Source organism: Paenarthrobacter sp. (genome assembly GCF_031180005.1).
Lineage (GTDB): Bacteria > Actinomycetota > Actinomycetes > Actinomycetales > Micrococcaceae > Arthrobacter.
The window spans coordinates 379,786-494,405 of the sequence record NZ_JAPSHI010000001.1; the positions used below are offsets into that span (position 1 = coordinate 379,786).

108 protein-coding genes and 1 tRNA gene (1 of these 109 running past the window's edge) are annotated in these 114,620 nt (G+C 61.1%); 24 read left to right on the forward strand and 85 right to left on the reverse strand.

Features of this window, described 5'->3' with window-relative positions:
• The 16 genes from RIF72_RS01745 to RIF72_RS01820 all read right to left on the reverse strand — a co-directional run.
• Nucleotides 1-442, reverse strand: the 5' end (the start) of a protein-coding gene (locus tag RIF72_RS01745) for a DUF4011 domain-containing protein (protein ID WP_309073169.1). It extends 3,740 nt beyond the left edge of the window; only the first 442 of its 4,182 coding nucleotides appear in the window; it begins with the start codon at nucleotides 440-442; the stop codon falls past the left edge of the window.
• A 177-nt stretch (nucleotides 443-619) separates the two neighbouring features.
• Nucleotides 620-2,209, reverse strand: coding sequence for a glutamine-hydrolyzing GMP synthase (guaA, locus tag RIF72_RS01750; protein ID WP_017200327.1), 1,590 nt, complete (start codon nucleotides 2,207-2,209; stop codon nucleotides 620-622).
• Nucleotides 2,210-2,316: 107 nt separating this feature from the next.
• Nucleotides 2,317-2,817, reverse strand: coding sequence for a DUF3817 domain-containing protein (locus RIF72_RS01755; protein WP_309073170.1), 501 nt, complete (start codon nucleotides 2,815-2,817; stop codon nucleotides 2,317-2,319).
• The gene (locus tag RIF72_RS01760; RefSeq protein WP_309073171.1) at nucleotides 2,814-3,671 is read right to left on the reverse strand and encodes an SURF1 family protein; all 858 of its coding nucleotides are present in this window, start codon (nucleotides 3,669-3,671) and stop codon (nucleotides 2,814-2,816) included. The genes RIF72_RS01755 and RIF72_RS01760 overlap by 4 nt, the downstream gene beginning before the upstream one ends.
• A gap of 72 nt (nucleotides 3,672-3,743) precedes the next feature.
• On the reverse strand, nucleotides 3,744-4,232 hold the full coding sequence (locus RIF72_RS01765; protein WP_309073172.1) for a PTS sugar transporter subunit IIA: 489 nt from the start codon (nucleotides 4,230-4,232) through the stop codon (nucleotides 3,744-3,746).
• Between the two features lie 47 nt (nucleotides 4,233-4,279).
• Complete coding sequence (locus tag RIF72_RS01770) at nucleotides 4,280-6,034, reverse strand: glycerol-3-phosphate dehydrogenase/oxidase (protein ID WP_309073173.1); 1,755 nt, start codon at nucleotides 6,032-6,034, stop codon at nucleotides 4,280-4,282.
• A 168-nt stretch (nucleotides 6,035-6,202) separates the two neighbouring features.
• On the reverse strand, nucleotides 6,203-7,339 hold the full coding sequence (locus tag RIF72_RS01775; protein WP_091468893.1) for a GuaB3 family IMP dehydrogenase-related protein: 1,137 nt from the start codon (nucleotides 7,337-7,339) through the stop codon (nucleotides 6,203-6,205).
• Nucleotides 7,340-7,381: 42 nt separating this feature from the next.
• Complete coding sequence (locus RIF72_RS01780) at nucleotides 7,382-9,271, reverse strand: ABC transporter ATP-binding protein (RefSeq protein ID WP_309073174.1); 1,890 nt, start codon at nucleotides 9,269-9,271, stop codon at nucleotides 7,382-7,384.
• 103 nt (nucleotides 9,272-9,374) lie between these two features.
• On the reverse strand, nucleotides 9,375-10,886 hold the full coding sequence (gene guaB, locus RIF72_RS01785) for an IMP dehydrogenase (protein ID WP_309073175.1): 1,512 nt from the start codon (nucleotides 10,884-10,886) through the stop codon (nucleotides 9,375-9,377).
• Nucleotides 10,887-11,130: 244 nt separating this feature from the next.
• Nucleotides 11,131-13,212 carry an acyltransferase family protein gene (locus tag RIF72_RS01790; RefSeq protein ID WP_309073176.1) on the reverse strand — a complete coding sequence of 694 codons (2,082 nt, stop codon included), beginning with the start codon at nucleotides 13,210-13,212 and terminating at the stop codon, nucleotides 11,131-11,133.
• Nucleotides 13,209-15,272 (reverse strand): acyltransferase family protein, encoded by a 2,064-nt coding sequence (locus RIF72_RS01795; protein ID WP_309073177.1) that lies wholly within the window; start codon nucleotides 15,270-15,272, stop codon nucleotides 13,209-13,211. The genes RIF72_RS01790 and RIF72_RS01795 overlap by 4 nt, the downstream gene beginning before the upstream one ends.
• Before the next feature lie 216 nt (nucleotides 15,273-15,488).
• Nucleotides 15,489-16,586 carry an NAD(P)-binding domain-containing protein gene (locus tag RIF72_RS01800; RefSeq protein WP_309073178.1) on the reverse strand — a complete coding sequence of 366 codons (1,098 nt, stop codon included), beginning with the start codon at nucleotides 16,584-16,586 and terminating at the stop codon, nucleotides 15,489-15,491.
• A gap of 311 nt (nucleotides 16,587-16,897) precedes the next feature.
• Entirely contained in the window at nucleotides 16,898-18,532 is a 1,635-nt protein-coding gene (locus tag RIF72_RS01805; protein ID WP_309073179.1) for a LuxR C-terminal-related transcriptional regulator, read from the reverse strand.
• Nucleotides 18,533-18,703: 171 nt separating this feature from the next.
• On the reverse strand, nucleotides 18,704-20,317 hold the full coding sequence (groL, locus tag RIF72_RS01810) for a chaperonin GroEL (RefSeq protein ID WP_144648556.1): 1,614 nt from the start codon (nucleotides 20,315-20,317) through the stop codon (nucleotides 18,704-18,706).
• A gap of 84 nt (nucleotides 20,318-20,401) precedes the next feature.
• A complete protein-coding gene (groES, locus tag RIF72_RS01815; protein WP_011775524.1) occupies nucleotides 20,402-20,698 on the reverse strand; it encodes a co-chaperone GroES in 297 nt (98 codons plus the stop codon).
• 191 nt (nucleotides 20,699-20,889) lie between these two features.
• Nucleotides 20,890-21,252 carry a hypothetical protein gene (locus RIF72_RS01820; RefSeq protein ID WP_309073180.1) on the reverse strand — a complete coding sequence of 121 codons (363 nt, stop codon included), beginning with the start codon at nucleotides 21,250-21,252 and terminating at the stop codon, nucleotides 20,890-20,892.
• A gap of 67 nt (nucleotides 21,253-21,319) precedes the next feature.
• Between RIF72_RS01820 and RIF72_RS01825 the strand changes: the two genes are divergently transcribed.
• Nucleotides 21,320-22,549 carry a class I SAM-dependent methyltransferase gene (locus tag RIF72_RS01825; RefSeq protein ID WP_309073181.1) on the forward strand — a complete coding sequence of 410 codons (1,230 nt, stop codon included), beginning with the start codon at nucleotides 21,320-21,322 and terminating at the stop codon, nucleotides 22,547-22,549.
• A gap of 13 nt (nucleotides 22,550-22,562) precedes the next feature.
• On the opposite strand, the gene RIF72_RS01830 is transcribed toward RIF72_RS01825, so the two are convergent.
• From RIF72_RS01830 to RIF72_RS01840, 3 genes are read right to left on the reverse strand one after another with little or no spacing between them, the layout of a single operon-like run.
• Entirely contained in the window at nucleotides 22,563-23,375 is an 813-nt protein-coding gene (locus RIF72_RS01830) for a shikimate 5-dehydrogenase (protein WP_309073182.1), read from the reverse strand.
• A gap of 25 nt (nucleotides 23,376-23,400) precedes the next feature.
• Nucleotides 23,401-23,523 carry a type B 50S ribosomal protein L36 gene (gene ykgO, locus RIF72_RS01835; protein WP_011775528.1) on the reverse strand — a complete coding sequence of 41 codons (123 nt, stop codon included), beginning with the start codon at nucleotides 23,521-23,523 and terminating at the stop codon, nucleotides 23,401-23,403.
• Nucleotides 23,524-23,561: 38 nt separating this feature from the next.
• Nucleotides 23,562-24,713 carry a GTP-binding protein gene (locus RIF72_RS01840; RefSeq protein ID WP_309073183.1) on the reverse strand — a complete coding sequence of 384 codons (1,152 nt, stop codon included), beginning with the start codon at nucleotides 24,711-24,713 and terminating at the stop codon, nucleotides 23,562-23,564.
• Nucleotides 24,714-24,876: 163 nt separating this feature from the next.
• Here RIF72_RS01840 and RIF72_RS01845 point away from each other — a divergent pair, with 163 nt between their 5' ends.
• Entirely contained in the window at nucleotides 24,877-26,028 is a 1,152-nt protein-coding gene (locus RIF72_RS01845) for a glutamate--cysteine ligase (protein WP_309073184.1), read from the forward strand.
• 10 nt (nucleotides 26,029-26,038) lie between these two features.
• Here the strand turns inward: RIF72_RS01845 and tsaD are convergent, their stop codons facing one another.
• The 6 genes from tsaD to RIF72_RS01875 form a co-directional block, all read right to left on the reverse strand.
• A complete protein-coding gene (tsaD, locus tag RIF72_RS01850; RefSeq protein ID WP_309073185.1) occupies nucleotides 26,039-27,184 on the reverse strand; it encodes a tRNA (adenosine(37)-N6)-threonylcarbamoyltransferase complex transferase subunit TsaD in 1,146 nt (381 codons plus the stop codon).
• A complete protein-coding gene (rimI, locus tag RIF72_RS01855; RefSeq protein WP_309073186.1) occupies nucleotides 27,181-27,678 on the reverse strand; it encodes a ribosomal protein S18-alanine N-acetyltransferase in 498 nt (165 codons plus the stop codon). Before rimI ends, tsaD begins: the two co-directional genes overlap by 4 nt.
• Nucleotides 27,679-27,691: 13 nt before the next feature.
• Nucleotides 27,692-28,363: a tRNA (adenosine(37)-N6)-threonylcarbamoyltransferase complex dimerization subunit type 1 TsaB gene (gene tsaB, locus RIF72_RS01860; RefSeq protein ID WP_309073187.1), complete on the reverse strand. Its 672-nt coding sequence runs from the start codon at nucleotides 28,361-28,363 to the stop codon at nucleotides 27,692-27,694.
• A complete protein-coding gene (gene tsaE / locus RIF72_RS01865; RefSeq protein ID WP_309073188.1) occupies nucleotides 28,363-28,941 on the reverse strand; it encodes a tRNA (adenosine(37)-N6)-threonylcarbamoyltransferase complex ATPase subunit type 1 TsaE in 579 nt (192 codons plus the stop codon). Before tsaE ends, tsaB begins: the two co-directional genes overlap by 1 nt.
• Nucleotides 28,938-30,179 carry an alanine racemase gene (alr, locus tag RIF72_RS01870; protein WP_309073189.1) on the reverse strand — a complete coding sequence of 414 codons (1,242 nt, stop codon included), beginning with the start codon at nucleotides 30,177-30,179 and terminating at the stop codon, nucleotides 28,938-28,940. The genes tsaE and alr overlap by 4 nt, the downstream gene beginning before the upstream one ends.
• A gap of 67 nt (nucleotides 30,180-30,246) precedes the next feature.
• Nucleotides 30,247-31,341 (reverse strand): carbohydrate kinase family protein, encoded by a 1,095-nt coding sequence (locus RIF72_RS01875; RefSeq protein ID WP_309073190.1) that lies wholly within the window; start codon nucleotides 31,339-31,341, stop codon nucleotides 30,247-30,249.
• Nucleotides 31,342-31,405: 64 nt separating this feature from the next.
• Between RIF72_RS01875 and RIF72_RS01880 the strand changes: the two genes are divergently transcribed.
• Nucleotides 31,406-32,779, forward strand: coding sequence for a 6-phospho-beta-glucosidase (locus RIF72_RS01880; RefSeq protein WP_309073191.1), 1,374 nt, complete (start codon nucleotides 31,406-31,408; stop codon nucleotides 32,777-32,779).
• Here RIF72_RS01880 and RIF72_RS01885 read toward each other — a convergent pair.
• Nucleotides 32,776-33,294, reverse strand: a complete 519-nt coding sequence (locus RIF72_RS01885) for a GNAT family N-acetyltransferase (protein ID WP_309073242.1) — start codon at nucleotides 33,292-33,294, stop codon at nucleotides 32,776-32,778. The genes RIF72_RS01880 and RIF72_RS01885 overlap by 4 nt on opposite strands.
• A 111-nt stretch (nucleotides 33,295-33,405) precedes the next feature.
• Between RIF72_RS01885 and mshA the strand changes: the two genes are divergently transcribed.
• Entirely contained in the window at nucleotides 33,406-34,650 is a 1,245-nt protein-coding gene (gene mshA, locus RIF72_RS01890; RefSeq protein ID WP_309073192.1) for a D-inositol-3-phosphate glycosyltransferase, read from the forward strand.
• A gap of 113 nt (nucleotides 34,651-34,763) precedes the next feature.
• The gene (locus RIF72_RS01895; RefSeq protein WP_309073193.1) at nucleotides 34,764-36,452 is read left to right on the forward strand and encodes a formate--tetrahydrofolate ligase; all 1,689 of its coding nucleotides are present in this window, start codon (nucleotides 34,764-34,766) and stop codon (nucleotides 36,450-36,452) included.
• Between the two features lie 190 nt (nucleotides 36,453-36,642).
• Here the strand turns inward: RIF72_RS01895 and RIF72_RS01900 are convergent, their stop codons facing one another.
• From RIF72_RS01900 to glmS, 8 genes are all read right to left on the reverse strand, one after another.
• A complete protein-coding gene (locus tag RIF72_RS01900; RefSeq protein ID WP_017200299.1) occupies nucleotides 36,643-37,728 on the reverse strand; it encodes an inositol-3-phosphate synthase in 1,086 nt (361 codons plus the stop codon).
• Nucleotides 37,729-37,898: 170 nt separating this feature from the next.
• Nucleotides 37,899-38,936: an L-glyceraldehyde 3-phosphate reductase gene (gene mgrA, locus RIF72_RS01905; RefSeq protein WP_309073194.1), complete on the reverse strand. Its 1,038-nt coding sequence runs from the start codon at nucleotides 38,934-38,936 to the stop codon at nucleotides 37,899-37,901.
• Between the two features lie 80 nt (nucleotides 38,937-39,016).
• Nucleotides 39,017-40,789 (reverse strand): malto-oligosyltrehalose trehalohydrolase, encoded by a 1,773-nt coding sequence (gene treZ / locus RIF72_RS01910; protein ID WP_309073195.1) that lies wholly within the window; start codon nucleotides 40,787-40,789, stop codon nucleotides 39,017-39,019.
• Between the two features lie 75 nt (nucleotides 40,790-40,864).
• Nucleotides 40,865-43,177 carry a malto-oligosyltrehalose synthase gene (gene treY / locus RIF72_RS01915; RefSeq protein WP_309073196.1) on the reverse strand — a complete coding sequence of 771 codons (2,313 nt, stop codon included), beginning with the start codon at nucleotides 43,175-43,177 and terminating at the stop codon, nucleotides 40,865-40,867.
• The gene (gene glgX, locus RIF72_RS01920) at nucleotides 43,174-45,456 is read right to left on the reverse strand and encodes a glycogen debranching protein GlgX (protein WP_309073197.1); all 2,283 of its coding nucleotides are present in this window, start codon (nucleotides 45,454-45,456) and stop codon (nucleotides 43,174-43,176) included. Before glgX ends, treY begins: the two co-directional genes overlap by 4 nt.
• A gap of 69 nt (nucleotides 45,457-45,525) precedes the next feature.
• Nucleotides 45,526-47,103: an NAD(P)H-hydrate epimerase gene (locus tag RIF72_RS01925; RefSeq protein WP_309073198.1), complete on the reverse strand. Its 1,578-nt coding sequence runs from the start codon at nucleotides 47,101-47,103 to the stop codon at nucleotides 45,526-45,528.
• Between the two features lie 17 nt (nucleotides 47,104-47,120).
• Entirely contained in the window at nucleotides 47,121-47,468 is a 348-nt protein-coding gene (locus tag RIF72_RS01930; protein WP_011775548.1) for a holo-ACP synthase, read from the reverse strand.
• Between the two features lie 4 nt (nucleotides 47,469-47,472).
• Nucleotides 47,473-49,356 (reverse strand): glutamine--fructose-6-phosphate transaminase (isomerizing), encoded by a 1,884-nt coding sequence (gene glmS / locus RIF72_RS01935; protein WP_309073199.1) that lies wholly within the window; start codon nucleotides 49,354-49,356, stop codon nucleotides 47,473-47,475.
• Nucleotides 49,357-49,496: 140 nt separating this feature from the next.
• On the opposite strand from glmS, the gene coaA reads away from it, so the two are divergent.
• Both coaA and RIF72_RS01945 read left to right on the forward strand, forming a co-directional pair.
• The gene (coaA, locus tag RIF72_RS01940; protein ID WP_011775550.1) at nucleotides 49,497-50,468 is read left to right on the forward strand and encodes a type I pantothenate kinase; all 972 of its coding nucleotides are present in this window, start codon (nucleotides 49,497-49,499) and stop codon (nucleotides 50,466-50,468) included.
• 1 nt (nucleotide 50,469) lies between these two features.
• The gene (locus tag RIF72_RS01945; protein WP_309073200.1) at nucleotides 50,470-51,342 is read left to right on the forward strand and encodes a D-alanyl-D-alanine carboxypeptidase family protein; all 873 of its coding nucleotides are present in this window, start codon (nucleotides 50,470-50,472) and stop codon (nucleotides 51,340-51,342) included.
• A 91-nt stretch (nucleotides 51,343-51,433) separates the two neighbouring features.
• Here the strand turns inward: RIF72_RS01945 and glmM are convergent, their stop codons facing one another.
• The 3 genes from glmM to rplM form a co-directional block, all read right to left on the reverse strand.
• Nucleotides 51,434-52,798: a phosphoglucosamine mutase gene (gene glmM, locus RIF72_RS01950; RefSeq protein WP_309073201.1), complete on the reverse strand. Its 1,365-nt coding sequence runs from the start codon at nucleotides 52,796-52,798 to the stop codon at nucleotides 51,434-51,436.
• A 154-nt stretch (nucleotides 52,799-52,952) separates the two neighbouring features.
• Nucleotides 52,953-53,459 carry a 30S ribosomal protein S9 gene (gene rpsI / locus RIF72_RS01955; RefSeq protein WP_011775553.1) on the reverse strand — a complete coding sequence of 169 codons (507 nt, stop codon included), beginning with the start codon at nucleotides 53,457-53,459 and terminating at the stop codon, nucleotides 52,953-52,955.
• 38 nt (nucleotides 53,460-53,497) lie between these two features.
• The gene (gene rplM / locus RIF72_RS01960; RefSeq protein WP_011775554.1) at nucleotides 53,498-53,941 is read right to left on the reverse strand and encodes a 50S ribosomal protein L13; all 444 of its coding nucleotides are present in this window, start codon (nucleotides 53,939-53,941) and stop codon (nucleotides 53,498-53,500) included.
• A gap of 288 nt (nucleotides 53,942-54,229) precedes the next feature.
• On the opposite strand from rplM, the gene RIF72_RS01965 reads away from it, so the two are divergent.
• The 10 genes from RIF72_RS01965 to RIF72_RS02010 all read left to right on the forward strand — a co-directional run bounded on the left by RIF72_RS01965 (nucleotide 54,230) and on the right by RIF72_RS02010 (nucleotide 63,698).
• Nucleotides 54,230-54,874, forward strand: a complete 645-nt coding sequence (locus RIF72_RS01965; RefSeq protein ID WP_309073202.1) for a prepilin peptidase — start codon at nucleotides 54,230-54,232, stop codon at nucleotides 54,872-54,874.
• A gap of 318 nt (nucleotides 54,875-55,192) precedes the next feature.
• A complete protein-coding gene (locus RIF72_RS01970) occupies nucleotides 55,193-55,402 on the forward strand; it encodes a Flp family type IVb pilin (RefSeq protein WP_309073203.1) in 210 nt (69 codons plus the stop codon).
• A gap of 93 nt (nucleotides 55,403-55,495) precedes the next feature.
• On the forward strand, nucleotides 55,496-55,909 hold the full coding sequence (locus RIF72_RS01975; RefSeq protein WP_309073204.1) for a pilus assembly protein: 414 nt from the start codon (nucleotides 55,496-55,498) through the stop codon (nucleotides 55,907-55,909).
• Between the two features lie 8 nt (nucleotides 55,910-55,917).
• Entirely contained in the window at nucleotides 55,918-56,910 is a 993-nt protein-coding gene (locus tag RIF72_RS01980) for a pilus assembly protein TadG-related protein (protein WP_309073205.1), read from the forward strand.
• A gap of 14 nt (nucleotides 56,911-56,924) precedes the next feature.
• Nucleotides 56,925-57,689, forward strand: a complete 765-nt coding sequence (locus tag RIF72_RS01985) for an RcpC/CpaB family pilus assembly protein (protein WP_309073206.1) — start codon at nucleotides 56,925-56,927, stop codon at nucleotides 57,687-57,689.
• Nucleotides 57,686-58,891, forward strand: a complete 1,206-nt coding sequence (locus RIF72_RS01990; RefSeq protein ID WP_309073207.1) for an AAA family ATPase — start codon at nucleotides 57,686-57,688, stop codon at nucleotides 58,889-58,891. The genes RIF72_RS01985 and RIF72_RS01990 overlap by 4 nt, the downstream gene beginning before the upstream one ends.
• Entirely contained in the window at nucleotides 58,888-60,363 is a 1,476-nt protein-coding gene (locus tag RIF72_RS01995) for a CpaF family protein (protein ID WP_309073208.1), read from the forward strand. The genes RIF72_RS01990 and RIF72_RS01995 overlap by 4 nt, the downstream gene beginning before the upstream one ends.
• Nucleotides 60,360-61,313, forward strand: coding sequence for a type II secretion system F family protein (locus RIF72_RS02000; RefSeq protein ID WP_309073209.1), 954 nt, complete (start codon nucleotides 60,360-60,362; stop codon nucleotides 61,311-61,313). The genes RIF72_RS01995 and RIF72_RS02000 overlap by 4 nt, the downstream gene beginning before the upstream one ends.
• A 9-nt stretch (nucleotides 61,314-61,322) precedes the next feature.
• Entirely contained in the window at nucleotides 61,323-62,198 is an 876-nt protein-coding gene (locus RIF72_RS02005) for a type II secretion system F family protein (protein WP_309073210.1), read from the forward strand.
• 342 nt (nucleotides 62,199-62,540) lie between these two features.
• The gene (locus tag RIF72_RS02010) at nucleotides 62,541-63,698 is read left to right on the forward strand and encodes a serine protease (RefSeq protein WP_309073211.1); all 1,158 of its coding nucleotides are present in this window, start codon (nucleotides 62,541-62,543) and stop codon (nucleotides 63,696-63,698) included.
• A gap of 16 nt (nucleotides 63,699-63,714) precedes the next feature.
• Here the strand turns inward: RIF72_RS02010 and RIF72_RS02015 are convergent, their stop codons facing one another.
• The 8 genes from RIF72_RS02015 to RIF72_RS02050 form a co-directional block, all read right to left on the reverse strand.
• A complete protein-coding gene (locus RIF72_RS02015) occupies nucleotides 63,715-64,605 on the reverse strand; it encodes a tRNA pseudouridine synthase A (RefSeq protein ID WP_309073212.1) in 891 nt (296 codons plus the stop codon).
• A gap of 32 nt (nucleotides 64,606-64,637) precedes the next feature.
• Nucleotides 64,638-65,198: a 50S ribosomal protein L17 gene (rplQ, locus tag RIF72_RS02020; protein WP_024817574.1), complete on the reverse strand. Its 561-nt coding sequence runs from the start codon at nucleotides 65,196-65,198 to the stop codon at nucleotides 64,638-64,640.
• Nucleotides 65,199-65,264: 66 nt separating this feature from the next.
• Nucleotides 65,265-66,275 (reverse strand): DNA-directed RNA polymerase subunit alpha, encoded by a 1,011-nt coding sequence (locus tag RIF72_RS02025; protein WP_309073213.1) that lies wholly within the window; start codon nucleotides 66,273-66,275, stop codon nucleotides 65,265-65,267.
• A 147-nt stretch (nucleotides 66,276-66,422) separates the two neighbouring features.
• Nucleotides 66,423-66,824, reverse strand: a complete 402-nt coding sequence (gene rpsK, locus RIF72_RS02030) for a 30S ribosomal protein S11 (RefSeq protein WP_014922380.1) — start codon at nucleotides 66,822-66,824, stop codon at nucleotides 66,423-66,425.
• Nucleotides 66,825-66,875: 51 nt separating this feature from the next.
• A complete protein-coding gene (gene rpsM / locus RIF72_RS02035) occupies nucleotides 66,876-67,253 on the reverse strand; it encodes a 30S ribosomal protein S13 (protein ID WP_011775569.1) in 378 nt (125 codons plus the stop codon).
• 196 nt (nucleotides 67,254-67,449) lie between these two features.
• Nucleotides 67,450-67,563: a 50S ribosomal protein L36 gene (gene rpmJ / locus RIF72_RS02040; protein WP_011775570.1), complete on the reverse strand. Its 114-nt coding sequence runs from the start codon at nucleotides 67,561-67,563 to the stop codon at nucleotides 67,450-67,452.
• Nucleotides 67,564-67,635: 72 nt separating this feature from the next.
• Nucleotides 67,636-67,857, reverse strand: a complete 222-nt coding sequence (gene infA / locus RIF72_RS02045) for a translation initiation factor IF-1 (RefSeq protein ID WP_011775571.1) — start codon at nucleotides 67,855-67,857, stop codon at nucleotides 67,636-67,638.
• A 195-nt stretch (nucleotides 67,858-68,052) separates the two neighbouring features.
• Nucleotides 68,053-69,036, reverse strand: coding sequence for a P1 family peptidase (locus tag RIF72_RS02050; RefSeq protein ID WP_309073214.1), 984 nt, complete (start codon nucleotides 69,034-69,036; stop codon nucleotides 68,053-68,055).
• Nucleotides 69,037-69,359: 323 nt separating this feature from the next.
• Here RIF72_RS02050 and RIF72_RS02055 point away from each other — a divergent pair, with 323 nt between their 5' ends.
• From RIF72_RS02055 to RIF72_RS02065, 3 genes are read left to right on the forward strand one after another with little or no spacing between them, the layout of a single operon-like run.
• Complete coding sequence (locus tag RIF72_RS02055; RefSeq protein ID WP_309073215.1) at nucleotides 69,360-70,346, forward strand: sugar ABC transporter permease; 987 nt, start codon at nucleotides 69,360-69,362, stop codon at nucleotides 70,344-70,346.
• Nucleotides 70,343-71,263, forward strand: coding sequence for a carbohydrate ABC transporter permease (locus RIF72_RS02060; RefSeq protein ID WP_309073216.1), 921 nt, complete (start codon nucleotides 70,343-70,345; stop codon nucleotides 71,261-71,263). Before RIF72_RS02055 ends, RIF72_RS02060 begins: the two co-directional genes overlap by 4 nt.
• A 52-nt stretch (nucleotides 71,264-71,315) precedes the next feature.
• Complete coding sequence (locus tag RIF72_RS02065) at nucleotides 71,316-72,662, forward strand: ABC transporter substrate-binding protein (RefSeq protein WP_309073217.1); 1,347 nt, start codon at nucleotides 71,316-71,318, stop codon at nucleotides 72,660-72,662.
• A 63-nt stretch (nucleotides 72,663-72,725) separates the two neighbouring features.
• On the opposite strand, the gene map is transcribed toward RIF72_RS02065, so the two are convergent.
• The 23 genes from map to rpsJ all read right to left on the reverse strand — a co-directional run bounded on the left by map (nucleotide 72,726) and on the right by rpsJ (nucleotide 85,608).
• Nucleotides 72,726-73,553 carry a type I methionyl aminopeptidase gene (gene map, locus RIF72_RS02070; RefSeq protein WP_309073218.1) on the reverse strand — a complete coding sequence of 276 codons (828 nt, stop codon included), beginning with the start codon at nucleotides 73,551-73,553 and terminating at the stop codon, nucleotides 72,726-72,728.
• 184 nt (nucleotides 73,554-73,737) lie between these two features.
• Entirely contained in the window at nucleotides 73,738-74,307 is a 570-nt protein-coding gene (locus RIF72_RS02075) for an adenylate kinase (RefSeq protein WP_309073243.1), read from the reverse strand.
• 5 nt (nucleotides 74,308-74,312) lie between these two features.
• Nucleotides 74,313-75,623, reverse strand: coding sequence for a preprotein translocase subunit SecY (secY, locus tag RIF72_RS02080; protein ID WP_017200273.1), 1,311 nt, complete (start codon nucleotides 75,621-75,623; stop codon nucleotides 74,313-74,315).
• Nucleotides 75,624-75,808: 185 nt separating this feature from the next.
• Nucleotides 75,809-76,291, reverse strand: a complete 483-nt coding sequence (rplO, locus tag RIF72_RS02085; RefSeq protein ID WP_105690090.1) for a 50S ribosomal protein L15 — start codon at nucleotides 76,289-76,291, stop codon at nucleotides 75,809-75,811.
• Nucleotides 76,291-76,497: a 50S ribosomal protein L30 gene (rpmD, locus tag RIF72_RS02090; RefSeq protein WP_011775580.1), complete on the reverse strand. Its 207-nt coding sequence runs from the start codon at nucleotides 76,495-76,497 to the stop codon at nucleotides 76,291-76,293. The genes rplO and rpmD overlap by 1 nt, the downstream gene beginning before the upstream one ends.
• A gap of 2 nt (nucleotides 76,498-76,499) precedes the next feature.
• A complete protein-coding gene (gene rpsE, locus RIF72_RS02095) occupies nucleotides 76,500-77,171 on the reverse strand; it encodes a 30S ribosomal protein S5 (protein ID WP_011775581.1) in 672 nt (223 codons plus the stop codon).
• Nucleotides 77,172-77,200: 29 nt separating this feature from the next.
• The gene (rplR, locus tag RIF72_RS02100; RefSeq protein ID WP_011775582.1) at nucleotides 77,201-77,584 is read right to left on the reverse strand and encodes a 50S ribosomal protein L18; all 384 of its coding nucleotides are present in this window, start codon (nucleotides 77,582-77,584) and stop codon (nucleotides 77,201-77,203) included.
• A 3-nt stretch (nucleotides 77,585-77,587) separates the two neighbouring features.
• Nucleotides 77,588-78,124 (reverse strand): 50S ribosomal protein L6, encoded by a 537-nt coding sequence (rplF, locus tag RIF72_RS02105; protein ID WP_062073167.1) that lies wholly within the window; start codon nucleotides 78,122-78,124, stop codon nucleotides 77,588-77,590.
• Between the two features lie 18 nt (nucleotides 78,125-78,142).
• Nucleotides 78,143-78,541 (reverse strand): 30S ribosomal protein S8, encoded by a 399-nt coding sequence (rpsH, locus tag RIF72_RS02110; protein WP_011775584.1) that lies wholly within the window; start codon nucleotides 78,539-78,541, stop codon nucleotides 78,143-78,145.
• Nucleotides 78,542-78,619: 78 nt separating this feature from the next.
• Nucleotides 78,620-79,198 carry a 50S ribosomal protein L5 gene (rplE, locus tag RIF72_RS02115; protein WP_011775585.1) on the reverse strand — a complete coding sequence of 193 codons (579 nt, stop codon included), beginning with the start codon at nucleotides 79,196-79,198 and terminating at the stop codon, nucleotides 78,620-78,622.
• Nucleotides 79,198-79,557, reverse strand: coding sequence for a 50S ribosomal protein L24 (gene rplX, locus RIF72_RS02120; protein WP_011775586.1), 360 nt, complete (start codon nucleotides 79,555-79,557; stop codon nucleotides 79,198-79,200). Before rplX ends, rplE begins: the two co-directional genes overlap by 1 nt.
• A 3-nt stretch (nucleotides 79,558-79,560) precedes the next feature.
• The gene (gene rplN / locus RIF72_RS02125; protein ID WP_003803789.1) at nucleotides 79,561-79,929 is read right to left on the reverse strand and encodes a 50S ribosomal protein L14; all 369 of its coding nucleotides are present in this window, start codon (nucleotides 79,927-79,929) and stop codon (nucleotides 79,561-79,563) included.
• Nucleotides 79,930-80,282: 353 nt separating this feature from the next.
• Entirely contained in the window at nucleotides 80,283-80,579 is a 297-nt protein-coding gene (gene rpsQ, locus RIF72_RS02130; protein ID WP_011775587.1) for a 30S ribosomal protein S17, read from the reverse strand.
• Complete coding sequence (gene rpmC, locus RIF72_RS02135; RefSeq protein ID WP_014922387.1) at nucleotides 80,576-80,896, reverse strand: 50S ribosomal protein L29; 321 nt, start codon at nucleotides 80,894-80,896, stop codon at nucleotides 80,576-80,578. The genes rpsQ and rpmC overlap by 4 nt, the downstream gene beginning before the upstream one ends.
• Before the next feature lie 2 nt (nucleotides 80,897-80,898).
• Nucleotides 80,899-81,315 carry a 50S ribosomal protein L16 gene (gene rplP, locus RIF72_RS02140; RefSeq protein ID WP_003803795.1) on the reverse strand — a complete coding sequence of 139 codons (417 nt, stop codon included), beginning with the start codon at nucleotides 81,313-81,315 and terminating at the stop codon, nucleotides 80,899-80,901.
• Entirely contained in the window at nucleotides 81,316-82,137 is an 822-nt protein-coding gene (rpsC, locus tag RIF72_RS02145) for a 30S ribosomal protein S3 (RefSeq protein ID WP_011775589.1), read from the reverse strand. It abuts the gene before it with no gap.
• The gene (rplV, locus tag RIF72_RS02150) at nucleotides 82,138-82,503 is read right to left on the reverse strand and encodes a 50S ribosomal protein L22 (protein WP_011775590.1); all 366 of its coding nucleotides are present in this window, start codon (nucleotides 82,501-82,503) and stop codon (nucleotides 82,138-82,140) included. It lies immediately after the preceding gene.
• 38 nt (nucleotides 82,504-82,541) lie between these two features.
• Complete coding sequence (rpsS, locus tag RIF72_RS02155) at nucleotides 82,542-82,823, reverse strand: 30S ribosomal protein S19 (RefSeq protein ID WP_003803803.1); 282 nt, start codon at nucleotides 82,821-82,823, stop codon at nucleotides 82,542-82,544.
• Nucleotides 82,824-82,835: 12 nt separating this feature from the next.
• Nucleotides 82,836-83,675 (reverse strand): 50S ribosomal protein L2, encoded by an 840-nt coding sequence (rplB, locus tag RIF72_RS02160; protein ID WP_309073219.1) that lies wholly within the window; start codon nucleotides 83,673-83,675, stop codon nucleotides 82,836-82,838.
• Nucleotides 83,676-83,704: 29 nt separating this feature from the next.
• Nucleotides 83,705-84,010: a 50S ribosomal protein L23 gene (gene rplW, locus RIF72_RS02165; RefSeq protein ID WP_011692807.1), complete on the reverse strand. Its 306-nt coding sequence runs from the start codon at nucleotides 84,008-84,010 to the stop codon at nucleotides 83,705-83,707.
• Nucleotides 84,007-84,627: a 50S ribosomal protein L4 gene (gene rplD, locus RIF72_RS02170; protein ID WP_309073220.1), complete on the reverse strand. Its 621-nt coding sequence runs from the start codon at nucleotides 84,625-84,627 to the stop codon at nucleotides 84,007-84,009. Before rplD ends, rplW begins: the two co-directional genes overlap by 4 nt.
• Nucleotides 84,628-84,631: 4 nt before the next feature.
• Nucleotides 84,632-85,282, reverse strand: a complete 651-nt coding sequence (gene rplC, locus RIF72_RS02175; RefSeq protein ID WP_013601833.1) for a 50S ribosomal protein L3 — start codon at nucleotides 85,280-85,282, stop codon at nucleotides 84,632-84,634.
• 17 nt (nucleotides 85,283-85,299) lie between these two features.
• A complete protein-coding gene (gene rpsJ, locus RIF72_RS02180; RefSeq protein WP_003803825.1) occupies nucleotides 85,300-85,608 on the reverse strand; it encodes a 30S ribosomal protein S10 in 309 nt (102 codons plus the stop codon).
• A gap of 382 nt (nucleotides 85,609-85,990) precedes the next feature.
• Here rpsJ and RIF72_RS02185 point away from each other — a divergent pair, with 382 nt between their 5' ends.
• Entirely contained in the window at nucleotides 85,991-87,424 is a 1,434-nt protein-coding gene (locus RIF72_RS02185) for a GH1 family beta-glucosidase (RefSeq protein ID WP_309073221.1), read from the forward strand.
• Nucleotides 87,425-87,460: 36 nt separating this feature from the next.
• Here RIF72_RS02185 and RIF72_RS02190 read toward each other — a convergent pair whose 3' ends face one another.
• From RIF72_RS02190 to rpoB, 8 genes are all read right to left on the reverse strand, one after another.
• Nucleotides 87,461-87,586 (reverse strand): hypothetical protein, encoded by a 126-nt coding sequence (locus RIF72_RS02190; RefSeq protein ID WP_261609405.1) that lies wholly within the window; start codon nucleotides 87,584-87,586, stop codon nucleotides 87,461-87,463.
• Between the two features lie 28 nt (nucleotides 87,587-87,614).
• The gene (locus RIF72_RS02195) at nucleotides 87,615-91,733 is read right to left on the reverse strand and encodes a hypothetical protein (protein ID WP_309073222.1); all 4,119 of its coding nucleotides are present in this window, start codon (nucleotides 91,731-91,733) and stop codon (nucleotides 87,615-87,617) included.
• A 154-nt stretch (nucleotides 91,734-91,887) separates the two neighbouring features.
• Nucleotides 91,888-93,078 carry an elongation factor Tu gene (gene tuf, locus RIF72_RS02200; protein WP_011775598.1) on the reverse strand — a complete coding sequence of 397 codons (1,191 nt, stop codon included), beginning with the start codon at nucleotides 93,076-93,078 and terminating at the stop codon, nucleotides 91,888-91,890.
• 231 nt (nucleotides 93,079-93,309) lie between these two features.
• On the reverse strand, nucleotides 93,310-95,424 hold the full coding sequence (gene fusA / locus RIF72_RS02205; RefSeq protein ID WP_011775599.1) for an elongation factor G: 2,115 nt from the start codon (nucleotides 95,422-95,424) through the stop codon (nucleotides 93,310-93,312).
• Between the two features lie 69 nt (nucleotides 95,425-95,493).
• Nucleotides 95,494-95,964 (reverse strand): 30S ribosomal protein S7, encoded by a 471-nt coding sequence (gene rpsG, locus RIF72_RS02210; protein WP_003803829.1) that lies wholly within the window; start codon nucleotides 95,962-95,964, stop codon nucleotides 95,494-95,496.
• Between the two features lies 1 nt (nucleotide 95,965).
• Complete coding sequence (rpsL, locus tag RIF72_RS02215) at nucleotides 95,966-96,340, reverse strand: 30S ribosomal protein S12 (protein ID WP_009358312.1); 375 nt, start codon at nucleotides 96,338-96,340, stop codon at nucleotides 95,966-95,968.
• Between the two features lie 351 nt (nucleotides 96,341-96,691).
• A complete protein-coding gene (locus RIF72_RS02220) occupies nucleotides 96,692-100,591 on the reverse strand; it encodes a DNA-directed RNA polymerase subunit beta' (protein WP_309073223.1) in 3,900 nt (1,299 codons plus the stop codon).
• A gap of 103 nt (nucleotides 100,592-100,694) precedes the next feature.
• On the reverse strand, nucleotides 100,695-104,201 hold the full coding sequence (gene rpoB, locus RIF72_RS02225; protein ID WP_309073224.1) for a DNA-directed RNA polymerase subunit beta: 3,507 nt from the start codon (nucleotides 104,199-104,201) through the stop codon (nucleotides 100,695-100,697).
• A gap of 416 nt (nucleotides 104,202-104,617) precedes the next feature.
• On the opposite strand from rpoB, the gene RIF72_RS02230 reads away from it, so the two are divergent.
• A complete protein-coding gene (locus RIF72_RS02230; RefSeq protein ID WP_309073225.1) occupies nucleotides 104,618-105,817 on the forward strand; it encodes an acetyl-CoA C-acetyltransferase in 1,200 nt (399 codons plus the stop codon).
• Entirely contained in the window at nucleotides 105,817-106,305 is a 489-nt protein-coding gene (locus RIF72_RS02235; protein ID WP_309073226.1) for a YbaK/EbsC family protein, read from the forward strand. Before RIF72_RS02230 ends, RIF72_RS02235 begins: the two co-directional genes overlap by 1 nt.
• 119 nt (nucleotides 106,306-106,424) lie before the next feature.
• Here the strand turns inward: RIF72_RS02235 and rplL are convergent, their stop codons facing one another.
• From rplL to RIF72_RS02280, 9 genes are all read right to left on the reverse strand, one after another.
• A complete protein-coding gene (rplL, locus tag RIF72_RS02240; protein ID WP_011775604.1) occupies nucleotides 106,425-106,802 on the reverse strand; it encodes a 50S ribosomal protein L7/L12 in 378 nt (125 codons plus the stop codon).
• Between the two features lie 76 nt (nucleotides 106,803-106,878).
• Nucleotides 106,879-107,472, reverse strand: coding sequence for a 50S ribosomal protein L10 (gene rplJ, locus RIF72_RS02245; RefSeq protein WP_011775605.1), 594 nt, complete (start codon nucleotides 107,470-107,472; stop codon nucleotides 106,879-106,881).
• 300 nt (nucleotides 107,473-107,772) lie between these two features.
• Complete coding sequence (locus tag RIF72_RS02250; RefSeq protein ID WP_375164187.1) at nucleotides 107,773-108,942, reverse strand: GNAT family N-acetyltransferase; 1,170 nt, start codon at nucleotides 108,940-108,942, stop codon at nucleotides 107,773-107,775.
• Complete coding sequence (locus tag RIF72_RS02255; RefSeq protein WP_309073228.1) at nucleotides 108,921-110,030, reverse strand: GNAT family N-acetyltransferase; 1,110 nt, start codon at nucleotides 110,028-110,030, stop codon at nucleotides 108,921-108,923. Before RIF72_RS02255 ends, RIF72_RS02250 begins: the two co-directional genes overlap by 22 nt.
• A 109-nt stretch (nucleotides 110,031-110,139) precedes the next feature.
• Nucleotides 110,140-110,847: a 50S ribosomal protein L1 gene (gene rplA / locus RIF72_RS02260; RefSeq protein WP_011775608.1), complete on the reverse strand. Its 708-nt coding sequence runs from the start codon at nucleotides 110,845-110,847 to the stop codon at nucleotides 110,140-110,142.
• Between the two features lie 147 nt (nucleotides 110,848-110,994).
• On the reverse strand, nucleotides 110,995-111,426 hold the full coding sequence (rplK, locus tag RIF72_RS02265; RefSeq protein WP_011775609.1) for a 50S ribosomal protein L11: 432 nt from the start codon (nucleotides 111,424-111,426) through the stop codon (nucleotides 110,995-110,997).
• Between the two features lie 130 nt (nucleotides 111,427-111,556).
• Nucleotides 111,557-112,402 (reverse strand): transcription termination/antitermination protein NusG, encoded by an 846-nt coding sequence (gene nusG / locus RIF72_RS02270; protein ID WP_309073229.1) that lies wholly within the window; start codon nucleotides 112,400-112,402, stop codon nucleotides 111,557-111,559.
• Nucleotides 112,403-112,515: 113 nt separating this feature from the next.
• Entirely contained in the window at nucleotides 112,516-112,797 is a 282-nt protein-coding gene (gene secE, locus RIF72_RS02275) for a preprotein translocase subunit SecE (RefSeq protein WP_309073230.1), read from the reverse strand.
• An 80-nt stretch (nucleotides 112,798-112,877) separates the two neighbouring features.
• Nucleotides 112,878-112,950: transfer RNA gene (locus tag RIF72_RS02280), tRNA-Trp, on the reverse strand.
• A 251-nt stretch (nucleotides 112,951-113,201) separates the two neighbouring features.
• On the opposite strand from RIF72_RS02280, the gene RIF72_RS02285 reads away from it, so the two are divergent.
• The gene (locus RIF72_RS02285; RefSeq protein WP_309073231.1) at nucleotides 113,202-114,431 is read left to right on the forward strand and encodes a pyridoxal phosphate-dependent aminotransferase; all 1,230 of its coding nucleotides are present in this window, start codon (nucleotides 113,202-113,204) and stop codon (nucleotides 114,429-114,431) included.
• Nucleotides 114,432-114,620: the final 189 nt, after the last annotated feature.

Consider the following 114,620-nt stretch of genomic DNA (forward strand, 5'->3'; position numbering starts at 1 on the left):
TAAGGACGATGGACGTGAGCATCACAGGCGCGGAGACGCGCTGCGGCTTGCCACCAACGGCCGAGGTCCACACCACGGTCCCGGCGGACAAGTACCCGGCCTCGATGCCGCGGTCGTTGCTGAGCTCGAAGATCTTGGACCGGATGTTGCGGGCCGCCCTGGCCGCCACCAAGTACTGTTGGCGGTCCCTGATGAGCGTGGACAGCCGTGTTCTGCGACCGGCGAGCAATTGCGCCAGCCCGGAAGGGTGCGCATTGCTGAGATCGATCGCGCCTTCAGGCGTCTTGACGAAGCGCAGCATCGTATCTGCCCCGGTTACGGGCTTGAGACCAGACAGCCATTTGCGGAGCTCTTCGGAGCCCTCTTCCTGGCCTAGACCTACTGACACGACTTCTGCCTTCTTTTCTGTACTAGCTTTAGACGCCTTGGACCATACCGGCATAGTTTCGAGGGTAGCGGGAATCCTCGGCCAGCCCGCTCCGCAACGCTGTTCCAACGTGAAATTCGCCGTCATTTCACAGCTGGCAGCGTTTTCATGGGGAAAAGGCGTATCCCGGATGACGTAGCCCGGTTCAAGCACAGTGGCCGGCCTCCCAAAGGAAGCCGGCCACTCAGAATGCTATTCCCACTCGATGGTTCCCGGTGGCTTGCTGGTGACATCCAGTACCACGCGATTAACGCCGTCAACCTCGTTGGTGATCCTGTTGGAGATACGGGCAAGCAGGTCGTACGGCAATCGCGACCAGTCTGCCGTCATGGCGTCTTCGGAAGACACCGGACGCAGCACGATCGGGTGGCCATAGGTCCGGCCGTCGCCCTGAACTCCAACGCTGCGGACATCAGCCAGGAGGACCACCGGCATCTGCCATACGTCATTGTCCAAGCCGGCAGCTGTAAGCTCGGCGCGGGCAATGGCATCAGCCTTGCGCAGCAGGTCCAGGCGTTCCTTGGTCACTTCGCCCACGATGCGGATTCCCAGGCCGGGACCCGGGAAGGGCTGGCGACCGACGATTTCCTGCGGGAGGCCAAGCTGGGCACCAACGGCACGGACTTCGTCCTTGAACAGGGCCCGCAGTGGCTCGACGAGCTCAAACTGAAGGTCCTCCGGGAGCCCACCCACATTGTGGTGGCTCTTGATGTTGGCAGCACCCTCGCCACCGCCGGATTCGACGACGTCCGGGTATAGCGTGCCTTGAACCAGGAACTTGATCTTTTCACCTTCGGCAGCGGCCTGGGCGATGATGGCCCGCTCCGCTTCCTCGAAGGCGCGAATGAATTCCCGGCCAATGATCTTGCGTTTGGTCTCTGGATCGCTGACACCGGCCAATGCTGACTGGAAGCGCTCCTGCTCGTTGGCAACGTACAAGTTGACACCCGTTGCTGCCACGAAGTCGCGTTCAACCTGCTCTGCTTCGCCTTCACGCAGCAAGCCGTGGTCAACGAACACACAGGTCAACTGGTCGCCGACTGCGCGCTGGACGAGAGCAGCAGCTACTGCAGAGTCGACACCACCGGAGAGGCCACAGATGACCTTTGAATCGCCGATCTGCTGGCGGATACGGTCCACCTGCTCTTCGAGGATGTTGCCCGTGGTCCAGTTGGGACTCAGGCCCGCGCCCTTGAACAGGAAGTTCTCCAGGACGTGCTGTCCAAGGACGGAGTGCTTCACTTCCGGGTGCCACTGCACACCGTAAAGGCGCTTCTCATCATTGGCGAAGGCCGCCACTGGGGCTCCGGCCGTGGTTGCCAGCACCTCGAAGCCTTCGGGCGCCTCGTGAACGGAATCGCCGTGGCTCATCCACGTGTTCTGGGACGACGGGACGCCGTCGAGAATGGAGCGTGCGTCACCCACAAGGAGCGCTTCGGTGGCACCGTACTCCCGCAAACCGGTCTGGGCCACCTTGCCACCCAGGGCATTCGCCATGGCTTGGAAGCCGTAGCAGATGCCAAAAACGGGAACGCCGGCCTCGAAGAGGTCAGCACCCACAAACGGTGCACCCTCCGCGTAGACGCTGGAAGGCCCTCCGGAGAGAATGATGGCTGCCGGGTTTTTGGCCAGAAGCTGCTCGGTGGTGAAGGTATGCGGAACGATTTCCGAATACACATTCGCTTCGCGGACGCGGCGGGCAATCAGCTGCGCGTACTGGGCACCGTAGTCAACAACCAGCACCGGCTTCTGGGAAGTTTGGGGTGCGGTGGGAGTAGTCACCAGACAAGACTACTTTGCCGGGCCGCCCCGGTGCACGTTGACAAGGGCGGTCAAGGCCCAAAACAGCGCCTACCGTTAGGCATCTCACACCGGGACGTCGCGAGGACCTAGTAGCGCTTGGATGCCTGCGGGTTGGCTGCGAGTTCCGCTTCCACCTGAGCGTGGAATTTCTTCTCCACGATGAAGGACAGAAGCGGGACGACTCCACCCAAAGCCAAAAGGACCATTTTGGAGAAAGGCCAGCGCATGAGGGACCACAAGCGGAAGTTTGAAACCAAATACACCACGTACATCCAGCCGTGGACGATCAGCACGGAAGTCGAGATGTTGAAGCCACCAATGACGCCCTTGGGTTCGGATTCAGCAAAGCCGAACCCAAACGGTTGGCCCGTAACTGCATTCGTACCGCCTGCGAAGAGCGAGACACCAAAGCCGTAGCGGGCAATCAACTCGGCGCACAGCAGGAGCAGCATGGCACCTGTGAGGTAAGCCATGACCTTGTAAAACTTCAACGCCGAACGGATTTGCGCTTCCGTGCCACCGAAGCGCCGCTTCTTGGGCTTGGGTCCGGATTGTTCGGGCTGGATAGCCGGTTTTGGCTCAATCATTGCTGCACCTTTTGTTCTGGCTCTGGGCTTGTGGGTTCTGCGGTTGCCTCGGGATGGCCTGCATCATCGAAGTCGTCATCCTCGTCTTCGTCTTCTTCGAGGTCGCGCCGGTAGTCGTCTTTCACCAGACGCCACCAAATGAAGATTGAGAATCCGGCAAAGACGACCCATTCCACCGCGTAGAAGAGGTTTAGCCAGTTGACTTGCTCTGCAGGTGGCTGCGGCGGGATATTGAGTGGCTTGACGTCGTCGCCAAGGGCTATGGCCACGCCGGCTGAGACTTCCGAAGTCGCGGCGATGAATCCTTGGTAGCTGGAGACTTCCCATTTGTTGATGAGCTCCGCCGTTGAGACTGCAGATGCCCGGCCTGGACCGGCGTCGACGTTTGGTACCGGTGCTTCCGATGGGATGAGGCGACCGGTCAAGGTGATGGTTCCCGACGGCGGAGGTCCGGCTTCGGCGGCGTCGGCCACCCAACCGCGGGCCACCGGGATCCATGTCTGGGGAGAAGCGCCCGCGCCCTTGATTGTGGGCGCGTTGTTGACGGCAAAGGCTGAGACGATCCAGAAGCCTTCTTGGTCGTTGTAAAGGCGGCCCTCAACAAGGACCTGCTTGCCGGGATCGTACGTTCCTGTAGCGGTGACCATCTGGTCCGAGACCGAGCCGGGGAAGAACTGGCCCGGCTGGAGAACGTCCGCCAGCGGTTTCACTTCTTCGATGCTGGACGGTGCGGGGGGCTCGTGCTGGGCGGACCGGCTGAGCTGCCATTGGCTGAGCAGCACAAACACCCCGGACAACAGAAGCGCAAAGACCAGTCCTGCGATCCAGCGGGGTTTCAACGCGGTTTTCAACACCCCTTAACCGTACTTCGTCCTGCTGTAGAACAACGAAACGGGATTTCCTGGAGTGGGGCAGGACCCCAATCTCTAGTGGTCGAAGAACACCAGGCTGGAGTTGATGAGTTCGGAGATGACCTCGGTGTCGTGTGCCCGGCGCAGGGATTCCCGGAATGACTCCTTCGAGAGGGAACGCGCCAGCGTGGCAAGAACCTCGAGGTGGTCGGAGAAGGAACTGGCCGGCGTGGCGATAAGGAGGACCAGGGTTGCCGGACCGTCAGTTGCACCGAAGTCCAAGGCATGCCCAAATTTGGTCACGCCTACCGCAATGGAGATCCTGTCCACGAATTCGCTACGCGCATGTGGCAATCCGATGCCACCCGGAAGCCCGGTGGCTAGCTGGTGCTCACGCGAATGCACTTGCTCCAGGAAGCCTTCAAGATTGGAGATTCTGCCTGCTGCGTGGAGCCTGTGAGCCAGTTGCGCTGCGGCATCGATCTTGTCTTTGGCAACAAGTTCAAGGATGACCGTATCCGGGGTGGTCAGTTCCGCGTCGTAACGGTCAAGTGGTTCAGCCAAGTTGTGTTCCCTCCATGTGGCCTCCCGGCCTCAATTCCTTGAGCTGATCAGCGAAGGGGGACGATGTCATCCACTCCCATGCGCGCGGCGTCGGCCGATTCGTCATCGGGTTGCTGCTGACTAAGTCGTTCAGCTTCCACCCGCGCCAGGTAGTGCTTGATTTCGCTCTCGCGCTGGGTCTCGCTCCAGCCAAGGATTTCTCCCATCAGCTTAGCTACTACGGGCGCAGCAGACACACCCCGGTCCCACGCTTCGATGGAGATCCGGGTGCGGCGGGTCAGAACGTCGTCAACATGGCGAGCGCCCTCGTGGCTTGTTGCATAGACAACTTCAGCAGCCAAGTAGTCATCTGCTCCCGGGAGGGGCTCTCCCAGTTCCGGCCGTCCAGCGATAATGTCCAGGACCTCGTGTGTCATGGATCCGAAGCGGTTGAGCAGGTGCTCCACGCGTGCAACGTGCACACCAGCCTGCTCGGCGGACCTGCCGCGTCGGTTCCACGCTGCTTTGAATCCCTCAGCGCCCAGGAGCGGAATTGTTTCAGTGCAGCTGGAGGGAACACGTTCGTCCATGGCCCTGGTTGCCTCGTCCACGGCGTCTTTGGCCATGACACGGTACGTCGTGTACTTGCCGCCAGCCACCACCACGAGCCCGGGCACAGGGTGTGCCACCACATGCTCCCGGGACAGCTTGGCAGTGGAGTCGTTGTCACCAGCGAGCAGCGGGCGGAGGCCTGCGTACACACCTTCCACGTCCTCGCGGGTCAGGGGACGCTTGAGGACCTTGTTGACATGTTCCAGCACATAATCGATGTCCTTGCTGGAAGCTGCCGGGTGTGCCTTGTCCAACGTCCAATCGGTATCTGTTGTGCCGATGATCCAGTGCCTACCCCAAGGGATCACAAAAAGCACAGATTTTTCGGTGCGCAGGATCAGCCCGACCGTGGACTGGAAGCGGTCTCGGGGCACCACAAGGTGGATTCCCTTGGAGGCCCGCACCTTCAGCTGGCCACGGTCCGTCACCATTGCCTGTGTTTCATCTGTCCACACGCCGGTAGCGTTGACCACTTGCTTCGCCCGAATTTCGAAGACTGCGCCATCCTCTTGGTTTTCCACTTTGGCACCGACCACGCGTTCCCCCTCGCGGAGGAAATCAACCACGCGGACGCGGTTCGCTGCGTGGGCACCATAGTGGGCCGCAGTCCTCACAAGGTTCACCACCAGTCGGGCATCATCCACCTGGGCGTCGTAGTAGCGGATGGATCCAACGAAGGCATCTTCTTTAAGGCTCGGAGCTGCGCGTAGGGTTCCGCGTCGAAAGAGATGCTTGTGCATCGGGACGCCTCGGCTGTGGCCGGACGTCAAACCCAGAGTGTCGTAAAGCATGATTCCCGCGCCGACGTACGGGCGCTCCCAGATACGGCGCGTCAACGGGTAAAGGAAGGGGACGGGGCGCACCAAGTGCGGCGCGATCTGCTGGATCAGCAGCCCCCGTTCCTGAAGGGCTTCCTGGACGAGGCCAAAATCCAGCATCTCCAAGTACCGCAGTCCACCGTGGATGAGCTTGGACGATCGGGAGGACGTGCCGGACGCCCAATCCCGTGCTTCGACGATGCCTACCGTGAGGCCGCGAGTCACTGCGTCCAAGGCGGCACCGGCTCCTACTACACCGCCGCCAACAATCAGGATGTCGAGCTCCTTGCCCGGCTGGGCAGTGGCTTTCAGGACTTCGATCGACGCGGCTCGGGATTCCGGGCTCAATGCTCCCGGGGAATTCACCTGCGGACCGCCTGCGACATTGCTCATCGGACCCCTCCTCAAACGAACAGCTGGTAGTCCCCTACCCTACTTGTTGCTCGCCGCCTTGGGCAGGGCGTTGGAAGTGACCGCCATGGAAGAACCGCAGCCAACGAAGAAAGCCCCTGTTGGCTCCGATGGGATTCGGAGCCAACAGGGGCTTTCAGCGGGTAGTTATCAGTTGCCTGCGTAGGGCGAAACCACGACGTCGACGCGCTGGAACTCTTTGAGGTCCGAGTAGCCGGTGGTCGCCATGGAGCGACGCAGGGCGCCAATAAGGTTGGACGTTCCGTTGGTGTGGTGGCCGGGTCCGAAGAGGACCTCTTCCAATGGACCAACCGTTCCGACATTGACGCGATCGCCGCGGGGCGATTCAAGGTGGTGTGCTTCAGGACCCCAGTGCCAGCCCCGGCCCGGTGCCTCTTCGGCACGCGCCAGTGCACTGCCAAGCATGACGGCGTCGGCACCCATGGCAATGGCCTTGACGATGTCGCCGGAGCTGCCCATTCCGCCGTCGGCAATGACGTGGACATAACGCCCACCGGACTCGTCCATATAATCGCGGCGGGCGGCAGCGACATCGGAAATGGCTGAAGCCATGGGCGAGTGGATACCGAGGGCCCGACGCGTAGTGGTGGTGGCGCCGCCGCCGAAGCCGACCAGGACGCCGGCAGCGCCGGTGCGCATGAGGTGCAGGGCGGGCGTGTAGCCGGCTGCTCCGCCTACAATCACGGGAACATCGAGTTCATAGATGAACTGTTTGAGGTTCAGGGGCTCGTGATTCTTGGAGACATGCTCAGCTGAAACCGTGGTTCCACGGATAACAAAGATGTCGACGCCGGCAGCCACCACGGTCTTGTAATGCTCCTGGGTGCGCTGCGGGGTCAAGGATCCTGCTACGGTCACGCCGGCGGCGCGGATCTCGGCCAAGCGGGAACTGATGAGTTCAGGTTGGATGGGTGCCTGGTAAAGGTCCTGCATGCGCCGCGTGACTGCAGGGCTGTTGGTTTCGTCAGCCAGGTCCGCGATCTCGTCAAGAACCTTCTGGGGATCCTCGTAACGCGTCCAGAGACCTTCGAGGTCAAGGACTCCCAGGCCGCCGAGACGACCAAAAGCGATGGCAGTGTCCGGGGACATCACTGAGTCCATGGGAGCCGCGATAACGGGGGTGTCGAACTTGTAGGCGTCGATCTGCCAGGAGACAGAGACGTCCTTCGGGTCACGCGTCCGGCGGTTCGGGACGATCGCGATGTCATCCAGGGAGTAGGCACGACGCCCACGCTTGCCACGGCCAATCTCAATCTCATAAGTCACTGCTCGAGTTTATCCCACCAAAACGAAGGCCCCGGTTTCCCCCTAGGTGTTCCGGCTGGTCTCATCCACCGAGAGCTGGGATTCGAACATCCGAAAATAGCGTCCCTTCAATGCCACCAGTTCCTTATGGGTTCCCTGCTCTGCAATGCGGCCGTCCTCCAGCATGTACACAATGTCTGCCTTCTCGATGGTGGCCAAGCGATGACTGATGGCAATGATGGTGCTGCTCCGGTCTGCGAAAAGCCGGGTGAAAATACGATGTTCCGCCAGAGCGTCGATGGCTGACGTGGGCTCGTCCATGACCATGAACGAAGCATCGCGGTAGAAGTTGCGTGCCATGGCCAGACGCTGCCATTGGCCACCCGACAGCCCGCTTCCCTTGCGTCCGCGGGGGTCCTCCATCCAATTGCTGACGTGGTTCTCCAAGCCGTTGGGCAACTTGTTGATGAATTCCATGGCTTCTGCGTCCGAGGCCGCCCGCCGGACCCGGTCGTCGTCCCGGGGCTGGTCCACATCGCCGAGATAGATGTTCTCTGCCGCGGTGGCGAACTCATATTTCAGGAACTCCTGGCTCAGCACTGCGAGGTGACGGTGCCAACTGGTGACGTCAATCCCGGCGAGGTCCACGCCGTCGAGCAGAACCTGGCCGGAATCGGGGCGGTACAGTCCTGCCAGGATCCGGATCAGTGTTGATTTACCGGCACCGTTCTCCCCCACAATAGCGATGTGCTGACCTGCCCTGATGGTCATGGAGATGCCCTTGATGACTTCGATATCGCTCCCCGTGTAGCTGAACCGGATGTCCCGCAGTTCCACGGTGGCGGGCGACGTGGACAACGGCTTTTCTTTTCCGCTGGGGACAGGAAGGGCCATGAAAAGCTCGTAGTCTTTGAGGTTGGCGAGGTCCTCGTCTATGGAGCTCAGCGAAGAGACAAGGCTGTTGGCAGTGGATAGCGCGCGGCTCACAATCTGCTGCACGTACAGGAACTGACCCACCGGCTGTGCCCTGGCGATGATCTGGCCAACAACCCAGATCAGGGACACAACCTCGGCTCCGTATTGCAGGGAATCGGCGGCAAGCTGCTTGGGGATGTATCGCTTTTGGAAGTCCAGGCGCCTGCGTTCGTCAGCATCCCGCAGCCTCGATCGCAGATCCATGAGGTACCCAACGATCCCGTACAGCCGCATCTCGGCAATGTGTTGGGGCCGCAGCAGGTTTTGTTCGATCATCCGGCGTTGCCGCCTCGAATCCACCTGCGTATTCCAATGCGCGATCTGTTCGCGGGACAGTTTGAACTGCAGGTAGACGCTGGGCACGATGGCCACCAGTACGATGACTGCAATCCACCAGCTGACCAGGAGCAAAGCACCGATGGCCAGGACCACGGAAACGAGCTGTGTGAAGATGGCGGCAATCCGATCCAGGACGCGGGCATACGAATCGGAGAACCGCTTGGCGCGGTCGTAAAGATCCACGGTTTCTTTATCGTCATAGCGCCAGAATTCCAGCGCGAGGAAGCGCTGGTACATCATGTCGCCTACGATGGCGCCCACTTTGAAGCTCATCAACTGCTGGATGTAACGGTCAACACTACTGAAGGCGCCCCAGAACAATCCCAACGCCGCAGTGATGATGACGTACAGAATGGCCCGCGGACCGGCGTCGGGGTCTCCCGCATAACCGGCCGCCAGTGCTGTGGTGGTCAACGCAGCGAAATACGTGGTGACCAGCGGCAACGTGGCCGAAATCAAAGACCCTGCCACCTTCATGATGACCGCGCCGGGTGAAGCTTTGAAGCTCACCTTAAGGACCTGCCCGACGGCGCGGGCGTACGGCCGCAAGGCGAGCTTGCGTGGCGGCGTCTTGCCCGGTGGGACTGGGTTCAGCCGGACCGACTCCGGGTGCCGCGGTTGTGCGGGCTCTTCTGGCATGTGCCCAGCCTATTCTTCGGGACCGACAATTATGTCGCGTCGTTTTAAACAGCTGTTCCCCATGGAAACTTCCACAGGGAACAGCTGTTTAACAAATAGGTGATCAGCGGGAGCCGTAGTTCGGGGCTTCGACGGTCATCTGAATGTCATGCGGGTGCGATTCCTTCAGGCCTGCGGACGTGATGCGGACGAACTTGCCGCGTGCCTTCAGCTCCGGGATGGTGGGGGCGCCCGTGTAGAACATGGTCTGGCGGAGGCCACCCACCAACTGGTAAGCCACGGAGGCCAGCGGGCCGCGGAAGGCAACGCGGCCTTCGATGCCTTCGGGGATGAGCTTGTCGTCGCCCGAGACATCGGCCTGGAAGTAACGGTCCTTGGAGTAGGACGTGTTCTTGCCACGGGACTGCATCGCCCCAAGGGAGCCCATGCCACGGTAGCTCTTGAACTGCTTGCCGTTGACGAAGATGAGCTCGCCCGGGGACTCTTCACAGCCGGCGAGGAGGGAGCCCAGCATCACGGTGTCGGCTCCGGCAACCAGTGCCTTGCCAATGTCGCCCGAGTACTGGAGGCCGCCGTCGGCAATCAGCGGAACACCGGCAGGGATTGCTGCCTTGGCGGATTCGTAGATGGCGGTGATCTGCGGTACGCCCACGCCGGCGACGACGCGGGTGGTGCAGATGGACCCCGGACCCACGCCTACCTTGATGCCGTCAGCACCGGCGTCGATCAGTGCCTGGGCACCTTCACGAGTGGCTGCCTGGCCGCCGATGATGTCTACATGCGCCGCGATGGGATCAGACTTCAGGCGGCGGATCATGTCCAGCACACCTTGGGAGTGACCGTTGGCGGTATCAACGAACAGTGCGTCCACGCCGGCGTCGATAAGCTTCATGGCGCGTTCCCAACCGTCACCGAAGAAACCGATGGCGGCACCCACGCGAAGGCGGCCTTCGTCATCCTTGGTGGCCAACGGGTACTGCTCCGCTTTGGTGAAGTCCTTGGTGGTGATGAGGCCCATCAGGCGGCCCTGCTCATCAACGAGCGGAAGCTTCTCGATCTTGTTGGTGGCCAGCTTGTGCGAGGCTTCTTCACGGCTGATACCCACATGACCGGTGATGAGCGGCATCTTGGTCATGGCGTCGCTGACGCTGCGCAGCGGGAATTCCGATTCCGGAATGAAGCGGGTATCGCGGTTGGTGACGATACCCAGCAGGCGTCCGTCCGTGTCCACGACGGGAAGCCCGGAAACACGGTAGCGGGAACACAGCTCGTCCAGCTCCTGCAGCGTTGCCTGCGGGCCAATGGTCAGCGGGTTGGTGATCATGCCGGATTCGCTGCGCTTGACGCGGTCAACGTGCTCGGCCTGGTCATCGATGGACAGGTTGCGGTGAACCACGCCCAGACCACCCTGACGGGCCATGGCGATGGCCATGCGGGACTCGGTCACGGTATCCATTGCTGCCGAAAGCAAGGGAGTCTGTACTGAGATGCGCTTGGAAATACGGGAGGACGTGTCAGCGTCGGACGGGATGACGTCTGTGTGGCCGGGAAGCAACAGGACGTCATCGTAGGTCAGGCCAACAAAGCCAAAGGGATCGTGTTCGGGCTGGGTCATGAGTGTGCGCCTCTTACCTGGGTTCCGGGGGCTTAACTGGTAGGGGTTGCAACTGATGACCAGCCCGTCATTACGGGACTGGCCTGTGCAGAGAGTACCTGTGCAAAAGTTGCCTGTGCAGAAGGTATTGGATAAATACTAGAACCTCCGCGCCGATCGCCATATTCCGCGACGCCTGACTGTGAGCAACAGCACTGGCGGCAGGCCGCCGTCGTACGTTTGAGACGGCCGACGAACGGTGAACCTAGCTCGCGGACCACCCGGTAGCGGCCAGCAGCCGCTGTTCAAACATCGGGATCATGGTTTGAACATAGGTCTTGGTGAGGTGGTTGTCGTCCTTATAGACGTAGACGTTCCCAACCACCGCAGGACAGGTCCCCTGCTCGCAGATGAAATCGCTCATGTCCATCAGGTACAACCGTTCCACCTTGCCGACGTAATCGTCCAAGGGTGACGACGCCGCCAAGGATTCTTCAAGAGGCACATTGCAGTCGGGCGAATCCTTGCCCTTCTTCTGCACGCACTCGGGCACATTGAAGCTGAACCGTGGGTTGTCCCGGACACCCACAACATCGATTCCCAGGTCCGTGAACGGCTTGATGCCTTCGAGGTATCCAGGTACTTCGGTTTCAAAGGGAGCGTCGACGTGAGTGAGGGATGCAACAGTGAAAACTGCATCCGGCTTGTGCTCCATCACGTAGGCGGCACTTGCCTTGTTGAATTCGTTGCAGAAATCCGGGCGCTCCGGTGATTGGGCACCGAACCGGCAGCCACCTTTAAGCAGCGTCACCACTTCCCAGCCGTGCTTTTTGGCAATCGGGCCAAGGGCAGCCGTGTACTGCTGGGAATGGGAATCACCGAGCACCACAATCCTCTTGGTGACCACCTCCGGTTCCTCATTCTGCAGGCAGTCCTGCAGCAAAGGATCGCTTGGTACGTTGTCGCCGGTGCACTGACCATCGACGTTTGCCCACTCGTCCTTCATAGCTGCGGGCGCCGGGATGATCAGGGCTTCTTCACTCGGCTTACCCGTGTACTCGGGCGACAACGCGGCAGCACCCGGCGTCAGCTCGTGGGGCTGATCCGCAATCGCTGCAGCTTCAGCGGAGATGGCGCTTTGCCACACCGTGACAGGTAATGCCAACAACGCACCGCACGAGGCAATCACGACGGCGGCCCTCCAGGACCGCACGTCCGGCCACTTCCAGCGGCGCAGGGGCACTTCCACATATCTTGTGGTGGCGACGGCCAACAGCATGGAAACCGTCATGATTCCCAGGCCTTGGAGGAGGCTGGGCGCGGTAGTGCCGGTGGCCAGGAGGAAGAACACCAAAACCGGCCAGTGCCACAGGTAGAGGGCGTACGAGTTGTCACCCACCATGACCAGCGCCCGCGAGCCCAGGAAACGGTCAACACCGAAGGGGCTACCGCTGTGCCCCGCGATAATGACGGCTGCGGCCGCAAGGGTGGGCCAGAGTGCTACGAAACCAGGGAAGGAGCGGTCCACTGTGAGCATCAGTCCGCAGGCGAGCATTGCTGCGATACCGAACCACCCAAGGAAAACACGGAACCGGCGTCCTGGTTTCAGGTAGGGAATGGCCAGGGCCAGAAGAGAACCCAAAGCGAATTCCCACAGGCGGGCACGGGTATCAAAGTACGCGTGGGCTTGGTTGTTGGCGGTCTGCTCAATGGAGAACACAAGCGATGCCAGGAAGACCGCACCGAAGGCGATGAACAGCAGTTGCCTATGGGTTATGACCTTCCGCTGCGGAATCATCTTAGCCAGCTGCGGCTGCAGCAGTGCGACTCCGGCGAAGATCAACGGCCAAAGAATAAACACCTGGCCTTGCACGGATAACGACCAAAAGTGTTGCAGGGGGCTGGCGTGAACGTGCTGCTGGGCGTAGTAGTCCACCGCGAAAGCGGCCAGCTGCCAGTTTTGCCGATACATGAGGGATGCCCAGGCCTCCGTGAGGATATCGGGCCACCGGCTCTGCGGAATGAGCGCCCAGGTCCCGGCCAGGACCGCCAGCAGGACAACGACGACGGCGGGCAGCAGGCGCTTGAACACGTGGAGCCAATGCCGCAGGAGTCGAAGTGGCTTATGACTTTCAAGCTTGCGGGTGAAGGACAACGTCAGCAGGAAAGCCGAGATCAGGAGGAAGACGTCCACGCCGCCCGAGACCTTGCCGAGCCAGATATGGTAGGCCGCGACCATGAGCACTGCCAGTGCACGGAGGCCTTGGACTTCCGGGCGAAAGCCGGGTTTCGACGTCGTGGATTCCTTGACCGCCGGGGCAGCCGCTCTTGCGCGTGTGTCCATCATCGTTGCCACCCTGTCGCGGCAAACCACCTTTCATCGAGCATGCCCGCCATGCTCTTGACGTACGTTTTGGTCAGGTGGTTGTCATCCAAGTAGACGAAGGTGTTGCCGATGATGGGCGGGCAGTAAATCCCCAGGCACACTAGATCGGTCATATCCAGCAGGATCAGGTCCTGGTATTTGCCCGTCACGGCCTCAAAGGGGCTGGGCTCAGCCAGGACGTCCGACTTCAGCGGGCGGCAATCAGGGCTGTCCACCCCTTTGGCGAGGGCGCAGTCCGTCAGGCTGTACGTAAACCTTGGGTTGTCCCGCACTGCCACCATCTGGATGCCCAGTGCTGTCACCTCCGGAACAAGGTCCTCAAAGCCGTGGGTCAGTCTCTCGTCAGGCAAGGACGACACAGCCGCCGTGCCCACCATAAAGATGGCATCCGGCGCATGGTCACGGATGTGGCTGCGCACGTCGCTGTTGAACTCGTTACAGCCGGGCTCCGACTCGGGATCTTCCGTCATGAAGGGGCATGCTCCGTACAGCAGCGAGTAGAGGCGCCAATGATGCTGCTCCGCCAACACTTCCAAGGCGGCAAGCCACTGCTGGGAATGGGAGTTGCCTACCACCAGTACTGTCTTGGTGGCGTCGGAGCCAACACCGTTCTGCCGGCAGTTGTCCTGCAGCAACTTCGATTCGGGTTTCGTGTCCCCGGAGCACCCGTCGGGCAGTTGGGCCCAGTCACGCCCGATTCTTTCCGCGGTGGGCTGGGTGAGCGCGTTTGGAGCCGCTTCATTCACATAAGTGGGCAGGAGTGCCTTCGCCCCGGGATTATCGAAGACCATTCGCGCCTCGGCGGCTTGCTGGTCCAAGTCCAGCCTGTACTGGAAAGCGAGCAAGGGTGCAGACACGACTGCCAGGCAGGTTACGATCGCGATGACCGAGCGGCGGCGCTTCATCTCGGGCCATTTCCATTCCCGGAACGGCTTCTCAACGAACCTTGTGGTCAGGAAAGCCAATACGAGTGACAGTGCAATGATGGCCGTGCCGGAAAGCCAACCGGCTTGACCCTTGCCGCTCCAGGCCAAGGCAATTACCAGAATGGGCCAGTGCCAGAGGTAAAGGGCGTAGGAGTTGTCACCGAGCCGGACCAGGAATTTGGAACTCAGGATCCGGTCCACGCCGTAACGGCTCCCGGTCTGACCGGCCGCGATCACCGCGACCGCCGCCAGCGTAGGCCACAAGGCGACGAATCCCGGGAACGCAGTCTGTACTTGCAACAGGATGCCGCAAGTGAGCATCGCTGCCACCCCTACCCATCCCAAGATCACCCGGACAGGTTTGGAGAAGTTCAGGCCCGGTAGCACCAATGCCACCAGCGTGCCCAAGGCGAATTCCCACAAACGGGCAAAGGTATCGAAGTATGCCACGGCCTGGTTGCTGGCAGTGAAGATGATGGAGTAGATAAACGAGACCAGGAAAATGATCGCGAAAACATACACCAGAGTGGCGCGGTAACGGAGGGCAAAACGGCGGCACACCAGCGCTACCGTTGCAAAGATGATGGGCCATAGAATGAACACTTGGCCCTGGATGGACAAGGACCAGAAGTGCTGCACAGGGCTCGCCATGCTGTGGTCGGTAGCGTAATAGTCCACCGCCAACTCCTGCAACAGCCGGTTTTCAAAATAGAACAGCGAAGCCCAGGTTTGCTGGACAATTTCAACCCAACGCGTGGCGGGCAGGAAGACGAAGGTTGCTGCGAGAGTGCCCACGAGAACCACGACGACGGCGGGCAGCAAGCGCCTGAACAGGTGCAGCCAGTGGCGCACAAGGTCCATGGGGCGGCCCTGTTTATAACGTCCCGTGAACTGGAGGGTCATGAGGAACGCTGAAATCAGGAGGAAGACATCAACGCCTCCGGAGACCCTGCCGATCCAGATGTGGTAACTGACCACCATCAGGACTGCGAGGGATCGAAGGCCCTGAATTTCAGGGCGGAAATTAGACTTTGCAACGGGTCCGGCAGAGCGCCTACCGTGGTGGGCAGGGGCTGGAATCGTTGGCGTCGTCACGTTAGGCAGTTCCTCAAAGCTCTGGCACAAAGGGTCAATATTACGCGGTTTCAGTCGCGCAACCGATGCGGAAGGGTGTCCCTGGCCGCCATCCGAAGCCCCATCAGCACAGGTCCAGCCATACATTGTGCCACCCGAACCTGTGCGTGACCTGTGCTGATACTCCCTGGGCTCGTCAACACCGCCGCTGGGCACGCCCCTCCCTAACGTGAGCCATTACACGTTCACCAGTCCAGTGGAACGCGGCGCAGTGACCCGGTTGGCGAGGTATCGGGCGTCCCTGCACACTCCCGGCAAAGTTGCCGAAGCGGCCGCGAACAGGAACTCCTGGCCGATGAAGTACACGCCCGGGACCTCGTCAGCCACTCCCCTGGTTTGACGGGGTTCACCGTGATCGTCAAACGCCGGTAGGTTCACCCACGAGTAATCCTCGTGATAGCCGGTGCACCAGATGACATTCGCGGCGTCCACCCGCGTGCCGTCTTCCAAGACCGGGTGTCCATCCACAACCGCAACCAGCCTCGGCTTGAGGTGGACACCCGCGGCGGCCAGGTCCTTCGTCTTGGTGCGGATCAGCGGGGCAGCCTTGGCCTTGAAGTCAGGAGCGGCTTTTCGTCCCACGGGTGTGTTGAGGTTGAGAACGTGCAGGCCCAGGAACCGGACCACGGGGAGGGCAAAACGTGCAGCAGTCCTGCCGTGCCGCATGGGCATCTCGGCGCTGGGCTTGCCTGCCACGAACGTGGGGTGGAAGCTGCCAACTTCAAGGGCAATCTCGGCACCGGAATTGCCCAGTCCCACCACCAGCACGGGGCCTTCCTTCAACTGAGCGGGGTTTTTGTAATCCTGCGAGTGCAGTTGCAGAATGCTTGGATCCAACTCGCCCGCGAACGCCGGCAGCTTCGGGATCCGGTGCCCGCCGGTGGCAATCACCACGTTTTCGCTACGCCATTCACGGTCTCCGGCCTTAAGCACAAAGGCCTCATCGTCCCGGCCGATGTCATCTACACGAACGCCTGGAACGAACGGAAGTCCGAACCGGCCTACATAATCCTCCAGATAGTCGGCCAGTTGATCCTTGGTGGGAAAGACCAACCGGTCACCCGGGAAAGATAAGCCTGGAAGGCCGTCATACTTGGCCGGCGTGAAGAGCCGCAAGGAGTCCCAGCGTTGGCGCCAAGCATCCCCTGGCCTCTGGTGTTCGTCGAGGATGAGGAAGTTCCGGCCTTGCTTGGCCAACCAGTACCCAAGCGCGAGTCCCGACTGGCCACCTCCCACGATGATGGTGTCAACCACTCGATTCTGGATTGTGGACATGATCTTCTCCTGTATTTTTTGCGGGTTTGCGGTGGACTAATGGGCCTGCTGTGGTTCATGAACATCTGCCGTTAAGGCCCCTGGCAAACGATCTGCAGCGGGCGCATTGCGATACCGGAGACACCACACGAGCATCACGGCAGAGGCTGTGACGTAGAAGGTGTGCAGCAGCCACAAGGGACCAGCCGGAAGATCAAAGAATGTTCATAAAGCCACGCTATGAGGCCGACGCCTGGCGCCGCGTCGGGCAAATGAGCCAATCGCTCAATAGGGCATGGGTAATTCTGCGCAGGAATAGCATTGCGTCAGCGTCAGTGGATCAGGCCATGCTCAAAGGCATAGCCTGTGGCGGCAGCCCGGGACGGCACGGCGAGCTTGGAGAGTATGTTGCTCACATGCCGTGCCACGGTCTTCTCACTGAGGTAAAGCTCCCTGGCGATAGTCCGGTTCGCATGTCCACCGGCCACGAGCCGCAGGACTTCCAGCTCGCGGCTTGTCAGTGGGGAGCTGCCCTTGTTCTTCTCACCGGTAAGTTCCAAGACTTCGGCTACAGCCGGGGTTGCCCCGAGATCCGCGAACTCGGCCTTGGCAGCTTCGAACTCCATGTCGGCAGAGTCGGGGTCACCCAATAGGGCGCAGGCACGCCCGGCAAGTACCCTGCACCGGGCCGCCTGATAGGGAGCTTCGAGGCTGTACCAGGTCCGCCACGCGCGTCTCGACTCGCGCAGGGCTGCCTGGGGTTGACCTTCAGCCAGCAGCACCTGCGCCGCGGCATGGGCACCTAGGGCGAGTTCCAGCGGCAGGCTTGCCTCGTTGAGTGGCTCGGCCAATTCGTCCAGCGCGAGCCTGGCTGCGGCGACATCCCCAACGGCAAGTTCAACATCGACGGCGGCAGGCAGCAATCGACGACGGTTGGCTGAGTCCGCATCAGCCATCGCGCGTCGCATGGTGGCCTGCGCCTGGGCGGTTTTATTCTGGACCAGCTGAAGCAGTGCGATGCCGGGAACAGGCTCGAAACCCGTCCCCGCGGCCGTAGCGTAGGCCTTCGCCGCTTCCTCCACGAACCCCTGTAGGCGGAACACTTCGCCCTGCTGATACCAGGATCCGAACGTGGCATCCGGATCGCCCTTCCTCACCCTGCCTTCGGCCGCGCGCGCCACTGCCAGTGCTTCGTCCCACGCTCCATGGAGTATGAGAAGTTCTGCCCGGTATGCCTGACATTGCCCGCTGAACATCACCATGTCCGGGCGCTCCCCACACCACCGCTCCAAGGCCGCGGTCCACTCGTGGGCGCGGCGGACATCGTGTGACAGACGGCAACTGCCCAAGACGGCGCAGTAGATGATGCCCGCAGGAATGGGAGAGATCTCACCTGCGGTAACCGAAACCATCACTTCGTCCAGGATTTGCAGCCCTTCTTCCACATGTCCAAGGGAAACCTGGGACGTGCCTACACCAAGCTGGCCCAGGGCGCGGAGGTCTTGGTCATGGAATGAGGCACCCAGCTCCAAGGCCCTAGCGAACAGGCCCTGTCCCATTTCAGGGGCTCCGGTACGCAACAAACCCAGGGCGGCCGGGATCAGAAGATACCCCTCGGCGGCACAAGGACCCGCCATCCCCTCCAATAAGTGTTTGGCACGGGCCAACCACCCGTTGCCACGGGCTTGCTCGCCCATGTCCATCAGGAACATGACAAGCCAAGAGGCGCACCTCGCCGCGCTGTCGGTGTCCCCCATGGTCAGGAATTCCTCGTGTGCCCTGGCCAGGTACTCGATGCTTTGGGCATTCAAGCCAAGCAACATCGCCACCGATGCCGCCAACTCGATGTCCTGCGGAGGAAGACCGCCCCCGGCATCGGCGCGGGCGAGACACTCAAGCGCATCGCGCCAACGACGCTCGTGGAATGCCGAGCGTCCCAAGTCCAAATCTGTGTCCGGAACTGTCATAGCTCACCCTGCGACCGGGAACGGACCGGATGGCGCACCCAAGCCGCCGTAATAGCGTCAGGTTACCGCCGCCGTCGTACGCCCACAATAGCTCGCGACACAGGCCACGACTCCACCCGGAAACAACAAAAGCCCCGGTCAATGCGACCGGGGCTTTTGTGGAACAGGCTGTTAGTGCTGGTGGCCTGCGTGTGCGTCTTCTTCCTCAGCCGGCTTCTCGGCAACCAGGGTCTCGGTGGTGAGAACCAAGGCAGCGATGGAAGCGGCGTTGCGGAGAGCCGAGCGGGTGACCTTGACGGGGTCGATCACGCCGGCGGCGATCAGGTCCTCGTACTCGCCGGACTTGGCGTTGAAGCCGTGGTTGGCTTCCAGTTCGGAAACCTTGGCCACAACCACGAAGCCATCGAAACCGGCGTTCTGGGCGATCCAGCGCAGCGGTTGAACCAGGGCGCGGCGGACGATGCCAACAGCAGCTGCTGCGTCACCCTCCAGCGCCTTGACGGCCGGGGACTCGTCCAGCGCCTTGAGGGCGTGGATGAGTGCGGAACCGCCACCGGAAACGATGCCTTCTTCGAGGGCTGCACGCGTGGAGGAAACGGCGTCCTCGATGCGGTGCTTCTTTTCCTTCAGCTCAACCTCGGTGGCTGCGCCAACCTTGATCACGCCGATGCCGCCGGCCAGCTTGGCCAGGCGTTCCTGCAGCTTTTCCTTGTCCCAGTCGGAGTCCGTCCGGGTGAGCTCAGCACGCAGCTGCGCCACGCGGTCAGCTACGTCCTGGGCCGTGCCTGCACCGTCAACGATGGTGGTGTTGTCCTTGGTCACCGTGATGCGGCGAGCGGTACCAAGTACCTCAAGGCCAACGCTGTCCAGGGTCAGGCCGAGGTCCGGCGAAACAACCTGGGCGCCCGTGAGCGTCGCGATGTCCTGGAGCATGGCCTTGCGGCGGTCGCCGAAGCCCGGAGCCTTGACGGCAACAACGTTGAGCGTGCCGCGGATACGGTTAACGATCAGCGTGGAGAGGGCTTCGCCTTCGATGTCTTCAGCAATGATGAAGAGCGGCTTGTTGGCCTGCAGGGCCTTCTCCAGCAGCGGCAGGAAATCCTGCAGCGAGGAGATCTTGCCCTGATTGATCAGGATGAGGGCGTCCTCAAGGACAGCTTCCTGGCGCTCTGCGTCGGTAACGAAGTACGGGGAAAGGTAGCCCTTGTCGAACTGCATGCCCTCGGTGAGGACCAGTTCGGTCTGGGTGGTGGAGGATTCTTCAATGGTGATGACACCATCCTTGCCAACCTTGCCGAACGCTTCAGCCAGCAGTTCGCCAACCTCGTCGCTCTGCGCGGAGATGGCTGCGACGCTGGCAACCTGGGTGCCTTCGACTTCGCGGGCGTTCTCCAGGAGGCGGGCTGCGACGGCTTCGACGGAAACCTCGATGCCGCGCTTGATCTCGCCAGGAGCGGCGCCGGCAGCAACGTTGCGGAGGCCCTCCTTGACCAGTGCCTGTGCCAGAACGGTAGCGGTGGTGGTGCCGTCACCGGCGACGTCGTTGGTCTTGGTGGCTACTTCCTTGGCCAGCTGTGCGCCAAGGTTCTCGTAGGGGTCGTCAAGCTCAACTTCGCGTGCAATGGTCACGCCGTCGTTGGTGATCGTGGGAGCGCCCCACTTCTTGTCCAGCACGACGTTGCGGCCGCGCGGGCCAAGCGTCACCTTGACAGTGTTGGCGAGCTTGTCGATACCGGCCTCAAGAGACCGGCGGGCAGCATCGTTAAAAGCAAGCTGCTTTGCCATGGTTGTGTCCTTTCAAGACAGAAAACCCGCACCGCTGACGGTTGGAATGATTCCAACGCGACGGCGGTGCGGGGCTCCAGGAAGTTACTTTACGACGATCGCAAGGACGTCGCGGGCGGACAGAACGAGGTACTCGTTGCCGCCGGTCTTGACTTCGGTTCCACCGTACTTGGAGTAGATGACGACGTCGCCAACAGCTACGTCAACCGGTACGCGGTTGCCGTTGTCATCGAAGCGGCCGGGGCCGATTGCAACAACTTCGCCTTCCTGCGGCTTCTCCTGTGCGGAGTCCGGAATTACCAGGCCGGAAGCCGTGGTCTGCTCTGCTTCGAGCGGGCGAACAACAATACGATCCTCAAGAGGCTTAATCGAGACCGACACTCGGACTCTCCTTTTCATGAGCTGATTCATGGACTAAGAACTAGGGTGCCGGAGCGTACAACCGTCGTCGCGGTGCCGGAAGACGCTTGGCGTGATTAGCACCCTCCGGGGGAGAGTGCTAACAAGACTCTATGTAAGCGTTAGCACTCGGTCAAGGCGAGTGCCAGCATTTCGTCATGAGTGAACCTCCGTCACCGGCCGGTGAGGTCGTCCAGATCGTAGTCTTCGCCGTCGTCGTCCTCGTCCAACGGAACGTTGCCACGGTTCAGATAGAGCACTACGGCAGCGGCAACAGCTACGACGCCGGAGATCACCAGCGTGATGATTCCACCAGTCCTGGCGCCGCTATAGAGCTCGCGGATGCCCCGCGCTTCTTCCGTGGGGTCATTAACGCTCTTGCCGGCGACGGAATAGGTGGCGGCATTGAAGGAATCCAGCGCGAAGATGATGATCAGCAGGCCGATGCAGACCACCGCGATCACTGCCCCCGCGATCAGGGCCGGGCGAGCGAACTTTGTCATGGTGGAGTGATGCAGGGCTGCGTTGTCTTCCATGAAAACAACCCTATCCGGCTGATCCGCCGGTCACGTTGTCAAGCACCGCGCCGTTAGGCTTGATCCCATGCCTCACGCACCGCAGGAACAGATCGCGCCCTTGCTGACAACTGAAGGATGGGAGCTTCTTGCCTCTTTGGGGCCCTACCGCGAGGCCGACTCGTTCAGCGTCAATGCCGACCTCCGGAAGGCGGGTCATTCCCCTGATCTCGTAGCCGCGGTGCTCACGCAATCCCGGCTACGGACACGTGCGGAGGCGAAGTTCGGTGAATTCGCCCGGCAGATGCTCTTCACCCAAGCCGGCTTGGAACAGGCCACGCGCTTGAATGTCGCCGCACGGCACGCCGAGCGCTTCGCGAAGGCCGGCATCTCCCACGTTGCAGACCTCGGCTGCGGCCTTGGCGCCGATTCCATGGCGATGGCTTCCATGGACATTTCGGTGACAGCCGTTGAGATGGATGAAACCACTGCCGCCTGCGCCACCATCAATCTCATGCCCTTCCCGCATGCCACCGTGGTGCACGCGGATGCAACCTCCGTGGAGCTGGACGGGATGGACGGCGTATGGCTGGATCCTGCGCGTCGAACAACGTCAACCTCCGGCACCAAGCGGATCTGGGACCCCGAAGCTTTCTCACCACCGCTGTCCTTCGTGGAGCGCCTGGCAGCCACGGGGCGCGCCATCGGCGTCAAGATGGGACCCGGCATTCCCCACGATTCCGTGCCCTCAGGCTGCGAAGCCCAGTGGGTCTCAGTGGGCGGCGACGTTACCGAAGTGACCTTATGGTTCAACGCAGTGGCTCGCCCCGGCGTGCGTCGCGCCGCGCTGGTTATTGGGAGCCAGGGCGCCGCTGAAATCACCAGCGGCGCGGATTTCGACGGCGGCCCGGTAGCCGCCGTCGGGCCTGTTGAAGGCTTCCTCTACGAACCGGATGGTGCGGTGATCCGCGCAGGTCTGGTGGCCGACGTCGCAGATCGGCTGGGCGGGCATCTGGTGGACGAGCACATCGCCTACATCTGCGCCCCCGCACTGCACGACACCCCGTTCGCCCGCGCCTACAAGGTACTTGAGGTAATGCCTTACAACGTCAAGGCGCTCAAGGCATGGGTGAAGAACCACGGCGTCACAGTGCTGGATATCAAGAAACGCGGCACGGCTGTGACCCCTGAAGAGCTGCGGAAGCAACTGCTTCCCGCCAAACCGGCCAAGGGCAAGGATGCAAAAACGGCCACCTTGGTCCTTACCAGGATCGGCGAGGAAAGAGTGGCTGTTGTCGTGGAGCCAGTGACGACCTGATGCGTCACAAGAGTTAGCGGCGGGAGAATTCCGAGGCTTCACGCACCTGCTCAGCGCTCGGACGCACGCCCGTGTACAGGACGAACTGTTCCTCGGCTTGGATAGCGATGACTTCGGCGCCCGTAATCACCTTCTTGCCGGCTTGCCGGGCAGCAGTGATGAGCGGTGTCTCCGACGGCAGTGCCACGACGTCGAACACCACCTGGGCAGCGGAAACAGTGGCGTCGTCGAAAGACTGGGCGGTTTCATCCGCGCCCGCCATTCCCAGCGGAGTGACGTTGATGATGAGGTCCGCGGTTGAGCCGTTGACGTCGTCCTGCCACCCGAAGCCGTAAAGGTCTGCGAGCGCACGGCCGGTGCCCTCATTGCGGGCCACGATGGTTACAGCGGCGAACCCGGCGTCCCGGAGGGCTGCGGCTACGGCTTTGGCCATGCCGCCGGCACCGCGAAGCAGCACAGTGTGGCTGCTGGGAACCTGGTGGTCCTTCAGGAGCCGTGCGATCGCGATGTAGTCCGTGTTGTAGGCGGTGAGGACACCGTGGTTATTGACGATGGTGTTCACCGAATCAATGGCTTTAGCCGACGGATCCATGACGTCAACCAGGGGGATGACGGCTTCCTTGTAGGGCATGGACACCGCAGCGCCCCGGATCGGGAGGCCGCGGATGCCCGCTACCGCAAGGGTGATGTCCGCGGGGGCGAATGCCTTGTAGACAAAGTTCAGGCCGAGCAGATCGTACAGATAGTTGTGGAACCTGGTCCCGATATTGCTGGGCCGGGCCGCAAGCGAAATGCACAGGGACATGTCTTTGTTCAGGATTGGCATTCCCCCATTAAACAACGCCGTTAGGCTAGCCCTGCCGCGCCTTCATCCGCGGGTTGTTCTTGTTGATGACGAAGGTGCGCCCCCGCCTGCGCACGATCTGGGCGCCGGGGATCTTTTTGAGGGCACGCAGCGAATTCCTGACCTTCATGGTGTTTCTCCTTTGTGTTGGGTGTTGGGTGTTTAGGCCTAGAGGGCGTCGCTGAGTTCCAAGGGGTCATCCCAGACGCCGAAATCCTGTTTCATCTCCGCCTCCGTCAGTTGGCAACCGTCCAGCAGATCGATGATCTCCTGCGGATCAATGTCCTCCGACCTTCCAGTGATGGCCAGTACGGTTCCGCGGTCGCCATGGCTGGGGTGCCAGTCCAGGAGAGAGTCGACGTCGGCACCCGCCTTTCCCGGGCGCGACAGGCCAGGGGTGGATTCAGTCGAGTCGGCCAACCACGTTCCGGTGCTTTCCAGCCACACGCGCGGCCCGATTCCCTGGACGGCGATCCGCGTTTTCGGCGCCGAAGCAATCCACAGACGGCCACGCAGCCAGTGCGTACCGGCCGCCAGTTGTGGAAGCGCATCGCGGAAGCGTCCAGGATGCAGTGGTCGACCCGCTTTATGGAGCACCGTCCGGAAGGAACCTTTCGCTTCGTTGACGGGCACACGCACGACGCCGGGCCGGTTACGGGCCGATGCTTCGGCGTCGTCGAAGCATCCCGGCCGGTAGTCGTCAGCCGCGCCAACAACGCTGGCGTGGGACGCCAACTGGCCAAGCAATTCGACACCCAATAGCCACTGCGTGGAGCCTTCGCGAGGGTCTCCGGTCAGCACAGCACCCAGCCCGGGGTGCACCATCACGGTGTCCACCTGCCCGAACTCGCCGATCAGAAATTCTCCACTGGTGCGCTCATCAGTGGGCATGGACGTGAATCCTGATTCGAACAGCGTGTGACGGTCCCAGATATGGTCGTCCAGGTCTACGGGGTCCAGGGCCAGCACGGCGTTGTCGATTACCGCCGGGCGGCTCAATCCGCGCCGAAGCTCGGTAACGGCCATCCCGGCCGCGACGCCGGGCGGGAGACCCAGGACCACGTGGTCGAAGCCGCATGAGGCGAGCCGTTCCGCCGTCGGGACTACGTCCAACCTGACGGTGCAGCTAAGGCAGCCGTGCTCCAATTCCGTGGTTTCGCGCTCGAACAGCTGGCCGTTCCGATAGATGCGCCGCAGGACCAGCGAACCGTCCAGAAGATCGTGTAGGACCACCACGGAATTGGCGTGGGTTTGGCCGAGCCTGGCAGCGGCTGACTCCCGGCATTGGCTGTCCAGGGAACTGAGGACTGTGAGATGCATGCGTCGATTCTATTGCGAAGGATTCTCATTAGCAAATGAAGAGGCTGTTCCCCTTTAGCGCCCAGCAGTCACCTGCGTTCCGGCTGCATTAGACTTGATCCGACCGCTGGCGGCCCCACAGCGGGGAACCGTGTCCGGCTGAGACAGACTATGAGGGGACTACGTGCAGATTGATTTTGCGCCATCCAGGCAATCGACACTGGGTGTGGAATGGGAGTTGGCGCTCGTCAATGCACGCACAGGGGAATTGGTATCAGTGGCCAACGACGTCCTGAAGGGCGTCGCCGCGAACCACCCCGACCTCAACGAGGACGACGAACACCCCCATATCAAGCGCGAACTGCTCCTCAACACCGTGGAACTGGTCACAGGTATCTGCGAGACGGTCAAGGACGCCAAGGAGGACCTCAGCCGTTCCCTCGCCGCCGTCCGTGAAGTCACCGATCCAATGGGCGTGGAAGTGTTCTGCGCAGGCAGCCACCCGTTCAGCCCTCCCCTGCTCCAGCCCGTCACGGACAAAGAGCGCTACGCCAAGCTGATCGAGCGGACCCAATGGTGGGGCCGCCAGATGGTGATCTACGGCGTTCACGTCCACGTGGGCATCGACCGCCGGGACAAGGTCCTTCCCATTCTGGACGGCTTGGTCAACTACTTCCCGCACTTCCAAGCGTTGTCCGCCTCCAGCCCTTACTGGGCAGGCGAAGAGACCGGCTACGCGTCCCAGCGTGCGCTCATGTTCCAGCAACTGCCCACCGCCGGGCTTCCCTTCCAGTTCGAGACATGGGACGCCTACGAGTCCTACGTCCAGGACATGTTCACCACCGGTGTCATTGACGCGACGTCGGAAATCCGTTGGGACATCCGGCCGGTGTCGAACCTGGGCACCATCGAGATGCGCATCTGCGACGGCCTGGCCACACTTGAAGAAGTAGGCGCCATCGCTGCGCTGACGCAATGCCTGGTGGACGAGTTCTCCTCCATCCTTGATTCCGGAGGCAGCATCCCCACCATGCCGCCGTGGCATGTTCAGGAGAACAAATGGCGTGCCGCACGCTACGGCATGGAAGCCATCATCATCCTCGATGCCCAAGGCAACGAGCAACTGGTCACGGATCACCTCACGGAAACCGTCGCCCGGTTGGAGCCCGTCGCAGCGAAGCTGGGTTGCACCGAAGAACTGGCAGACGTTTTGAAGATCATCGAGCGCGGAGCAAGCTACCAGCGCCAGCGCCGAGTGGCCGCAGAACACAACGGTGACCTGCAGGCAGTGGTCATGGACCTCGTGCAACAGATGCGCAAGGGACCTGACGCGTAGCTGGCAAAGCTCAGGAAGGCACTGACACCGTAGTTACCGGCATGGAGGAGTCCGGAGCGAACCCGACGCCGCTGGGAGCAACGCCTGCCATGATCAGCTGCGCTCCGAGCGCGGCAACCATGGCTCCGTTATCCGTGCACAGGTCCAGCGGCGGAACGTGCAGCTTGATTCCGGCGGAGGTACAGCGCTGCCCAGTCAGTTCCCGGAGTCGCGAGTTCGCCGCAACGCCCCCACCCAGCAGGACGTCCGTAATGCCATGCTCTTTGCAGGCCAGGACAGCTTTTGAACTGATGACGTCCACCACGGCCTCCTGGAACGCTGCGGCGATGTCCGCCACGGGAACTTGCTCGCCGCGGGCTTCGAATTGCTCAACGCACCGGGCCACCGCTGTTTTCAAGCCGCTGAAGGACCAGTCGTAGCGGTGCGGGCCCTTCTCCTCCGCGGTGCCCATGTATTTGGGCTGTGTGAGCCCACGCGGGAAACGAATGGACTTGGGGTTGCCCTGACGTGCCAGTTTGTCGATGGCAGGCCCACCCGGATACCCAAGGCCAAGGATACGGGCCACTTTGTCATAGGCTTCCCCAGCGGCGTCGTCGATGGTCGATCCCAGTAGCTCGACGTCGTCCGTGATGCTTCGGATGCGCAGGATTTCCGTGTGCCCACCCGATACCAGCAATGCGCCAAGGTTCCCCGGCAGACTGCCGGCACCCAAGCCGGCGGCAGCAACGGCGTCGGGCGCCCCACCCGAAGCTGCCCTACCATCCAGCAGCCCGACGCCAACGTGCGCCACCAAGTGATTGATGGCGTAGAGCGGTTTGCCAGTGGCAACGGCAAGCGCCTTCGCGGCGCAAACCCCCACCATGAGCGCGCCGGCGAGGCCCGGACCGGACGTGACGGCAATGGCATCGATGTCGTCCAAGGTGACGCCTGCCTCGTGGAGCGACTCCTGCAAGGTGGGCACAAAGGCGTCCAAGTGTGCCCGTGATGCGATCTCCGGGATGACGCCGCCAAAGCGAACATGCTCCTCCATGGACGATGACACCGTGTTGGTCAGCAGGGTGGTCCCCCGCACGATTCCCACACCGGTCTCGTCGCAGGATGACTCGATGCCAAGCACCAGCGGCTGCTTTGGCTGTTCCGGATACTGCCCGCTCACGCTGTGGCTCCTTCTTGGGGTTTGTTCAGTTCCAGCCGCATGATCAGGGCGTCCGTGCCGTCCCGGTAATAGCGGGGACGGACGTGGATTTGCTCGAAGCCGAACCGTGAATACAGTTGCTGGGCGCGCGGGTTATCCGCCCGGACTTCCAGCAGGACGTCCTCGGCACGACGGCGCCGCGCCTCGTCAATCAGTTCTGTCAGAACGGCAGAGCCAATGCCTTTACCTTCGAATTCAGGCACGACGGCGATCGTCTGGACGTCCGCGATCGGCTCGATGCACATCAATCCGGCGTAAGCCACGATCTCCCCTGCAACCTCTGCCACCACGTAGCTCCGGGTCTCGGGCTGGGCCAACTCGTCAAAGAACATCTGCAAGGGCCAAGCGTCCACGGGAAACAAGCGGCGCTCCAGAGCCTCCACGGCCGGGACGTCTGCCTCCGTCATATCGCGCAGCGAAACCCCCGCGAGTTCCAGCTTGGGTGACAATTTCACAGTGCCCCTCCCATCAGAGTGCACGCTTCCTGGGGCCTGGCACCTGGGCGTCAGACTCTCGCAAATACAGGGGTGTTGAGTCCAGCAAGGCCTGCCCGGCAGTGAGCTTTGCCAAGGCGAATTGGCCCAGCGAGGCCGCATCCGGCTGGGAGGCGGCGAAATCTTCATCCGCCTTGAGGACATCGGCGTACAAGCCTGCTCCCGCGCCGAACACCGGCAACTCCGGAAGCTCAGACGCGAAACCAACATGGGGGCCGTCCACCAGTTCCGGAAGCTGGCCCTCGGCCAGGGTGTAACGGGCCCAGTAGACCTCTTTGCGCCGGGCATCCGTAGCCACCAGGAATTCGGGGGTGGCTGCGGTGGACTCCGCCACTTCCAAGGCGATGGCATCCAGGCTCATGAGCCCGTACAACGGCTTGTCCCACACGAAGGCGAGAGTGCGGGCGGTCGCGATACCGGAGCGGAGTCCTGTGAACGGGCCCGGCCCCACACCCGTGACAATCGCATCGATGTCCGCCCCGGTGACCCCGGCACCGCCCAAGAGCTTCCCGATCCCGGGAGCCAGAACTTCCGCGTGGCTTCGGGTGTCCTCCGTAGCGAAAGAATCCACCACGCTTTCCATGGCATCGTCGGAGATCAGGGCCGCGCTGGCAACCGCTGAGGTATCAATGGCCAGTATCAGCATCAGTTGCCTTCCACCGGTGAAGTAGTTTCCAGGAGTAGCGGTGCCTCGGCCCAGCGGGGACCGAACCCACGGAAGACGATGGTGCGGGGTTCGTCGTCGTCATCAGTATCGAAGTCCATCACGTCGCCTTCCGTTGTGGCTGCCGGGATATCCCCGCCAACAGACCTGAGAAGGTCAACTTCCAAGCGGCTGTCAGAGAGATGCTCCACCCGGTCCCGGCCCCACTCCACCACGGTGACCGCAGTATCCATGGTGTTCTCGAGATCGATGTCGTCAATCTCTGCTGCCGAGTCCAGCCGGTAAGCGTCAACATGGACCAGGTCCGGGCCCCCGGGCCTGGGTCCATCGGCAAGATTGGGGTGGATCCGTACCAAGACAAACGTCGGCGAAATGATGCCGGCGCGGACTCCCAGTCCCTCGCCAAGTCCTTGGGTGAACGTCGTCTTACCCGCACCCAGTTCGCCCGTCAGGACCAAGAGATCCCCGGCCTCAAGCACCCCAGCCAAAGCTGCTGCGAGCGCATGGGTCTGCTCCGCCGTCGAAACTGTGAGCGTGCGCTCCCACTGGGCGTCGCTCACAGCGTGGCCTTATCTGCTGCGGTGGTGACTTCAGCCCGGGCGGACATCTCATTGACGTAGCTGCGTGGAACCCGGGGGCTGATGCGCGTCACGATTTCGTAGTTGTTGGTTCCCGCCGCGGCCGCCCAATCATCAGCGGTAGGCCCGCCGTCGGCACCGTTGCCGAACATGACAGCCTCGGCGCCTTTGAGACTTGCCGCCGCTTCAGGGGACACCGGCCCCAGGTCAATGACCATTTGGTCCATGGCAATCCTGCCAACCACCGGGTAGTTGATGCCCGCCACCCGAACAGGACCTCCAGTGGCAATTCTGGGGACGCCATCCGCGTAGCCCAGCGGCACCAGGCCCAGCGTGCTTTCCTGGCTGGTCCGGTAATGGAGTCCGTAGGAAACGCCCTGGCCTTCGGGCACCTTCTTGCAGTTGGACAGAAGAGTCCGGACTGTCATTGCGGGATGCAGGCCAAGTTCCGCGGACGTAGCCCCTTCAAAGGGCGACAATCCGTAGATGCCAAGGCCCACTCGGACGAGGTCGAAGTGTGAGTCCGGGCGGGACAATGCTGCAGGCGTGTTGGCAATGTGCCGGACCTCCGTGTCCACGCCGGCGTCTTCGGCCATGGCGATGGCTTCACGGAAGACAGCCAGTTGATCATCCGTTTCAGGACGTTGGGGCTCGTCAGCAACGGCGAGATGGGAGAAGATGCCCACCACCCGCAAGAGGCCTTGGTCCTGGTATTCCATGGCCTGGCCCAACAACTGGTCCCAGTCTGCGATTGTGCAGCCGTTCCGGCCCAGTCCCGTATCCACTTTGAGGTGCACCCGCGCCGGCCGCTCCTGCTCCCGGGCGGCAGCCACCACGGCATCAAGTTCCCAACCGGAAATTCCGACGTCGATGCCGGCGGCCACCGCCGCTTGGAAGTTACTTTCGCGGGTGTGCAGCCAGGCGAGTAGCGGGGCATCAATTCCGGCGGCACGCAGGGCGAGCGCCTCGGAGATGTGGGCGACACCCAGCCACGCCGCTCCGGCGTCGAGGGCTGCCCGGGCAACCTGGACAGCACCATGGCCGTAAGCGTCTGCCTTAACTACGGCCATAACAGCGGCCGGGGAGGCGATACCGACGAACTGACGAACGTTGTGCCGCACGGCGTCGAGGTCAATCACGGCGGAGCGTTCCAGCACCGCTGACTTTGCTATGGAGGCCTTCGACCCGATACCGATATCTGCAGCTGCTTCGTAAGTCACCCTAGAGATTCTAGTGCTGTCAGTGAACTCGGGATAACGGCGCGGTTGCGTGCAGGCTCACCCACGGCTACTGGGCGTCCGACAAATGCGCGATGGTCGCCCGGGCCCGACGCTGTGCTTCCGCGGGGATGTCCTTCACGATCGGTTCCAGAAACGCGAAGCGCCGCAACCACTGACTTGACTGACGTTCCTTCCGCGCATTCGCCCGTTGCCACCAGTCGGCGATGTCGCCCCAACCCGGTGCTGCCAGCGAGCCGCCCACTTCCTGGACCGCCAAGGAAGCGCAAAGGTTCGCGAACCGGAGCCGGTCCCCCAGCCTCCACCCTGCCAGGCATCCCACGATGAAGGCGGCCCCGAAACAATCACCGGCGCCCGTGGGGTCGGAGGCTGATACAGGCAAGGACGGCACCCACTCCTCTTCCCCGGTCTCCGAATCCACTGCCACCGCGCCTTGGGGGCCGAGGGTTACCACCGCGACGGGAACCCTGTCCGCCAAGGAGTACAGTGCCGCCCAGGGGTCGGCCTTCCCGGTAAAAGCCATCGCTTCAGGGGCATTGGGTAGGAAGGCATAGAAGTTTCCCAGCTGGTCCAGCCGTCGCTCTGACCACTCCCCTGTTGGGTCCCAGCCCACCACTCCGAAGAGTTTGGTGCCTGCCTCCTTCGCCGCGAGCATCCACGGTTCCAGTTCCTCGCCCAGGTCAGCGACGGCGGCGAGCGCCTTAGGTGGCTTCCCGATCAGTTCAGAGGAACTGATCGGCGCGGGGTGGCCGTGGGTCACCATGGACCGGTCCTGGTTCACGCACATGGACACCGTGACCGGTGAGTGCCAGCCCGGCACCCTCTGCGAGAGCGAGAGGTCAACGTGTTCCTGGCTTTCCAGGATCTGCCAGTTGTAATCACCGTAGCCGTCGTCCCCGAACGTTGCCGCGAGGTTGGTCCGCAAGCCGAGGCGCGCGGCGGCAATGGCCTGGTTGGCTACACCACCGGGGCAGCTGCCCATGCCCTCGCTCCAAACCTCCGTGCCGGGTTCGGGCGCGTGCGGGAGCCCGGTGAAAATGATGTCCTGGAAAACCGTTCCAGTGAGGAGGAGGTCGCATTGGTGGTCCGTATCCGACCGCAGCGCAGCCAGGGGGTCGAATCGTCGCTGGGGTATAGCGTCCATGCACGGCAGACTACGCTGCACGTACTGGGCTGCATAGACTTGCGGGCCTGCATAGACTCGGACCATGCGGCTCATGATCGCCGGTGGCGGCGGATTCCGGGTTCCCCTGATTTACCGGGCCTTGTGCGCGGGTCCTTTCGCCGGACTTGTGGATGAACTCGTCCTTTTTGACGTGGACGGTTCACGTCTCGCCGCCATTGAGGCCGTACTCCGCGACATGCCCGCCAACCAAGGTCCCGCGCCCGCCGTCGTGGTTTCCACAGACCTTGGGCAGGCTCTCGGTGGGACGGACATGGTATTCGCGGCGATCCGTCCAGGCGGTACCGCCGGAAGGATCGCGGACGAACAGGTCCCCTTGAGGCTGGGGTTGCTGGGCCAGGAAACTACTGGCGCCGGAGGGATATCCTATGCGCTCCGCTCGATTCCCCACATGCTGGAGCTCGCCGAAGCCATGCGACTCCATTGCCCCGACGCGTGGCTGATCAATTTCACGAACCCTGCAGGCATGGTCGCTGAAGCACTGGTTTCCGTCCTGGGACGCCGGGTGATCGGCATCTGCGACTCCGCTGGTGGTTTGGTCCAGCGGGCGGCCCGCGCTGCTGGTGCCCCCCTTAAAGAAGGAACGCTCGACGGCGTGGGCTACTTCGGACTGAACCATCTCGGCTGGCTTTACCGCTTGGCGCCTGGGGGACGGGATCTGCTGCCGGGCCTGCTGTCCGATTCCGCTGTCCTCGAAACCATGGAGGAGGGGCGGTTGTTCGGGCAGCACACCCTGCTGCAGCTTGGCTGCCTGCCCAACGAATACCTGTACTACTACTACCAAACGGCACAGGCCACCGAAGCCATTGGACAGCAACGCGAAACGCGCGGTGCGTCCATCCATCACCAGCAACAGTCGCTCTACCCGTCGCTTCTTCAGGCATCGCATCCTTATCAGCTCTGGGATGCTGCCCGGCGCTCCCGCGAGGAAGGCTACCTGGCCGAAGCGCGGACGCATGGGGAGCAGCGCGACGAGTCTGACCTCGCAGGGGGCGGCTACGAACGTGTTGCCCTGTCCGTCATGCGTGCGCTCTCCGGGGGTGGGACCGCCCAGCTGATCCTCAACGTGCCCAACTCGCCGGTGTTGCGTGCCCCGTTTGCCGCTGAGGCGGCCATTCCAGGGTTGCCGGCAGACGCCGTCGTCGAGGTTCCTTGCCAGGTAACGCCCGACGGCGCGTTGCCACTTCCGCAGGACCGGCCGGACGGGCAGTTCCTCACCCTGATGCAGCACGTGAAAGAGGTCGAACGGCTGACCATCCGGGCCGTCGTCGCCGGCGAGCGCGAAGCCGCTGTCCAAGCATTTGCCGCCCACCCATTGGTGGGTTCGGCCCCCTTGGGCCGGCAACTGCTGGACGCGTACGAGGCAGCTTTTCCTGAGCTAAGCCAGTTGTGGGCCTAGAGCTTCCTGTACATGACGTGGAGGCCTACGTAGCCGATCTCCGGGTGGTTGAAGGCCTCGGGTACCGTAGCCAGAATCTTGAACCCCATGGATTGCCACAACCACACAGCCCTGACATTGCTCTCCACCACGGCGTTGTACTGCATGGACCGGAACCCGGCTGCCTTGGCTTCGCTCAGTGAGTAGGCGCAGAGGGCCCGGGCGATCCCTTGGCCCGAGTTGTTGGAACCCACCATGTACCCGGCGTTGGCAACATGGCTGCCACCGCCGGCTTGGTTGGCGTGGAACTCCCCCGTTCCCAGGATCTCGCCAGTGTCCTGGCGCACCGCTACAAAAGTTTGACCGGGAGCTTCCTTGAACCACTTGGTCTTTGCTGCGTCCTCGGTGGTGTCACGGTCCCAGGTAAAGGTCTCGCCGTCGCGGATCACGGGTTCCAGGATGGACCACATGCCGGGCCAGTCTTCAGGCGTTGCTTTGCGGACGTGGAAGTTTTGTTCTTGGCTCACAGCCGCCACGCTAGCAGCCTTGTCCATATAGCGGAGTTTGCTCGGCTTGGGACTCGAACGCAGGAGTAGTGTTTTCTGCAGGGCAAAGCTCATTATTGCCGTGATCTTGAGGAGGACTGGGTGCCGTTGATCCGTCGTGTGGCGTTCCTGTCGCTGCACACCTCCCCCATGGAGCAGCCCGGCGCGGGAGATGCCGGCGGAATGAACGTCTACGTTCGCGCCCTGGCCATGGCACTAGCCGAGTCCGGTGTCGAAGTGGAGATTTTCACCCGCTCCACCAAATCCGGTCAGCCTGCCGTCGAGCATCCCGGGCCGGGGGTTTGCGTCCATAACGTCATGGCAGGTCCGCGGCGCAAACTACCCAAGGAAGAATTGCCGGCCCTCCTGCACCACATGGTGGAAGAGATCGACAAGATCCGCCACCAACAGCTCCATGGGCGTTATGACGCCATTCATTCCCACTATTGGGTTTCCGGGGTTGCAGGGCTTGAGTTGTCAGAACTGTGGGGTGTTCCGCTGGTCCACACAATGCACACCATGGCCAAAGTCAAAAACCTTGTCCTTGAGTCCGGCGAACGGCCTGAGCCCCGGCGCCGGGAAGAAGGCGAACAACGGATTGTTGACGGTGCCTCGCGGCTGGTTGCCAACACTCCTGCCGAGGCGGACGAACTGGTTTCCCATTACGGAGCAGACCTTGACCGGATTGACGTCGCGCCACCCGGGGTGGACCTGAAGGTGTTCACGCCGTCCTTCCGACGGAAGTCCCGTTCCTTGAGGGGAGTCAGGCCCGACAGCTTCCATATTCTCTTCGCCGGAAGGATCCAGCGGCTCAAAGGCCCGCAGGTTTTCGTCAAAGCCGCAGGGATCCTCCGCCAGCGCAGGCCTGACATCGATCTGGAAATGACTATCCTGGGGTCCCTTAGCGGTGCCAAGGACTTCAACCTCCAGCACTTCATCGAAGACGCCGGACTGGCCGACGTCGTCACCCACCGGCCGCCTGTGGTGGCGCCGGAGCTGGCCAGTTGGTTCCGGTCCGCTGACGTGGTGGTGATGCCGTCCTTCAGCGAGTCCTTCGGGTTGGTGGCGTTGGAAGCACAGGCGTGCGGTACACCCGTAGTGGCCACCAACGTTGGCGGCCTCTCCCGCGCCATCTCGGACGGACGAACCGGAATGTTGGTGGACGGGCACGACCCCTCAGACTGGGCCGACGCCCTTGAGGATCTTTACGACGACGTCCAAACCCGGGAGGACATGGGCCGGCTCGCTGCCACCCACGCCGAGTCCTTTGGATGGCAGCGCACTGCAGCCATTACCTTGGAAAGCTACCGGGAAGCCGTCGGCGGCCTGCTGGTCCCGCGACGCTGAGTCTCCGCTCGTAACCGCTCCCGGGCTGATAGATTGTCGCGCACAGCGTAAGAATCACAGCCTAAGAATCCCAGCAGCAGCATCCCCGCTGCGGGCAGAGCCGAAGGACAACGATGTCTGAAGACAAGATCCTGAGCGATCTTGAAATTGCCCACCGCGCAACCATACGTCCCATTGAAGACATCGCCGAACGCGCGGGCATCAATGTGGACGCCCTTGAGCTCTACGGGCCCCACAAGGCCAAGATCAACCGGGCCAAGCTGGTACTCCCCCAGGGAAAGGCGCCCGGCAAGGTGGTGCTTGTCTCTGCCATGTCTCCCACCCCGGCAGGCGAAGGCAAATCCACCACCACCGTGGGTCTAGCTGACTCCTTAGCCCGTGCCGGGCACAAAGTGATGATCGCACTGCGTGAACCCTCCCTGGGCCCCATTCTGGGCATGAAGGGAGGGGCAACCGGCGGCGGATACTCACAAGTGCTTCCAATGGACGACATCAACCTGCACTTTACCGGCGACTTCCACGCAATCACATCTGCGAACAACGCCCTCATGGCGCTGGTGGACAACCACATTTTTCAAGGCAACCAGCTCGGAATCGATCCCCGGCGCATGACGTTCAAACGCGTCCTGGACATGAACGATCGCTCGCTCCGGGAAGTTGTCATCGGCCTCGGCGGCCCCATACAGGGAGTTCCCCGGCAAGACGGCTTCGATATAACGGTTGCGTCGGAAATCATGGCGGTCTTCTGTCTCGCCACGGACCTCGACGACCTTCGGGCACGCCTGGGACGCATCACTTTCGGGTACACCTACGATCGCACCCCGGTCACCGTGTCAGACCTCGGCGTGGAAGGTGCACTGACCATGCTCCTGAAAGACGCCATCAAGCCGAACCTCGTCCAAACCATCGCCGGGACCCCCGCGTTGGTGCACGGCGGACCCTTCGCGAACATTGCCCACGGCTGCAATTCTCTGATCGCTACCTGCACCGCCATGCAGCTTGCGGACATCGTGGTCACCGAAGCGGGCTTCGGCGCAGACCTCGGCGCTGAGAAGTACATGGACATCAAGGCGCGCATCGCCGACGTGGCGCCATCCGCCGTCGTGGTGGTTGCAACAATCCGCGCCCTCAAAATGCAGGGCGGGGTTCCCAAGGAGAAACTCAGCGAGCCAAACATCGAGGCCATGGCAGCAGGCGTCGAGAACTTGAAAAGGCACGTGGGCAACGTTGCGAAGTTCGGCATTTCGCCCGTTGTATCCATCAACAAGTTTGGAACCGACACTCCCGAGGAACTTGAGTGGCTCCTCGCCTGGTGTGCAGCAGAAGGCGTGGAAGCCGCCGTCGCTGATGTTTGGGGCCGCGGAGGCGGAGGCGACGGCGGTGACGAGCTCGCAGCCAAAGTTGCGGCGGCTTTGGATGCGCCGTCCAACTTCCATCCCCTGTACCCGCTGGAACTGAGCGTCGAGGACAAGATCCAAACGATTGTGCAGGAGATCTACGGGGCCGATGGCGTGGAGTTCTCAGTTCCGGCACTCAGGCGCCTTGCCGAGATCGAGAAGAATGGCTGGTCAGGGCTCCCTGTGTGCATGGCCAAGACGCAGTATTCCTTCACTGACGATGCCTCTCGGCTTGGTGCGCCCAAGGGATTCCGGGTGCACGTCCGCGAGCTGCTTCCCAAGACGGGTGCCGGGTTCATTGTCGCGTTGACCGGCGCGGTGATGACCATGCCTGGCCTTCCCAAGGAACCCGCCGCGATGCGCATGGACGTGGACGCAGACGGCAACCCCACGGGCCTTTTCTAACCATCTCTCACATCCCAACCCCTTCAACCCGACCATCTCTCACATCCCAACCCCTACAAGCCGACCATCTCTCACTCTTCTGAGGAAAGTGATAGAGCGTCCGGCCCAAGCCCGAGGGATCTGATAGAGCGTCCGGGATACGACAAACGCCCCCGCATCGGAATACGGGGGCGTTTGGTGTGGCGGGTGTTTAGCGCTCGATGTCGCCGCGGATGAAGGCTTCAACCTTGTCGCGGGCGAGGTCGTCGTTGAACTGCTCCGGCGGCGACTTCATGAAGTAGCTGGAAGCGGAAAGCAGCGGGCCGCCGATGCCGCGGTCCAACCCGATCTTTGCGGCGCGGATAGCGTCGATGATCACGCCGGCAGAGTTCGGCGAGTCCCACACTTCGAGCTTGTACTCGAGGGAAACGGGAGCGTCACCGAAGTTGCGGCCCTCAAGACGGACGAAGGCCCACTTGCGGTCGTCGAGCCATGCAACGTAGTCGGATGGTCCAATGTGGACATCGTCGGCATGCAGCTCAGCCTCGACGTTGGAGGTAACGGCCTGGGTCTTGGAGATCTTTTTGGACTCCAGACGGTCGCGTTCCAGCATGTTCTTGAAGTCCATGTTGCCGCCGACGTTCAGCTGGTACGTGCGGTCCAAAGTGACACCGCGATCCTCGAACAGCTTGGCCATGACGCGGTGCGTGATAGTGGCACCGATCTGGCTCTTGATGTCGTCACCAACAATCGGGACACCGGCCTCAGTGAACTTGTCCGCCCACTCCTTGGTGCCTGCGATGAAGACGGGCAGTGCGTTAACGAAAGCAACACCGGCATCGATGGCGCACTGGGCGTAGAACTTGGCGGCCTGGTCCGAACCTACGGGCAGGTAGCAAACCATGACGTCGGCCTTGGCCTCGCGGAGGGCGGCAACAATGTCCACGGCTTCTTCGGAAGCCTCGACGATGGTCTCGCGGTAGTACTTGCCGAGGCCGTCCAGGGTGTGGCCGCGCTGCACCGTCACACCGGTGGCGGGAACGTCGGCGATCTTGATGGTGTTGTTTTCGCTGGCACCGATGGCGTCTGCGAGGTCAAGTCCAACCTTTTTGCTATCGACGTCGAAAGCAGCAACGAACTGGACGTCGTTGACGTGGTACTGACCGAACTCGACGTGCATCAGACCCGGGATCGTGGCCTTGGGGTCAGCGTCGCGATAGTACTGAACACCTTGGACCAGCGATGCGGCGCAGTTACCTACGCCGACAATGGCAACACGAATCGGATGTGAAGACACGGAACTCCTTTTGAGAAATAACCTCAGGTGCCAGGCGCATCCCTGACTGAGTCCAGGGCACGGCTGATTGGCACGGCGCGCCATTCGGCGCACACTTGCATTGTAACCAACACAGCGGAAGCCGGTTTTGTTCCCTACCGGCTTCCGCTGTTTATGTCAGTTCTTGAATGTTACTTCTGCGCCCACAGATTGATGTCCGATTCGACGGCGAATTCGTCAATCGCAGTCAGCTCATCCGTGGTGAACTTCAGGTTGTTGATTGCGCTGAGGGTGTCCTCGAGCTGCGCCACGCTGGACGCACCAATAAGTGCAGATGTTACGGGCGAACCCTTGGGCTGATCGCGAAGGATCCACGCAATGGCCATCTGCGCGAGGGTTTGCCCACGCCCCTCGGCAATGGCGTTCAGGCCCCGCACGCGGTCCAGCTTTTCTTCGGTCAGCGCGGACTCGGATAGGAAGCGTTCCTTGGCTGCCCGGGAGTCAGCCGGCACACCGTTGAGGTACCGGTTGGTGAGCATGCCCTGGGCGAGCGGCGAGAAGGCAATTGAACCGGCGCCCACTTGGTCCAGAGCTTCATACAGGTTCGGCGAACCATTCTCGGTCCACCGGTTCAGCATGGAGTAGCTGGGCTGGTGGATGAGCAGCGGGGTTCCGAGCTCCTTCAGGATCCGGGCAGCTTCGAGGGTCTGCTCTGGCGTGTAGGAGGAGATGCCCGCGTAGAGTGCCTTGCCCGACCGGACCGCGTAGTCCAGCGCACCCATGGTCTCTTCCAGCGGCGTTTCGGGGTCGGGACGGTGGCTGTAGAAGATGTCGACGTAGTCCAGGCCCATGCGCTCCAGCGACTGGTCGAGGCTGGAGATCAAGTATTTGCGGGATCCCCATTCGCCGTAGGGGCCGGGCCACATGTAGTAGCCGGCTTTGGTGGAGATGACCAGTTCGTCGCGGTACGGTTTGAAGTCGTCCTTCAAGTGACGCCCGAAGTTGGTCTCAGCCGATCCATCCGGTGGTCCGTAATTGTTGGCGAGGTCGAAATGGTTGACGCCGAGGTCGAATGCACGGCGCAGGATGGCACGCTGTTCGTCGAATCGTTTGTCGTCGCCGAAGTTGTGCCAGAGGCCCAGCGAAATGGCGGGCAGCTTGAGTCCACTGCGTCCGACGCGGCGGTAGGGCATGGTTTCGTAGCGGTTTTCCGCAGCCGAATAAGTCATACGTTCTATCCTGCCACTGCACAAACCGGGGTGACGGCGCTGTCCGCAATGTGGGCGCCGTCACCCTCGATCGGCGGGGCTTAGTGGACGCGCACGACGGCGGCGCTACCGCCGGGAAGCGTCAGTGTCCGGTCTTCCAAGGCTGCCTCGCTGTCGGTGGCCAGCAACACGGAACCGTTCAGTGGCGTCCCCAGTGCTTCGTCCCCGAAGTTGCAAACCACCCGGACTGAGCCGCGGGAGAACTGCAGCCAGTGTTCGTCGTCGTCGAACTCAACGGAGGTCTCACCGAATCCGCCGTCCGCCAGCTCCGGAGTGTTCCGGCGCAGCTGTGCTAAATCCTTGTACAGCTGCAGCAAGCGTGCGTGGTCGCCTTCTCCTGCTTCGTCCCAGTTGAGCTTGGAACGCTGGAACGTTTCCGGGTCCTGCGGATCAGGGACCGCGGCAGGGTCCCAACCCATACGTTCGAACTCCTTGATCCGCCCCTCCGCTGTGGCCTTCCCAAGCTCAGGTTCCGGGTGGGAGGTGAAGAACTGCCATGGCGTAGAGGCCCCAAATTCTTCGCCCATGAACAACATGGGCGTGAACGGCGACGTCATGGTGAGCACAGCGCCTATGGCCAGCTTTCCGTACGACAACGACGCTGTTAGCCGGTCGCCAGTTGCCCTGTTGCCGATTTGGTCGTGGTTCTGCAAGCAGACCACCAGCGCAGACGGATGCGCCAAATCGTGCCTGATGGGCCGGCCGTGATGCCGTTCCCGGAAGCTGGAGTAGCTGCCATCGTGAAGGAAGCCATGTTGCAGGACCTTCGCGAGGACTGCCAGGGAGTCAAAGTCCGCGTAGTAGCCGGTAGTCTCCCCGCTGAGGTTGACGTGCACGGCGTGATGGAAGTCGTCGCTCCACTGGCCTTCCAACCCGTAGCCGTTGTCCTTGCGCGGATAGATGAGCCGCGGGTTGTTCAGATCAGATTCAGCGATCATGGTCCGGGGAATTCCCGTCTCCGCCTCAATCTCATCTCCCAGCGCGCCGAACTCCTCAAGGATATGCACGGCGCGCTCGTCACGCAGGGCATGCACGGCATCGAGACGAAGTCCGTCCACATGGTAGTCCCGGAGCCACATCGCCGCATTTTCCAGAATGTAACGGCGAACATCGTCCGAGCCGGGTCCGTCCAAGTTGACCGAATCGCCCCAGGTGTTGCCCTCTCCCGATTTCAGGTAGGGACCGTACTTAGGCAGATAGTTACCGCTGGGCCCGAGGTGGTTGTAAACAACGTCCTGGATGACACCCAAGCCGGCAGCATGCGCAGCATCCACAAAGCGCTGGTAGGCCTCAGGTCCGCCATACGGTTCGTGCACGGCATACCAAAGGACTCCGTCGTAGCCCCAGTTGTGGACACCGTTGAAGCCATTGACCGGCAGCAGTTCGATGAAGTCGACACCAAGCTCCACTAGGTAGCCCAGCTTCCCGGCGGCGGCATCCAATGTTCCTTCGGGTGTGAAGGTACCCAGATGCATCTCGTAGATCACGGATCCTTTGAGCTTCCGGCCCTTCCATCCGCTGTCCTTCCACTGATAAGCGGAGGGATCGAAGGTCGCAGATAAACCGTGGACCCCGTCCGGCTGCCTCCGCGAGCGGGGATCCGGGAACGGTCCTTCCCCGTCCACGATGTAGCCGTACCGCACCCCGTCGGCTTCCTGTGCCGCCACGTCAGCCGGCGCGCGCCACCAACCGCGGGCACCGCCGTCGTGGTGGTGTTCCATGCCGTACTCCAAGTCGCCGACCCGCAGCCGAACAGAATCTGCGTTCGGTGCCCAGACGTCGTAACGGTTTTTTCCAGCAGCGTTTTCCAGCATCAAGTTCCCCTGTATGTGTTTAGGCGTGCTTGCAGTGACGATGTTGACGGTCAGCTCATCACGACCGTCCGACAATCAGTCCGTGGGTACCAGTAGGGCCACCGGGTATTGCTCCAACAGAGTGGCCACAGGCACAGCACCAGCCCCGTACGTGGCGCCAGTGAGTTCATCCCGGCAGTCCACTGTCAGTTCGATGGACGTGTCCCGCCAGCCGCCTTCCCTCGCCAGACGCTTGGGCAAACGCGTGGCAACGGTGAGAGCTCCCCGATGGTCAGCACCACGATCGAAAGCCACCACGTGTGCGGCGGCAGCGCCTTGGGCCGCGACCGGGAGGTAGCCGGCGAATAACTCGGGCCTGTCACGGCGCAACCGAAGTGCACGGGAAACCACCAGAAGTTTGGCAGCTTCCTCCGTGAACGCGGGCTTGGCTCCGTCATCCAGCGCCGCCAAGGCAGCAATGCGAGCTTGGAAGTCCACTGGCCGCCGGTTGTCAGGGTCAGTCAGCGAGCCGTCCCTGAATTCCGTCCCTTGGTAGACGTCCGGCACGCCTGGCATGGTCAGCTGGATCAGTTTGGCGGACAGCGAATTGGACGTTCCATAAGGTTCGAGCTCGTCCACGAAGTTCGTCAGGGCGGCGGTCACCTCCGGGACGTCGAATACGGCGTCGACGGCGGCAGCCAACTTGCGCTCGAACTCCTGGTTGGGGTCGGTCCAGTTAGTGGAATTACCTGCCTCGCGGGCTGCCTTCAAGGCATAGGACTGTAAACGCTGGCGATCCGCGGGCCATGCGCCCACGATCGATTGCCAGATCAGTGCCGAGAGGGGTCCATCGGGGATGGGGGCGAGCTCCTGGACGGTGCCGAGGAAAAGCTCCCACTCCGGCACGGCCTCGGAGATGACCGAGATCCTGGCCCTTGCGTCCTCACTCCGCTTGGTGTCGTGAGTGCTCAGTGTTGTCATGGAGAGCGGCAAGAGCTGCTGCCTGCGGGCCATGCGCTCATGGAAAACTCCACTGGGGATCGAGAATTCCGTGGGATCCGCGCCCACTTCCGTCAACGATCCAAGCCGGGTATAGCGGAAGAATGCTGTGTCCTCTACACCCTTGGCCATGACCATGCCGGACGTCTGCTGGAAACGCCGGGCCAGCAAACTGGTCTCATCCAGCAAGAGCGGCTGGAGCTGACTGAGGACGGTTGCCAGGTCAGGGCGCTCCTTGGCGGCGTTTTCCACGGACTCTACGAGTGTCTTCCCGCCATAGGGCAGGTACGTCCTATAGATGGGGAAACAGCAAATGATTTCAGCCAGCGCGTCGGCTACCTTGGCGAACGGCAGCTCCAAGGATTCAGGCACCAGCCGGGCAAGCCGCAGGATTTCCGAGCGCAGGATGCCATCGGCGATGCGGCGCTTGGTGGCATGAATCATGGCGTGGTAATCCGCCGGAACGTCCGCGTTCCGCAGACGGGCATCGAGGGAGTTCAGGTACTCCTCCGCAGCCGGGTCCACAAAAAGGCGGTCAACATCAGCCAATGCGTCGTAGCCCGTGGTTCCTTCGCAGTCGAAGGTCTCGGGCAGCCGCTCCCCCGGTTCCAGGATCTTCTCCACCAACAGGTAAGCGCCCCCCGTGGCCTCGCGCAGCCTGGCGAGGTAGCCCTCTGGGTCGGCGAGCCCATCGGGGTGGTCGATCCTCAGGCCGTCCACCAGCCCTTCGCGGAACCAGCGGACGATCTCTTCATGGGACTCGTCAAAGACCCAGGGAATCTCGACGCGTACGCCGGCAAGAGTGTTCACTGCGAAGAACCGCCGGTAGTTCAGGTCGGCGTCCGCCCGGCGCCAGCCAATCAACTCATAGTGCTGCCGTGCATGGACCTCGCGCGGGTTGTCCCCGGACGTGTACGTCCCCTCGGCCAGCGGGAAACTGTGATCGTAGTAACGCAGTTCATCGTCCACGAGCTTCAGTTCGTCAAGGTCGGCGTCACTTCCCAGGACAGGGATGCGGATCTTCCCCCCGCCGAAGTCCCAGTCGACATCGAAGGCCTCCGCGTACTTTGAACCGCGGCCTTCCTTCAGCAGCTGCCACCACCATGCGTTCTGCTTGGGCGAAGCAACGCCCATGTGGTTGGGCACGATGTCGGCCAGGATGCCCATGCCCTTTTCCTTCGCGGCCTTGGACAGCGCGGTGAGCCCTTCGGGACCTCCCCTTGAGGGGTCCACAGTGGAGGGATCGGTCACGTCATAGCCGTGGTCCGAGCCCTTTTCTGCAGTCAGGATTGGTGACACGTATACCCAATCGATTCCCAAGGAACGCAAGTATCCGGTCAGCTCCGCAGCATCCTGCAGAGTGAAGCCCGGGCGGATTTGGAGCCGATATGTGGAGACAGGGGTCCTCATGCGTTCGACTCCTCCGTTTCACCTTCATCGTTGGTACCTGCGGGCGCAGCGCCCTTGTAATCGAACGGTAACGACGTCACCGCGGGGGCAGTGATGGATGCCGTTTCGGGAGTGCTCGTCTGGGTCAGCGCGGCTAGGGAAGCTGCAACAGAGTGATCCGGTTCAATTTCCGGGGTGCTGTGGGCGCGGAGTACCACCAGAGACTTACCGCCGACCATTAGGATCTGGTCGGGCTTGATGACGCCCGCTTCAGCCCCTTCTCCAGCGGTATCGATCATGACATCCCAAGCGGGCGCATACTCGTCGGAAGGAATCCGGAAGCCTACTTCGTCTTGGTCGGCGTTGAAGTACAGCAGGAAGTTGACGTCAGTGATGCGACGGCCTTGGGTATCCCGGCCGTGGATACCGTCGCCATTGAGGAACACGCCCACAGAGCGTCCCAGGTGTTCGTCCCAGTCGGACGGCGTCATGGTGCTCGCGTCAGCGTCCAGCCATACGATGTCCGGGAGACGCTCGCCTTCACCACGCAACACCGGACGACCATCGAAGAAGCGGCTGCGACGCAGGCTGGGGTGTTTTGCCCGGAGTGCGCTAACTGCTGCAGTGAACTCGATCAGGGGCTGGTCCACGTTGTCCCAGTTGATCCACGTGAGCTCGGAATCCTGGCAGTAGCCGTTGTTGTTGCCGTTCTGCGTCCTGCCTAGTTCGTCACCGTGCAGGAGCATGGGAACACCCTGGGACAGGAACAGGGAGGCAATGAAGTTGCGCTGCTGGCGTGCCCTCAGGCCAAGGACCGTGGGATCGTCCGTAGGCCCTTCCGCACCACAATTCCAAGAACGGTTGTGGGATTCGCCGTCGTTGTTACCCTCACCGTTGGCTTCGTTGTGTTTCTCGTTGTAGGACACAAGGTCAGCCAGCGTGAAGCCATCGTGGGCGGTGACGAAGTTGATCGACGCTACGGGGCGACGCCCGGAGTGCTCGTAGAGGTCAGCCGAGCCGGTCAACCGGGACGCGAACTCGCCCAAGGTGGAAGGTTCGCCGCGCCAGAAGTCGCGGACGGTGTCGCGGTATTGGCCGTTCCACTCTGTCCACTGGGGAGGAAAGTTGCCCACCTGGTACCCGCCGGGCCCAACGTCCCAAGGCTCGGCAATGAGCTTCACCTGGGAGACCACCGGGTCCTGTTGGATCAGTTCGAAGAAGGTGGACAGCTTGTCCACGTCGTAGAACTCACGGGCCAGTGTGGAGGCGAGGTCAAAGCGGAACCCGTCAACGTGCATCTCGGTCACCCAGTAGCGCAGGGAGTCCATGAGCAGCTGGAGGGAGTGCGGGCTACGGACGTTGAGCGAGTTGCCCGTGCCGGTGTAGTCCATGTAGTACTTCTGGTCGTCTTCCACCAGGCGGTAGTACGCGGAGTTATCAATGCCCTTGAAGGACAGTGTGGGTCCAAGGTGATTTCCCTCGGCAGTGTGGTTGTACACGACGTCCAGGATGACCTCGATGCCAGCTGTGTGCAGCGCCCGCACCATGGCCTTGAAGTCCTGGACCTGCTGTCCGGTATCGCCTTTGGAGCTGTAGCTGTTGTGGGGCGCAAAGAAACCGATGGTGTTGTAGCCCCAGTAGTTGTTCAGGCCCTTGTCCTGCAGGATGCCGTCATTGACGAACTGGTGCACCGGCATGAGTTCAATCGCCGTGATCCCCAGCTTCTGCAGATGGGAGATAACCGCGGGGTGGGCGACGCCGGCGTACGTGCCGCGCTGCTCCTCGGGCACCTCCGGATGCATTTGGGTGAGGCCCTTGACGTGTGCCTCATAGATGACGGACTTGTGGTACGGAATCCGCAGGAGCTTATCACCGTCCCAGTCGAAGAACGGGTTGATGACCACGCCCAGCATCATGTGGGGAGCCGAGTCCTCGTCGTTGCGGGAATCCGGGTCCCCCATGTTGTACGAGAACAGGGACGGGTCCCAGTCGATCTGCCGGTGGATGGCCTTTGCGTACGGATCCAGCAGCAGTTTGTTGGGGTTGAATCGTTGGCCGGCGTCGGGGTCATAGGGACCGTGAACTCTGTAGCCGTACTTCTGCCCAGGTTGAGCCTGCGGCAGATAACAGTGCCATACGTAACCATCCACTTCGGTAACGTCTACGCGGACTTCCCCGCCGTCGTCGTCGAAGAGACACAATTCCACTTTTTCGGCCTTCTCGCTAAACAGCGCGAAGTTGGTGCCGGTGCCGTCAAAGGTGGCACCCAGCGGATAAGCCGATCCAGGCCAGACTTCCATGCGTTCTCCTCTTGATGATGCGAACAACTGTTGCAAGCCTACTCAAGCACCCAGACACCGACAGCAACCTTACGGTCTTGTTCGGTCGTATTCCGCGCTGAGCGAACCAATAACGCGGGGTACAGCCGCCGCGATCGCCGAGGCTGTAATGGGTCCTCCGTCGAAATCTGCTGATGCCAGAGAACCCGCCCGGCCGTGGACACTCGCAGCAACCGCGGCCAGGGCAGCCCAGCGGTCGGCAGGGTCCAAGCCCAAGGCGGCATATGCGCCGTCGTCGTGCCGGATAGACTCCACAGCCTGCGCCAGCAGGGCGCCCAGAACGCCGGCCAGGACATCGCCACTGCCTGCGGTGGCCATCCAGGCGGTGCCCTCGGATTGGCTGAACACAACGCCCGACGGCGACGACACCACTGTGGTGGCACCCTTCAGGAGCACGGTTGCACCGGTCTGCTCGGCGGCCTGCCGTACGAAGTGGAGGGGGCGGGATTCGACGTCGTCGCGCGTTACCTTGTCTTCCCCCGTGGAAGGAAGCGAGTTCAGCAAGGTAGCCAGCTCGCCAGCATGGGGTGTCAGTATCCAGTGAGCGGGGCAGTGTTCCGGCAGAAGACTCAGGGCCCCGGCGTCGACGACCACCGGCAACTCCTCGGCGAGGGCCGAAGTGCCGGCATCCCTCGCCCGCTGCAATTGTTCGGCACCGTCAACCCCGGAGCCCAGCAACCACGTTTGGACGCGGCCGGGATGATCCGACTCCCACAAGGCCTCCGGAGTTCGGGCGAGAACCAGTTGGGCCGCAGATTGAGGCCCCAGGTAGCGCACCATGCCCACTCCGGCGAGAGCCGCGGCGTGAACGCTTAGAGCAGCAGCGCCGGCGAATCGCGCCGAACCTGCTACCACTCCCAGGACGCCCCGCGAGTATTTATGCGCACGTCGGCCGGGCTTGGGCACTAAAGCGCCAAGGTCCGAATCAGTGAGACGGCGAAGCTCAGGGCGGGCATGCTCCAAGGATTGCTCAATCCCGATCCCCACCAGCTCTACTCGGCCGCAGCACCCCTCGCCCGGGTCGGCCAAGAGTCCGGCTTTGATGCCACCAAACGTCACGGTGATATCCGCATCCAAGACGGGCCAATGCACTTCCCCGCTGTTGGCGTCCAGTCCACTCGGGAGGTCGCATGCAACCACCAAACGGGGACGAAGCTCTTGAAGTGACGCCACCAATTCCGCTGGGGCTTCCCTCAATCCACCGCGCGCCCCGGTCCCGAGCAGCGCGTCAATAAGGCAGTCATCACCCGCACACAGGACTGCAAGCTCTTCCGCGTTCGACGCCTCCAACTGGACAACACGCCCGTCTGCTGCGACAAAAGCAGCCAAGGCTTCCTGGTGCACTTCCGGTGCGGCGAGTACCGCCGTCGTACGCATTCCGCGACGGGCCAACAAAGCCGCAGCGAAAAGGCCGTCGCCGCCATTGTTGCCCTTGCCGGCCAGCACCGTGACGCTCGCGCCTGCAAGCTTTCGCCTGCTCTTGACCTCGCGAGCCACGGCCTGGGCCAAGCCATAAGCTGCCCGTTGCATCAGAACAGCGCCCTCACCGGAATCCAGGAGCGGCTGTTCCGCATCCCTGATCTGTTGTCCGGTGAAGGCGCTGATCATTGCTTTATGAAATTCGCTTAGCCCTCGGCGAGGACAGTCGCCGTGGCGATGCCGCCGTCGTGGCTCATGGACAAGTGCCAGCGCTTGACGCCTTTGGCCTCAGCCACGGCAAGCACTGTGCCTTTGACTTGAACGGTGGGTCCGTTCTCATCGAGGCCGATCCAACAGTCCTGCCAGTTCATGCCCGCCGGAGCGCCCAACACTTTGGCCACAGCTTCCTTGGCAGCAAAGCGCGCGGCCAGCGACCGGGTGTTGAGTTCCCGCTCGGCAGGAACAAACAGACGGTCCCGGAGTCCCGGTGTCCGTTCCAACTGCCGGCCGAACCGCTCGATGTCTACGACGTCTACGCCAATGCCAACAATCATGGCGTTATTCTACGGTCACGCTCTTGGCCAGGTTACGCGGCTGATCGACGTCGTAACCTTTGGCACCAGCGAGCTCAGCAGCAAAGATCTGCAGCGGCACGGTGGTGAGCAGCGGCATCAGCAGGGTGGGAGTCTCCGGTACGTAGAAGACGTGCTCAGCGTAATCCCTGACCGATTCGTCGCCCTCTTCAGCGATCACCAAGGTACGGGCACCACGTGCGCGGACTTCCTGGATGTTGCTGACTACCTTGGAGTGCAGGGAATCGCGGCCACGCGGCGACGGCACAACAACGAAGACCGGCTGTCCGTCGTCGATCAGGGCGATCGGACCGTGCTTGAGCTCGCCGGCGGCGAAGCCTTCAGCATGAATGTAGGCGATTTCCTTGAGCTTCAGTGCACCTTCCAAGGCAACCGGGTAACCAACATGGCGGCCCAGGAATAGGACGGACTTCTCGTCCTTCATGCTGCGAGCCAATTCGCGCAGCGGCCCTGCGTTGTCCAGTATTTTCTGGATCTTGGCCGGGATCTTGTTGAGGTCCGCGAGGACATCCTTGATCTGGCCGGAGAAGATGTTGCCCCGCAGCTGCGCCAGGTACAGGCCGAGCAGGTACGCTGCAGTGATCTGCGCAAGGAACGCCTTGGTGGATGCAACGGCAATTTCCGGACCTGCGTGCGTGTAGAGCACGGCGTCGGATTCACGCGGGATGGTTGACCCGTTGGTGTTGCAGATGGAGATCGTCTTGGCGCCCTGCTCGCGGGCGTATCGGACAGCCATCAGCGTGTCCATGGTCTCGCCCGACTGGCTGATGGAGACCACCAACGTCTTGGAGTCAACGATGGGGTCGCGGTAGCGGAACTCGTGTGCGAGCTCCACCTCGGTGGGAATCCGGCACCAGTTTTCGATTGCGTATTTGGCTACGAGACCGGCGTAGGCTGCGGTACCGCAAGCCAGCACGATGATCTTGTCCACCTGCTTGAGGAGCTCAGGATCGATGCGGACCTCGTCAAGGGTGAGCTTGCCGTTGAGGTCGGAGCGGCCCAGCAGGGTCTGCGCTACGGCGTCCGGCTGGTCGTGGATTTCCTTCTCCATGAAGGAGCTGAATCCACCCTTTTCAGCCGAGGCCGGGTCCCAGTCAACGTGGTATTCCTTGCCTTCGGCGGGAGCACCGAAGAAGTCTGTGATCTCCACGGAGTCGGCGGTGATGGTGACAATTTGGTCCTGTCCCAGTTCCACGGCACGGCGGGTGTAGTCGATGAAACCGGAAACGTCAGAGCCGAGGAAGTTCTCGCCATCGCCCAGGCCCACTACCAACGGGGAGTTGCGGCGGGCGGCCACGACGACGTCGGGCTGGTCCGCGTGGACTGCGAGAAGCGTGAAGGCACCTTCGAGTCGCTGGCAAGCCAGGCGCATCGCCTCGGTGAGGTTGCCGCCGTCGCCATTGAGTTGAGTGCGGAAGATGTCACCGATAAGGGCGGCTGCAACTTCAGTGTCGGTTTCCGACTCGAAAGTGACACCCTTGCCCAGCAGTTCCTGCTTTAGCTCTGCGAAGTTCTCAATGATGCCGTTGTGAATGACCGCCAGTTTGCCGCCGTCGGAAAGGTGCGGGTGGGCGTTGCGGTCGGTGGGTCCGCCGTGCGTAGCCCAGCGGGTATGGCCAATGCCGGTCAGTGACTCGGGAACGGGACTTGCTTCCAGTTCTGCGATCAGGTTGCTCAGCTTGCCGGACTTTTTGCGGGACGAAATGGTCCCGTCAGCGACTACTGCGACGCCGGCGGAGTCATAGCCGCGGTATTCCAGACGGCGCAGCCCTTCCACCACAACGTCAAGAGCGCTGTATCCAGCTGCCTTGCGAGACGAATTGCCAACATAGCCTACGATTCCACACATGGGTACAAGCCTAACGGCTAGACCAAACAACTGATGTGGGACATCCCTTGTCTGGATCCCTCCTCGTGCGATAGCCGCCACTCATAATTCACCTGCCAGTCGTCGTGCATTTCCTGATCCGCCCCGCGGAGGGCAGAATCATGAGCGTGACTTTGCAACGCACCGAAGCTAACGGCGACGGCGCTTCCCCGTTTGTAGAGCTGGACCGTCAAACGTGGTCCCGGCTTGCAGCGCAGATGGAGCAGCCCCTCAACGAAGAGGATATTTTCCGTCTCCGCGGCCTCGGCGACCCTCTGGATATGAAGGAAGTCCGGGAGGTTTACCTACCGCTGTCACGCCTCCTGCACCTGTACGTCGAGGCATCCCACCAACTGCACGCAGCCACCACCACCTTCCTGGGCGAGCAGACTCAACGCACCCCGTTCGTGATCGGCGTGGCCGGTTCAGTTGCTGTTGGTAAGTCCACCATCGCCCGCGTGCTCCGGGAAATGCTCAGGCGCTGGCCGGGAACTCCCAACGTGGAACTCATCACCACAGACGGCTTTCTCTACCCCTTGGCCGAGCTGAAGCGCCGGCATCTGCTGGAGCGCAAGGGTTTTCCGGAGTCCTACGACCGCCGCGGCCTTCTTCGATTCGTCTCGGAAGTCAAAGGCGGCGCCGAGGAAGTCCGCGCCCCCTGGTACTCCCACGTCACTTACGACATCGTGCCGGGCAAGGAAGTCGTGGTGCGGCGACCCGATGTCCTGATCGTTGAAGGCCTCAACGTCCTGGCCCCCGCACGTCCGCGCATGGACGGCAAACAAGGGCTGGCCGTCAGCGACTTCTTTGATTTCTCCATCTATGTCGACGCCAAAACTTCTTATATCGAGGAGTGGTACGTGGACCGTTTCAGGAAGCTGCGGACCACGGCCTTCGCCCAGCCCGAGTCCTACTTCCACCGCTACGCCACGTTGTCTGACGACGACGCCGAATCCACCGCACGCGGCATTTGGAAACGCATCAACGAGCCAAACCTTGAAGAGAACGTGCTGCCTACCCGCGGACGTGCACAATTGGTCCTTACCAAGGACGCAGATCACTCAATCCGCCGCATGCTGCTGAGGAAGGTCTAGCGTGCAGCACAACCCTCAACCACTGCCTAGCCGGCGGGTATTCGCGAGCCTGCTGACCGCTGGTGCAGGAATGGCGGCCCTCGCCGCCTGCACGCCGAACAACACCATTCCCTCCCCTGTGGCCGCAAACGCCGCCAGCGAGGTCCCCTCGGCCTCCGCAACGCCATCCGTGGCCACGCCCAGCGCCGCGACCACCGAGCCTGCGCCCGTTGAGCCTGCACCTTCCAGCGACGTACCCGCCAGCACCGCTCCGTCGCATTCCGTAGCCCCACAGCATTCACTGACGGACCCGGCGAGTCCCTGGGTTGTGGTCAACAAGCACCGGCCGTTGGCTCCGCAGGACTTCGTTCCGGCGGATTTGGTTCAGCCTCGCGTACGGCTCGCCGTCAGCGGTGAAGCTTCTTTGCTGAACAGCACGACGGCGGCCGCCGCAGAAAAGATGTTCGGCGCCGCAGCCGCAGAGGGCGTCATCATGACACTGGCGTCTGGTTACCGTTCTTATTCCACCCAAGTGACTACGTACAACGGATACGTAGCCAGCACCGGTCAGGCTGCAGCGGACCGCGCGTCTGCCCGCCCAGGGCACTCCGAGCACCAGACGGGTTGGTCCTTCGACATTGGCGACGGCGCGGGAGCCTGCAGCTTCCAACCTTGCTTCGCCGAACAACCCGCCGCCGTGTGGGCGAAAGCCAACGCCCACAAGTTCGGCTTCGTGGTCCGCTATCCCTGGATGTTCCACGACACCACAGGGTACTTCCACGAGTCCTGGCACCTGCGGTACATCGGCGTGGAGGCAGCCACAGACATGGCCACGCGCGGTATTGCCACCTTGGAAGAGTATTTTGGGCTCGAAGCAGCACCGGACTACCTCTAATACATAAATGCTTAGGCTCTAATCCTTAAACACTGAGGCCCGCTCCCCTGCTTCAACTGAAGCAAGAGCGCGGGCCAAAAAGTGTGCTGTCCTAGACAGCCATTTCACTGGGGGCGCCCAAGCGTTCCTTGACCACGGCAGCAAGTCCCTTACAGACCCGCTCAGCTGTTTCCATGTCAGCGGCTTCCACCATGACACGAACCAGCGCCTCGGTGCCTGAGGGGCGGAGCAGCACACGGCCGGTCTCACCCAGTTCAAGCTCCGCTGCTGCAACGGCCTCGGCAACGCCCTCGTCCGTAGCAGCGCGGGCCTTGTCAACGTCCTTGACGTTGATCATGAGCTGCGGAAGTTTAGTCATTGCGCTGGACAGGTCCTTGAGGCTGCGGCCCGTCAGGGCAACCTGCGCGGCAAGCTGGAGACCGGTCAGAACACCATCACCCGTGGTGGCGAAGTCCGAGAAGATCACATGGCCGGACTGTTCGCCACCAAGGTTGTACCCGCCGTCGCGCATCTCTTCCAGGACGTAACGGTCGCCAACACCGGTCTCCCGGATGGTGATGCCGGCATCGCGAAGGGCGATCTTCAGGCCAAGGTTGCTCATGACCGTAGCTACGAGGATGTTGTCCTTGAGCTTTCCGGCGTCCTTGAGCGCCAGCGCCAGGATCGCCATGATCTGGTCGCCGTCCACTTCATTGCCTTCATGGTCAACGGCCAGGCAGCGGTCGGCGTCGCCGTCGTGCGCTACGCCAAGGTCCGCACCGTGCTTGACCACCGCTTCCTTCAGCGGGCCCAGGTGCGTGGAGCCTACGCCGTCGTTGATGTTCAGGCCGTCCGGTTCTGCTCCGATCACCACGACGTCGGCCCCGGCGTCCTTGAACACCTGAGGTGAACAGCCACTTGCTGCGCCGTGGGCGCAGTCCAGAACTACCTTCAGGCCTTCCAACCGCTTGGGGAGTGTGCCCAGCAGGTGCACGATGTACCTGTCTTCGGCGTCTGAGAACCGCTGGATGCGTCCGACGTCGGCGCCTACCGGCCGCTGGGGCTCTTTGCCCAGCTGCGCTTCGATGGCGTCCTCAACATCGTCCGGTAACTTCTGACCGCCCCGGGCGAAGAACTTAATACCGTTGTCCGGAGCCGGGTTGTGGGAGGCCGAGAGCATGACGCCGAAGTCGGCGTCAAGATCTGCCACCAAGTAAGCCGCTGCGGGAGTGGGGAGCACACCGGCGTCGTACACGTCAATGCCGGAGCTTGAAAGCCCGGCTTCAACGGCCGCGGCAAGGAACTCGCCGCTGGCCCGGGGGTCCCTTGCGACGACGGCGCGCGGCCGCTTGCCGTCGGTTGTGCGGTCATGGCCGAGTACGACGGCGGCTGCCTGCGCGAGCTGCATAGCCAGTTCGGCGGTGAGCAATCCGTTCGCGAGACCGCGGACGCCATCTGTTCCAAATAATCTAGACATCGGGTCAAGTTTAGACGACGACAGGACAGCACTGGTTCAACGGGCCGCCGGAGGGTCATACTCGGCGCTCCTCTTGACTCCCCTGCGTCGGTTTCTGAAACGACGAAAGCCCGCCCCGCCGAAACGGCGGAACGGGCTTTCGAGTAAGCGCAGATTAACGCTTGGAGTACTGCTGAGCCTTACGGGCCTTCTTGAGACCAGCCTTCTTGCGCTCGATGACGCGGGCGTCACGGCTCAAGTAACCGGCCTTCTTGAGGGTGGCGCGGTTGTTGTCGACGTCGATCTCGTTCAGCGAGCGAGCAACACCGAGACGCAGCGCACCGGCCTGGCCGGAGATGCCACCGCCGTGGATACGGGCGATGACGTCGTAGGCGCCTTCGAGATCAAGGATCTTGAAGGGCTCGTTAACATCCTGCTGGTGCAGCTTGTTCGGGAAGTAGTTGTCCAGCGTGCGGCCGTTGATGGTCCACTTGCCGGAACCCGGAACAACGCGAACGCGTGCAACGGCTTCCTTGCGGCGGCCAACAGCTGCACCGGCAACGGTCAGTGCCGGGCGCTCCTTCTTAGGCGCATCTTCAGCAGATGTGCTTTCAGAGGTGTAGCTGGTGAGGGTTTCCTCAGCCTCGACGGCTTCGGCGGTCAGTTCTTCGTTCTGAGCCACGGTTCTCCTTGTAATGAAAAGTTGGTTGGTGGCCAGGACTACTGGGCGACCTGGGTGATTTCGAAAGTCTTCGGCTGCTGTGCAGCGTGGGGGTGCTCCGGGCCTGCGTAGACCTTGAGCTTGCCCAGCTGCTGAGCGGCGAGGGAGTTCTTGGGGAGCATGCCCTTGATGGCCTTCTCAACAGCGCGAACCGGGTTGGATTCCAACAGCTCGGCGTAGTTGACGGAGGTCAGGCCGCCCGGGTAACCGGAGTGGCGGTATGCGCGCTTCTGCTCCAGCTTGGCGCCGGTGAGGGCAACCTTTTCAGCGTTGATGATGATGACGAAGTCGCCCATGTCCATGTGGGACGCAAAGGTCGGCTTGTGCTTTCCGCGCAGCAGTGTTGCGGTCTGGCTGGCAAGACGACCAAGGACAACGTCGGTGGCGTCAATGACGTGCCACTGGCGGTTGATATCGCCGGGCTTCGGGGTGTACGTACGCACGGTTTTGCCTCGTTCTTGTTCTGGCGTTCATGTTTTAGGCGGCACGCAATAAGGCGTGCACCTACTATGTATGCGCTACCGGAGCAGAGGTGAGGGCTCTATGTACCAGTTATCCCAAGATCTCGAAATGCCTCAGGAGTTAGCGATCCTGCAACTGGATCCCCCGGAAGGCATGTGTCATCGAGATAGGACACGCACAACGACTCTAAACTATACCGTCACTAGGGCGTCCGGGTCAAAATGGGGTAACCGCCCTTCGGGGTTGCGCACCTTTACTAAGGGAGAAACATGACCGACGGCCCCGGCGTCCCGCTCCTCATTGCGCTGCTTGGGTTGTTGCTCAGCCCAGCTACCGAACTCATAATCGCCCGTTCACTGCCGCGACTCGGCGACCTCCCCGCCCGTAGGGTCCGGATCACGACGGCGGCGGTCACCGCGCTGCTGTTTGGCTTACTGGCGTGGCGTTTTGGGTTTTCTCCGGAGCTGCCGGCATTTCTTTTATTGGCATTGCTTGGCGTTCAGCTTTCGCGGATTGATTTCACCCTCCACTTGCTGCCCAATGCCCTCGTTTTGTTTTTACTCGGTGGCGGATTGATGCTTCTCCTCGCCTCCGCCGCCCTCAGTCCGGGTTGGCCTGAGCTACTGCGTGCACTCGCTGGAGGGGCAATCCTGTTCGCCGGCTACTTAATTCTCGGACTTATTTCGCCAGGAAGCCTCGGGATGGGCGATGTGAAGCTCGCAGCACCCCTGGGACTGTACTTGGGGTACTTGGGTTGGGGCCAAGTACTCTTCGGGGGTCTTCTGGGATTCGTGGTGGGCGGGGTGCTCACGGTGCTGATGTTGCGCATGCGATCAGCCGAAAAGCCCGTAGAGACAGCACATGGCCCAGCAATGGTGGTCGCCGCACTGGGCGTGGCCCTGCTCATGAACTAGTCGTGGGCAAGTACGCCCTTACTCAGGCCTCACAGTGCACCGCAATTAATAAGGCTTCTTTGCAAACCAAGTAGTTTCCGCCTGTTATGGCGTCGAAACTGAGTACTCACTGCCTTCGCAGTGCGCCACCAAGTAATGAGTGGCCCATGAAATCGAGTACGACTACGCATTGTGGCTTCTGCCTGCCCTGGTGAATTCTTATCTCATCGAATTCCGAACCGCTAAAGGCTACATGGGGGCAGTTCGAAACTCGGACGAATTTCAATCCGGAGTTCGTCATTCATCATTCGCCAATTTTATTCTGGGAAGGATTTTCCAATGTCATCTCTCATGGTTTCCGTCATTTCGTTCATCGCCGGCGTCAAGGACCGCTTCACCTCCGAGGAGAAGGGTGCGACGGCTACGGAGTATTCGCTGCTCGTAGCCTTCATCGCATTCGCCATCATCGCCGGTGTCACGTTCTTTGGCACCAGCCTCAGCACCTGGTTCAACGATCTCGGCACCACTGTCTCCGGTTGGGCCAACTAGACCACAACCAGCGCTGGGCTTTGGGGCCGCGTCCGCTCAACGCGGGCGCGGCCCTGCCAATTTCCGGAACCAACAGGCCTTCTGGGGGTCACTATGAAACACCGAGACACTGCAGCAACCGAGAAGAACCGAGGGGCTGTTGCAGTCGAATTCGCTTTGGTTATTCCATTCCTTCTCCTCCTCATTGCCGGCATAGTCGAATTCGCCCACGCCATGAATGTGCAGATTTCTGTGACCCAGGCTGCCCGCGAGGCCGCCAGGACATATGCCGTGACAGACGACTGGAGCCTAGCCACCCAAGCAGGAACGGACGGCGCACCAAGCCTCAGCGGCCCATTTTCATTCAGCAAGTCAGGGGATTGTGCCCCCGATGAGACAGTGACAGTCACCGCTGAATACACCGCGGATTCCCTTACGGGTTTCGCATTAAATATCTCTGGAAGCGCCGTTTCATTCGCTGGCACTTTCACCAGCACAGGTGTGGGGGCAATGCGATGCGGAGGATAACCCAACAGATGTCGCGCCGATTAGCTGCGGACGACAGTGAAGCCGGCACTTCGGGTGTCATGGTTGCCCTGCTGGTTCTTGTCCTGATTGGTGCAGGAGCAATGGCAGTCGACGTTGGTCAGATCTACGTTGAAAGAGCCGAGCTTCAGAACGGTGCAGATGCAGGCGCGTTGGGAGCCGCGCAACTGTGCGCATCCGATGCCGGATGCACACAGTCGAGTGCCGACGCGTTGGCCCACGACTTGGCCAACGGGAACGCCCGCGATGGAGCGTCAAATGTACTGTCGGTTGACTTGAGTATTGCAGGCCAAGTCACCGTCAAGACTTCTACGCTTGACGGCACTACAAATGCCGGCTTTCTCAGCAAAATGTTTGCCAGTGCACTCAACACCGAGCCCGTAACAGTGGGCGCCGCTGCGACCGCCGAATGGGGAGGTCCGCTGACAGGTCCTGCCTCGTTGCCCATAATTCTGGCTCCCTGCCAAATCGACCCAACCAGCGGGGTTCGGCAATACCTCTACCTCAAAGACGATCCCAACGAAGGTACATGCAAGGGTGATGCTTCCGCGGGGCACGTCACAAACCTCCCCGGCGGCTTCCAATTTGCTGATCCGGACCCTACGAGCCAGTGCGCAGCCAAGGTTCTGCCAGGACCGCCTGGGGACGCTTATATCGAAAGCAAAACAGGCGTCAGCGTACCGAAGCCTTGCAAGGACAGCACCATGGAAGCATTTCTGGGCAAAGTCGTTTTGATTCCGGTCTACAGCGGCGTCAGCGGCAATGGAAGTAGTGGCAAATACATCATAGAAGGCTTCGCTGCCTTTCGTTTCGAGGGTTTCCGCTTCAACGGCGGCATCGAAGGAGGCGTGAAGATTCCTGGTAAGGCCAGCTCGCGAGGCATCGCGGGAACTTTTGTGGAGTGGGTCGTTGATCCGGCACTGTACGGCGGCGGCGGCTATATCGAAGGCGGAGTAACCACTCCCCCTGAGTTGACCAAGTAAGACAGGAGAATCAAGTGAAAACACGCCTACTGGGAGGCATCGTAGCGCTGGTCGTGGCCATCGCTGGAACGGTGATGCTCATCATGTACGTTCAGGGCGCGGACAAGCGAGCCCTAGCGAATACAGAAACCGAAGAAGTCTACATAGTTCAAAAACAGATACGAACTGGAACGCCCGCGAATAGTTTTGGGAATGCGGTAGTCAAGAAGGCCATCCCTAAGTCGGCAATTGTAGGCGACAATGTATCCAATCTGGGCGGGTTAGGCGCCAAAGTTGCATCCATCGACTTCATGCCAGGCGAACAGCTTCTCGCTTCTCGGCTCGTGGACGTCAACGTACTGGCAGGACCGGGTCGTGTTCAAGTCCCGGCAGGTCTTCAGGAGTTGACCCTCAAGTTGCCCATCGAGCGCGTTGTCGGTGGCAAGTTGTCGGCCGGCGACACTGTGGGCGTCCTGTTGTCCTTCAAAGCCGACGACAAATCAAACACGCCCGACCAGACGCAGTTGACCTTTCACAAGGTCCTCGTCACAACTGTTCAGGACGCCTCTGGGGCACTTTCCGACGACAACGACGCGACGTCCAACGAAGGCAACAGCACCATGAACGCTAACAAGTCGGCCAGTAAGGGCGGCTACCTCGTGACGTTGGCTCGGTCAGCCGAAGATGTGCAGAAAGTGGTATTTGCGGCTGAATTTGGGACCGTCTATCTCTCAAAGGAACCCGCCGAAGCCACAGAAACCAATCCGGCAGTACTGGACCGAGGAAGTGTTTTCAAATGAGCCGCTTCATTCTCATCACAGCAGACCCGGAGTTTGAACGGAAAGTCCGCGGGGCCACAGCCGGTATGAGCGGAAGCCTTCAATGGTTCCAGGCAGACTATCTCCCCGAAGGGCCAAGGGACATCTTGAGTCAGCTTCTGGGTGAGCCCCCAGAGGTGCTGATCCTAGGACCGGGCCTCAACATAGAGGACTCTCTCAAGCTCGCATCACTTATGGACCTGCAGTTCCCAGAGGTCAGTGTGGTCCTTGCAGCAACACAGACGGCAGAGCTCGTTTTGGGGGCCATGCGTGCCGGCGTTCGAGACATACTCGACCCTTCCACGGACGCGGACGGGATACGCGTGATGGTAGAACGAGCGTGTCTCTCTGCCGCGGGTCGTCGACGCGGCCTCGCTCCCAGCTCAGCTGAAGGTGCACTCAACGGAACCGGCGGCCGCGTCATAGCCGTAATGTCACCAAAGGGGGGCGTGGGTAAGACAACAGTGGCCACCAATTTGGCTGTGGGGCTTGGCCGAATTGCACCAATGGGCGTGGTGATCGTCGATCTGGACCTGCAATTCGGTGATGTAGCCAGCGGTCTGCTGTTGGATCCGGAGCGGACGATTACAGACGCGGTCCTCGGCCCGGCCAGCGAGGATTCAATGGTCCTCAAGACCTACCTGACAGTTCACCCCGCTAGCGTGTATGCCCTATGCGCCCCCCGCAATCCGGTGGAGATGGACAGAATCAGTTCCGCTCACGTGACCCGCCTTCTGGAGCAACTCCGGCATGAATTCCAGTACGTGGTCATTGATACGGCCCCTGGACTCGGCGAACACGTCCTGGCTGCCTTGGAAAACGCCACGGATGCCGTGTGGGTTTGCGGCATGGACATCCCGAGCATTCGTGGACTTCGAACGGGGTTGCAAATCCTCGATGAGTTGCAGCTACTGCCTCAGCATCGCCACGTTGTACTCAACATGGCAGATCACAAGAGCGGCCTTGCGCTGAAGGATGTTGAAGCAACCATTGGCGTTCCCGTGGACGTCGCCATCCCCCGTTCGCGCACCCTTCCGTATTCCACCAACAAGGGCGTTCCGCTGCTGCAGGACGGTACTCGTGATGCCGCAGTCAAGGGTCTTCGACTCCTTGTCGACCGATTCAGGCCCAATTGGGAAGACAGATCACACAAGCAGGTACACAGAAGGGCAGTGGTCCGATGAGTCTCTCCCGCCGAATTGAAAACTTCCAGAATCGGGGAAACGAAATCACCGAAGTCAGTTCCCCTGAGGGCCCTTCTGCCGAGGAAACGGTAACCACGCTTGGCCACATCCAGGAGGCGCGTGCGGCAGCGGCAGCCAACAGTACGCCGCAGACGGTGGAAGATGCACCGTCTACGATTCTTGCCAGTGGCGCGCTCAGCGGCCTCAAGGAACGGGCCGTGGCCGCCCTCTATGACCGTTTGGGGTCCAGGCTTATTGATTCGACGTTGGACGACGTTGAACTTCATCAGTACGTCCGGGATGAACTCCGGATAGTAGTGGATGAGGAACAAGTCCCTCTGAGCACAGCAGAACGGCAACGTCTGACGTTAGAGATCTTGGACGACGTCATGGGACATGGCGCCATTCAACGATTCCTCGATGATCCGGCCGTCACTGAAGTCATGGTGAATCGCTTCGACAGCATCTACGTGGAGCGTGGCGGGCGGCTGTACAAGACTGAAGCGCGATTTGCCTCCGACGAGGCTCTTCGTCGGGTCATTGAACGGATTGTGTCCCGAGTTGGCCGTCGCATTGACGAGTCATCACCTCTCGTTGATGCTCGCTTGTCCGACGGATCACGCGTCAATGCGATCATCCCGCCATTGGCTGTCAATGGGCCTTCTCTGACCATCCGAAAATTCGGCCATGAAGCGCTCACCGTGGCCAAGCTCATTGAGTTCGGCAGTATGTCGCCGGAAATGGCAGAGCTGCTCAGGGCCTGTGTACTGGCGAGGATGAACATTATTGTCTCTGGCGGGACAGGTACCGGCAAGACAACTCTGCTCAACGTTCTCTCGTCGTTCATTCCATCCGACGACAGAATCGTCACCATCGAAGACGCCGTGGAACTCCAGTTGCAGCAGGAGCATGTTGTTCGACTTGAGAGCCGGCCAGCGAATATCGAGGGGACTGGTGAAGTCACCATCCGTGATTTAGTAAGGAACTCGCTGCGCATGCGGCCGGACCGTATCGTCGTAGGCGAGGTTCGTGGTGGCGAGTCCTTGGACATGCTTCAGGCTATGAACACCGGTCACGATGGGTCCATCTCGACTGTTCACGCAAACTCACCCCGCGACGCCATTGCAAGACTCGAAACGCTGGTCCTCATGGCAGGTATGGAGTTGCCACTCCGGGCCATCCGCGAACAAATCGCATCCGCCGTGAACTTGATAGTGCATATCAGCCGTTTACGAGACGGAACCCGCCGCATCACGCATATCACGGAAGTTCAAGGTATGGAGGGGGACATTGTGACCCTCCAAGACTCCTTCGTTTTCGACTACTCTGCAGGGTTGGATGTCAACGGACGGTTCCTCGGGAAAACTATTCCCACCGGCGTTCGTCCTCGGTTTACAGAACGATTCGCGGATCTTGGAATCCCTATTTCTCCAGCAGTCTTCGGCTCTCTCGTCCCTGGTGGGCTTCGATGAACGCCGCATGGAGTTCGCCTTTCGTCCTTATTGGAGGGCTTCTTCTCCTCTACGTAACGTTGGTGCTCTTGGTCATGGTGGTCTTCAAATCACGACGGACTATTGACATCCAACGTAGGCAGCAGCAATCACCTGCTCGCCAGACGGCGCTGACCGTTTTGACGGAATCAACCAAAGGGTTCATCGACTCAAGGCTTACCGTGCGACGCCACGGGCTTCTGTCCCAGGCATCGCTTGACGCTGCAGGGCTGAAGAAGCATGCATCAGACTACGTAGTGATCGCTGGGGTTGTGGCTCTCATCGCAGGAGTAACAGGCGTAGCGCTCGGAGGCCTGATGTTCGGGGTGCTCGTGTGCATAATTGCGGTTCTCGGCCTCTATGCAACCCTTCGGTTACTTACGGCGCGACGCAGAGCCAGGTTCGATGAACAAGTACCCGACACCCTCCAGATGCTAACGGGTGGCATGCGTGCAGGTCATAGCCTATTGCGGGCAATCGATGCGGGTTCAAAGGAAAGTGAGGCTCCGATGTCCGAGGAACTCGGCAGGATCGTGAACGAGACACGCATCGGACGCGATATGGGTGAGTCGCTAAGCGAGGTCGGAGCGCGAACTGCCAGCGAGGACTTCCAATGGATCGCACAAGCCATCGAAATCCACCGGGAAGTCGGAGGCGATCTCGCGGAGGTCCTGGACCACGTCGGCGAAACAATTCGTGACCGAAACCAGATCCGTCGCCAAGTAAGGGCCCTGAGCGCGGAGGGAAGAATCTCTGCCCTTGTCCTTGTAGCCTTACCGGTCATCATGTTCACAGTCTTGTGCTTCATGAACCCGCTGTACGCAGAGACATTCACTTCCACACTGCCGGGCTACTTCATGATCGCCGCCGCTGTGGTCCTGCTCAGTCTCGGATCTTTCTGGCTAAGCATCGTTATCAAGCCGAAGTTTTAGGAGTTGGCCATGAATATCTTCGTCTATGCAGCGATGCTCTGTATCGTCGCCCCGATTTCCTGGATGGTCTGGCTCGCGGTCACCAGTGACAGAGCCGGCTTGCGAAGCATCCGGGCCAATCTTGGCCGGAAGTCTGCTGGTTCAACGAAGCCTGCCTCGTCTGCCCAGTGGATTGCCAACGCTACCCGGCGACTGGCTCCCTTGGGATACGTGGCGTGGCTCGACAAGCAACTCGCTGGAGCCGGCCGCCCGAAGGACTGGCCTCTGGCCAGAATCCTTGTTGTCAAACCCATGATGGCTATGGCTGGTGCTGGCCTAGGCTTGTTGTTGTACATCGGTGACCCCTCCGTCGGAAGATTCGTGCTCGGATTCGGCGCAATGAGCCTTGCCTACTTTGTGCCGGATATCCTCGTCCGGTCCCATGCCCAAAAACGCCGGGACAACATCAAAATGGAGCTCCCCAACACATTGGATCAGATGCTCATATCAGTCCAGGCCGGCTTAGGGTTCGAAGCTTCCATGGCAAGGACAGCGGCAAACGGTTCAGGGCCTCTGGCAGACGAACTGATCCGTACGCTTCAGGACATCCAAGTTGGGCGCAGCCGCAAAGATGCCTACATGGCTCTCGCCGAGCGCGTGGATGTTCCCGACTTGCGGAGCTTCATACGTGCTGTGGTTCAGGCGGACACTTACGGCATCGCAATCGCTAAGGTCCTCCAGACGCAGGCCAAAGAAATGCGGACGAAACGGAGACAACGCGCCGAAGAGCACGCGATGAAGATCCCGGTGAAAATTCTCTTTCCGTTGATCTTCTGCATTTTCCCCACACTGCTCCTGATCGTGATCGGACCTGCGGCTCTGTCCATCGCCCGAATGTTCCAGTAACAGCGTTCTTGGAATACTCCTGATCTTTCTGGGTCCGGCAGTGATCAAGATCATGCAGGCGTTCGGCTGATCTTGATCCGCAGGAAATAGACCGGCCGCACGCGAATCCCAGACCACGGGCGGCCACAACGGCCCCCTTCCGGTACCCAGAGCCGGGAGGGGGTCCTCCCACCCCAGTAGCTTCTTTTGCGCAAGCGAGTACCTGCAGCGGGGGTTCAGGTAGCACTGCTTCCGGAAGTCGAGTACGCCCTACTCGTGCCAAGCATCTAGCCACTCTTCTACACTCCACGTACAGCCTGGGATCCGCCCAACGTCTGCCCACATCAAAGCCTAGGAATGATCATGAAAAGGTCAGAGACGGTCAAGAAGCCGGAGAAGAAACTGAGCGTAGCAGCTGCGTTGGCGTCACTGGTAGCTGCGCCAATCCTCGCGGCGTCACCTGCCGCAGCTGACATCAATGCGGACACCATAGACAAGTCCATTGTGTGGGTCGACAGTGCGTGGAGCGCATCCGTCCAGGTTCCCTTCAAAGACGGCACCACCGAAACGTTCAGGACCACCGTCTACGCGTACTGCACCGGGTGGTTCGTCAGCGACACCGGCCACGTGGCGACTGCCGGCCACTGCGTCGAAGCTGACGATGCGATTCGTACCAGTGTTTATGCGAACGTCATTGACGAGCAGGACTTGACCGGGGTCAAAGCCGAGAACGTCGATTGGCCCATGACGTTGGGAGATCCGTCCATCAAAATTGATCAGCCCTCCGGCATCGAGGGTGGAGTTCTTAGTGGAAAAACTGCCATCACAGCGCAATTGATCGCAAAACAGGGCTTTGAGAAAGGTGACAATGCCCTACTGCGCATAGCAGATATGAAAGATACCCCCGCGTTGTCAATCGGTTCCGAGGCCCCCAAGGTCCGCGAGAAAGTCACTTCCATCGGCTTCCCTGATCTCGTGGGCTCAACTTCGGATGTTGAGCGGCAAAAGCCGTCCTACCGCTCCGGAGCTGTGAGCTCTCGCAGCTATTCAACACAAGGTGTTCCCAGGACCGAAATCGACACTGACATTACCCCCGGGATGTCCGGAGGGCCTTCGGTCAATGAGGATGGGCAGGTCATTGGCATCAATTCCGCCTACGTGTATCAAGGTGCCGGACAGGCCAACTACATCACCGACACTCAAACGCTCCGTGACTTCCTGACAGCCAACGGAGTCAAATTGGTTGAGTCTGCGCCGCAGTCCGCTGCTCCTGCGGCTGCTATTGAGAACCCGACTGCAGTCACATCCAGCGGACCTGAGATTCCGCTGTGGATGATCGTGACACTGATAGGCCTCGTACTCGCACTTGCCGTCATGGCAGTCTTCCTGACGCGGGCAATGCGCAAGCAACCACGGCCAGCCTCTGCAGCTGCCGTGCCCGCCGGCACACAGCTGCCCTGGGTACAAGAACCACATCGCCCCGAGGATGGACCGCGTCGTGAAGACGGCCAACCCCTATAGATCATCGACAGGAAAGCTACTCCCGCCGCGCCCGCGTCAGCTCGGCACGTGCCAGCAACTCGCTATCGGACGGGTAGGCAACTTCCTCCAAAACCAGCGGATGCGGTGCTGCCAGGACCGATTTAGCGTCACGCTGACGCTCCAGCAACCTTTTGTGCATCCACGCCGAATTTTCCAGTCCCTCCCCCACTCGCAAGGCGGAACCTACCAAGGACCGCACCATGTTGTGGCAGAACGCATCAGCCTGCACGGTGGCAACAATGACATCGTCGTTTCCACGAGCAAAAGAGAACTGCTGCAGCTCGCGGATGGTTGTGGCTCCCTCGCGGGGTTTGCAGTAAGAACGGAAATCCTGGAGACCCAACAACGAACGAGCCCCCTCGTTCATCAGCGAAACGTCCAAAGGCGCCTTGTGCCACAAGGTAATGCCCCGCAGCACCGGATCCCAGCGTTCAGGACCGTCGGCAATACGGTAACTGTACCTTCGCCACAACGCTGAAAAGCGGGCGTCGAACCCTTCCGGCGCCAGACCGGCGTCGTGTACCTCCACTGCACCGGTGAGGTCACCGAGAATCCGGCTCAGTGCGCCACGGAGGCGACGCAAGAGCGCGACGCCGGGATCAAGTTCGTGCCCACGCGGCAGTGACAGCCACTCGGCTTCGCTCAGGTCCAGGTGAACCACCTGGCCCCGGGCGTGGACCCCGGCGTCGGTCCTGCCGGCAACCGTCACGCGGATTGGGCGCTGCAGCAAGAGCGCAAGAGCCTCCTCAAGGGAGCCTTGCACAGTCCGGAGACCAGGCTGCAGGGCCCACCCATTGAAAGGGCCGCCGTCGTACGAAAGATCAAGCCGGACACGCAAAAACCCGCCGCCCCCCAAAACGGGGGCAGCGGGTTTTCGTTCGTTCATAGACTTAAGTCTACTGTGAAGAATTCAGTGAATTACTTCTTGTCCTCAGCGGCCGGAGCCTCTTCGGTCTCAGCAGCTTCAGCTTCAGCAGCTTCTGCCTCAGCGGCCGGAGCCTCTTCGGTCTCAGCAGCTTCGGTCTCAACGGCTTCGGTCTCAACGACCTCTTCCTCGGCAGCCGGAGCAGCCTTGGCAGCGGCTGCGGTTGCTTCAGCAACAACGGCCTGCTTCGGGGAGACCGGCTCGAGAACGAGCTCGATGACAGCCATGGGAGCGTTGTCGCCCTTGCGGTTGCCGATCTTGGTGATGCGGGTGTAGCCACCATCGCGGTTAGCAACGGCGCCGGCGATGTCGGTGAACAGCTCGTGGACAACGCCCTTGTCGCTGATCAGGCCGAGAACGCGGCGGCGGGAAGCGAGGTCGCCACGCTTGGCGAAGGTGACCAGACGCTCTGCGTACGGCTTAAGGCGCTTGGCCTTGGTGACCGTGGTGGTGATGCGCTTGTGCTCAAAAAGAGCAGCTGCCAGGTTCGCGAGCATCAGGCGCTCGTGAGCCGGGCCGCCTCCGAGGCGCGGACCCTTAGTGGGGGTAGGCATAGTTATTTCTCCTGTTATGTAAGCCGGTCAGGTCCATCGCTGGACCCGGCGGCCAAGATCTGCTGTTTAGAGCTCGTCGTCGCTGAACGCGGCGTCGTCCTCTTCGATGGCTGCGGCGCGGGCTGCGAGATCGAAACCGGGAGGGGAGTCCTTGAGGGACAGACCCAGTTCGACGAGCTTTGCCTTGACCTCGTCAATGGACTTCGCACCGAAGTTACGAATGTCCATCAGGTCAGCCTCGGAGCGGGCAACGAGTTCACCCACGGTGTGGATGCCCTCACGCTTGAGGCAGTTGTAGGAACGGACGGTGAGGTCCAGATCCTCGATCGGCAGAGCCATGTCCGCTGCCATGGCAGCGTCCGTCGGCGACGGGCCAATCTCGATACCTTCAGCTGCGGTGTTCAGCTCACGAGCCAGACCGAACAGTTCCACCAAGGTGGTGCCTGCGGAAGCAACAGCATCGCGCGGGGCGATGGCCTGCTTGGTCTCGACGTCGACAATGAGCTTGTCGAAGTCGGTGCGCTGCTCAACACGGGTAGCTTCCACGCGGAAAGTTACCTTCATGACCGGCGAGTAGATCGAGTCAACCGGAATACGGCCGATCTCGGAGTCGCCGGACTTGTTCTGAGCTGCCGAAACGTAGCCACGGCCGCGCTCGATGGTCAGTTCGAGTTCGAACCTGCCCTTCGAGTTCAGAGTGGCAATGTGCAGATCCGGGTTGTGGAATTCGACGCCGGCCGGCGGAGCGATGTCCGCAGCGGTGACGACTCCGGGGCCCTGCTTGCGCAGGTAAGCAACAACCGGCTCATCGTGCTCGGAGGAAACCGAGAGGCTCTTGATGTTCAGGATGATCTCAGTGACATCTTCCTTGACACCCGGAACCGTGGTGAACTCGTGCAGCACGCCATCGATCCGGATGCTGGTTACAGCAGCACCGGGGATGGAGGAGAGCAGGGTACGGCGGAGGGAGTTTCCGAGGGTGTAGCCGAAGCCCGGCTCCAGCGGTTCAATGATGAAACGGGAGCGGTTCTCGGATACAACTTCTTCAGACAGGGTGGGGCGCTGTGCAATGAGCACTTAGGTTTCCTTTCGGCGAGCATCCGCTATATGACGCAACACAGGTGGTGGAAATCGGCTTCGGTTTCCAGCCTGACCAGCCGGGCCATGCTGATGGATGAGAAATCATCCATAGCAGGCCCGGCCAGTCAGGCGGGGAAGACCTAATTAGACGCGGCGGCGCTTCGGCGGGCGGCAACCGTTGTGGGCGCTGGGGGTGACGTCCTGGATGGAGCCAACCTCGAGGCCAGCGGCCTGAAGCGAACGGATTGCGGTTTCGCGTCCGGATCCCGGGCCCTTGACGAATACGTCAACCTTGCGCAGACCGTGCTCCTGAGCGCGCTTTGCAGCAGCTTCGGCAGCCATCTGGGCAGCGAACGGGGTGGACTTACGGGAGCCCTTGAAGCCAACCTCACCGGCGGAAGCCCATGAGATTACAGCACCGTTCGGGTCCGTGATGGACACGATGGTGTTGTTAAAGGTGCTCTTGATGTGCGCCTGGCCAAGCGCGATATTCTTCTTATCCTTGCGACGCGGCTTACGAACCGCTCCACGAGTCTTCGGGGGCATTGTTTCTCCTACAGAAAGTTATCGGGGGAAAACCGGATCAATCCCGAGGGATTAACGTCCGGCCTTCTTCTTGCCGGCGACGGTGCGCTTCGGGCCCTTGCGGGTACGAGCGTTGGTCTTCGTACGCTGTCCGCGTACGGGCAGGCCCTTGCGGTGGCGCAGGCCTTCGTAGCTGCCGATCTCTACCTTGCGGCGGATGTCAGCGGCTACCTCGCGGCGAAGGTCACCCTCAACCTTGTAGTTGCCTTCAATGTAGTCACGCAGCTGGACCAGCTCGGCGTCAGTCAGGTCCTTGACGCGAACGTCAGCGCTGATGCCGGTGGCAGCCAGGGTTTCGTGTGCACGGGTCTTGCCCACGCCGTAGATGTAAGTAAGCGCAATTTCCAACCGCTTTTCGCGGGGAATGTCTACGCCAGCGAGACGAGCCATAGTGGCAGTACTCCTTGAATAAACCGGAGGTCGTAGGCAGTACACCCACACGTTCAGTGCGGCCCCAGCCTCCGACCGGGGGTTCGCTGACCAGGCTCTGTATTGCAGTCCTGGCACAGCTTGTGCTGCCTTTATTTACTTGCGTGGGCTAGCAGCCCAGGTTTGTCCTTGCGGACGCTGATTCCCGAAGGGGGAATTAGCCCTGGCGCTGCTTGTGGCGCGGGTTCTCGCAGATCACCATGACCCGGCCGTTACGGCGGATCACTTTGCACTTGTCGCAGATCTGCTTGACGCTCGGCTTGACCTTCATGGCGTTCCTTTGCGTGTTTTGCAGTTGATCTGCTGGAGCGGCTCAGGCACTATTGCCTTGCCGCCCAGCAATTTACTTGTAGCGGTAGACGATACGACCACGTGTGAGGTCGTATGGGCTCAGCTCCACCACTACCCGGTCCTCGGGGAGGATTCGAATGTAGTGCTGTCGCATCTTCCCAGAGATGTGTGCGAGAACGACGTGCTTATTGGTGAGCTCAACACGAAACATCGCATTGGGCAGCGCCTCAGTCACAACGCCCTCGATCTCAATGACCCCGTCCTTCTTGGCCATATCCTCCGCTAACTGTTGTTTGCCGCCGTCCTCCAGTTAGGCACCGAAGATCCAGCGGACGTTTTTTGTTTGCTTGGCCCTCTTGGAACCACGACACTAAAAAGGGCGTGGCTGCACAGACAACCAACAAATAACTCTACGCCAATGAGGCCGGAAAGTTAAATCCGTCTATGGTAGCGCACCTACCTCCAGCCGTCACTCCCCCACTGGCTGATAGGCGGGGAAGTCACCCGCCGCCGTCGAGACGCTTTCGGCGGCCAGGACGCCGTCGAGTATCGCCAGCCGAACAGCTTCCGCCGCGGCGCTTTGGAGCGTTATCAGCGACACTTGCCGCGCCTGTTCGGTGCTGCGGTCAAGCCCGACGCCGCCAGTCGCCAAGGCGAACACGGTGTCACCGTCCGCCAAAGTATGGGACGGGTCCAAAGCCCTGGCCAGCCCGGCATGCCCGGCGGAAGCAGTCCGCTTACATTCCGCCGGGTCCAGAACAGCATTCGTCGCGATCACCACCAACGTTGTGTTGAGCCCCTGCGGCGGGGCCGGAACCCGGCCGCGCGCGTCTAAGGGAGGAACGACCGAGCGCGCAGAGGGTTGCGGCCCCGCCGCCCGGAAGACAGGCGCCCCCATCGCGTTCACCACCGCAATGGCTCCAACGATCACCCCGCCATCGAGAGTGATGGACGACGTGCCAATGCCGCCCTTGTATTGCCCGCGCGCCACCACGGCCCCGGTCCCGGCACCCACGTTTCCACGCACGACGGCGGCGTGGTCGCCTGAGGCGAAAGCTGCGGCAGCTGCCTGGTAGCCCATGTTGGCGTCGGGTCGCGCTTTGACGTCGCCACCGCGCCCGAGGTCGAAGATGGCGGCCGCCGGCACGATCGGCACCACAGTCCCGGGAACAGCAAACCCTCGTCCCTGCTCCTCACACCACAGCTGGGCCCCGATAGCCGAAGCCAACCCAAAGGCACTTCCCCCGGTCAGCACCACGGCGTCCACAGTGGAAACCAACGTGGTCGGATCCAGGGCATCGGTCTCATGAGTGCCCGGACCGCCGCCGCGCACATCCACAGACCCCACAGTCCCCGCAGGAGGAAGCACCACAGTAACCCCGGTCAACCACCTCTCCCCTACCCTCTGCACATGCCCAACCCGTATGCCGGCAACATCGGTGATCGAATTCATGGCTCCATTCTCCACCTGGACCGGCGCCCAACGCTGCGGGCGGGCTGGGCCCCGGCAGCGCGCGTCTAAGGGAGGCACGACCGAGCGCGCAGAGGGGCTCAGTCCGCCCGCAGGGCAAGGACCAATGGAAAGTGGGAGCCGAGCCCCGAATTCGAACACCGGAGCAACGCCGCGTAAACGGTTCTGGAAGTGTTAGACAACTATCGCTACGGGGCACCCTTTTCGACGTGCCCAGGTCCTCCGGTGTGGTGAGCTAGGCCTGTCTTCGCCGCCCCGGGTTCGGGAGCTGGCGCCCCACATTGGCCCGAAACCGTTAGTGACCCATGACTGCCCCATTGATTCACAACAGCAGCGCGCCTGCAGACAGGCCGGCCACCAAGCCGCCTGTTGTTCCCGCAATTGCAACCAAGGCCACCCCCGAACGGCGGCGCTGGTCCGGCCGGGGCCGCAAGGACTTTCTGGTGTTCCTTGCCATGGCCCTGCCGAATCTCGTGCTGATCGGCACGTTTACGTACTGGCCGCTGATCAACAACATCTACTACTCCACGTTGGATTGGACGCTCGGTTCGGCTTCGGCAACGGTGGTTGGACTGCAGAACTACATCACGTTCTTCACCAGTGAGGACGCGTCCAAGGTCCTTGGGACCACGGCCATCTTCACGCTGGTAACGGTGGGCGGTTCGATGGTCCTCGGCCTGTTGGTTGCCCTTGCTTTGAACTCCAAGGTCCGCGGCACCACGTTCGCCCGTTCCGCCGTGTTCGCGCCCTATGTGCTGTCAGGGGTGGGTGTTGGCTTGGTGTGGCTGTTTATTTTTGATCCCGGCTACGGAGTACTCTCCTGGGTCCTGCGTGGCCTTGGACAACAGAGCCCGCAGTGGATCAACGATCCCCAGCTCTCGTTGGTGATGGTCATGATTGTGTACGTCTGGAAGAACCTGGGCTACTGCGCCGTGGTTTATCTGGCTGGCCTGCAGTCTTTGCCCCGGGACGTGATGGAAGCTGCGGCGTTGGACGGCGCCAACAGCGTGCGGAGGTTCTTCAACATCTCAATGCCGCTGCTCTCCCCCACCACCTTCTTCCTGTTGATCACCACCATGCTCAGCTCGCTGCAGGCTTTCGACCTTATCCGCATCATGACGCCACTTGGCAACGGCACCAGCACGCTCATCTACGAGGCGTACTTGCAGGCGTTCGGCGCCTACAACAGGGCCGGCTATTCTGCCGCGATCTCGGTAATCCTTTTCGCGATCCTGCTGATCATTACGGTTCTTCAACTTCGGTTCGTTGAGCGAAAGGTCCACTATTCATGAGCGCGCCCGCACCCGCCGTCGTCGTTGATTCCCCACAAGAGTTCCCCCGAAAGCCCAGCCCGAACGAGACACTCCTCCCCTTCTCCAGGGCCAATCTCCTCCGGACCGTCGCAACCGGGTATGTGCCACTGATCACCGCAACGCTTGTGGTGTTCCTGCCGTTGCTCTGGATGTTGTTAAGTTCCTTCAAGCAACCGGGTGAGATCGTCACCATGGATCTAAAGATCCTGCCGGAGTCCTTGAACCTGGAGAACTACGCCACGGCCATGACTACGGTTCCGTTCGCGCAGTTCTTCGCCAACAGCTTGATGGTTACGGTGGTGGGTTCCTCCATCAAGGTCATCCTGGCGATCCTCACCGGTTACGCGCTGGTTTTTGTGCGCTTCCCGTTCAAGAACGTGATCTTCGTGCTGATCCTGGTGGCACTCATGGTTCCGGCGCAGGTATCCATCCTGCCCAACTACATCCTGATCGCCGGCATGGGCGGGAAGAACACTTTGTGGGGCATCATCCTTCCAGGATTGGGGACGGCATTCGGTACCTTCCTGCTGCGACAACACTTCCTGACCCTGCCGCCGTCGATCCTTGAAGCTGCTGAAATTGACGGTGCGGGCCACTGGCGCCGGCTGTGGCAGATCATCGTGCCTGTCTCGGTGCCATCGATCGCGACTGTGGCGCTGGTGACCGTGGTCAGCGAGTGGAACGACTACATCTGGCCCCTTATCATCACCGACCGCCCTGAAACCATGACGCTCCCCGTGGGCCTGACCCTGCTGCAGAACTCTGAGGGCAACGGTGCCGGATGGGGAATTCTCATGGCCGGAGCGGTACTGGTGATAGTCCCCATCTTGCTGGTGTTCGCAGCACTCCAGCGCTACATCGTTGCCGGCCTGACCCAAGGCAGTGTCACCGGCTGAGTTTCTCCAACCGCACCATTCGCATCGAAGTAAGCTATTGAGAGGAAGCACCATGCGCACCAACCTTGACCGCCGACATTTCCTGGGACTGGCAGGCCTCGGCGCCGGAGCTGCGGCCCTCGCCGCATGCGGCGGACCGTCGACGGCGGGTACGGCAGACGCCGTCGACACCGCATCGATCGACTTCAGCGGTGTAAAGCCCGCAGCCTCCATCGACTTCTGGACCAACCACCCGGGCAAGTCACAGGACGTGGAGAAGGCGATTATCGAAAAGTTCCACGCCAAGTTCCCTGACATCAAGGTCAACTTGGTGACGGCGGGCGCCAACTACGAAGAGATCGCCCAGAAGTTCCAGACGTCCCAGGCGGCCAAGACGGGCTTGCCGGGTTTGGTAGTACTTTCGGACGTCTGGTGGTTCCGCTACTACTCAAACGGCAGCATCATTCCAATCGACGGATTGGTGAAGCAACTGGACATCAAAATCGAGGACTTCCAGAAGTCGCTGGTGGACGACTACAAATACGAGGACAAGCAGTGGGCGCTCCCCTACGGCCGATCCACACCGCTGTTCTACTACAACAAGGACCACTTCAAGGCCGCAGGACTTCCGGACCGGGCGCCTGCCACATGGCAAGAGTTCGCAGAGTGGGCGCCGAAACTCAAGGCCGCCTCAGGTGCCCAGTATGCCTACATCTACCCCGCCCTGGCCGGGTACGCAGGCTGGACCCTTCAGAACAACCTCTGGGGCTGGGGCGGAAGCTGGTCAAAGGACTGGGACATCACTTGCGATTCCCCTCAATCCGTGGCCGCACTGCAGTGGGCGCAGGACTCCATCTACAAAGACGGCTGGGCAGGCGTCTCGTCCAAGGAAGCTGCTGATGACTTCGCCGCCGGGATCACCTCGTCCACTATTTCTTCAACAGGGTCATTGCTTGGCGTCCTGAAGGCGGCAAAGTTCAACGTGGGTGTCGGTTTCCTGCCCGGTGGCCCGGAGGCCCCAAGCGGCGTCTGCCCCACGGGCGGCGCGGGCCTGGGCATCCCCAGCGGCATCAGCAAGGAAGCGCAGTTGGCAGCGGCGACGTTCCTCAAGTTCATGACTGAACCTGAGAACACTGCCGCCTTCTCGGCCGCCACCGGCTACATGCCCACCAGGCTCTCAGCTGACATGACAGCGGTTCTTGCGGCAACGCCACAGATCAAGACCGCCATGGATCAACTCACCGCCACCAGGGTTCAGGACAACGCCCGCGTGTTCTTGCCGGGCGCTGACCAGGAGATGGCGAAATCGGCGGCCAAGATCCTGACGCAACAAGGTGACGTCCAAACAACGATGACCGAGCTCAAGAAGACCCTCGAGGGCATCTACACCAAGGATGTAAAGCCCAAACTGAAGGCATAACTGCTTTCCTGGATATGCGAAGAGCTGGGCTACTTGAGTAGCCCAGCTCTTCCTTTGCACGTGTTACGGGATGGGAACAGGCACGACGCCGAGCGGTGCCAACTGCTCGGCGCCCCCATCCGGGGCGGACAGGACCCAGATGCCCTTTTCGTGGACAGCGACCGAATGCTCCCACTGGCAGGAACGCTTACCGTCCGTGGTGACGACGGTCCAGTCGTCGTCGAGGGTGGCAGTCTCGATGCCGCCGCGAACCAGCATGGGTTCAATGGCCAAGCACAGGCCGGGCCGGATTTTGGGGCCGCGGTGGCTGGTCCGGTAGTTCAGAACGTCCGGGGCCATGTGCATCTCCGAGCCAATGCCGTGGCCCACGTAATCCTCCAGGATGCCCAACGGCTTCCCGGGGACGGATGACACGTAATCGTCGATCGCGTTTCCTATGTCTCCTACAAACTTGCCTTGGGCGAGGGCTGCGATGCCCCGCCACATGGCTGCTTCGGTTACATCGGAAAGACGCTGGTCTTCCGGATCACCGTTGCCAACAATGACGGTCCTGGCAGAGTCGGAGTGCCAGCCGTCAACGATGCAGCCGCCGTCGATGGAAATGATGTCGCCGTCGTTGAGAATCCTGCCGCCCGGGATGCCATGGACCACTTCCTCATTGACCGAGGTGCAGATAGTGGCCGGGAAGCCGTGATAACCAAGAAAGTTCGACTTTGCTCCGGCATCGTTGAGGACTGCGGCGAAGACGTCGTCCAGGTCCTTGGTGGTGACGCCCGGCTTGGCCGCCGCAACGGCAGCGTCGAGTGCACGGCTCAGGACAAGGCCTGCCTGGTGCATGGTGCGCATTTGGTCGTTGGTTTTGTATTCAATGCGGGGCTGACCGAACGCCATGATCTCCTCTGGAAGGTTTGCTGTAGAGGCCGATCAGGCCTCATGCTGCAACCATTTTCCCGTACCCGGGAGCGTGGCTGAAATTGAAAAGCAGTGTGGAAAAGAAAAAGAGTGCGTCCCGCACTCACGGTACGGGACACACCCTTCGCTCCAGCGCCGTTTTACCGGCTATGTGGAGAACCAGCTAAACGGCCTTGGCCGACTCGATGGCCGTCAGCACACGGTCGGTAACTTCGTCGATACCGCCGATGCCATCAACCTGCGTGAGGATGCCACGCTCGGCGTATTTGGCCACAACTGCCTCGGTCTGCTCGTGGTAGAGATCCAGGCGGTGCCGGATGACGGTCTCATTGTCATCCGAACGGCCCGTTTCCTTGGCGCGGCCAAGAAGACGGCTTACCAGTTCTTCGTCATCGGCCGTCAGCTGGAGCACGACGTCGAGCTCCTGCTCACCTTCAGCGAGGATCTGGTCCAGGTAGTCCACCTGCGCGGTGGTGCGCGGGTAGCCATCCAGGAGGAAGCCGTTTTCGACATCGCTCTGGCTCAGGCGGTCGCGAACCATGTTGTTCGTGACGCTGTCCGGAACAAAGTCGCCGGCGTCCATGTACTTCTTGGCTTCGATACCCAAAGGGGTTTCGCCCTTTACATTGGCACGGAAGATGTCGCCGGTGGAGATGGCGACTACGCCGAGGCGCTCGGAAATCCGCTCAGCCTGCGTACCCTTACCCGAACCGGGAGGTCCAATGATCAGCATTCTCGTCATCGCAAAAGCCCTTCGTAGTGACGTTGTTGTAGCTGCGCATCAATCTGCTTGACGGTCTCCAGGCCAACACCCACCATGATCAGGATTGACGTGCCACCGAACGGGAAGTTCTGGTTGGCGTTGATCAGGACGAGTGCAACCAAAGGAATCAACGCCACGAAGCCCAGGTAAAGGGCTCCAGGCAAAGTGATCCTGGAAAGCACGTACTGCAGGTAGTCCGCGGTCGGTTTACCCGCCCGGATGCCCGGAATAAACCCGCCGTACTTCTTCATGTTGTCCGACACTTCTTCAGGGTTGAAGGTGATGGCCACGTAGAAGTAGGTGAAGAACACAATCATGGCGAAATACAGCGCCATGTAGATGGGGTGGTCGCCACGGGTGAGGTTGTTGTTGATCCACTCAACCCACGGGGCCATCTGCTCCCCTGGAGCCGGCTGGTTGAACTGTGAAATCAGCCCGGGCAGGTAGAGCATGGAGGACGCGAAGATGACAGGCACGACGCCGGCCATGTTCACCTTGATGGGGATGTAGGTGCTGGTGCCACCCACAGTGCGGCGTCCGATCATACGCTTGGCGTACTGAACGGGAACGCGACGCTGGGATTGCTCCACGAAGACCACGAGGGCCACCGTCAGCAAGCCGACGGCCAAGACCATGAAGAAGGTGCCCGGGCCCTTCGACTCCCAGATGGAGCCCAGCGAACCGGGGAAGCTTGCAGCGATGGACGTGAAGATCAGCAGCGACATGCCATTGCCCACACCCTTTTCCGTGACCAGCTCGCCCATCCACATGATGAGGCCGGTGCCGGCCGTCAACGTGATGATGATGAGGATGGTGGTCATGATGCTCTCATCAGGAATGATGGGCAGGTTGCAGCCGGGCAGCAACTGGCCGGACCGGGCGAGCGACACCAACGTGGTGGCGTTCAGCAGTCCGAGAGCGATGGTGAGGTACCGGGTGTACTGCGTCAACTTTGACTGACCGGAGGAGCCCTCTTCGTAGAGCTGCTGGAACCGGGGAATGACCACCCTTAGCAGCTGCACGATGATGCTCGCCGTGATGTAGGGCATGATGCCCAAGGCAAACACTGAAACCTGCAGCAACGCGCCGCCGCTGAACAAGTTCACCAGCTGGTAGATGCCCTGCGAGGTGTCACCGGTGTTCAAGCATTGCTGGACATTCTGGTAGTTCACACCAGGCGAGGGGATAAAAGCTCCCAAGCGGAAGATTGTGATGATTCCCAGCGTGAACAACAACTTGCGTCGCAAATCAGGCGTCCGAAACGCCCGGCCGAATGCGCTTAGCAAGCGTCCTCCTGAGTAGAAAGTACAAGGATGTGGATGGGATCAATGAAACCCAACAACCGAGTCTAACCGCTTGTGACGCCGTCGGAATAATCGAGAGTCCACAATCACGCAAAAAATCCCGGTATACAGGGCCGAAGCCCCGCATACCGGGATCCTTTTACAACGGGCATTTGCCCCACTGGCTCTTAGAGGGCAGTGGTGCTTCCGCCTGCTGCAGCAATCTTTTCCGCAGCGCTGGAAGAGAATGCGTGGGCGGTGACGTCAACCTTTACGGTGATGTCGCCGGTGCCCAGCACCTTGACGGGCTGGTTCTTGCGAACGGCACCCTTCTCAACCAGGGACTCGACGGTGACAGCGCCACCTTCCGGGAACAGCTCGTTGAGCTTCTCCAGGTTAACAACCTGGAACTCAACCCGGAACGGGTTCTTGAAGCCGCGCAGCTTCGGCAGGCGCATGTGCAGCGGCAGCTGGCCGCCGGCAAAGCCAGCCTTTACCTGGTAGCGGGCCTTCGTACCCTTGGTACCGCGACCAGCGGTCTTACCCTTGGAGCCTTCACCACGACCAACACGGGTCTTGGCGGTCTTGGCACCCGGGGCGGGGCGCAGGTGGTGGACCTTCAGAGCGTGCTGCTTCTCAGCAGTCTCTTCGGCGGTCTTGTTCTCTGCCATTACTTCGCCTCCTCTACATTCACGAGGTGCGGAACCGTGTTCAGCATTCCAACGGTCACAGCGTCAGCGTTACGGACAACGGTGTGTCCGATGCGCTTCAGGCCGAGGGACCGAAGGGTGGCCTTCTGGTTCTGCTTGGCGCCAATGACGCCCTTGATCTGGGTGATCTCCAACTTGGCGTCGGAGGGAGTCAGGTTCTTAGCCATGACTAAACACCTGCCTTCTGGTTCTGGAGCGCGCGCACCAGAGCAGCAGGAGCAACCTCGTCCAGCGGCAGGCCACGGCGGGCAGCCACGGAAGCGGGCTCTTCGAGCTGCTTCAGAGCGGCAACAGTCGCGTGAACGATGTTGATCGCGTTTGAGGAACCGAGCGACTTGGAGAGGATGTCGTGGATACCCACGCACTCCAATACCGCGCGGACCGGACCACCGGCGATAACACCGGTACCGGCGGAAGCCGGACGCAGCAGGACTACACCTGCAGCGGCCTCACCCTGCACACGGTGCGGGATGGTGCTGCCAACGCGGGGAACGCGGAAGAAGGACTTCTTGGCCTCTTCAACGCCCTTTGCGATAGCCGCGGGAACTTCCTTGGCCTTGCCGTAGCCGACGCCGACCATACCGTTGCCGTCACCGACGACGACGAGAGCGGTGAAGCTGAAGCGACGACCACCCTTGACGACCTTGGCAACGCGGTTGATGGTGACAACGCGCTCTACGAACTGGCTCTTCTCAGCCTCACGACCGCCGTCGCGGCCACCACGGCCACCACGGTCGCCGCGGCCCTGGCCACGGTCGCCGCGCTCGCCACGACGTCCGCCGCGGCGGTCATCGGTAGCGGGTGCGGTCTCAGTTGCTTCAGCAGCTACAGCTTCAGTCACCTGGGTGTCCTTTTCGTTATTTTCAACGGTCACAGTGCCAGCCCACCTTCGCGAGCACCGTCAGCGACGGCGGCGATGCGGCCGTGGTACTTGTTACCGCCACGGTCGAAGACAACAGCTTCGACGCCTGCAGCCTTGGCACGCTCGGCAACGAGCTCACCGACGCGCTTGGCCTTGGCAGTCTTGTCTCCGTCAAATGCGCGGAGGTCAGCTTCCAGAGTGGAAGCGTAAGCCACGGTTACACCCTTGCTGTCATCGACAACCTGGACGAATACGTGACGTGCCGAACGGTTGACGACCAGACGAGGACGTACAGCCGTACCGGTGATGCGCTTGCGGATACGAAGCTGGCGACGGCTGCGTGCAGCAGACTTGCTCTTGTTCGAACGCTTCTTGTTAATTGCGATGGCCATGGTTTACTTACCAGCCTTTCCGACCTTGCGGCGGATGACTTCGCCGGCGTAACGGACACCCTTGCCCTTGTAGGGGTCGGGCTTGCGCAGCTTGCGAATGTTGGCAGCAACCTCGCCGACCTGCTGCTTGTTAATACCCGCAACAGAGAGCTTGGTCGGACCCTCTACTACGAAGGTGATGCCTTCGGGTGCAGAGACGCTGACCGGGTGGCTGTAGCCCAGAGCGAACTCCAGGTCAGAACCCTTGGCCTGAACGCGGTAACCAGTACCAACGATTTCAAGCTTCTTCTCGTAGCCCTCGGTAACTCCCTGGATCATGTTGGCGATCAGGGTGCGGGTCAGGCCGTGCAGCGAACGCGAGTTGCGCTCGTCGTTCGGGCGGGTGACCGTGAGAGTGTTCTCTTCCTGGGTAACCTCGATCGGGCTGGCCACAGTGTGGCTCAGCTCGCCTTTGGCACCTTTGACGCTGATGACGGAGCCATCGAGCTTGACCTCAACTCCGGCAGGAACGGTGATGGGGAGACGTCCAATACGTGACATTATTCTCTTCCTTTCCCGTTACCAGACGTACGCGAGGACTTCGCCGCCCACGCCCTTCTTGCCGGCCTGCTTGTCAGTCAGGAGGCCGGAAGAGGTGGACAGGATTGCGATACCCAGGCCACCCAGCACGTGCGGCAGGTTGGTGGACTTCGCGTAAACGCGGAGGCCCGGCTTGGAGATGCGGCGGACGCCAGCGATGGAACGCTCGCGGTTCGGACCGAACTTCAGGTCGATGGTCAGCTTCTTGCCAACTTCGGCGTCTTCTTCCTTCCAGCCGGCAATGTAGCCTTCTGCCTTCAGGATGTCAGCAACGCGTGCCTTCAGTTTGCTGTACGGCATGGACACGGTGTCGTGGTATGCCGAGTTTGCATTGCGCAGACGCGTGAGCATGTCTGCGACAGGATCTGTCATAGTCATTTGGGCTATAGCCCTTCCTCGTACCGGTTTCCGCTGCGCTTGCTCCTAAGAGCCTGCGCGGACGGACCTGTCACGTAGTTAGTTTTCGGTCTTGAACGGGAAACCAAGCGCCTTGAGCAGCGCGCGGCCTTCGTCATCGGTCTTGGCGGTGGTGACGACCGTGATGTCCATACCGCGAACGCGGTCGATGGAGTCCTGGTCGATTTCGTGGAACATAACCTGCTCGGTCAGACCGAAGGTGTAGTTGCCGTTGCCATCGAACTGCTTGCCGTTGAGGCCGCGGAAGTCGCGGATACGCGGCAGTGCCAGCGAAACCAGACGGTCCACGAATTCCCACATGCGGTCTCCACGCAGAGTTGCGTGTGCACCGATGGGCATGCCTTCGCGCAGCTTGAACTGTGCGATCGACTTGCGGGCCTTGGTTACCTGCGGCTTCTGGCCGGTGATCAGGGTGAGGTCGCGGACAGCGCCGTCGATCAGCTTGGAGTCCTTAGCGGCATCTCCAACACCCATGTTCACTACAACCTTCACCAGGCGGGGAACCTGGTTGACGTTCGCGTAGCTGAATTCGTCCTGCAGTGACTTCTTGATGGTCTCTGCGTACTTCGTCTTCAGACGCGGAACGATCTTTACTGGAGTCTCGAGAGTCTCAGTCATTAGATGTCCTTCCCGGTGGCCTTGGACACGCGGATACGGACGGTCTTGGTAGCGCCATCCTTCTCAACGGTGTCGAGACGGAAACCAACACGGGTCGGCTTCTTGGTGGACGGGTCAACCAAAGCAACGTTGGAAACGTGGATCGGGGCTTCAACAACCTCGATGCCACCGGTCTTGGTGCCGCGCTGCGACTGACCGACCTTGGAGTGCTTGGTGACGCGGTTGATTCCCTCTACCAGCACGCGGTTGGTGTCCGGGAATACGCGCAGGACCTTGCCCTGCTTGCCGCGGTCGCCGCCACGTTCCTGCTTGGCGCCAGTGATGACCTGAACGAGGTCACCCTTCTTGATCTTAGCCATGGACTAAAGCACCTCCGGGGCCAGCGAAACGATCTTCATGAACTTCTTGTCGCGAAGCTCACGACCAACCGGGCCGAAGATGCGGGTACCGCGGGGGTCACCGTCGTTCTTCAGGATCACAGCTGCGTTTTCGTCAAACTTGATGTAGGAACCATCCGCACGGCGGCGTTCCTTCTTGGTACGAACGATGACAGCCTTGACGACGTCACCCTTCTTTACGTTGCCGCCAGGGATAGCGTCCTTGACGGTGGCGACGATGACGTCGCCGATGCCTGCGTAGCGACGACCGGATCCACCGAGAACGCGAATGGTAAGGATTTCCTTAGCACCCGTGTTGTCGGCGACCTTGAGTCGCGACTCCTGCTGAATCAATTTTTACTCCTTGCGTCGCGCCGGTTCTCAGACCGAAATCATGCATACGGAATGAGCCTTGCGGAACGGTTGATCGGGGTGTCTCTTGACCTGCCTGGATTTTGCCAGTACAGGCCTAAACGCCCGTGCCACAAGCATCAGCTTCCCTTGCAGAAAACTCTGCGCGGGGCAGTATGCAGCGGCACGATTGTTTACGAGGTAGTGGACGACGCACAAGTGGCGCCATACAAACTCAATATCCTAGCACGTTTACGGCCTGAAACCGAAACGGCTGGAGCAGCGGAAAGGCCCGCATTCCCAAAGGAATGCGGGCCTTTCCAGTGAATCACTGCCAGGCGTGCCCGGCGTCGGATTTACTTGGCCTTTTCGAGGATCTCCACCAGACGCCACCGCTTGGTAGCGGACAGCGGGCGGGTCTCAGAGATGAGAACGAGGTCGCCGATGCCGGCGGTGTTCTCTTCGTCGTGAGCCTTGATCTTCGAGGTGCGGCGAATAACTTTGCCGTACAGAGCGTGCTTCACGCGGTCTTCAACCTGAACAACGATGGTCTTTTCCATCTTGTCAGAGACAACGTAGCCGCGACGCGTCTTACGGTAACCGCGCTGTTCAGCGCTGGCTGCTGCTTCCGTCACAGTTTCCTTCTCGCTCACTTGGCGTCCTCTCCAGCTTCAACCTCGGCCTTTTCAGCCTTGGCAGCCTTCTTGGACTTCTTTTCTTCCTTGGCTTCCACAACCGGTGCGGCAACCTCGGCACGAATGCCCAGCTCGCGCTCACGGAGAACGGTGTAGATGCGTGCGATGTCCTTCTTTACCGCGCGCAGGCGACCGTGGTTCTCCAGCTGTCCGGTGGCGGACTGGAAACGCAGGTTGAACAGCTCTTCCTTGGACTTGCGGAGTTCTTCAACGAGACGCTCGTTGTCGAAACCGTCCAGCTGTGCGGGTGCGAGATCCTTCGACCCTACTGCCATTTCTATTCACCACCTTCGCGACGCACAATGCGTGCCTTCAACGGGAGCTTGTGGATTGCCAGGCGCAGGGCCTCGCGAGCTACCTCTTCATTGACACCGGAGAGTTCGAAGAGAACCCGGCCCGGCTTGACGTTTGCGACCCACCATTCCGGAGAACCCTTACCGGAACCCATGCGGGTTTCAGCAGGCTTCTTCGTCAGCGGACGGTCCGGGTAGATGTTGATCCAGACCTTACCGCCACGCTTGATGTGGCGGGTCATCGCGATACGAGCGGACTCGATCTGACGGTTGGTTACGTATGCCGGGCTAAGTGCCTGGATACCGTACTCACCGAAGCTGACCTTGGTGCCGCCCGTGGCAGCGCCGGAACGACCCGGGTGGTGCTGCTTACGGTGCTTGACTCGACGTGGGATAAGCATTTAAGCCTGTCCTCCTTCTGCTGCCGGAGCAGCAGCTTCAGCGGCCGGTGCTTCAACGGCAGCGGGTGCTGCCTCAGCTGCCGGACGGTCGTTACGACGACGGCGGTCGCCACCCGGGCGGCCCGGACGGTCTCCTGCACGGCCACGGGACGGAGCAGCAGCTGCCTGCTGAGCCAGTTCCTTGGCAGTTACGTCACCCTTGTAGATCCAAACCTTCACACCGATACGGCCGAAGGTGGTCTTGGCTTCGTAGAAGCCGTAGTCGATGTTCGCGCGGAGGGTGTGCAGGGGCACACGGCCTTCGCGGTAGAACTCCGAGCGGGACATTTCTGCGCCACCCAGACGACCCGAGCAAGCAACACGGATACCCTTGGCACCCGCACGCTGTGCGGACTGCATGGCCTTCTTCATCGCACGGCGGAAAGCCACGCGGGAAGTCAGCTGCTCAGCGATGCCCTGGGCAACAAGCTGTGCTTCCATCTCGGGGTTCTTGACCTCGAGGATGTTCAGCTGGACCTGCTTGCCAGTGAGCTTTTCGAGCTCGCCGCGGATGCGGTCTGCTTCAGCGCCGCGGCGGCCGATAACGATACCCGGGCGTGCCGTGTGGATATCCACGCGGACACGGTCACGGGTGCGCTCGATCTCGACCTTGGCGATGCCGGCGCGCTCCATGCCGGTGGACATGAGCTGACGGATCTTGATGTCCTCGCGGACGAAGTCCTTGTAGCGCTGTCCGGGCTTGGTGCTGTCAGCGAACCAGTGCGAAACGTGGTCGGTGGTGATGCCGAGTCGGAACCCGTGCGGGTTTACTTTCTGTCCCACTTAGCGAGCCTCCTCTTTCTCCGGGGTTGCGACAACCAGCGTGATGTGGCTGGTCCGCTTCCTAATGCGGTAGGCGCGGCCCTGGGCACGCGGCTGGAACCGCTTCATGGTCGGGCCTTCATCAACAAATGCTTCGGTGATGAAGAGGTCGCTGTCGTCGAATGCAACGCCGTCACGGTCCGCGAGGACACGTGCGTTGGCCATTGCCGACTGAAGTACCTTGAATACCGGCTCCGAAGCTGCCTGGGGGGCAAACTTCAGAATTGCCAGAGCCTCATTCGCTTGCTTACCACGAACAAGGTTGACGACGCGCCGGGCCTTCATAGGCGTTACGCGGATGTGACGCGCAATAGCCTTGGCTTCCATTGCTTTCCTTCTCTCGTCTAAGACGTAAAGTCAGGCGCCTAGCGGCGCTTGCCCTTACGGTCGTCCTTAACATGGCCGCGGAATGTCCGCGTGGGAGCGAATTCGCCGAGCTTGTGCCCGACCATCGACTCAGTGACAAACACCGGGATGTGCTTGCGTCCGTCGTGTACGGCGATCGTGTGCCCGAGCATGTCGGGGATGATCATCGAACGGCGGGACCAGGTCTTGATGACGTTCTTGGTGCCCTTTTCGTTTTCCCTGGCTACCTTCACAAAGAGGTGCTGGTCAACGAAAGGACCTTTTTTCAGGCTGCGTGGCATGTGTCCAGGCTCCTATCGCTTGTTCTTGCCAGTACGACGACGACGCACAATAAGCTTGTCGCTCTCTTTGTTCGGGCGGCGCGTGCGGCCTTCCCGCTTACCGTTCGGGTTGACGGGGTTACGTCCACCGGACGTCTTGCCCTCGCCACCACCGTGCGGGTGGTCAACCGGGTTCATGGCGACACCACGGACGGTCGGGCGAACGCCCTTCCAGCGCATACGGCCGGCCTTGCCCCAGTTGATGTTCGACTGCTCGGCGTTGCCGACCTCGCCGACGGTTGCGCGGCAGCGCACGTCAACGTTGCGGATTTCACCGGAAGGCAGGCGCAGCTGGGCGAAGCGGCCTTCCTTGGCGACGAGCTGGATGGATGCACCGGCGGACCGGCCCATCTTGGCGCCGCCACCCGGACGCAGTTCAACTGCGTGGATAACGGTACCCACGGGGATGTTGCGCAGCGGCAGGTTGTTGCCAGGCTTGATGTCAGCGTTGGCACCTGCTTCCACCATGTCACCCTGGGCCAGCTTGTTCGGCGCGATGATGTAACGCTTGGTGCCATCAACGTAGTGCAGGAGGGCGATGCGAGCCGTGCGGTTCGGATCGTACTCAATTTCAGCAACGCGGGCGTTAACGCCGTCCTTGTCGTGGCGACGGAAGTCGATCAGACGGTACTGGCGCTTGTGTCCGCCACCCTTGTGACGGGTGGTGATCTTACCGGTGTTGTTACGGCCGCCCTTTTTGGGCAGCGGACGTACCAACGACTTTTCCGGCGTCGACCGCGTGATTTCGATGAAGTCCGCTACGCTCGAGCCGCGACGGCCCGGGGTAGTCGGCTTGTATTTACGGATTCCCATAATTTATTTCCTCGTTAAAGTGGTCTCCGCTACGCGAGCGGACCGCCGAAGATGTCGATAGTGCCTTCTTTGAGGGTGACAATCGCACGCTTGGTGTTCTTGCGGGTACCCCATCCGAATTTGGTGCGCTTGCGCTTACCGGCACGGTTGATGGTGTTGATCGATTCGACCTTGACGGAGAAAATCTTCTCCACGGCCAGCTTGATCTCGGTCTTGTTCGACCGGGGGTCCACCAGGAAGGTGTACTTGCCCTCGTCGATCAGGCCGTAGCTCTTTTCCGACACGACGGGTGCAAGCACGACGTCGCGGGGATCCTTGATGGTGGCTGCACTCACTTGGCATCCTCCTCGTTCTTAGCTGCCTTCGCGGCAACGAATGCTTCGTAGGCAGCCTTGGTGAAGACAACGTCATCAGACACGAGAACGTCGTAGGTGTTCAGCTGGTCTGCGTACAGAACGTGAACACCGGCGAGGTTGCGCACGGACAGTGCAGCAACGTCGTTGGCGCGCTCGATGACAACCAGCAGGTTCTTGCGGTCGGAAACGCCGCGCAGCGTTGCAAGTGCAGCCTTGGCGGACGGCTTGGAGCCCTCAACCAGTTCGGCAACAACGTGGATGCGTCCGTTACGCGCCCGGTCAGACAGTGCGCCGCGCAGTGCAGCAGCAATCATCTTCTTGGGGGTGCGCTGGCTGTAGTCACGCGGGGTGGGACCGTGGACAATGCCACCGCCGGTCATGTGAGGAGCACGGATGGAACCCTGACGGGCGCGGCCGGTACCCTTCTGCTTGAACGGCTTGCGTCCTGCACCGGAAACTTCAGCGCGGGTCTTGGTCTTGTGGGTACCCTGGCGAGCAGCAGCGAGCTGGGCAACGACAACCTGGTGCAGCAGCGGCACGTTGGTCTGAACGTCGAAGATCTCTGCAGGCAGGTCAACCTGGACAGTGTTAGCCATTGAACTAGGCTCCCTTCACGGCGGTGCGTACGAGTACGACCTGGCCGCGGGCGCCGGGAACGGCACCCTTGATAAGGAGCAGCGACTTCTCGACGTCAACCGCGTGAACCGTGAGGTTCAGCGTGGTGTGACGAACGGCGCCCATGCGGCCGGCCATTTTCATGCCCTTGAAGACGCGGCTCGGGGTGGATGCGCCACCGATTGAACCGGGCTTACGGTGGTTCTTGTGGGCACCGTGGGAAGCTCCAACGCCGTGGAAGCCGTGACGCTTCATAACACCGGCGAAGCCCTTACCCTTGGTGGTGCCGATGACGTCGATCTTCTGGCCGGCTTCGAAGACCTCTACGGAGAGCTCCTGGCCCAGCTCGTACTCAGCAGCATCTGCGGTACGGAGTTCGACGACGTGGCGGCGAGGCGTGACGCCTGCCTTCTCAAAGTGACCAGCCAGCGGCTTGGTGACCTTGCGGGGATCGATCTGGCCGTAGCCGATCTGTACGGCTACGTAGCCATCAGCTTCTGCGTTGCGCAGCTGGGTGATGACGTTCGAATCTGCCTGGACCACAGTGACGGGGATGAGCTTGTTGTTCTCGTCCCAGACCTGGGTCATGCCGAGCTTCGTGCCCAGCAGGCCCTTTACGTTACGGGTTGCGGTCATAGTTTCTCAGCACCTCCCTACAGCTTGATTTCGATGTTCACGTCGGCCGGCAGGTCGAGACGCATAAGCGAGTCAACAGCCTTCGGCGTGGGATCGATGATGTCGATAAGACGCTTGTGCGTGCGCATTTCAAAGTGCTCGCGGCTGTCCTTGTACTTGTGCGGAGAGCGGATAACGCAGTACACGTTCTTCTCCGTAGGCAGCGGCACGGGGCCAACTACCGTTGCGCCTGCGCGCGTGACCGTCTCAACGATCTTCCGCGCTGAAACATCAATGACCTCGTGGTCATATGACTTCAGCCGGATGCGGATTTTTTGTCCCGCCATGTCGCCTGACTCTCTTTCAGCTAGTGCTGCTCTAGTTAGGGCTGCTCTGTTTACTTACCTGTTGATGTGGCCGCCGAAGCGTTTGAGGATTTACCACCACACGCCGCACAAGCTGAATCCGGAGTAATCCGGGTTCCTCACCTTGTCGGCGCACCGACCCCCGCGGTCGGGCGTGTCGCGATTTCCACGCAAACTCGACCGCAATCATGGGGTTCAGGGTTATGTTTGGGCTTCAGCCTGGACCCTGACACCCGGCATTATCCGGATCGGGACACGAAGAAGCGCTTGAACAACTCATCCAGTATGGCGGAAATATGGTGTAAAGGCCAATCGACGTTGAGGAGCCATTGCCCAGTCCCCATCTGGTGGGGATGATGGGGTGATGAACGCCCGGGATTCAGGCTCCGTGGAAGATCTCGCCGCCCGCCTGCGCCCGGGATTCACACTGGGTGTGGCAGCTGCCGCCTTCCAGATTGAAGGTTCACTGACGGCCGATGGACGCGGGCCGTCGGGTTGGGATGCGTTCTCCGAGAAGCCCGGGGCAATAGTCGACGGCGGCTCCCCCACCGTGGCCTGCGATCACTACAACCGCGCAGACGAAGACATCGCCTTGATGCAGGAGCTCGGAGTCGACTCCTACCGCTTCTCGCTCTCCTGGCCGCGCATCCAACCAGGAGGCAAGGGCGCCGTCAACCAGCGGGGGCTGGACTTCTACGATCGCCTGCTCGACAAACTCCTTGCCGCGGGCATCTCTCCCATGGCCACGTTGTATCACTGGGACACCCCTCTGGAGTTGGAGCATGCCGGGGGGTGGATGAACAGGGACACTGCCGAACGCTTCGCAGTCTACTGCCAGGCCGCAGCGGACCGCTTCGGGGACCGCGTTGAGCACTGGGTCACCATGAACGAGCCCGTGTCAGTTACCGTGCAGGGATACGCGCTGGGAGTGCATGCACCGGGCCGGCAACTCCTTTTCGATTCCCTGCCAGCCGCACATCATCAATTGTTGGGACATGGAATGGCGGTCCAGGTCCTCCGAAACGCCGGGGTCAAAGGACAGATTGGCGTGTCGAACATGCACTGCCCCGTCGAGCCCGCCAGCAACAGTCTTGGCGACCGGCTGATGACGCAGGCGATGGACCTGACCCTCAACCGCATCTATGCCGATGCGATACTGCTTGGCCAATACCCCAAGCCACCCCTGCCCATGAAACCGTGGTTCCGCTCACTGGGTACCGTCCACGACGGCGATCTTGAACTGATCAGCCAACCCTTGGACTTCTACGGGCTCAACTACTACTACCCCGTGAAGGTGGCAGCGGGTCCAGGGCCGGCGGAGATACCCACCGGCACGTCGCCCCAGATGACCAAGGTTCCCTTCCACTTGGCCGCCTACCAGGAATATGAGGCCACGGGGTTCGGCTGGCCCGTTGCACCGGAATACCTGGCGTTGCTGCTGCGCCAAATGAAGGACCGGTATGGAGAGGCACTTCCCCCCATTTACATCACTGAAGGCGGCGCCAGCTTCCCCGAACCTGCCCACGTTGACGGTCCCGTCCAAGACACCAACCGCATCCACTACCTGGCTGAACACCTGGGCCATGCACTGACTGCAACCGGCCCTGGGGGAATCGCCGAGGACGTGGACCTGCGCGGGTACTACGTCTGGACCTTACTGGACAATTTTGAGTGGGCGGCGGGCTACTCGCAGCGATTCGGCCTGATCCATGTGGACTTCGAAACCTTGGAAAGGACGCCCAAGGATTCGTTCTACTGGTACCGGTCCCTGGGCCGTGCCCGCCACCGGCACATATAGCCCGCTTGGGTTAACTCCTGCCGTCTGGAATGTCGCCTACTTGCTCTTGTTGGCGCGCCGAATCCGCTTGGCGCGTTCGATCTCACTCTTGAAGTTCTTTCGACCCCACAACACGCCGCCGCCGATAGCTGCAATGACTGCCAGGAAAATCAGGAATTCCATGGTGCGCTCCTCTCCGTAGACTGCAACATTATCGGATTCCGTCGTGGGTCCTCGCAGGAGGGACATCACTTGGGATTCCGCCCTCTCCCGGTCCGTCTGCATTGCTTGGCGGCTTCCGGTTCAAGCGCCACACCGCCAGCACAATCAGGCCCAAGGCGACAAGGGCAAGCATCGCGAAGGCATAGGAACGCAACGACCACATGATGCTCAGCGCAACAGCGATGGCACCCCACCACACCAGTACCCGCTCCGCCAGCAGCAGGCCGGCGGACAGTAGCAGGACATGTGCCACGAGTACGTACAATTGCTGCGATGAGGTACCGCCGACGATGGTCCCCAAGGACGTAAGCGACAGAGCGCCGGCCGCAATGCATAGCCGGAGCAGGCCATCCGCCCGCTGCCCCTTCACGTAGCGCAACCCTGCTATAACGGCGCCGGCTATCACGTACCACTGCGCAGCCCAGAACCAATCAGGCCTGGACGCCTCCACAAACAGCACCGCCCGCTGGAGGGCTGCAACAGAGACCAGTCCCGCAACCTCAGCAGCCAACCATTTCCCGTGCGGAACCTCAGCCACCACGAGCACCCCGGTTGCGACTACGAGGATGAAGCCGAGCATGGATGTTTCGTCCCGCCCCAGTCCCACCGCCGCGGATGATGCAACTGCCAAGGCCGCAGCGGCAGCCAGGGAGTTCCCCCGCCAGTCTTCGTCCCTAATGGCCGGTCCTCCGAAGGTCTTTAGCGCATAAAGGAGAAAAGCGCTCCCCGCCCCGCCAAGGAGCCAAACAGCGTAATCGCTCCAGATACCCGCAGGCAGTCCTTGGAGCAGCCCGTCGACGGCGGGAATCGCCCCTACCAGCACCGCCGGAGCGGCTGCCGCGTAAAGGGCCGGCACTCGTTCAAAGTGCGAGGCTGCGAACAATACGCAAGCCAGGACCAACACAGACAGTCCGGTCAGGGAGAAGGAAACACCCAAGGTCAGAAGGCCGCCCGCAACTGTGAACGCCACTGCTGAGATGAGCCAGAACCCCCGCTCCACGGCACCGACAGCTGAACCGGCAGCCGCCTTTTCAGGCGGAAACACAGCCCTGACGGCAATCATGCCGACAGCCAGCGCGAGCAAGACAACAGGCACTTGGGACTTGTCCAGCAGTGGTAAGTACAGCCAGGTTGATGCAGGGAACGTGAGCGCGGGTCCGGCGGCGATGACGCCCACTCCTAGGGCGGCGATGCCGAAATATTGGGATCCGCGTGCAGCAAGGACTCGCCAGGCCATCGCAGCCGATACCAGGACCAGGGCCAACTGCAGCAACGCCACCCAGCGGCCACCGCCGTCGTAATCTCCTGCGAGCAAGTAGGCGAACGGCAGCAAGACTTGGGCACCCAAGGTGAGCTGAACGGTTGCCTGTTGGAAGGCGACATCGACACCGCGCCGGCGCAGGACCGAAGTGAACACATGCTGTATCGCGAGCACGAGGGCCAGGGTGATGGACACCGCTGCCGGAGAGTCTGTGACATCGGCGACAGTCACAGTTATGAAGGCGCCCCCCAGCACCCGGACACCTATCAAATAGCCACCCCGGATCAATCGATCCTTTACCACGCCCATCATGAAACCGCTGTAGGCCGCAAAGATACCAAGCAAGATTTCGATGTCCCGGATTTCCCCCAGGCGAAGAGCCACGAGCAGTACAAATGCCGCGGGAGCGAAGATCCAAGCTGCGGGGTGGCTTCGGAGAACCGCACTGACCAGGACGGCAGCAAGGGCAGTTGCTACTGCGGCAGCACCCGGCTGCCAGCTGTCTTCACGTACGCTCCACCATGCCACCGCCGGAGTGACGCTGAGGAAGGCAGTGGCCGCAGCCATGACGACTACCACAGCACCGGCATCGAATACGGACGCACGAGGATATCGGCGTCGATTGCCCGCATGCAGGGGAAGGAACAACTGGAGGGCAGCAACCATGACGAGCACAAGTCCTACAGCGGGAATCTCACCGCCGAGGCGGATGCTCAAACCATCGTGCGTCGCATCTCCGTAGGCCGATGCTGCCAACACCGTGCCGGTTGCCCGGGCCAGCCACCAATAGCACTGCCTGTGGAAGGACGGGGAGATTCGGAAGGCAGTGACCACAAAGTAGGCAAGCAACGCCAGAAGGACAGCATTTCCCAGCGTCCAGGACACGAACGCGGCTGCCATGCCCCCAGCAATAACCGCAGTTACCGGAGCGATGACCTCAGCCACCGTTGGTTGCCACGCAACCCGGGCAACTGGCGCCCGACGAGTTCCCGGAAACATCAAGAGGCCCGCGGCCACACCCGCCGACAAGACGAGCAGAACAGCTGCAGCCACTACCGGGCGTCCGGCACCACCATCGAATACCGGGAGGACAAGAAGCCCTGCCACGGCGGCACCGCCGAAGCCGGCCACAGAAGCTTGCGGGGACAACAGCCAGACTCCCCCGCGTTCAAACCCAGCGCTCACAAGTTGCTGCAAGGCGGCCCCGGCAACGAGTGCCAGCAAGGAGTATGCAGTCCTATCCGGATTTCCGGTCATCATTCCTGCCACACCGGCGGGCACTGCCAGGGTAAGCGCGATCCGTCCCGCAAGAATCAAGTATTGACGGGAAGCAACTGGCCTAATCGTCGCCCGCACGAACCAGTAAAGTGCGGCTGAAGCCAGGAGTGCCGCAACGGTCCATGCACCCAGCAGGCCACCGAGCGCACCGCCTACCCCGAGCACCATGGCAGGGGCGAACTCCACCCCTTGGCCCAGTTTCCAACCAATTGCCATGACAGTCAGCATCGTCAGGGACAGCGGAACATAGTTGGGAAGGTCGAACGCCCCGAACTCCAGCACAACAGTGAGTATTGCCGACGCGATCAGTTGCAACGCCACACAGAAGACGGCGTCGTACCACCAGAAGCGCGGCAACAACTTCCTGCCGCCGAAGGCAACTGCCAAGGATTGAACACCAAGGCAGACTACTGCAGCCAACATCACGGAGCTCACATCAGCGGTGATATCCCACACCACCCCGAGGATAGCCAGTGTTAGCGCAGCCCTGGCAGCATAAAGATGCTGCACCCTGTACCGGGCCCGCGGCACGAAGAACATGACCGCAAAGTAGATGCCGCACATCAGCATCACCCAGGCGTACTCCCCCTTCGACAAAAGCTGCGGAGTGAAGGTCACGGCGACGGCCACGAGGGGAACCAGGGAGGGGTGCAGCACCATCAACGGACGGACATACAACGGAGGAAGCCACTTGGGACGCAGCAGGGAAGCAACAGTCAGGAGAATGGCCACGCCGATGAGTGCCGTGAAGTACCAGACCAAAGCGCCCCCAAGAACGGAGACACCGGACCACGCCGTTGACACGACGAAACTCAGGGAGAGGAAAGCCAGGACTTTGTTATCCAACTTCACTGCTGTGTATGCATAAACGGCCGTGCCCAGCAACGACGTGACCAGCCAAGCAGCAGGACCGTTGTGGAGAACGAAGTTGTACATGGCCAAGCCGGTGACAGGGACGAGCGCGAGGCCCGTTCCGACGAAGGCAACAGCAGCTGGTCGCAGGCGGGGAACGCGGGAATGGATCACCATGCCCGATACGTAGAACAAGGCAGTGATGAACCAAATACCCACGAAGCGGAAGAGTACAGGAAGGCTCGTGCCCACGAACAAGGCCCCTGCAGCTACCAGCAGGAGGCTGGCTACGTAGAGCGTGACGTTGATGTTTTGCTGGTCTCGCTTCGCCTTGCGAGCAGCGGCGGCTTCCGGAGTCTCCCGAGCAACCGGCGGCTGTAAATACTGCGCTTGGTTCGGCAGAGGACGCCGGACAGCCGGCGCAGGCATGGTGGGCCGGGCTGGCAAGAGTGTGGGCGACTGGCTATAGGGAGCCACTGGCGGGCTCGCAGGGGAAGGCATGACTGTCACGTCGGAAGGCCTGTCCGCGGCCTGCCTCTTGGCCTCCGCGTCCCGCCAACCAGCCAGGTGGCCGGCGAGGTAGCCCGCTTGGTAGGCGGATTGGTTCGGCGTGGAAGAAGCATCGGACGAAGCCCCTCGGCGCCCCTTAGCCAACCCGACCGCAAAGCCAACCCCGCCGCCGATGACGAGGAGCAGCAGTATAAGGAATGCAGTCATGGAAGCTCCTAGGTTGCGCCGGACGCAGCAGATGCACGGCCTTTATCCATTCGATAGAGTAACTATAGCAAAAAGAACCCCACCGCCGTAGCGGTGGGGTTCTTTTTAGCTAACTACCGGCTGGGCCGGAGCGTCACCGATCTACAAGTAGAGACTACTTGATGATACTGGTAACACGTCCCGAACCAACGGTGCGGCCGCCTTCGCGGATAGCGAAGCCGAGGCCCTCTTCCATAGCGATCGGCTGGATGAGCGCAACGGTCATCTCAGTGTTGTCGCCAGGCATAACCATTTCCGTGCCTTCCGGCAGGGTGATAACGCCGGTTACGTCCGTGGTACGGAAGTAGAACTGCGGGCGGTAGTTGGAGTAGAACGGGTTGTGACGTCCGCCTTCGTCCTTGGAAAGGATGTAGACGTTAGCCTCGAAGTCGGTGTGCGGGGTGATGGAACCCGGCTTGACGACAACCTGGCCACGCTCGACATCGTCGCGCTTCAGACCGCGGAGCAGGAGGCCACAGTTCTCGCCGGCCCATGCTTCGTCGAGCTGCTTGTGGAACATCTCGATACCGGTAACCGTGGTCTTCTGGATCGGGCGGATGCCGACGATCTCAACCTCGGAGTTGATGGCGAGGGTTCCACGCTCGGCGCGGCCCGTAACAACGGTGCCACGACCGGTGATCGTGAAGACGTCTTCGATCGGCATCAGGAACGGCTTGTCGCGGTCACGTACGGGGTCCGGAACGGACTCGTCGACAGCTGCCATCAGGTCCTGGACGGACTTGACCCAAACCGGGTCGCCTTCCAGAGCCTTCAGACCGGAAACGCGAACAACCGGAGCCTCATCGCCATCGAAGCCCTGCGAGCTCAGGAGCTCACGAACTTCCATTTCGACGAGGTCGAGGAGTTCTTCGTCATCAACCATGTCGGACTTGTTCAGTGCGACCAGCAGGTAGGGAACACCAACCTGGCGGGCGAGCAGAACGTGCTCACGGGTCTGAGCCATCGGACCATCGGTTGCGGCAACCACGAGGATTGCGCCGTCCATCTGGGCAGCACCGGTGATCATGTTCTTGATGTAGTCAGCGTGACCCGGGGCGTCTACGTGTGCGTAGTGGCGCTTCTCGGTCTGGTACTCCACGTGGGAGATGTTGATGGTAATACCGCGCTGGCGCTCTTCCGGAGCAGAGTCGATCGACGCGAAGTCGCGCTGCTCGTTGAGATCCGGGTACTGGTCGTACAGCACCTTGGAAATGGCGGCAGTCAGCGTCGTCTTACCGTGGTCAACGTGACCAATGGTGCCGATGTTGACGTGCGGCTTAGTCCGCTCGAACTTTGCCTTTGCCACAGGTTCCTCCTAGAACGATTTCAAGTGAAGTGCTCCTCGGCCGCGCTTTTCGCGGCAGAAACTTTAGCAAGTCTACTTGGGGGCTTGGTTTTGGTGAAATTGCAGATTCAGGAACCAATGGTAGTTCCTCGAGCCTGTTTGCGCAGGGGCCGGGCCGCGGCTGTCGCCGCAGCCCCGCCTCAAGCGCTCAGATGCCTTCCCGATACCGGAATTGCATCCGTTACCGGGAGATTACTCGCCGCGGGTTTTCTGGATGATCTCGTCGGCTACTGCCTTGGGGACCTCCGCGTAGCTGTTGAACGTCATGGAGTACACAGCACGACCCTGGGTCTTGGACCGCAGGTCGCCGATGTAACCGAACATGCCGGACAGCGGAACGTGCGCACGGATAACCTTCACGCCTGCTGCGTCTTCCATGGACTGCATCTGGCCACGACGGGCGTTCAGGTCACCAATAACATCACCCATGTATTCCTCAGGTGTGCGGACCTCAACATCCATCAGCGGTTCAAGCAGAACAGGGTTCGCCTTGCGTGCAGCTTCCTTGAAAGCCATACGGCCGGCGATCTTGAACGCCATTTCCGAGGAGTCAACGTCGTGGGACGCGCCATCAATCAGCGTGGCCTTGATGCCGACAACCGGGTAACCGGCCAGGACGCCGTCGTTCAGTGCATCCTGGATACCAGCGTCAACGGACGGGATGTATTCGCGCGGAACGCGGCCACCAGTGACCTTGTTCTCGAACGCATACAGCTCGCCGGAAGCGGTGTCCATGGGCTCGATCGCAATCTGGATCTTTGCGAACTGACCCGAACCACCGGTCTGCTTCTTGTGCGTGTAGTCAAGGCGCTCAACGGCGCGCTTGATGGTTTCGCGGTAAGCAACCTGCGGCTTGCCAACGTTTGCCTCGACCTTGAATTCGCGGCGCATGCGGTCCACCAGGATGTCCAGGTGAAGTTCGCCCATGCCGGCGATGATGGTCTGGCCCGTATCTTCGTTGAGGGAGACCTGGAAGGTCGGGTCCTCAGCGGAGAGCTTCTGGATGGCCGTGGAGAGCTTCTCCTGGTCACCCTTGGTGTTGGGCTCGATGGCAACCGAGATCACGGGCTCCGGGAAGCTCATGGACTCGAGGACGATCTGGTTGTTGGCATCACACAGGGTGTCACCCGTGGTGGTGTCCTTCAGACCGATGGCAGCGTAGATGTGGCCGGCGGTAGCGCCCTCGACGGGCATTTCCTTGTTGGCGTGCATCTGGAACAGCTTGCCGATGCGTTCTTTCTTGCCCTTGGTGGAGTTAACCACCTGGGCGCCGGCTTCGACGTGACCGGAGTACACGCGGACGAAGGTCAGCTGACCGAAGAACGGGTGCGCAGCAATCTTGAAGGCGAGGGCCGAGAACGGCTCGTCCGCAGACGGCTTGCGGGTGAGTTCCTTCTCTTCGTCGCGGGGATCGTGACCGATCATCGGCGGGACGTCGAGCGGGTTCGGCAGGAAGTCAACAACGGCGTCAAGCATCGGCTGGACACCGCGGTTCTTGAAGGCCGAACCACAGAAGACCGGGTAGAGCTCAGAGTTGATGGTCATCTTGCGGATGCCGGCTTTGATCTCTTCGAGAGTGAGTTCTTCACCTTCGAGGTACTTCTCCATGAGTTCTTCGGAAGCCTCGGCCACAGTCTCAACGAGCTGTGCACGGTACTCCTCGGCCTTGGCCTGGAGGTCCGCGGGGATTTCCTGCACTTCGTAGGAAGCGCCCATGGTGACGTCACCCTTTGCGTCGCCAGGCCAAACCAGGGCGCGCATTTCGAGGAGGTCGACAACACCGATGAAGTCGTTCTCAGCACCGATGGGCAGCTGCATGACCAGCGGCTTGGCACCAAGGCGGGAGATGATGGTGTCTACGGTGAAGTAGAAGTCAGCGCCCAACTTGTCCATCTTGTTGACGAAGCAGATACGCGGAACGTTGTACTTGTCAGCCTGGCGCCAAACAGTCTCGGACTGCGGCTCCACGCCTTCCTTGCCGTCGAACACTGCGACTGCACCGTCGAGGACGCGCAAGGAGCGCTCAACCTCAACTGTGAAGTCAACGTGGCCCGGGGTGTCGATGATGTTGATCTGGTTCTTGTCCCAGAAGCAAGTCACGGCGGCAGACGTGATGGTGATGCCGCGTTCCTTTTCCTGTTCCATCCAGTCAGTCGTCGAAGCGCCGTCGTGCGTCTCGCCGATCTTGTGGTTCACACCCGTGTAGAACAGGATGCGCTCGGTAGTGGTGGTCTTGCCGGCATCGATGTGGGCCATGATGCCGATGTTGCGGACCTTATTAAGGTCGGTAAGCACGTCCTGTGCCACGGGGTCTCCCTTTCGGATGGACTACACGTTCGCCGCCGGCTCAGTGAGCCGGCGGCGTCCGGAAAGTTTTTACCAGCGGTAGTGTGCGAAGGCCTTGTTGGACTCGGCCATCTTGTGGGTGTCTTCGCGACGCTTCACAGCGGCACCAAGACCATTGGAGGCATCCAGGATTTCGTTCTGGAGGCGCTCGGTCATGGTCTTCTCACGGCGGGCCTTGGAGTAGCCCACGAGCCAACGCAGAGCGAGGGCGGTGGAGCGACCCGGCTTGACCTCAACCGGAACCTGGTAGGTAGCGCCACCAACACGGCGTGAACGCACCTCGAGGGAAGGCTTGACGTTGTCCATGGCCTTCTTGAGAGCGGCAACGGGGTCGCCGCCGGACTTGGCACGTGCACCTTCGAGTGCGCCGTAAACGATGCGCTCTGCGGTGGACTTCTTGCCGTCGACAAGAACCTTGTTGATCAGCTGCGTGACCAACGGGGAGCCGTAAACGGGATCGGAAACTAGCGGCCGCTTCGGGGCCGGACCCTTGCGAGGCATATTACTTCTTCTCCATCTTTGCGCCGTAACGGCTGCGAGCCTGCTTGCGGTTCTTGACACCCTGGGTGTCGAGTGCGCCGCGGACGATCTTGTAGCGGACACCCGGAAGGTCCTTAACACGACCACCACGGACGAGCACGATGGAGTGCTCCTGGAGGTTGTGGCCAACACCGGGGATGTAGGCGGTAACTTCTACGCCACCGTTGAGGCGCACACGTGCCACCTTACGGAGAGCCGAGTTCGGCTTCTTGGGGGTGGTGGTGTAAACGCGGGTGCAAACACCGCGGCGCATCGGGCTGCCCTTCAGCGCGGGAGCCTTGGTCTTGGAGACCTTCGGCGTGCGGCCCTTGCGGACCAGCTGGTTAATCGTAGGCACTTTCGTGTTCTCCGTTGTTTGATCTCTGCCCCCACACACAGGCGCCAGCCAGTGTAAACGTGGGAACTTTGGCGTTGCTCGTGCAGCCGGCCGAAAACTCCGGTAGGCGTGCAAAAGTGCGGCATTCGTTGCGCATGTTGCCCGCAACCCGGAAACAGGCTCCACCCAGCACCATGAGAACAAAACCAAAATGATGCTGCGGCGGCCTTCATCCACTGCCACACAGAACAATTACCAAAAGTCTAGCACGGCTTGATCTAGAGCCTTAATCGGGTGTATGGAGGCTGTTAAAGGGTCAGGCCCCGCACTCGAAAGTACGGGGCCTGACCTTTACGGCGTCAACTTTCCGTTTTAGCGGAAGTCGTTGCCGAGATCGTAGTCATCCAAGGGGATGGCGTGGAACTCGGGAGCACCGTCGCCACCCAGGGCGTCATAGGAGAAGTCGGTGAACGCGCTGGGGCCCGTGAACAGGCTTGCCTTTGCTTCTTCCGTCGGCTCCACAGTGACCTCTGTGTAGCGGGGCAGACCCGTACCAGCCGGGATGAGCTTACCGATGATGACGTTTTCCTTGAGGCCCAGCAGAGGATCGCTCTTGCCTTCCATGGCCGCCTGCGTCAGGACGCGGGTGGTTTCCTGGAAGGAAGCTGCGGACAGCCAGGACTCGGTAGCCAAGGAAGCCTTGGTGATACCCATGAGTTCCGGACGACCCGAAGCCGGGGCCTTGCCCTCGGATACGACGCGGCGGTTCTCGTCCTCGAAGCGGGCGCGCTCTGCAAGCTCACCGGGGAGCAGGTCGGAGTCGCCGGATTCGATGACGGTCACGCGGCGCAGCATCTGGCGAACGATAACCTCGACGTGCTTGTCGTGGATACCGATACCTTGGCTGCGGTAAACGCCCTGAACCTCGTCCACAAGGAACTTCTGTGCGGCACGGGGGCCCATGATGCGCAGAACCTGCTTCGGGTCCACCGGACCGTTGATCAGCTTCTGGCCGACGCTGACGTGCTCGCCGTCCTCAATGAGGAGACGTGAACGGCGCAGCACCGGGTAGGCAATCTCTTCGGAACCATCGTCCGGAGTGATGACCAGGCGCATCTGGCGCTCGGACTCTTCGATGGTGATGCGGCCGGCTGCTTCAGCAATCGGTGCGACACCCTTCGGAGTACGGGCTTCGAAGAGCTCCTGGATACGGGGCAGACCCTGGGTGATGTCGTCGCCACCGCCGGCGGAAACAGCACCACCGGTGTGGAACGTACGCATGGTCAGCTGGGTACCGGGCTCACCGATGGACTGTGCGGCGATGATACCCACGGCCTCGCCGATGTCCACGGTCTTGCCGGTGGCCAGCGAACGGCCGTAGCAAAGTGCACAGGTGCCCACCTTGGACTCACAAGTGAGTACGGAGCGGACCTTGACCTCGGTGATGCCTGCAGCCAGCAGTTGGTCGATTACAACGTCGCCGCAGTCAGTGCCGCCGGCAGCCAGGACGTTGCCCTGGGCATCGACGACGTCGACAGCCAGCGTACGTGCGTAGGCGCTGTTCTCGACGTTCTCGTCCAAGGCGAGCTCACCATTGGAATCCGGCACGGCGATCGGGGTGACCAGACCGCGTTCAGTACCACAGTCCTCTTCGCGGACGATGACGTCCTGCGAAACGTCCACCAGACGACGGGTCAGGTAACCCGAGTTGGCAGTACGGAGAGCGGTATCGGCCAGACCCTTACGGGCACCGTGCGTGGCGATGAAGTATTCCAGAACCGACAGGCCCTCACGGTAGGAGGACTTGATCGGGCGAGGAATAATCTCACCCTTCGGGTTGGCCACAAGACCACGGATACCCGCGATCTGGCGGACCTGCATCCAGTTACCACGTGCACCGGAGGACACCATGCGGTTGATGGTGTTCATCGGGGACAGGCTGTCGCGCATCGCCTGGGCGATTTCGTTGGTTGCCTTGTTCCAGATTTCGATCAGTTCCTGGCGACGCTCGTCGTCGTCGATCAGGCCCTTGTCGTACTGGCCCTGGATCTTGGCAGCCATGTTCTCGTAACCGGCCAGGATGGCAGGCTTGGAAGTAGGCACCTCGATGTCGGAGATGGCAACCGTGACACCCGAACGGGTGGCCCAGTAGAAGCCGGCATCCTTCAGGTTGTCCAGCGTTGCCGCGGTAACAACCTTCGGGTAGCGCTCGGCGAGGTCGTTGACGATCCGGGACAGTTCGCCCTTATCCGCAACGGCCTCGACCCACGGGTAATCCTCGGGCAGCGTCTGGTTGAAGATGACCTGGCCCAGGGAGGTTTCAACGAGAGCCGGCTGACCGGGCTCCCAACCTTCCGGAGCTTCCCACCCTGCGTAAGGCACGAAGTCGTCCAGACGGATCTTCACCTGGGAGTTCAGGTGCAGATCACGGGCGTCGTACGCCATGATGGCTTCCGAAACCGAGGAGAAGATGCGGCCTTCGCCGGCGGAGCCGACGCGCTTGGTGGTCAGGTGGTAGAGACCGATGATCATATCCTGCGAAGGAAGGGTCACCGGACGGCCATCGGACGGCTTCAGGATGTTGTTCGAGGACAGCATCAGGATGCGTGCTTCTGCCTGGGCTTCCGGGCTCAGCGGCAGGTGTACTGCCATCTGGTCGCCGTCGAAGTCAGCGTTGAAAGCGCCACAAACCAGCGGGTGAAGCTGGATTGCCTTGCCTTCCACAAGCTGCGGTTCGAAGGCCTGGATGCCGAGGCGGTGCAGGGTAGGTGCACGGTTGAGCAGCACCGGGTGTTCGGTGATGATCTCTTCCAGCACGTCCCAAACCTGCGGACGGTAACGCTCAACCATGCGCTTTGCCGACTTGATGTTCTGAGCGTGGTTGAGGTCAACCAGGCGCTTCATCACGAACGGCTTGAAGAGCTCCAGGGCCATCTGCTTGGGCAGACCACACTGGTGCAGCTTCAGCTGCGGGCCAACGACGATGACCGAACGGCCGGAGTAGTCAACGCGCTTGCCGAGGAGGTTCTGGCGGAAACGACCCTGCTTGCCCTTGAGCATGTCGCTCAGGGACTTCAGCGGACGGTTGCCCGGACCCGTAACGGGGCGGCCACGACGTCCGTTATCGAAGAGGCTGTCAACAGCTTCCTGAAGCATGCGCTTCTCGTTGTTGACGATGATCTCCGGAGCGCCGAGGTCAAGCAGTCGCTTGAGTCGGTTGTTGCGGTTGATCACACGGCGGTAGAGGTCGTTGAGGTCGGAGGTCGCGAAGCGGCCACCGTCCAACTGGACCATCGGGCGCAGTTCCGGCGGGATCACCGGAACGGCGTCGAGAACCATGCCGAGCGGGCTGTTGTTGGTGGTCAGGAACGCGTTGACAACCTTCAGGCGCTTCAGGGCACGCGTCTTACGCTGGCCCTTGCCGTTCTGGATGGTGTCGCGGAGTGACTCGGCTTCAGCCTGCATGTCGAAGGTCTCGAGGCGCTTCTTGATAGCCTCGGCACCCATGGAGCCCTCGAAGTACAGACCGTAACGGTCGCGCAGTTCGCGGTAAAGGCCTTCGTCACCTTCAAGGTCAGCGACCTTAAGGTTCTTGAAGCGGTCCCAAACCTGCTCAAGGCGCTCGATGTCGGCGTCGGCACGCTTGCGGACGTTCGCCATCTGGCGGTCAGCAGAGTCGCGGGCCTTCTTCTTGTCGGCAGCCTTGGCGCCTTCGCCTTCAAGACGGGCAAGCTCGTCTTCAAGGTCGCGGGCAATCGTGGCGATGTCGCTGTCGCGGTTGTCCACCATCTGCTTCTTCTCGAGGTCGTGCTCGACCTGGAGGTTCGGCAGTTCAGCGTGACGGCTTTCGGTGTCAACGCTGGTGATCATGTAGGCAGCGAAGTAAATGACCTTCTCGAGGTCCTTCGGTGCCAGGTCCAAAAGGTAGCCCAAGCGCGAGGGAACGCCCTTGAAGTACCAGATGTGGGTTACAGGCGCCGCCAACTCAATGTGGCCCATGCGCTCACGACGCACCTTGGCGCGGGTGACTTCAACGCCACAACGCTCGCAAATGATGCCCTTGAAGCGGACGCGCTTGTACTTGCCGCAGTAGCACTCCCAGTCGCGGGACGGGCCGAAGATCTTCTCGCAGAAGAGGCCGTCCTTCTCGGGCTTGAGCGTGCGGTAGTTGATGGTTTCCGGCTTCTTGACCTCACCGTAAGACCATCCGCGGATGTCTTCCGCGGTGGCGAGGCCGATCTGCATGAGGCCGAAGGAGGATTCGCTGGACATATGGTCCCTGTTCTCTCTTGTTCTCTAAATTCTGAAGTCTTGGTTACGGGAAGAGGGAGTTGTTCCGACGGACAGTTGTTGAGGCTGCCCGCCGGAACAGCTGCTAGACCTCTTCTACGGAACTGGGCTCTGCACGAGACAGATCGATGCCCAGTTCTTCCGCAGCCGTGAAGACTGCGTCATCAGAGTCACGCATTTCGATCGTGGTTCCATCAGTGGAAAGAACTTCCACGTTCAGGCACAACGACTGCATTTCCTTGATCAAGACCTTGAAGGACTCGGGAACGCCAGGCTCAGGGATGTTCTCGCCCTTGACGATGGCTTCGTAGACCTTCACACGACCATGGATGTCATCCGACTTGATCGTGAGGAGTTCCTGAAGGGTGTAAGCGGCACCGTAAGCTTCGAGCGCCCACACTTCCATTTCACCGAAGCGCTGGCCACCGAACTGAGCCTTACCACCCAGCGGCTGCTGCGTGATCATGGAGTACGGGCCGGTGGAGCGTGCGTGGATCTTGTCGTCCACCAAGTGGTGGAGCTTCAGGATGTACATGTAACCGACGGAGATCGGATCCGGGAACGGCTCGCCGGAGCGGCCGTCGAACAGACGGGTCTTACCGGAGGAGTCGATCAGGCGGTCGCCATCGCGGGTCACGTTGGTGGAGTCAAGCAGGCCCGTGATTTCTTCTTCGCGCGCGCCATCGAACACCGGGGTGGCAACGGTGGTCTGGCCGGTTTCACGGGGCAGGTTCGGGAGGTTCTTGACCCACTCCGGCTCGCCTTCGATCTTCCAACCAGTCTTGGCAACCCAACCGAGGTGGGTTTCAAGAACCTGGCCAACGTTCATTCGACCCGGAACACCCAGCGGGTTCAGGACGATGTCCACCGGGGTACCGTCTGCAAGGAAGGGCATGTCCTCGATCGGAAGGATCTTGGAGATAACACCCTTGTTGCCGTGACGGCCGGCGAGCTTGTCGCCGTCGGTGATCTTGCGCTTGGCTGCAACGTAGACGCGGACCAGCTGGTTCACGCCCGGCGGCAGTTCGTCGTCGTTGTCGCGGTCGAAGACGCGCACGCCGATGACCGTACCGGACTCGCCGTGGGGCACCTTCAGGGAGGTGTCGCGGACTTCGCGGGACTTCTCACCGAAGATCGCGCGGAGAAGGCGCTCCTCCGGGGTCAGTTCGGTCTCACCCTTAGGGGTGACCTTTCCGACCAGGATGTCGCCTGCTTCAACCTCGGCACCAATGTGGATGATGCCACGCTCGTCCAGGCCTGCAAGGACTTCCTCGGACACGTTGGGGATATCACGAGTGATTTCCTCGGCACCAAGCTTGGTGTCGCGGGCGTCAATTTCGTGCTCCTCGATGTGGATGGAGGAAAGTACATCCTCAGCAACAATGCGCTGGGAGAGGATGATGGCGTCCTCGAAGTTGTGGCCTTCCCATGACATGAATGCCACGAGGAGGTTCTTACCAAGGGCGAGTTCGCCCTGGTCCGTTGCGGGACCATCAGCGATGATGCCGCCAACTTCCAGGCGCTGGCCTTCGCTGACCAATACGCGGTGGTTGTAGCAGTTGCCCTGGTTGGAACGGGCGAACTTGTTGATGCGGTAGTTCGTCTCAGTACCGTCGTCGTTGATCATGACAACCAGCTCGGCGGAAACCTCGGTGACCACACCTGCCTTCTTGGCGATGACTACGTCACCGGCGTCGACGGCTGCTGCGCGCTCCATGCCGGTGCCCACGAAGGGAGCCTCGGAACGGACCAGCGGCACGGCCTGGCGCTGCATGTTGGCACCCATGAGTGCACGGTTGGCATCGTCATGCTCAAGGAACGGGATCAGGGCAGTTGCCACAGACACCATCTGGCGCGGGGAAACGTCCATGAACTGAACGTCGGCGGCGGGAACCAGGACAGGCTCGCCTCCACCACCACGGGCACGGACAAGAACGGTCTCTTCCGCAAACTTCTTGTCAGCATCCAGCGGAGCGTTGGCCTGTGCGATCAGGACCTCGGCTTCGTCGTCGGCCGTCAGGTACTGGACTTCGTCGGAAACGACGCCCTCGGAAACCAAGCGGTACGGCGTCTCGATGAAGCCGAACGGGTTGATGCGGCCGTAGGAAGCCAACGAACCAATCAGACCAATGTTCGGGCCTTCAGGAGTTTCGATGGGGCACATACGTCCGTAGTGGGACGGGTGAACGTCTCGAACTTCCATGCCTGCACGGTCACGGGACAGACCACCCGGGCCAAGCGCGGACAAGCGGCGCTTGTGGGTCAGACCCGAGAGCGGGTTGTTCTGGTCCATGAACTGCGACAGCTGGGAAGTTCCGAAGAACTCCTTGATGGCTGCCACGACGGGACGGATGTTGATCAGTGTCTGCGGCGTGATGGCCTCGACGTCCTGCGTGGTCATGCGTTCGCGGACGACGCGTTCCATGCGGGAGAGGCCGGTGCGGACCTGGTTCTCGATCAGTTCACCAACGGCGCGGATGCGACGGTTGCCGAAGTGGTCGATGTCATCGACGTCGACGCGAAGTTCGTGGTCTTCGCCGTCGCGCTTGCCCATGAGGGTCTTCTCGCCGGCGTGAAGCGCAACGAGGAACTTGATCATGGCAACGATGTCTTCAACGTGCAGGACCGATGCTTCCTTGTCGCCAAGGGAGCGGTCGATGCCGAGCTTGCGGTTGATCTTGTAACGGCCAACCTTGGCAAGATCGTAGCGCTTGGCGTTGAAGTACAGGTTGTCCAGCAGGGACTGGGCAGCCTCAACTGTGGGCGGCTCGCCCGGACGCAGCTTGCGGTAGATATCCAGAAGCGCGTCTTCGCGGGTCTCGGTGGCGTCCTTCTCCAGCGTTGCACGCATGGAGTCGTACTGGCCGAACTCTTCCAGGATCTGGCCTTCAGTCCAGCCAAGGGCCTTCAGGAGAACCGTGACCGACTGCTTGCGCTTGCGGTCGAGGCGAACGCCGACCTGATCGCGCTTGTCGATTTCGAGTTCGAACCATGCACCACGCGACGGGATGATCTTCGCAGTGAAAATGTCCTTGTCACTGGTCTTGTCAGCGGTGCGCTCGAAGTAGGCGCCCGGCGAACGGACCAGTTGGGAGACAACGACACGCTCGGTGCCGTTGACGACGAACGTTCCCTTTTCAGTCATGAGAGGGAAGTCGCCCATGAACACGGTCTGCTGCTTGATTTCACCCGTGTTGTTGTTCATGAACTCGGCCTTGACATACAGCGGGGCCGAGTAGGTGGCGTCACGGTCTTTGCATTCGGCCATGGTGTACTTCGGGTCAGCGAACTCCGGCTCGGAGAAGCTCAGGGACATAGTGCCCTGGAAGTCCTCGATGGGGGAGATCTCTTCGAAGATGTCGGCAAGTCCGGAGCTGGTGGCGACGCTGAGGTCGCCCTCCTCGACAGCCTTCGCTACCCGCGCCTGCCAGCGTTCGTTTCCGACCAGCCAGTCGAAACTGTCTGTCTGCAGGGCGAGAAGATTCGGAACATCAAGTGGTTCGTGAATCTTTGCGAATGAGAGGCGGCGGGTGGCACCATCGGTGCTTGCCGTGTTAGCGGTTTCGTTATTAGAGGTGCTCGAGGCGACCAAGAGGGATCCTTCCACAGACCTTCAGGCGTTTTCAGATCTCCCCCGTTTGCATCCTGCAGAGTGCTCCGCAAGATACTTGTTCCGGTTCCGCTATATGACCCGGACCCAGTCCGCTTATGACAGTGCACGTTTCGGAACGGCACGTCAATGACGCAGCTGAGAGATAAAGCCCACCGCTATATGAAGGCTGAAGGTTAACAGGGAAGACGCAAATATCTACGATACGGCAAAGCAGCCTTTCTGTCTACCCCAGATCGTCCGTGATTGCAAGCACGGTTGCTGCAGGCACCAATGCCCGAACGTGTCCCCCGGGAAACCGCTATGGAATGGGAGGAACTGCACAATTGTTGAAGAGATAGGCTGACGCGCGCTCCGCGATAGCCTTGCTACACCACTCCAGGATCGGAAGAGAGACCATGACCAACTCCGCTGACGACAATGACGTTGTCATCCTTGCTGCTTCCCGTACCCCACAGGGCCGGCTCAACGGGCAATTAGCCGGCTTCACCGCCGTCGACCTCGGTGCTCACGCCATAACCGCGGCACTCGCGGCCAGCGGTGTCAAAGCCGAGCAGGTGGACGCTGTCATCATGGGCCAGGTTCTTCAGGCCGGCGCAGGCCAGAATCCGGCCCGGCAGAGCGCCATCGCCGCCGGCGTCGGTTGGAACATCCCTGCCGTCACCATCAACAAGGTCTGCCTATCCGGACTCACAGCCGTCATTGATGCCGCACGCATGATCCGCAGCGGTGATGCCACAGTGGTAGTTGCCGGCGGCCAGGAATCCATGACGCGGGCACCGCACCTCCTTCCGGGATCCCGCCAGGGTTGGACCTATGGCGCCATCCAGGCACTGGACGTCGCCGCCCATGACGGCCTCACCGATGCTTTCGACGGACAATCCATGGGCTTGTCGACGGAAACGAAGAACGTCACGCTCGGCATCGACCGCAAGGCCCAGGATGAAGTTGCGGCGGCCTCGCACCAGCGCGCTGCAGCCGCCATCGCGGACGGAACTTTCGACGTCGAAATCGCTCCGGTAAGCGTCAAGCAGCGCAAGGGCGATCCCCTGGTCCTCACCACGGATGAGGGCGTCAGGCCCAACACCTCACTGGAAACGCTGGCGCCGCTGAAAGCTGCTTTCGCAACAGACGGCACCATCACCGCCGGCAATTCCTCTCCCCTGTCCGACGGCGCCTCCGCACTGGTGTTGACCAGTCGCCGCTTCGCCAAGGACAACGGGCTGGACTACCTGGCTGTTGTTGGAAAACCCGGTCAGGTTGCAGGTCCTGACAATTCGCTTCACTCACAGCCATCGAACGCCATAGCGCAGGCCTTGAAGCGCGCCGGTTGGACGGCGGAGGACCTGGACTTCATCGAAATCAATGAGGCTTTCGGTTCTGTGGCTGTCCAGTCCCTCAAAGACCTCCGCTACCCCTTGGAGAAGTGCAACATCCATGGCGGCGCCATAGCCTTGGGCCACCCCATCGGGGCGTCCGGAGCAAGGCTCGCCCTGCATGCCGCACACGAACTCAAGCGCAGGGGAACCGGAAAAGCGGCTGTCTCCTTGTGCGGAGGCGGAGGCCAGGGTGAAGCCCTCCTCCTGTACCGCGACTGATGACTGACGCATCCAAGCCGGGCGACGGCGTCGAACGGTTTCTGTCAGACGCCGCCGCGCGCGGCCTGGACGTTGACGTCGTCGAGCGTCCGGCTGCCCGCAGCTTGGAGGAGGCTGCCGGCATCCTGGGCATCAGCCCCGCGGACATCGTGAAGTCACTGGTGGTCAAGCATCGCGATGGCAGCTTCCTTTTCGCGCTCATTCCGGGGGACCGCCAGATCTCATGGCCCAAGCTGCGAGCCTTGGTAGGCGTCAACAAGCTTTCACTCCCCCATGCCGACGTCGCCTTGGCCGCCACCGGCTACGAGCGTGGAACCATCACTCCGCTGGGCAGCACCACACCGTGGCCTGTCTATGCCGATGCCACCATTACCGGGCGCCGCATCTCCATGGGTGCCGGGGCGCATGGCCGGAGCGCGTTCGTGGACGCGGATGCACTCACCGCCGCCCTGGGCGCGGTAGTAGCCGACATCAGCGAACCCAACTGAGTAACAGTTGAGGTCGTTCTGACGGCTCAGAACGACCTCAACTGCGATCTACTTGGGGTGCATTAAGGGCAGGAAGCCCCGCCCGGTGAACCGGACGGGGCTTCCACAAGCAAGACGAGTTACTTGAGGGTAACCGTTGCGCCAGCTTCTTCGAGCTGAGCCTTTGCCTTCTCGGCAGCTTCCTTGGTGGCGCCTTCGAGAACAGCCTTCGGTGCGCTGTCAACCAGGTCCTTGGCTTCCTTGAGGCCGAGGGAGGTGATGGCGCGAACTTCCTTGATCACTGCGATCTTCTTGTCGCCAGCAGCTTCGAGAACGACGTCGAATTCGGTCTTCTCTTCAGCAGCTTCAGCAGCACCGCCGGCAGCGGGGCCAGCAACTGCAACAGCAGCAGCCGTAACTTCGAAGGTCTCTTCGAAGAGCTTGACGAACTCGGAGAGCTCGATGATGGTCAGTTCCTTGAAAGCTTCAATGAGCTCTTCGTTGCTGAGCTTCGCCATGGTGGCGTCCTTCCATTAGTTGGTGCAGATCCGGGCTAAGCCTGTCCATACACCAGAGTTTGATTGAGGGGAGAACTTAGTTCTCTTCGGTTGCAGCTTCAGCGGCTTCGGCCGGAGCCGCAACCTCTTCAGCAGCAGCCTCTTCAGCGGCCGGGGCTTCTTCAGCGGCCGGTGCAGATGCGCCGCCCTCTTCTTCAAGCTTGAGGCGCAGGGCGTCGATGATGCGTGCAGCAGCGGATGCGGGAGCCTTGAGGACACCAGCAACACGTGCAAGCTGCAGCTCGCGGGACTCGAGGGCTGCCAGTGCGGCAACTCCTGCTGCGTCCAATGCCTTACCTTCGAAGACGCCGGTCTTGATAACCAGCTGCTTGTTGGCCTTGGCAAAGTCCGTCAGGCTCTTGGCAGCAGCAACAGCGTCACCCTTGATGAAGGCGATTGCAGTAGGGCCGGCGAGCTGATCGTTGAATGCTTCAACTCCAGCTTCCTTGGCTGCAATGGCACTCAGGGTGTTCTTGACGACCGAGAACTTGGTGTCCTGGCCGAGCGCAACACGCAGTTCCTTGAGCTGTGCAACAGTGAGCCCGCGGTATTCGGTCAGGACAGCCGCGTTCGATTCCTTGAAATCGTTGGTGATCTCTGCAACTGCGGAGATCTTGCTAGGCGTTGTCATAACCCTCCTTCCGGGGAATAAAGCCGGTCTTCCGGGTCCCCGCTCACGAGAGCTAAAAACTAAAAACGCCCCGCGCAGATGCACGGGGCTTGGCTCAACACAGTTTGATCCGTGGAGACTTGCTTCGTTCACCTGCGCCGGCCGCCCTATGTTCAGGGTCCTTCGTCAAGGAATTCACTTTTACCTCAAGGGCGCAGCTACAGAATTGAGCTGTGCTCGAAAGAGTGGATTCCCATCAACCGACGGTCTTTGGTACTTCAAGGTTACGGGAGAGTGGTCGGCAAACCAAATCGACCTTGCTTAGTCTGACGACGTGGCTCCCGCAAGTCTGCCCGGAAGTTCCTTCTGCCACAGTCCAGTGACACCCGCGGTAGTAAATCCCAATTGCTTGTTCACGGTCAGGAGGTATCTGTTCTCGGGCGCGTTCCAGGTATAGATGACCCGGGCATCCGGGAATTGCTCACTCAACCGCTCCATGTTGGCCACCTTGATCAACAAGCCGAGCTTGTTGCCGCGATGCTCCTGCAAGACCAAAGTATCGTCCTGGAAAACCACGTCCTGGCGGTGCGCAAGGACGCTGATGGTGGTCAGGCCCACCAGCCTCCCGCTCTCTACATGCTCGACGGCGGTCACCACCGTTCGCCGCCCCTGCGCCAAGGCCGCATCCTCGGTTTCGCGGAGTACCGTTGCGTCGAAGACCATTCCGCTCGCTTCCACTTCAGGCGCATCTTCGTCGCCTTCGTCACGGACCACCTCACCGGCAGCGTTCTCCAAAGCGGCCACGGCTTCCAGCCAGGGCTCGGGGCAACGGTCAGTCCAGTGGTGCAGGGCGTACCTGCCGCCGTTGGCTTCTTCCGCTTCAAGCTGCAGATCCCCCACCAGCTTGGAATCCAGGGGCAGCACGCATGAACTGAACTGTTCGATGTGTTGAAGGGTGTAGCCAGCGCGCTTGGCGAAGTCCACCTCCCTGCTGCTCTCAGGAACAAAGCCAGCGCCGCTGCCCGGAATCAACTGGTCCTCGGGTATCTCAGTGAGCGACGTTGCCGGGTGGTTGGTATCCACCAAAGCCATGGTGCGTCCCTCCGCCCGGGCGAGCTGCTCAGCGGCTTCCAGCAACTGGCGGCCAACACCTTGGCCCTGGAACTCGGGAAGGATGTCCAGAGTGAACTCGGCCAAGTCCAGGTTGTCCGCCAACGGCAAGGCAATGTCTACCGTGCCCACAATGACGCCCTCTACCTTTGCCACCAGAATGACTTGGCGCTCATAAGGATCGGAAAGCTCCAACAGCTTTTCCAAGGGCGTATAGGCGAGGTCGTCACTCCCCCACGTTTCCATGCGTACCCGGCGCCCTACTTCAACGGCGTCCAAAAAATCAGCGGCGTCGGGGCTGTCCAGGGTGTCAGGCACCCACAGCTGCTCGACTTGAACAGTCTTCGCCTCGTCTACAGTCATTCCAGCCGTTTCTGCCATTCGCCGTCAAAGCCGGAGGGCTTGAATCCTAGTGCGATATTTATGGCCAGCATATGCCGGTTTTCATTGGCGTTCCATGTCATCACGGACGTGGCGCTGGGCCATAGCTCGTGGATACGGCGAAGATTGGCAATCTTGACCAGCATGCCAAGGCGGTGTCCGCGGTGCCCTGGGGCAACCAACGTGTCCTCTTGGTAGACCATGCCCGGGGTAGCCTCGCGGTGGGTGAGTATTGTGTAGGCCGCCAGTTCCCCCGTGGCGTCGTGCCGGGCAACGGCCGCCATGGAAGCAACGCCGCCTGACAGCCACGTGGATTCCTCGAGACGGACGCGATTGGCGTCCCAGTCCTCGCCCTCCCAGCCAAGGCCTGCGATGGGCACCTCGGTGCTCATGAGGCTTTTGAGCTTCGCGAACACATCCACAAACTCATCAGGGCAGCGGTCCTGCCACACGATGAGGCTGTAGCCGGCTGCCCGCTTTGTTGCCTGCTCTTCAAGGTCCTGCAGGAGCACTTCTTCGACCGGGAGGGGCAGCGTGCTGTTGGTTTCGACCTGCTCCAGGGAATATCCGTGATGGAGGGCAAAGCGGGTGGAAGCGGAGTCCATTGGGACGCCACCCGTGCCTGACTTTGCCTCCAGCAACTCAACGCCCGGGATGAGGAGCCGGATTGGCTCCGCGCAAAACGCGTCAAAGGACGTACGGTCCCGCTCACGGGCCACTTGCTCCAGCACCCCGAGGACCCTCGTCCCGATGCCCCGCCGGCGATAGGCAGCGTCAACAAGAACGTCCACTCCCGCCGTCGTCGTGTTTTCGCTAAGAGGCAGCGTCAAGGTGCCGCTGCCCACCACGGCTCCATGGAGGAATGCCAGGTAGACATGCCGTTCTTCGTATTCATTGCCCTGCCAGAAGAGGACAGCTTCGGCCAGCGTGGAGCAACGGTCCAGGTTCCCCCAGAGATCCATGTGGTGGGCAACGTCCAGGTCATGGAAGGCGCGGAAATCGGGATCCCCCTTCGCGTCGGGGCTTTTCGGGACCGGGATCCGCTGCACGGACAACCCGGCGATGGCGGAAGAGTTCGACGTCGGCACGCACCACAGCCTACGGCTCTCCCCCGGTGGTGAACAGGGAAAAGGGCAAGAAAAAGGACCGCCCGGCAAAGCCGGACGGTCCTTTTATCAGAGCAAGTGCCCGCGAAGCTTACGCGTCGACGAGGACCTTGGTGACGTTCGGGTCAACGGTGATGCCCGGACCGAACGTGGTGGCAACGGTAGCCTTCTGGATGTAACGGCCCTTGGAAGCGGACGGCTTCAAGCGAAGCACCTCTTCCAGAGCAGCTGCGTAGTTCTCAGCCAGCTTGTTGACGTCGAAGGACACCTTGCCGATGATGAAGTGCAGGTTGGAGTGCTTGTCGACGCGGAAGTCGATCTTGCCACCCTTGATGTCGTTGACAGCCTTGGTGACATCCGGGGTAACCGTACCGGTCTTCGGGTTCGGCATCAGGTTACGGGGGCCGAGGACCTTACCGAGGCGGCCAACCTTGCCCATGAGGTCAGGGGTTGCCACTGCGGCGTCGAAGTCGGTCCAGCCGGCTGCGATCTTTTCGATCAGGTCATCGGAACCAACGAAGTCGGCGCCGGCAGCGATAGCTGCTTCAGCCTTGTCGCCGGTAGCGAAAACGAGGACGCGGGCGGTCTTACCGGTGCCGTGGGGCAGGTTGACGGTGCCACGAACCATCTGGTCAGCCTTACGCGGGTCAACGCCCAGGCGGAAAGCGACCTCAACGGTTGCGTCGAACTTGGAAGGATTGGTGTCCTTCGCGAGGGTGATGGCCTCGATCGGGGCGTAGACCTTGTCTGCCTCGATCTTGGCTACGGCTGCCTCATATGCTTTGCTGCGCTTTGCCATGCTGCTATTTCTCCTTGTGCAGTTGTGGTCTGCGGACCGCGCTGGGCCCTGCCACAAGTCGTGGATCCGGCAAGGATCCTGCGACATTTCAATGTTTCAGATGCCGGTTACCCGGCGGTTGAAGGCCACAAGGGCCTTCGAAGGTTACTAGCCTTCTACGGTGATGCCCATGGAGCGGGCGGTGCCTGCGATGATCAGGGCAGCTGCCTTGATGTCGTTGGCGTTGAGGTCTTCCATCTTGGTGGAAGCAATTTCCTCAACCTGTGCCTGGGTCAGCTTGGCAACCTTGACGGTGTGCGGGGTAGCCGAACCCTTGGCAACGCCTGCAGCCTTCTTGATGAGCTCTGCAGCCGGCGGGGTCTTGGTGATGAAGGTGAAGGAACGGTCTTCGTAAACCGTGATTTCAACCGGGATAACGTTTCCGCGCTGGGATTCCGTTGCAGCGTTGTACGCCTTGCAGAATTCCATGATGTTGACACCGTGCTGGCCAAGCGCAGGACCGATCGGCGGAGCCGGGTTAGCGGCACCTGCCTGGATCTGCAGCTTGATGAGGCCGGTGACCTTCTTCTTGGGAGCCAATGTAGGGTCCTTCTCTCAATAGCTTCCTGGGACACAGGAGCGCGTCCCAGGTTTGTGGCCGCCATGGCAAGGCGACCGGCCGCTCCCGAACTGCTAAGCAGGCAGGACTGGAGCGAAATTTTGGAATCAGCTAGATCTTGGTGACCTGGTTGAATGCGAGCGTCACCGGGGTTTCGCGCTCGAAGATCGAGACCAGAACCACAAGGGTCTGGGACTCGGGCTTAATCTCGGAGATCGTCGCCGGGAGGGTCTCGAACGGACCTTCCTTCACGATGACCGACTCGCCGACCTCGAAGTCGACGGCCACGGGAGCCTGGTTCTGCTTGTTGACGGGCTTGCCCTGCTCTGCCTGCTCTTCTTCGAAGACCGGGGCGAGCATGGAGAAGACCTCATCGAGCCGCAGCGGGACGGGGTTGTGGGCGTTGCCCACGAAGCCGGTGACACCCGGCGTGTGGCGGACTGCGCCCCAGGAAGCGTCGGTCAGGTCCATGCGGACGAGGACGTAGCCGGGAATGCGCACGCGGTTGATGACCTTGCGCTGCGCATTCTTGATCTCGACGACCTCTTCCATGGGCACCTGGATCTCGAAGATGTAATCTTCCATGTCCAGGGTCTGGATGCGGGTTTCAAGGTTGGCCTTCACACGGTTCTCGTAACCGGCGTAGGAGTGGATGACGTACCAGTCACCTTCCTGGCGGCGCAGCTTGGCCTTGAATTCCTCAGCCGGATCGGCCGGTGCTGCTGCAGCAGCGGCTGCCAGGTCGTCGCCGTCGGACTCTTCCTCGTCGCCGGCAACCTCGTCCGACGCGTCATCAGACTCGTCGTCCACGTCAGCTTCGAAGTCCTCTTCGGAATCGTCGACGTCGGCAGATTCGGGCGCAGCAGAATCAACCTCGGACTCTTCCACAGCCTCAGCCGCGGCGCCCTCAGTTTCTTCCAGCTCAGTCTCGTTTACCTCGAGCTCCTGCTCAGACACTTGGTCTCCTGCTTCCTCATTGCCTAACATGCCTATTTAAATGGCTCAATTCCGCAAACCCCGCAAAATCTCTGACGAATCAAAGAATTCACACAGTTTGCGGACAGATCCGCTTATTGGTCCACAGCCCCTGCGCCACCGAAGACCCAGCTGGCTCCCGTCCCGAAGGCGATGTCCAGCAGGCTGACGATGAGCATCATGATGGCTACGAACACCAGCACCACGAGCGTGTAATTGATCAGTTCCTTGCGGGTGGGCGCAACGACCTTCTTCAGTTCACCAATCACCTGGCGGACGAAGAGTGCAATACGGGCGAAGAAGCCGCGGTCGGTCTTCTTGGCGGGACGGCCCTTCGAGCTGCTGGCAGCTGTTTCGGTCACCTGGTCCTCACTCACCTTGCAAAGTCGTTGACCCGACTCTGATCAGAGCCATGGTTGCTGCGCGTGCCCCGGCGTTTCCGCCGGAACAGCTTGCGCAGGGCAGACAGGACTCGAACCTGCAACCTGCGGTTTTGGAGACCGCTGCGCTACCAATTGCGCCACTACCCTATGGATCAGATCCATGTTTCAGGCCGCACTTCAGCCTGTGGTGCTTTTCAACACCGGTGAACCAGTCTACGCAAGAATTTCGCGATAGTCGAACCGGCCGATTCCGGACCTCCCAGCCCTAAAAGCCTGTGACCGGCATTATCAGTCACAAAGTTCTGCAGGCGCCCGGGAGCTCCGCAGAACAGCATAAGGTAGTTTACGTCGAATCCCATCATCCAGCCCTCGAGCTGCCTGCGAAGAACGGTACATAGATGTCTGCCGGAACAACTACCGCCCGCATTTCACAGCGAATCTCCGCCATTGCAGAATCCGCCACCCTTGCCGTTGACGCCAAGGCCAAGGCACTGAAGGCCGCGGGACGTCCCGTGATCGGTTTCGGTGCCGGCGAACCTGATTTCCCCACCCCGGACTACATCGTCCAGGCGGCCATTGAGGCAGCAGGTCAGCCGAAGTATCACCGCTACTCCCCCGCAGGTGGCCTCCCCGAGCTGAAGAAGGCCATCGCCGAGAAGACCCTGCGGGACTCCGGTTACCAGGTTGATCCTTCCCAGGTCCTGGTGACCAACGGGGGTAAGCAGGCCGTCTACAACACGTTCGCGACACTCGTGGACCCGGGTGATGAAGTCATCATCCCCACCCCCTTCTGGACCACGTACCCGGAAGCCATCCGGCTCGCCGGTGGCGTGCCGGTTGAGGTTTTCGCCGGACCGGAACAGGGCTACCTGGTAACTGTCGAGCAGCTTGAGGCCGCTGTAACGGACAGGACCAAGATCCTGTTGTTCGTTTCCCCGTCCAACCCCACCGGCGCCGTTTACAGCCCCGAGCAGGTCGCGGAGATCGGCAAGTGGGCCGCGTCCAAGGGACTCTGGGTTGTCACCGACGAGATCTACGAGCACCTGACCTACGACGGCGTCGAGTTCACGTCCATCGCCACTGCTGCACCGGAACTGGGCGACAAAGTGGTCATCCTCAACGGCGTTGCCAAGACCTACGCCATGACCGGTTGGCGCGTGGGCTGGATGATCGGCCCTAGCGACGTCATCAAGGCCGCCACCAACCTGCAGTCCCACGCGACGTCCAATGTCTCCAACATCATGCAGATCGCAGCCGCGGCAGCCCTCACGGGTCCGCTGACCGCCGTCGACGAGATGAAAGTTGCGTTTGACCGACGCCGCAAGGCTATTGTCGCCGGCCTGAATGCAATCGATGGTGTTGAATGCCCGACGCCGACCGGCGCCTTCTACGTCTACGCGGACGTCCGCGGCCTGCTGGGTAAGGAATTCGAGACCTCCAATGGTCCTGTCCGCCCGGAGACTTCTGCTGAACTCGCCACCCTCATCCTCGACGAGGTGGAAGTCGCCATTGTTCCGGGCGAGGCCTTCGGTCCTTCCGGCTACGTCCGCCTGTCCTACGCACTCGGCGATGACGACCTCGCCGAGGGTGTCCGCCGCATCCAGGAATTTCTGGGCAAGGCCAAGTAGCAAGCAGCGAACGCAAACGCTCTTCCACCGTGACAGGTGGAAGAGCGTTTGCGTTTAAGGCGCGGGACGTGAGAGTGTCCCTATGTTTTTCGTCAAGTGGTTGTGGGTGTTGGGGATTGGTAGAGGGTCCCGTCGCGGAGCATGGCGTAGAGGGTGTCGCAGCGTCGTCGGGCCAGGGCAATGAGCGCT

Coding starts and splice junctions, on each gene's coding strand:
- RIF72_RS02195 (WP_309073222.1), bottom strand. CDS start 91,733: ATGACTGCATTCCTTATACTGCTGCTCCTCGTCATCGGCGGCGGGGTT.
- RIF72_RS02185 (WP_309073221.1), top strand. CDS start 85,991: ATGAACGCCCGGGATTCAGGCTCCGTGGAAGATCTCGCCGCCCGCCTG.
- RIF72_RS02060 (WP_309073216.1), top strand. CDS start 70,343: ATGAGCGCGCCCGCACCCGCCGTCGTCGTTGATTCCCCACAAGAGTTC.
- rplA (WP_011775608.1), bottom strand. CDS start 110,847: ATGGCAAAGCGCAGCAAAGCATATGAGGCAGCCGTAGCCAAGATCGAG.
- rpsG (WP_003803829.1), bottom strand. CDS start 95,964: ATGCCTCGCAAGGGTCCGGCCCCGAAGCGGCCGCTAGTTTCCGATCCC.
- RIF72_RS02010 (WP_309073211.1), top strand. CDS start 62,541: ATGAAAAGGTCAGAGACGGTCAAGAAGCCGGAGAAGAAACTGAGCGTA.
- RIF72_RS02055 (WP_309073215.1), top strand. CDS start 69,360: ATGACTGCCCCATTGATTCACAACAGCAGCGCGCCTGCAGACAGGCCG.
- guaB (WP_309073175.1), bottom strand. CDS start 10,886: ATGACCCAGCCCGAACACGATCCCTTTGGCTTTGTTGGCCTGACCTAC.
- glmS (WP_309073199.1), bottom strand. CDS start 49,356: ATGTGTGGAATCGTAGGCTATGTTGGCAATTCGTCTCGCAAGGCAGCT.
- treY (WP_309073196.1), bottom strand. CDS start 43,177: ATGAGGACCCCTGTCTCCACATATCGGCTCCAAATCCGCCCGGGCTTC.
- treZ (WP_309073195.1), bottom strand. CDS start 40,789: ATGCTGGAAAACGCTGCTGGAAAAAACCGTTACGACGTCTGGGCACCG.
- rplQ (WP_024817574.1), bottom strand. CDS start 65,198: ATGCCTACCCCCACTAAGGGTCCGCGCCTCGGAGGCGGCCCGGCTCAC.
- infA (WP_011775571.1), bottom strand. CDS start 67,857: ATGGCCAAGAAGGACGGGGTCATTGAGATCGAGGGCGTTGTGACTGAG.
- glmM (WP_309073201.1), bottom strand. CDS start 52,798: ATGTCTAGATTATTTGGAACAGATGGCGTCCGCGGTCTCGCGAACGGA.
- RIF72_RS01840 (WP_309073183.1), bottom strand. CDS start 24,713: ATGCATCTCACAGTCCTCAGTTCCCTGGACAGCCAATGCCGGGAGTCA.
- mgrA (WP_309073194.1), bottom strand. CDS start 38,936: ATGACTTATTCGGCTGCGGAAAACCGCTACGAAACCATGCCCTACCGC.
- RIF72_RS01980 (WP_309073205.1), top strand. CDS start 55,918: ATGTCGCGCCGATTAGCTGCGGACGACAGTGAAGCCGGCACTTCGGGT.
- rpsK (WP_014922380.1), bottom strand. CDS start 66,824: ATGCCCCCGAAGACTCGTGGAGCGGTTCGTAAGCCGCGTCGCAAGGAT.
- rpmC (WP_014922387.1), bottom strand. CDS start 80,896: ATGGCAGTAGGGTCGAAGGATCTCGCACCCGCACAGCTGGACGGTTTC.
- RIF72_RS02285 (WP_309073231.1), top strand. CDS start 113,202: ATGTCTGCCGGAACAACTACCGCCCGCATTTCACAGCGAATCTCCGCC.
- RIF72_RS01805 (WP_309073179.1), bottom strand. CDS start 18,532: ATGACAGTTCCGGACACAGATTTGGACTTGGGACGCTCGGCATTCCAC.
- RIF72_RS01995 (WP_309073208.1), top strand. CDS start 58,888: ATGAGTCTCTCCCGCCGAATTGAAAACTTCCAGAATCGGGGAAACGAA.
- rplJ (WP_011775605.1), bottom strand. CDS start 107,472: ATGACAACGCCTAGCAAGATCTCCGCAGTTGCAGAGATCACCAACGAT.
- RIF72_RS02230 (WP_309073225.1), top strand. CDS start 104,618: ATGACCAACTCCGCTGACGACAATGACGTTGTCATCCTTGCTGCTTCC.
- rplL (WP_011775604.1), bottom strand. CDS start 106,802: ATGGCGAAGCTCAGCAACGAAGAGCTCATTGAAGCTTTCAAGGAACTG.
- map (WP_309073218.1), bottom strand. CDS start 73,553: ATGGCGTTCGGTCAGCCCCGCATTGAATACAAAACCAACGACCAAATG.
- RIF72_RS01970 (WP_309073203.1), top strand. CDS start 55,193: ATGTCATCTCTCATGGTTTCCGTCATTTCGTTCATCGCCGGCGTCAAG.
- rpsM (WP_011775569.1), bottom strand. CDS start 67,253: ATGGCTCGTCTCGCTGGCGTAGACATTCCCCGCGAAAAGCGGTTGGAA.
- RIF72_RS01975 (WP_309073204.1), top strand. CDS start 55,496: ATGAAACACCGAGACACTGCAGCAACCGAGAAGAACCGAGGGGCTGTT.
- rplC (WP_013601833.1), bottom strand. CDS start 85,282: ATGACCGCAACCCGTAACGTAAAGGGCCTGCTGGGCACGAAGCTCGGC.
- rplE (WP_011775585.1), bottom strand. CDS start 79,198: ATGACTGAGACTCTCGAGACTCCAGTAAAGATCGTTCCGCGTCTGAAG.
- rplV (WP_011775590.1), bottom strand. CDS start 82,503: ATGGAAGCCAAGGCTATTGCGCGTCACATCCGCGTAACGCCTATGAAG.
- RIF72_RS02050 (WP_309073214.1), bottom strand. CDS start 69,036: ATGAATTCGATCACCGATGTTGCCGGCATACGGGTTGGGCATGTGCAG.
- rplD (WP_309073220.1), bottom strand. CDS start 84,627: ATGGCTAACACTGTCCAGGTTGACCTGCCTGCAGAGATCTTCGACGTT.
- rplB (WP_309073219.1), bottom strand. CDS start 83,675: ATGGGAATCCGTAAATACAAGCCGACTACCCCGGGCCGTCGCGGCTCG.
- rplP (WP_003803795.1), bottom strand. CDS start 81,315: ATGCTTATCCCACGTCGAGTCAAGCACCGTAAGCAGCACCACCCGGGT.
- RIF72_RS01780 (WP_309073174.1), bottom strand. CDS start 9,271: ATGCCAGAAGAGCCCGCACAACCGCGGCACCCGGAGTCGGTCCGGCTG.
- RIF72_RS01755 (WP_309073170.1), bottom strand. CDS start 2,817: ATGATTGAGCCAAAACCGGCTATCCAGCCCGAACAATCCGGACCCAAG.
- ykgO (WP_011775528.1), bottom strand. CDS start 23,523: ATGAAGGTCAGGAATTCGCTGCGTGCCCTCAAAAAGATCCCCGGCGCC.
- RIF72_RS02000 (WP_309073209.1), top strand. CDS start 60,360: ATGAACGCCGCATGGAGTTCGCCTTTCGTCCTTATTGGAGGGCTTCTT.
- rpsH (WP_011775584.1), bottom strand. CDS start 78,541: ATGACTATGACAGATCCTGTCGCAGACATGCTCACGCGTCTGCGCAAT.
- rpmD (WP_011775580.1), bottom strand. CDS start 76,497: ATGGCTAAGAACCTGACTCCCTCCGACGCCAAGTTGGAGATCACCCAG.
- RIF72_RS02065 (WP_309073217.1), top strand. CDS start 71,316: ATGCGCACCAACCTTGACCGCCGACATTTCCTGGGACTGGCAGGCCTC.
- coaA (WP_011775550.1), top strand. CDS start 49,497: ATGAGCGTGACTTTGCAACGCACCGAAGCTAACGGCGACGGCGCTTCC.
- RIF72_RS01830 (WP_309073182.1), bottom strand. CDS start 23,375: ATGCCAATCCTGAACAAAGACATGTCCCTGTGCATTTCGCTTGCGGCC.
- RIF72_RS02220 (WP_309073223.1), bottom strand. CDS start 100,591: ATGTCCAGCGAATCCTCCTTCGGCCTCATGCAGATCGGCCTCGCCACC.
- RIF72_RS01790 (WP_309073176.1), bottom strand. CDS start 13,212: ATGATGGACACACGCGCAAGAGCGGCTGCCCCGGCGGTCAAGGAATCC.
- RIF72_RS01820 (WP_309073180.1), bottom strand. CDS start 21,252: ATGGAAGACAACGCAGCCCTGCATCACTCCACCATGACAAAGTTCGCT.
- glgX (WP_309073197.1), bottom strand. CDS start 45,456: ATGGAAGTCTGGCCTGGATCGGCTTATCCGCTGGGTGCCACCTTTGAC.
- RIF72_RS01895 (WP_309073193.1), top strand. CDS start 34,764: ATGTCTGAAGACAAGATCCTGAGCGATCTTGAAATTGCCCACCGCGCA.
- tsaB (WP_309073187.1), bottom strand. CDS start 28,363: ATGCTGATACTGGCCATTGATACCTCAGCGGTTGCCAGCGCGGCCCTG.
- RIF72_RS01880 (WP_309073191.1), top strand. CDS start 31,406: ATGCGGCTCATGATCGCCGGTGGCGGCGGATTCCGGGTTCCCCTGATT.
- RIF72_RS02235 (WP_309073226.1), top strand. CDS start 105,817: ATGACTGACGCATCCAAGCCGGGCGACGGCGTCGAACGGTTTCTGTCA.
- RIF72_RS02250 (WP_375164187.1), bottom strand. CDS start 108,942: ATGGCAGAAACGGCTGGAATGACTGTAGACGAGGCGAAGACTGTTCAA.
- rplX (WP_011775586.1), bottom strand. CDS start 79,557: ATGGCTAAGATCAAGAAGGGTGACCTCGTTCAGGTCATCACTGGCGCC.
- rpsS (WP_003803803.1), bottom strand. CDS start 82,823: ATGCCACGCAGCCTGAAAAAAGGTCCTTTCGTTGACCAGCACCTCTTT.
- RIF72_RS01770 (WP_309073173.1), bottom strand. CDS start 6,034: ATGAGCAATGTCGCAGGCGGTCCGCAGGTGAATTCCCCGGGAGCATTG.
- RIF72_RS02005 (WP_309073210.1), top strand. CDS start 61,323: ATGAATATCTTCGTCTATGCAGCGATGCTCTGTATCGTCGCCCCGATT.
- groL (WP_144648556.1), bottom strand. CDS start 20,317: ATGGCAAAGCAGCTTGCTTTTAACGATGCTGCCCGCCGGTCTCTTGAG.
- rpmJ (WP_011775570.1), bottom strand. CDS start 67,563: ATGAAGGTCAAGCCGAGCGTCAAGCAGATCTGCGACAAGTGCAAAGTG.
- RIF72_RS01930 (WP_011775548.1), bottom strand. CDS start 47,468: ATGATTGTTGGCATTGGCGTAGACGTCGTAGACATCGAGCGGTTCGGC.
- RIF72_RS01925 (WP_309073198.1), bottom strand. CDS start 47,103: ATGATCAGCGCCTTCACCGGACAACAGATCAGGGATGCGGAACAGCCG.
- RIF72_RS02190 (WP_261609405.1), bottom strand. CDS start 87,586: ATGGAATTCCTGATTTTCCTGGCAGTCATTGCAGCTATCGGCGGCGGC.
- RIF72_RS01965 (WP_309073202.1), top strand. CDS start 54,230: ATGACCGACGGCCCCGGCGTCCCGCTCCTCATTGCGCTGCTTGGGTTG.
- rpsJ (WP_003803825.1), bottom strand. CDS start 85,608: ATGGCGGGACAAAAAATCCGCATCCGGCTGAAGTCATATGACCACGAG.
- RIF72_RS02075 (WP_309073243.1), bottom strand. CDS start 74,307: ATGCTGATCATTGGACCTCCCGGTTCGGGTAAGGGTACGCAGGCTGAG.
- RIF72_RS01800 (WP_309073178.1), bottom strand. CDS start 16,586: ATGTCCACAATCCAGAATCGAGTGGTTGACACCATCATCGTGGGAGGT.
- rplF (WP_062073167.1), bottom strand. CDS start 78,124: ATGTCACGTATTGGACGTCTCCCCATCACCGTTCCTGCCGGAGTTGAG.
- rplO (WP_105690090.1), bottom strand. CDS start 76,291: ATGGCAGAGAACAAGACCGCCGAAGAGACTGCTGAGAAGCAGCACGCT.
- rplR (WP_011775582.1), bottom strand. CDS start 77,584: ATGGCCATCGCAATTAACAAGAAGCGTTCGAACAAGAGCAAGTCTGCT.
- RIF72_RS01990 (WP_309073207.1), top strand. CDS start 57,686: ATGAGCCGCTTCATTCTCATCACAGCAGACCCGGAGTTTGAACGGAAA.
- RIF72_RS01825 (WP_309073181.1), top strand. CDS start 21,320: ATGCCTCACGCACCGCAGGAACAGATCGCGCCCTTGCTGACAACTGAA.
- RIF72_RS01875 (WP_309073190.1), bottom strand. CDS start 31,341: ATGGACGCTATACCCCAGCGACGATTCGACCCCCTGGCTGCGCTGCGG.
- RIF72_RS02015 (WP_309073212.1), bottom strand. CDS start 64,605: ATGAACGAACGAAAACCCGCTGCCCCCGTTTTGGGGGGCGGCGGGTTT.